At 70.5% G+C, this 105,999-nt stretch carries 98 protein-coding genes, 4 tRNA genes and 1 pseudogene (1 of these 103 running past the window's edge); 78 read left to right on the plus strand and 25 right to left on the minus strand.

Annotated elements, in window-relative coordinates; translation table 11 throughout:
• On the minus strand, positions 1–120 hold the 5' end (the start) of the coding sequence (locus ACFVDP_RS10260) for a MurR/RpiR family transcriptional regulator (protein WP_383486358.1). The gene continues 759 nt to the left of window position 1, outside the view; the window shows 120 of its 879 coding nt (coding positions 1–120); the start codon lies at positions 118–120; the stop codon falls past the left edge of the window.
• 133 nt (positions 121–253) lie between these two features.
• Between ACFVDP_RS10260 and ACFVDP_RS10265 the strand changes: the two genes are divergently transcribed.
• Genes ACFVDP_RS10265 through ACFVDP_RS10290 form a run of 6 tightly spaced genes read left to right on the plus strand, consistent with a single transcriptional unit; the run spans position 254 to position 6,734 of the window.
• Positions 254–1,459 (plus strand): C45 family autoproteolytic acyltransferase/hydolase, encoded by a 1,206-nt coding sequence (locus tag ACFVDP_RS10265; RefSeq protein WP_383486361.1) that lies wholly within the window; start codon positions 254–256, stop codon positions 1,457–1,459.
• Positions 1,456–3,126 (plus strand): ABC transporter substrate-binding protein, encoded by a 1,671-nt coding sequence (locus ACFVDP_RS10270; RefSeq protein WP_383486364.1) that lies wholly within the window; start codon positions 1,456–1,458, stop codon positions 3,124–3,126. The genes ACFVDP_RS10265 and ACFVDP_RS10270 overlap by 4 nt, the downstream gene beginning before the upstream one ends.
• The gene (locus tag ACFVDP_RS10275; protein ID WP_383486366.1) at positions 3,123–4,076 is read left to right on the plus strand and encodes an ABC transporter permease; all 954 of its coding nucleotides are present in this window, start codon (positions 3,123–3,125) and stop codon (positions 4,074–4,076) included. The genes ACFVDP_RS10270 and ACFVDP_RS10275 overlap by 4 nt, the downstream gene beginning before the upstream one ends.
• A complete protein-coding gene (locus ACFVDP_RS10280) occupies positions 4,073–4,918 on the plus strand; it encodes an ABC transporter permease (protein WP_383486368.1) in 846 nt (281 codons plus the stop codon). The genes ACFVDP_RS10275 and ACFVDP_RS10280 overlap by 4 nt, the downstream gene beginning before the upstream one ends.
• Positions 4,919–4,920: 2 nt before the next feature.
• Positions 4,921–5,922 (plus strand): ABC transporter ATP-binding protein, encoded by a 1,002-nt coding sequence (locus ACFVDP_RS10285; protein WP_383486371.1) that lies wholly within the window; start codon positions 4,921–4,923, stop codon positions 5,920–5,922.
• Complete coding sequence (locus ACFVDP_RS10290; RefSeq protein ID WP_383486374.1) at positions 5,919–6,734, plus strand: ABC transporter ATP-binding protein; 816 nt, start codon at positions 5,919–5,921, stop codon at positions 6,732–6,734. The genes ACFVDP_RS10285 and ACFVDP_RS10290 overlap by 4 nt, the downstream gene beginning before the upstream one ends.
• A 151-nt stretch (positions 6,735–6,885) precedes the next feature.
• Here the strand turns inward: ACFVDP_RS10290 and ACFVDP_RS10295 are convergent, their stop codons facing one another.
• Positions 6,886–7,089, minus strand: a complete 204-nt coding sequence (locus tag ACFVDP_RS10295; protein ID WP_006138897.1) for a cold-shock protein — start codon at positions 7,087–7,089, stop codon at positions 6,886–6,888.
• Positions 7,090–7,380: 291 nt separating this feature from the next.
• Between ACFVDP_RS10295 and ACFVDP_RS10300 the strand changes: the two genes are divergently transcribed.
• The 7 genes from ACFVDP_RS10300 to ACFVDP_RS10330 all read left to right on the plus strand — a co-directional run bounded on the left by ACFVDP_RS10300 (position 7,381) and on the right by ACFVDP_RS10330 (position 16,608).
• On the plus strand, positions 7,381–8,253 hold the full coding sequence (locus ACFVDP_RS10300; protein ID WP_383486377.1) for a menaquinone biosynthetic enzyme MqnA/MqnD family protein: 873 nt from the start codon (positions 7,381–7,383) through the stop codon (positions 8,251–8,253).
• 180 nt (positions 8,254–8,433) lie between these two features.
• A complete protein-coding gene (locus ACFVDP_RS10305) occupies positions 8,434–10,137 on the plus strand; it encodes a protein kinase (protein WP_383486379.1) in 1,704 nt (567 codons plus the stop codon).
• Positions 10,134–10,811 carry a prepilin peptidase gene (locus ACFVDP_RS10310; RefSeq protein ID WP_383486381.1) on the plus strand — a complete coding sequence of 226 codons (678 nt, stop codon included), beginning with the start codon at positions 10,134–10,136 and terminating at the stop codon, positions 10,809–10,811. Before ACFVDP_RS10305 ends, ACFVDP_RS10310 begins: the two co-directional genes overlap by 4 nt.
• A gap of 46 nt (positions 10,812–10,857) precedes the next feature.
• A complete protein-coding gene (gene mqnC / locus ACFVDP_RS10315) occupies positions 10,858–12,057 on the plus strand; it encodes a cyclic dehypoxanthinyl futalosine synthase (protein ID WP_383486383.1) in 1,200 nt (399 codons plus the stop codon).
• A 7-nt stretch (positions 12,058–12,064) separates the two neighbouring features.
• Complete coding sequence (locus ACFVDP_RS10320; protein WP_383486385.1) at positions 12,065–12,655, plus strand: hypothetical protein; 591 nt, start codon at positions 12,065–12,067, stop codon at positions 12,653–12,655.
• Positions 12,656–13,273: 618 nt separating this feature from the next.
• Positions 13,274–13,963: a demethylmenaquinone methyltransferase gene (locus ACFVDP_RS10325; RefSeq protein WP_383486387.1), complete on the plus strand. Its 690-nt coding sequence runs from the start codon at positions 13,274–13,276 to the stop codon at positions 13,961–13,963.
• Between the two features lie 152 nt (positions 13,964–14,115).
• The gene (locus ACFVDP_RS10330) at positions 14,116–16,608 is read left to right on the plus strand and encodes a zinc ribbon domain-containing protein (RefSeq protein WP_383486390.1); all 2,493 of its coding nucleotides are present in this window, start codon (positions 14,116–14,118) and stop codon (positions 16,606–16,608) included.
• On the opposite strand, the gene ACFVDP_RS10335 is transcribed toward ACFVDP_RS10330, so the two are convergent.
• Both ACFVDP_RS10335 and ACFVDP_RS10340 read right to left on the minus strand, forming a co-directional pair.
• Complete coding sequence (locus tag ACFVDP_RS10335) at positions 16,592–16,882, minus strand: PASTA domain-containing protein (RefSeq protein ID WP_383487304.1); 291 nt, start codon at positions 16,880–16,882, stop codon at positions 16,592–16,594. The genes ACFVDP_RS10330 and ACFVDP_RS10335 overlap by 17 nt on opposite strands.
• A gap of 140 nt (positions 16,883–17,022) precedes the next feature.
• Positions 17,023–17,532 carry a GNAT family N-acetyltransferase gene (locus ACFVDP_RS10340; RefSeq protein ID WP_383486393.1) on the minus strand — a complete coding sequence of 170 codons (510 nt, stop codon included), beginning with the start codon at positions 17,530–17,532 and terminating at the stop codon, positions 17,023–17,025.
• A gap of 95 nt (positions 17,533–17,627) precedes the next feature.
• Here ACFVDP_RS10340 and ACFVDP_RS10345 point away from each other — a divergent pair, with 95 nt between their 5' ends.
• The 3 genes from ACFVDP_RS10345 (at position 17,628) to ACFVDP_RS10355 (ending at position 21,138) form a co-directional block, all read left to right on the plus strand.
• A complete protein-coding gene (locus ACFVDP_RS10345; RefSeq protein ID WP_383486396.1) occupies positions 17,628–18,923 on the plus strand; it encodes a geranylgeranyl reductase family protein in 1,296 nt (431 codons plus the stop codon).
• A 62-nt stretch (positions 18,924–18,985) separates the two neighbouring features.
• Positions 18,986–19,312 (plus strand): putative quinol monooxygenase, encoded by a 327-nt coding sequence (locus tag ACFVDP_RS10350; RefSeq protein WP_383486399.1) that lies wholly within the window; start codon positions 18,986–18,988, stop codon positions 19,310–19,312.
• Between the two features lie 167 nt (positions 19,313–19,479).
• Positions 19,480–21,138 carry a hypothetical protein gene (locus tag ACFVDP_RS10355; protein ID WP_383486402.1) on the plus strand — a complete coding sequence of 553 codons (1,659 nt, stop codon included), beginning with the start codon at positions 19,480–19,482 and terminating at the stop codon, positions 21,136–21,138.
• Between the two features lie 93 nt (positions 21,139–21,231).
• On the opposite strand, the gene ACFVDP_RS10360 is transcribed toward ACFVDP_RS10355, so the two are convergent.
• Positions 21,232–22,041 (minus strand): C40 family peptidase, encoded by an 810-nt coding sequence (locus ACFVDP_RS10360; protein WP_383486405.1) that lies wholly within the window; start codon positions 22,039–22,041, stop codon positions 21,232–21,234.
• A gap of 695 nt (positions 22,042–22,736) precedes the next feature.
• Here ACFVDP_RS10360 and ACFVDP_RS10365 point away from each other — a divergent pair.
• The 15 genes from ACFVDP_RS10365 to recQ all read left to right on the plus strand — a co-directional run bounded on the left by ACFVDP_RS10365 (position 22,737) and on the right by recQ (position 40,883).
• Positions 22,737–23,096: an NADH-quinone oxidoreductase subunit A gene (locus ACFVDP_RS10365; RefSeq protein WP_007383963.1), complete on the plus strand. Its 360-nt coding sequence runs from the start codon at positions 22,737–22,739 to the stop codon at positions 23,094–23,096.
• A 34-nt stretch (positions 23,097–23,130) separates the two neighbouring features.
• Positions 23,131–23,685 carry an NADH-quinone oxidoreductase subunit B family protein gene (locus ACFVDP_RS10370; RefSeq protein WP_010041554.1) on the plus strand — a complete coding sequence of 185 codons (555 nt, stop codon included), beginning with the start codon at positions 23,131–23,133 and terminating at the stop codon, positions 23,683–23,685.
• Positions 23,682–24,422: an NADH-quinone oxidoreductase subunit C gene (locus ACFVDP_RS10375; RefSeq protein ID WP_383486408.1), complete on the plus strand. Its 741-nt coding sequence runs from the start codon at positions 23,682–23,684 to the stop codon at positions 24,420–24,422. Before ACFVDP_RS10370 ends, ACFVDP_RS10375 begins: the two co-directional genes overlap by 4 nt.
• On the plus strand, positions 24,422–25,744 hold the full coding sequence (locus ACFVDP_RS10380) for an NADH-quinone oxidoreductase subunit D (RefSeq protein ID WP_383486410.1): 1,323 nt from the start codon (positions 24,422–24,424) through the stop codon (positions 25,742–25,744). The genes ACFVDP_RS10375 and ACFVDP_RS10380 overlap by 1 nt, the downstream gene beginning before the upstream one ends.
• A gap of 44 nt (positions 25,745–25,788) precedes the next feature.
• On the plus strand, positions 25,789–26,610 hold the full coding sequence (gene nuoE, locus ACFVDP_RS10385; protein ID WP_383487307.1) for an NADH-quinone oxidoreductase subunit NuoE: 822 nt from the start codon (positions 25,789–25,791) through the stop codon (positions 26,608–26,610).
• Positions 26,610–27,977, plus strand: coding sequence for an NADH-quinone oxidoreductase subunit NuoF (gene nuoF / locus ACFVDP_RS10390; protein ID WP_383486413.1), 1,368 nt, complete (start codon positions 26,610–26,612; stop codon positions 27,975–27,977). The genes nuoE and nuoF overlap by 1 nt, the downstream gene beginning before the upstream one ends.
• Positions 27,974–30,472: an NADH-quinone oxidoreductase subunit G gene (locus ACFVDP_RS10395; protein ID WP_383486416.1), complete on the plus strand. Its 2,499-nt coding sequence runs from the start codon at positions 27,974–27,976 to the stop codon at positions 30,470–30,472. Before nuoF ends, ACFVDP_RS10395 begins: the two co-directional genes overlap by 4 nt.
• An 11-nt stretch (positions 30,473–30,483) precedes the next feature.
• A complete protein-coding gene (gene nuoH / locus ACFVDP_RS10400) occupies positions 30,484–31,863 on the plus strand; it encodes an NADH-quinone oxidoreductase subunit NuoH (RefSeq protein WP_383487309.1) in 1,380 nt (459 codons plus the stop codon).
• Positions 31,856–32,494 (plus strand): NADH-quinone oxidoreductase subunit NuoI, encoded by a 639-nt coding sequence (nuoI, locus tag ACFVDP_RS10405; protein WP_383486419.1) that lies wholly within the window; start codon positions 31,856–31,858, stop codon positions 32,492–32,494. The genes nuoH and nuoI overlap by 8 nt, the downstream gene beginning before the upstream one ends.
• Positions 32,491–33,306, plus strand: a complete 816-nt coding sequence (locus tag ACFVDP_RS10410) for an NADH-quinone oxidoreductase subunit J (RefSeq protein WP_383486422.1) — start codon at positions 32,491–32,493, stop codon at positions 33,304–33,306. The genes nuoI and ACFVDP_RS10410 overlap by 4 nt, the downstream gene beginning before the upstream one ends.
• Positions 33,303–33,602 carry an NADH-quinone oxidoreductase subunit NuoK gene (gene nuoK / locus ACFVDP_RS10415; protein WP_111663767.1) on the plus strand — a complete coding sequence of 100 codons (300 nt, stop codon included), beginning with the start codon at positions 33,303–33,305 and terminating at the stop codon, positions 33,600–33,602. The genes ACFVDP_RS10410 and nuoK (ACFVDP_RS10415) overlap by 4 nt, the downstream gene beginning before the upstream one ends.
• Before the next feature lie 15 nt (positions 33,603–33,617).
• Positions 33,618–35,513, plus strand: coding sequence for an NADH-quinone oxidoreductase subunit L (gene nuoL / locus ACFVDP_RS10420; RefSeq protein WP_383486426.1), 1,896 nt, complete (start codon positions 33,618–33,620; stop codon positions 35,511–35,513).
• Positions 35,514–35,518: 5 nt separating this feature from the next.
• A complete protein-coding gene (locus ACFVDP_RS10425; RefSeq protein WP_383486428.1) occupies positions 35,519–37,093 on the plus strand; it encodes an NADH-quinone oxidoreductase subunit M in 1,575 nt (524 codons plus the stop codon).
• An 8-nt stretch (positions 37,094–37,101) separates the two neighbouring features.
• The gene (gene nuoN / locus ACFVDP_RS10430) at positions 37,102–38,751 is read left to right on the plus strand and encodes an NADH-quinone oxidoreductase subunit NuoN (protein WP_383486431.1); all 1,650 of its coding nucleotides are present in this window, start codon (positions 37,102–37,104) and stop codon (positions 38,749–38,751) included.
• A 161-nt stretch (positions 38,752–38,912) separates the two neighbouring features.
• On the plus strand, positions 38,913–40,883 hold the full coding sequence (gene recQ / locus ACFVDP_RS10435) for a DNA helicase RecQ (RefSeq protein WP_383486434.1): 1,971 nt from the start codon (positions 38,913–38,915) through the stop codon (positions 40,881–40,883).
• A gap of 210 nt (positions 40,884–41,093) precedes the next feature.
• On the opposite strand, the gene fahA is transcribed toward recQ, so the two are convergent.
• Positions 41,094–42,341, minus strand: a complete 1,248-nt coding sequence (gene fahA, locus ACFVDP_RS10440) for a fumarylacetoacetase (protein ID WP_383486437.1) — start codon at positions 42,339–42,341, stop codon at positions 41,094–41,096.
• A 284-nt stretch (positions 42,342–42,625) separates the two neighbouring features.
• On the opposite strand from fahA, the gene ACFVDP_RS10445 reads away from it, so the two are divergent.
• The 3 genes from ACFVDP_RS10445 to ACFVDP_RS10455 all read left to right on the plus strand — a co-directional run bounded on the left by ACFVDP_RS10445 (position 42,626) and on the right by ACFVDP_RS10455 (position 46,145).
• On the plus strand, positions 42,626–43,876 hold the full coding sequence (locus ACFVDP_RS10445; RefSeq protein ID WP_383486440.1) for an ATP-grasp domain-containing protein: 1,251 nt from the start codon (positions 42,626–42,628) through the stop codon (positions 43,874–43,876).
• A 95-nt stretch (positions 43,877–43,971) separates the two neighbouring features.
• Positions 43,972–45,174 carry an FAD-dependent oxidoreductase gene (locus tag ACFVDP_RS10450; RefSeq protein ID WP_383486443.1) on the plus strand — a complete coding sequence of 401 codons (1,203 nt, stop codon included), beginning with the start codon at positions 43,972–43,974 and terminating at the stop codon, positions 45,172–45,174.
• Between the two features lie 167 nt (positions 45,175–45,341).
• Complete coding sequence (locus ACFVDP_RS10455; protein WP_383486446.1) at positions 45,342–46,145, plus strand: HAD family hydrolase; 804 nt, start codon at positions 45,342–45,344, stop codon at positions 46,143–46,145.
• Positions 46,146–46,445: 300 nt separating this feature from the next.
• Here ACFVDP_RS10455 and ACFVDP_RS10460 read toward each other — a convergent pair whose 3' ends face one another.
• Both ACFVDP_RS10460 and ACFVDP_RS10465 read right to left on the minus strand, forming a co-directional pair.
• Entirely contained in the window at positions 46,446–48,455 is a 2,010-nt protein-coding gene (locus ACFVDP_RS10460) for a CocE/NonD family hydrolase (RefSeq protein ID WP_383486448.1), read from the minus strand.
• A 9-nt stretch (positions 48,456–48,464) separates the two neighbouring features.
• Positions 48,465–49,970 (minus strand): peptide MFS transporter, encoded by a 1,506-nt coding sequence (locus ACFVDP_RS10465; RefSeq protein ID WP_383486450.1) that lies wholly within the window; start codon positions 49,968–49,970, stop codon positions 48,465–48,467.
• Between the two features lie 305 nt (positions 49,971–50,275).
• On the opposite strand from ACFVDP_RS10465, the gene ACFVDP_RS10470 reads away from it, so the two are divergent.
• The 4 genes from ACFVDP_RS10470 (at position 50,276) to ACFVDP_RS10485 (ending at position 54,649) form a co-directional block, all read left to right on the plus strand.
• Positions 50,276–51,286, plus strand: coding sequence for a polyprenyl synthetase family protein (locus ACFVDP_RS10470; RefSeq protein WP_383486453.1), 1,011 nt, complete (start codon positions 50,276–50,278; stop codon positions 51,284–51,286).
• 220 nt (positions 51,287–51,506) lie between these two features.
• Positions 51,507–52,727, plus strand: coding sequence for an outer membrane lipoprotein carrier protein LolA (locus ACFVDP_RS10475; RefSeq protein WP_383486457.1), 1,221 nt, complete (start codon positions 51,507–51,509; stop codon positions 52,725–52,727).
• A gap of 79 nt (positions 52,728–52,806) precedes the next feature.
• Complete coding sequence (locus ACFVDP_RS10480; protein WP_383486460.1) at positions 52,807–53,766, plus strand: ABC transporter ATP-binding protein; 960 nt, start codon at positions 52,807–52,809, stop codon at positions 53,764–53,766.
• Entirely contained in the window at positions 53,753–54,649 is an 897-nt protein-coding gene (locus ACFVDP_RS10485) for an ABC transporter permease (protein WP_383486463.1), read from the plus strand. The genes ACFVDP_RS10480 and ACFVDP_RS10485 overlap by 14 nt, the downstream gene beginning before the upstream one ends.
• A gap of 15 nt (positions 54,650–54,664) precedes the next feature.
• Here the strand turns inward: ACFVDP_RS10485 and ACFVDP_RS10490 are convergent, their stop codons facing one another.
• Both ACFVDP_RS10490 and ACFVDP_RS10495 read right to left on the minus strand, forming a co-directional pair.
• On the minus strand, positions 54,665–55,285 hold the full coding sequence (locus tag ACFVDP_RS10490; protein ID WP_383486466.1) for a flavodoxin family protein: 621 nt from the start codon (positions 55,283–55,285) through the stop codon (positions 54,665–54,667).
• Between the two features lie 116 nt (positions 55,286–55,401).
• A complete protein-coding gene (locus ACFVDP_RS10495) occupies positions 55,402–56,301 on the minus strand; it encodes a LysR substrate-binding domain-containing protein (RefSeq protein ID WP_383486469.1) in 900 nt (299 codons plus the stop codon).
• A gap of 166 nt (positions 56,302–56,467) precedes the next feature.
• On the opposite strand from ACFVDP_RS10495, the gene ACFVDP_RS10500 reads away from it, so the two are divergent.
• Positions 56,468–57,316: an oxidoreductase gene (locus tag ACFVDP_RS10500; RefSeq protein WP_383486472.1), complete on the plus strand. Its 849-nt coding sequence runs from the start codon at positions 56,468–56,470 to the stop codon at positions 57,314–57,316.
• A 28-nt stretch (positions 57,317–57,344) separates the two neighbouring features.
• Here the strand turns inward: ACFVDP_RS10500 and ACFVDP_RS10505 are convergent, their stop codons facing one another.
• From ACFVDP_RS10505 to ACFVDP_RS10515, 3 genes are all read right to left on the minus strand, one after another.
• Positions 57,345–57,794, minus strand: coding sequence for a VOC family protein (locus ACFVDP_RS10505; protein ID WP_383486476.1), 450 nt, complete (start codon positions 57,792–57,794; stop codon positions 57,345–57,347).
• Positions 57,795–57,830: 36 nt separating this feature from the next.
• Positions 57,831–58,811, minus strand: a complete 981-nt coding sequence (rarD, locus tag ACFVDP_RS10510; RefSeq protein WP_383486479.1) for an EamA family transporter RarD — start codon at positions 58,809–58,811, stop codon at positions 57,831–57,833.
• A 122-nt stretch (positions 58,812–58,933) separates the two neighbouring features.
• A complete protein-coding gene (locus ACFVDP_RS10515; RefSeq protein ID WP_383486482.1) occupies positions 58,934–59,791 on the minus strand; it encodes an SDR family oxidoreductase in 858 nt (285 codons plus the stop codon).
• A gap of 98 nt (positions 59,792–59,889) precedes the next feature.
• On the opposite strand from ACFVDP_RS10515, the gene ACFVDP_RS10520 reads away from it, so the two are divergent.
• Positions 59,890–60,291: a winged helix-turn-helix transcriptional regulator gene (locus ACFVDP_RS10520; protein WP_383486485.1), complete on the plus strand. Its 402-nt coding sequence runs from the start codon at positions 59,890–59,892 to the stop codon at positions 60,289–60,291.
• 108 nt (positions 60,292–60,399) lie between these two features.
• Here ACFVDP_RS10520 and ACFVDP_RS10525 read toward each other — a convergent pair whose 3' ends face one another.
• From ACFVDP_RS10525 to ACFVDP_RS10545, 5 genes are all read right to left on the minus strand, one after another.
• Positions 60,400–61,482, minus strand: a complete 1,083-nt coding sequence (locus tag ACFVDP_RS10525) for a 2-oxoacid:ferredoxin oxidoreductase subunit beta (RefSeq protein WP_383486487.1) — start codon at positions 61,480–61,482, stop codon at positions 60,400–60,402.
• A complete protein-coding gene (locus ACFVDP_RS10530) occupies positions 61,475–63,412 on the minus strand; it encodes a 2-oxoacid:acceptor oxidoreductase subunit alpha (RefSeq protein ID WP_383486490.1) in 1,938 nt (645 codons plus the stop codon). Before ACFVDP_RS10530 ends, ACFVDP_RS10525 begins: the two co-directional genes overlap by 8 nt.
• A 165-nt stretch (positions 63,413–63,577) precedes the next feature.
• Positions 63,578–64,237, minus strand: coding sequence for a response regulator (locus ACFVDP_RS10535; protein ID WP_383487312.1), 660 nt, complete (start codon positions 64,235–64,237; stop codon positions 63,578–63,580).
• Between the two features lie 184 nt (positions 64,238–64,421).
• Positions 64,422–65,807 carry a sensor histidine kinase gene (locus ACFVDP_RS10540; protein ID WP_383486493.1) on the minus strand — a complete coding sequence of 462 codons (1,386 nt, stop codon included), beginning with the start codon at positions 65,805–65,807 and terminating at the stop codon, positions 64,422–64,424.
• A gap of 179 nt (positions 65,808–65,986) precedes the next feature.
• Positions 65,987–67,258, minus strand: a complete 1,272-nt coding sequence (locus ACFVDP_RS10545) for a sensor histidine kinase (RefSeq protein WP_383486496.1) — start codon at positions 67,256–67,258, stop codon at positions 65,987–65,989.
• A 195-nt stretch (positions 67,259–67,453) separates the two neighbouring features.
• Between ACFVDP_RS10545 and ACFVDP_RS10550 the strand changes: the two genes are divergently transcribed.
• From ACFVDP_RS10550 to ACFVDP_RS10615, 14 genes are all read left to right on the plus strand, one after another.
• Positions 67,454–67,837, plus strand: coding sequence for an NADH-quinone oxidoreductase subunit A (locus ACFVDP_RS10550; protein ID WP_383486499.1), 384 nt, complete (start codon positions 67,454–67,456; stop codon positions 67,835–67,837).
• A 56-nt stretch (positions 67,838–67,893) separates the two neighbouring features.
• Positions 67,894–68,502, plus strand: a complete 609-nt coding sequence (locus tag ACFVDP_RS10555) for an NADH-quinone oxidoreductase subunit B (RefSeq protein WP_383486502.1) — start codon at positions 67,894–67,896, stop codon at positions 68,500–68,502.
• The gene (locus tag ACFVDP_RS10560; protein ID WP_383486504.1) at positions 68,499–69,701 is read left to right on the plus strand and encodes an NADH-quinone oxidoreductase subunit C; all 1,203 of its coding nucleotides are present in this window, start codon (positions 68,499–68,501) and stop codon (positions 69,699–69,701) included. Before ACFVDP_RS10555 ends, ACFVDP_RS10560 begins: the two co-directional genes overlap by 4 nt.
• Positions 69,698–70,666: an NADH-quinone oxidoreductase subunit H gene (locus ACFVDP_RS10565; RefSeq protein ID WP_383486507.1), complete on the plus strand. Its 969-nt coding sequence runs from the start codon at positions 69,698–69,700 to the stop codon at positions 70,664–70,666. The genes ACFVDP_RS10560 and ACFVDP_RS10565 overlap by 4 nt, the downstream gene beginning before the upstream one ends.
• Positions 70,666–71,256 (plus strand): NuoI/complex I 23 kDa subunit family protein, encoded by a 591-nt coding sequence (locus ACFVDP_RS10570; RefSeq protein WP_383486510.1) that lies wholly within the window; start codon positions 70,666–70,668, stop codon positions 71,254–71,256. Before ACFVDP_RS10565 ends, ACFVDP_RS10570 begins: the two co-directional genes overlap by 1 nt.
• A complete protein-coding gene (locus ACFVDP_RS10575; protein ID WP_383486512.1) occupies positions 71,253–71,891 on the plus strand; it encodes an NADH-quinone oxidoreductase subunit J in 639 nt (212 codons plus the stop codon). Before ACFVDP_RS10570 ends, ACFVDP_RS10575 begins: the two co-directional genes overlap by 4 nt.
• A complete protein-coding gene (gene nuoK / locus ACFVDP_RS10580; RefSeq protein WP_383486515.1) occupies positions 71,891–72,292 on the plus strand; it encodes an NADH-quinone oxidoreductase subunit NuoK in 402 nt (133 codons plus the stop codon). The genes ACFVDP_RS10575 and nuoK (ACFVDP_RS10580) overlap by 1 nt, the downstream gene beginning before the upstream one ends.
• Positions 72,289–74,319 (plus strand): NADH-quinone oxidoreductase subunit L, encoded by a 2,031-nt coding sequence (locus ACFVDP_RS10585; protein WP_383486518.1) that lies wholly within the window; start codon positions 72,289–72,291, stop codon positions 74,317–74,319. The genes nuoK (ACFVDP_RS10580) and ACFVDP_RS10585 overlap by 4 nt, the downstream gene beginning before the upstream one ends.
• A 6-nt stretch (positions 74,320–74,325) precedes the next feature.
• Entirely contained in the window at positions 74,326–75,900 is a 1,575-nt protein-coding gene (locus ACFVDP_RS10590; RefSeq protein WP_383486523.1) for a NuoM family protein, read from the plus strand.
• Positions 75,897–77,435 (plus strand): NADH-quinone oxidoreductase subunit N, encoded by a 1,539-nt coding sequence (locus tag ACFVDP_RS10595; RefSeq protein ID WP_383486526.1) that lies wholly within the window; start codon positions 75,897–75,899, stop codon positions 77,433–77,435. Before ACFVDP_RS10590 ends, ACFVDP_RS10595 begins: the two co-directional genes overlap by 4 nt.
• Before the next feature lie 91 nt (positions 77,436–77,526).
• Positions 77,527–77,985: an MscL family protein gene (locus ACFVDP_RS10600; protein ID WP_383486529.1), complete on the plus strand. Its 459-nt coding sequence runs from the start codon at positions 77,527–77,529 to the stop codon at positions 77,983–77,985.
• A gap of 204 nt (positions 77,986–78,189) precedes the next feature.
• Positions 78,190–79,056, plus strand: coding sequence for a zinc metalloprotease HtpX (gene htpX, locus ACFVDP_RS10605; protein ID WP_383486532.1), 867 nt, complete (start codon positions 78,190–78,192; stop codon positions 79,054–79,056).
• Positions 79,053–79,445, plus strand: coding sequence for a YccF domain-containing protein (locus ACFVDP_RS10610; protein ID WP_383486536.1), 393 nt, complete (start codon positions 79,053–79,055; stop codon positions 79,443–79,445). The genes htpX and ACFVDP_RS10610 overlap by 4 nt, the downstream gene beginning before the upstream one ends.
• 189 nt (positions 79,446–79,634) lie before the next feature.
• The gene (locus ACFVDP_RS10615) at positions 79,635–79,907 is read left to right on the plus strand and encodes a GlsB/YeaQ/YmgE family stress response membrane protein (RefSeq protein ID WP_383486539.1); all 273 of its coding nucleotides are present in this window, start codon (positions 79,635–79,637) and stop codon (positions 79,905–79,907) included.
• A gap of 86 nt (positions 79,908–79,993) precedes the next feature.
• Here ACFVDP_RS10615 and ACFVDP_RS10620 read toward each other — a convergent pair.
• Together ACFVDP_RS10620 and ACFVDP_RS10625 are read right to left on the minus strand one after the other, a co-directional pair.
• A pseudogene (locus ACFVDP_RS10620) lies at positions 79,994–80,326 on the minus strand (phospholipase A2); the annotation flags it as partial.
• A 153-nt stretch (positions 80,327–80,479) separates the two neighbouring features.
• Positions 80,480–80,968 (minus strand): YajQ family cyclic di-GMP-binding protein, encoded by a 489-nt coding sequence (locus tag ACFVDP_RS10625; protein WP_383486542.1) that lies wholly within the window; start codon positions 80,966–80,968, stop codon positions 80,480–80,482.
• 223 nt (positions 80,969–81,191) lie between these two features.
• On the opposite strand from ACFVDP_RS10625, the gene ACFVDP_RS10630 reads away from it, so the two are divergent.
• The 4 genes from ACFVDP_RS10630 (at position 81,192) to ACFVDP_RS10645 (ending at position 83,175) form a co-directional block, all read left to right on the plus strand.
• Positions 81,192–81,273: transfer RNA gene (locus ACFVDP_RS10630), tRNA-Tyr, on the plus strand.
• A 377-nt stretch (positions 81,274–81,650) separates the two neighbouring features.
• Entirely contained in the window at positions 81,651–82,043 is a 393-nt protein-coding gene (locus ACFVDP_RS10635) for a hypothetical protein (protein ID WP_383486545.1), read from the plus strand.
• Between the two features lie 202 nt (positions 82,044–82,245).
• A complete protein-coding gene (locus tag ACFVDP_RS10640) occupies positions 82,246–82,692 on the plus strand; it encodes a DUF6299 family protein (protein ID WP_383486548.1) in 447 nt (148 codons plus the stop codon).
• A gap of 264 nt (positions 82,693–82,956) precedes the next feature.
• Complete coding sequence (locus tag ACFVDP_RS10645; RefSeq protein ID WP_383486550.1) at positions 82,957–83,175, plus strand: hypothetical protein; 219 nt, start codon at positions 82,957–82,959, stop codon at positions 83,173–83,175.
• Positions 83,176–83,191: 16 nt separating this feature from the next.
• On the opposite strand, the gene ACFVDP_RS10650 is transcribed toward ACFVDP_RS10645, so the two are convergent.
• Entirely contained in the window at positions 83,192–83,848 is a 657-nt protein-coding gene (locus tag ACFVDP_RS10650; protein WP_383486552.1) for an SDR family oxidoreductase, read from the minus strand.
• Between the two features lie 181 nt (positions 83,849–84,029).
• Entirely contained in the window at positions 84,030–85,310 is a 1,281-nt protein-coding gene (locus ACFVDP_RS10655; protein WP_383486555.1) for an amidohydrolase family protein, read from the minus strand.
• 236 nt (positions 85,311–85,546) lie between these two features.
• On the opposite strand from ACFVDP_RS10655, the gene ACFVDP_RS10660 reads away from it, so the two are divergent.
• From ACFVDP_RS10660 to ACFVDP_RS10700, 9 genes are all read left to right on the plus strand, one after another.
• Positions 85,547–85,619, plus strand: a tRNA-Thr gene (locus ACFVDP_RS10660).
• A gap of 34 nt (positions 85,620–85,653) precedes the next feature.
• A tRNA-Met gene (locus ACFVDP_RS10665) sits at positions 85,654–85,726 on the plus strand.
• A gap of 92 nt (positions 85,727–85,818) precedes the next feature.
• Positions 85,819–85,983, plus strand: a complete 165-nt coding sequence (rpmG, locus tag ACFVDP_RS10670; RefSeq protein ID WP_003948671.1) for a 50S ribosomal protein L33 — start codon at positions 85,819–85,821, stop codon at positions 85,981–85,983.
• A 128-nt stretch (positions 85,984–86,111) separates the two neighbouring features.
• The gene (locus tag ACFVDP_RS10675) at positions 86,112–86,564 is read left to right on the plus strand and encodes a MaoC family dehydratase N-terminal domain-containing protein (RefSeq protein ID WP_383486558.1); all 453 of its coding nucleotides are present in this window, start codon (positions 86,112–86,114) and stop codon (positions 86,562–86,564) included.
• Between the two features lie 2 nt (positions 86,565–86,566).
• On the plus strand, positions 86,567–86,995 hold the full coding sequence (locus ACFVDP_RS10680; RefSeq protein ID WP_383486561.1) for a MaoC family dehydratase: 429 nt from the start codon (positions 86,567–86,569) through the stop codon (positions 86,993–86,995).
• A 175-nt stretch (positions 86,996–87,170) separates the two neighbouring features.
• On the plus strand, positions 87,171–87,716 hold the full coding sequence (locus ACFVDP_RS10685; RefSeq protein ID WP_383486565.1) for a TetR/AcrR family transcriptional regulator: 546 nt from the start codon (positions 87,171–87,173) through the stop codon (positions 87,714–87,716).
• A 92-nt stretch (positions 87,717–87,808) separates the two neighbouring features.
• Entirely contained in the window at positions 87,809–89,245 is a 1,437-nt protein-coding gene (locus ACFVDP_RS10690) for a DHA2 family efflux MFS transporter permease subunit (protein WP_383486568.1), read from the plus strand.
• Positions 89,246–89,321: 76 nt separating this feature from the next.
• Entirely contained in the window at positions 89,322–90,386 is a 1,065-nt protein-coding gene (locus ACFVDP_RS10695) for a UDP-N-acetylmuramate dehydrogenase (protein ID WP_383487315.1), read from the plus strand.
• Positions 90,387–90,483: 97 nt separating this feature from the next.
• Entirely contained in the window at positions 90,484–91,890 is a 1,407-nt protein-coding gene (locus ACFVDP_RS10700; RefSeq protein WP_383486569.1) for a hypothetical protein, read from the plus strand.
• A 3-nt stretch (positions 91,891–91,893) separates the two neighbouring features.
• Here the strand turns inward: ACFVDP_RS10700 and ACFVDP_RS10705 are convergent, their stop codons facing one another.
• On the minus strand, positions 91,894–92,526 hold the full coding sequence (locus ACFVDP_RS10705; RefSeq protein ID WP_383486572.1) for an NAD(P)-dependent oxidoreductase: 633 nt from the start codon (positions 92,524–92,526) through the stop codon (positions 91,894–91,896).
• Between the two features lie 98 nt (positions 92,527–92,624).
• Between ACFVDP_RS10705 and ACFVDP_RS10710 the strand changes: the two genes are divergently transcribed.
• The gene (locus ACFVDP_RS10710; RefSeq protein ID WP_383486575.1) at positions 92,625–93,284 is read left to right on the plus strand and encodes a TetR/AcrR family transcriptional regulator; all 660 of its coding nucleotides are present in this window, start codon (positions 92,625–92,627) and stop codon (positions 93,282–93,284) included.
• Here ACFVDP_RS10710 and ACFVDP_RS10715 read toward each other — a convergent pair.
• Together ACFVDP_RS10715 and ACFVDP_RS10720 are read right to left on the minus strand one after the other, a co-directional pair.
• On the minus strand, positions 93,238–94,260 hold the full coding sequence (locus tag ACFVDP_RS10715; protein WP_383486578.1) for an adenosine deaminase: 1,023 nt from the start codon (positions 94,258–94,260) through the stop codon (positions 93,238–93,240). The genes ACFVDP_RS10710 and ACFVDP_RS10715 overlap by 47 nt on opposite strands.
• 122 nt (positions 94,261–94,382) lie before the next feature.
• Positions 94,383–95,633, minus strand: coding sequence for a pyridoxal phosphate-dependent aminotransferase (locus ACFVDP_RS10720; protein WP_383486581.1), 1,251 nt, complete (start codon positions 95,631–95,633; stop codon positions 94,383–94,385).
• A 202-nt stretch (positions 95,634–95,835) separates the two neighbouring features.
• On the opposite strand from ACFVDP_RS10720, the gene ACFVDP_RS10725 reads away from it, so the two are divergent.
• From ACFVDP_RS10725 to rpoB, 10 genes are all read left to right on the plus strand, one after another.
• A tRNA-Trp gene (locus ACFVDP_RS10725) sits at positions 95,836–95,908 on the plus strand.
• Positions 95,909–96,015: 107 nt separating this feature from the next.
• The gene (gene secE, locus ACFVDP_RS10730) at positions 96,016–96,300 is read left to right on the plus strand and encodes a preprotein translocase subunit SecE (protein WP_383486584.1); all 285 of its coding nucleotides are present in this window, start codon (positions 96,016–96,018) and stop codon (positions 96,298–96,300) included.
• 77 nt (positions 96,301–96,377) lie between these two features.
• Positions 96,378–97,262, plus strand: coding sequence for a transcription termination/antitermination protein NusG (nusG, locus tag ACFVDP_RS10735; protein ID WP_383486587.1), 885 nt, complete (start codon positions 96,378–96,380; stop codon positions 97,260–97,262).
• A 197-nt stretch (positions 97,263–97,459) separates the two neighbouring features.
• The gene (rplK, locus tag ACFVDP_RS10740; protein WP_111663830.1) at positions 97,460–97,894 is read left to right on the plus strand and encodes a 50S ribosomal protein L11; all 435 of its coding nucleotides are present in this window, start codon (positions 97,460–97,462) and stop codon (positions 97,892–97,894) included.
• A gap of 91 nt (positions 97,895–97,985) precedes the next feature.
• Positions 97,986–98,717, plus strand: a complete 732-nt coding sequence (rplA, locus tag ACFVDP_RS10745) for a 50S ribosomal protein L1 (RefSeq protein WP_383486591.1) — start codon at positions 97,986–97,988, stop codon at positions 98,715–98,717.
• 129 nt (positions 98,718–98,846) lie between these two features.
• The gene (locus ACFVDP_RS10750; RefSeq protein WP_383486594.1) at positions 98,847–99,533 is read left to right on the plus strand and encodes a hypothetical protein; all 687 of its coding nucleotides are present in this window, start codon (positions 98,847–98,849) and stop codon (positions 99,531–99,533) included.
• 69 nt (positions 99,534–99,602) lie between these two features.
• Positions 99,603–100,511: a hypothetical protein gene (locus tag ACFVDP_RS10755; RefSeq protein ID WP_383486597.1), complete on the plus strand. Its 909-nt coding sequence runs from the start codon at positions 99,603–99,605 to the stop codon at positions 100,509–100,511.
• A 279-nt stretch (positions 100,512–100,790) separates the two neighbouring features.
• Complete coding sequence (gene rplJ / locus ACFVDP_RS10760; protein WP_383486600.1) at positions 100,791–101,321, plus strand: 50S ribosomal protein L10; 531 nt, start codon at positions 100,791–100,793, stop codon at positions 101,319–101,321.
• A 110-nt stretch (positions 101,322–101,431) separates the two neighbouring features.
• Positions 101,432–101,815 (plus strand): 50S ribosomal protein L7/L12, encoded by a 384-nt coding sequence (gene rplL / locus ACFVDP_RS10765; protein WP_383486603.1) that lies wholly within the window; start codon positions 101,432–101,434, stop codon positions 101,813–101,815.
• A 570-nt stretch (positions 101,816–102,385) separates the two neighbouring features.
• Positions 102,386–105,871, plus strand: coding sequence for a DNA-directed RNA polymerase subunit beta (rpoB, locus tag ACFVDP_RS10770; RefSeq protein ID WP_383486606.1), 3,486 nt, complete (start codon positions 102,386–102,388; stop codon positions 105,869–105,871).
• The last annotated feature ends 128 nt before the right edge of the window (positions 105,872–105,999 follow it).

Below are 105,999 nucleotides of genomic sequence, written 5' to 3' on the forward strand. Positions count from 1 at the left end.
CAGCGACTCGGCGGGCGCGCTGACCAGGTACTGCGCCACCGCCCGCTCGGACGTGGACAGCCCGTCCCAGCGCTCGCGCACGACCGCCCGCAGCCGCGCGACCCCCTCGGTAATTTCCATTACAGGTATTGACTCTCGTGTGATGGCCGTTACTCTCCTGGTCAAAGCATTCCAAGTGGAGAGCGCTTCGTAATCAACATTACAGACAGCTGTGCAGGCAGCGCTGGACGAGCTCTCCGTGGCAAGGAGAACCATGGCATCCCGGATCCTTCCGGTCATCGACATCAGCGGCGCTCCCCTCGACCGCGGCCGTCAGTACGGCGAGGCGGTACGCCCTCAGCTGCACGCCGCGCTCGCCTACTACGAGGAGGCGTTCGGCCAGTCCGCCGGTCTCACCTGGGACCAGGTCACCGCCCGCGCCGCCCGCTGGCTGGAGCCGGTGCGCGACTACGCCCCCGAACTCGTCGACGAGATGCGGGGCATCGCCGACGGCGCGGGCGTCGGCCTCCTCGACGTCCTCGCGCTGAACGCCCGCGGCGAGGTCATCTACGACCGCTCGTTCAAGTCGATGGCGACCGCCGAAAAGCCGACCGAAGAGCCGGCCGAAGGACCATCCGAAGACCTGGCCGAGGAACCGGTCGAGGAGCCCGCCGAGGGCTGCACCTCCTTCGCCGCGTTCGGCGCGGCCAGCGGCGACGGCCACGTCTGGGCGGGCCAGAACTGGGACTGGCGGGCGGGCGTCGCCGACACCGTCGTCATGATCCGGATCGTCCAGCCGCCCAAGCCCACCGTGATCATGCAGGTGGAGGCGGGCCAGGTCGGCCGCCAGGGCGCCAACTCCGCGGGCATCGCCCTCAACGCCAACGGCCTCGGCGGCCGCTTCAGCGACGCGATCGGTCTGCCGCAGACCGTCGTACGCCGCAGCGTCCTCGACACCCACACCGTCACCGACGCCCTCGACGTGCTGTGCCGCACCCGCGCCCACATCGCCAGCAACGCCCTGCTCACGTGCCGCGAGGGTTTCGCCGTCGACCTGGAGACGACCCCGGCCGGCATCGGCTGGATGTACCCGACCGACGGCCTCCTCGTGCACGGCAACCACTACCAGGCCGGGGTCCCGGCCGCCCTCGCCGCCGACTACCGGCCCGTGTCCTCCGACTCCCTCGTCCGCGTCCCCCGCGCCGAACAAGGCCTCGCCGCCCTGCGCGCCTCCACCGGCCCCGACGAGTCCCGCAAGATCGTCAAGCAGGCCATGTCCGACCACCTCGGCCTGCCCGAGTCCCTGTGCACGCACCCCGACGTCCGCGCGCCCGAGATCAAGCACTGGATGACCCTGGTCTCCTCCTGCGTGGACCTGACCAGCGGCGACTACCACGTCACCGCCGGCACCCCGTGCGACCGCGACTACCAGCACCTGCCCTGGAACCTCTACGACGGCCCGTACGGAGACGCCAGATGACGACGGCACGACGAGGGAACGCGACGGCCCGCGCGGCGCTCACCGCGCTCACCGCCACCGCCCTGCTCGCCGCCACCGGCTGCGCGGGCGCCGACCGCCCCGCCGGGGGCGCCGCCCTGCTCGACGCGTCCCGGCTGAAGCTCGACGCGACCACCCCGGCGGCCACCGCGCCGCTGAAGAAGGCGAACTGGCTCCTGGAGGACGAGCCGGACTCCCTCGACCTCGACACCGGCGGATCCAGCGCGGGCCGCGTCGTCCTCACCAACGTCTGCGAGCGGCTCTACCAGCTCCAGCCCGACATGACGACGAAGCCGTTCCTCGCCCGGAAGGCCACGACGTCCGCCGACGGCAAGAAGCTCACCCTCACGATCCGCGACGGCGTCACCTTCCACGACGGCACCGAGCTGACCGCCGACGACGTCCTGTGGTCGCTGAAGCGGCACGCCGCCGACGGCATGGAGCAGTCCGACGAGTTCGGCAACGTCGCCTCGATGAAGAAGACAGGACCCGACGAGGTCACCGTCCGCTTCACCCGCCCCGACGCCGTCTTCGCCAAGGCCCTCGCCGGAGACGCCGGCATCGTCTGGAACCGGCGCCAGATAGAGAAGTCCGGCAAGGAGTACGGCACCCCCGGCCAGCCCGACGCCTGCTCGGGACCGTACGAACTCGGCTCCTGGAAGTCCGGCGACTCCCTCACCATCCGCGCCTACGACGGCTATTGGGGCAGGAAGCCGCTGACCCGCGAGGTCGTCTTCCGCTGGGCCGCCGACAGCGCCTTCGTCAACGCGCTCAGGACCGGCGCCGCCGACGGCGCCTACGCCGAGTCGCCGAACACGGCCGCGGCGCTCCTCTCCGACAAGGACCTCAAGCAGTACTACGGCCCCTCCACCGCCTCCCTCGTCCTCATCCCCACCGACCGCGGCGGCCTCGCCGACCCGCGGATCCGCCGCGCACTCTCCCTCGCCATCGACCGCAAGGGCATCGCCGAATCCGGCTTCGGCGGCCTCGTCCAGCCGTGGGCCACCCCCGTCGGCGCGGGCGCCTGGGGCTACGAGAAGGACACGTTCTCCGCCGCCCAGAAGGAGCTGGCCGCCTACGCGCCCACCTCGCCCACCGACGCCGACATCGAGCGGGCGAAGAAGCTCGTGAAGGCCGCAGACCCGGGCACCGACCCCGTCGTCATCGGCACCGACGCCACCCAGGGCCCCGCCGTCATCGCCAACGCCACCCGCGCCGCCCTCCAGAGCATCGGCGTGCGCGCCGAGATCAAGACGGTCCCCAGCTCCCAGTTCGAGGAGTTCTACAGCGACCCCGCCGCCCGCTCCGACATCGACGTGCTCGTGGGCGACTGGTACATCTCCAAGGCCGACCCCATGGGCTTCTACAAGAACGGCAAGTCCGACTCGCCCAACAACTGGGCGGGCTTCAAGGACGCCGCCTACGACCGCAAGGTCACCGAGGCGCTCGGCACCCTCGACGACACCGAACGGTCCGCACTCGCCGTCGACGTGCAGCGCGAGTTCGTGAAGTCGGCCGTCTGGATCGGGCTCGCCCAGGTCCCCACGATCCTCGTCCTGGACGACAAACTCACCGGGCCCACCGCGTCCCAGGCCTACCTGTACTACCCGTGGGCGGCCGGACTCGGTGCGAAGAAGGACCCGTCATGAACCCAGCAGCCCTGCTCCGCCGCGTCACCGGCCTCGTGGCGACCCTCTTCGCCGCCTCCTTCGTCATCTTCGCCGCCGTCTACGCGGCCCCCGGCGACCCCGCGGTCTTCCTCGCCGGAGGCCGCGACAAGCTCACCCCCGAACGGCTCGCCGAGGTCCGCGCCCAGTACCACCTCGACGAACCGCTGATCGAGCAGTACGGCCGCTGGCTGTGGGACACCGTCCACCTCGACCTCGGCCGCTCCTTCAAGTACAGCGACCAGGTCGCCGACCTGATCGCCTCCCGCCTGGCCACCACCCTCGAACTCGTCGCGTACGCCACGGTGTTGTACGTGGTCCTCGGCGTCGGCGCCGGAATCCTGGCGGCCGTGAAGCGCTCCACGTGGGTCGACTCGGCCGTCGTCGGCGGCACCACCCTGTTCGCGTCCGTGCCGTCCTTCGTCGCCGCCATCGCGCTCGTCTCGTTCTTCGGCGTCAAGCTCGGCTGGTTCCCGGTGACCGGCTCGGGCGAGGGCCTCGGCGGCACCCTCCACCACCTCACCCTGCCCGCCCTCTCCCTCGCCCTCGGGGCTCTCGCCATCATCAGCCGTGTCACCCGCCAGGCGATGGCCGACGCCGCCGCCTCCGACCACGTCGAAGCGGCCCGCGCCTCCGGCGTCCCCGAACGCGACATCGTCCGCCGCCACGTGCTGCGCAACGCGCTCGGCCCCATCGTCACCATGTGCGGCCTGGTCATGGCGGGCATGCTCGCCGGCACCGTCGTCGTCGAGACGGCGTTCGGCATCAGCGGCATCGGCTCGCTGCTCGTCAACGCGATCAACACCCACGACTTCCCGGTCGCCCAGGCGGTCCTGCTCCTGATGGTCACCGGATACGTGGTCGTCACCACCCTGGTCGACCTGGCGCACCCGCTGCTCGACCCGCGCGTGAAGGAGGTACGTACGGCATGACCACGCTCACCCTCACCACCCCGACCGGGCTCCGCGCCCGCCGCCCGCTGAGCGTCACCCTGGCCGGCGCGATCCTCGCCCTCGTGGTGCTCGCCGCACTCTGCGCCCCGCTCCTCGCGCCGTACGCGCCCGACACCATCGACCTGTCCGCGTCCCTCGTCGGCACCGGCGGCGAACACCTCCTGGGCACCGACTCCTCCGGCCAGGACCTGCTGTCGCGCGCGCTCTACGGCGCCCGCAGCAGCCTCGTCGCACCGGTCGCCCTGCTCGCGGTCGCCGCGGTCCTCGGCGTCACGCTCGGGGTGCTCGCCGCCTGGCGCGGCGGCTGGGTCGACACGCTCGTATCGCGCCTGACCGACGTCATGTACGCGTTCCCCGGCCTGCTGTTCACCGTCCTGATCATCGCCGTCTTCGGCGCGGGCATGACCACATCGGTGCTCGCCCTGGGCCTCGCCTTCACCCCGACGATCGCCAAGTACACCCGCTCCCTGGCGATGGCGGAGGCCCGCAAGCCGTACGTCGACGCCTACCGCGTCCAGGGCATGGGCGGCGCGCGCGTCTGCGTCCTGCACCTCGTCCCGAACCTGGGCCGCTCCATCCTCGGCTACCTCGTCGTCCTCTTCGGCGAGGCCCTGATGTCGCTGGCGACCCTCTCCTACCTGGGCTTCGGCGCCCAGCCGCCGTCCTCCGACTGGGGCCTGATGGTCCAGGAGGGCCAGGCGGCCGTGGTCCAGGGCGCGCTGCTGCCCGCCCTCGTCCCCGGCACGGCCATCGCCCTGGTCGTCGTCTCCTTCAACGTCGTCGGGGTCTGGGCCGCCGACCGCCTCGGAAAGCAGGACTGACGATGACGCATCTGCTGTCCCTGAAGGACCTCACCGTCGCCGTCCCCGGCACGGCCCGCCCGCTCCTCGACTCCGTCAGCCTGACCGTCGCCGAGGGCGAGGTCGTCGGCCTGGTGGGGGAGTCGGGCTCCGGCAAGTCGACCACGGCGAAGGCCGCCCTCGGCCTGCTCCCGCCCGACGCCACCACCACCGGCACGGTCGAGGTGGCCGGCCGGGACGTACTGGCCCTGCGCGGCGAGGAGTTGCGCACGCACAGGTCGGACACCGTCGCGATGATCCACCAGGACCCGCGCGCCGCCCTCAACCCGGTCCGCCGCATCGGCGACTTCCTCACCGAACGCGGCGCCACGAAGGAGGGCGCGGCCGAACTCCTGGCGGCCGTGGGCCTGTCCGAACCGGCCCGCCGCCTGCGCCAGCGCCCGCACGAACTCTCCGGCGGCATGCTCCAGCGCGTCGTCATCGCGGGCGCGCTCGCGGCCCGCCCCCGCCTCCTCCTCGCCGACGAGGCGACCAGCGCCCTCGACGTGACGACCCAGGCGGAGATCCTCACCCAGCTCCGCGAGGTCCGCCGGGCCCAGGGCGCGGGCCTGCTCTTCATCACCCACGACCTGCACCTCGCGGCGGCCTACTGCGACCGGGTCTACGTCATGTACGCGGGCCGGATCGCCGAACACCGCACGGCGAAGGCCCTGTTCACCACCCCGGCCCACCCCTACACCCGCGGCCTCCTGGCCTGCTCCCCGACCCTGGGCGACACCCGCCCCCTCCACCCCATCCCCGGCAAACCCCCGTCCCTGTCGGAGTCCTTCGACGGCTGCCCGTTCGTGACCCGATGCCCGGAGGCGGAGGACGAGTGCGGCACGTGGAGCCCGGAGGCGTACGCGCTGGAGGACGACGGAGAAGTCACCTGTCGCACCGCTGTGGGCAGGCGTTCCGCCCGGCGGAACGGGTGGGCACAGCCCCCGGCCCAGAGCACCTTGAAAGAGGGGACAAGCCCCAAGTGACCGCTAAAGCAAAGCTCCTGGAAGTCGAAAACCTCGGCAAGACCTACCCCCTCCCGGCCGGCGGCAGCCACACCGCGGCGCAGGCCATCACCTTCACCCTGAACCCCGGTGGAGCCCTCGGTATCGTCGGCGAATCCGGCTCCGGCAAGACGACGGTGGCCCGCATGCTGGTGGGCCTGGTCCGCCCGGACCACGGCACGATCAAGGTCGACGGCACCGTACGCCCGCCGAAACCCCCGCGCGGCCGCACGGCCCGACTGGCCCGCGCCCGCCAGATCCAGATGGTCTTCCAGGACCCGTACGTCTCCCTGGACCCGAGGCTGACCGCCGAGCAGTGCCTGCGCTCGGCCCTGCGCCTGCACGGCCGCGACGCGTCCCTGGCCACGGAACTGCTCGACCGGGTGGGCCTCGGCGCTCGGGAGGCGACCGCGCTGCCCCGGCGGCTCTCCGGCGGCCAGCGCCAGCGCCTGGCCATCGCGCGGGCCCTCGCCGTGGACCCGCGCATCCTGGTCCTGGACGAGGCGGTCGCCGCGCTCGACGTGTCGATCCAGGCGCAGATCCTCGGCCTGCTCGACGAGATCCGCCGCGACACGGGCGTGGCCCTGGTCTTCGTCAGCCACGACCTGGCCGTCGTCCAGCACGTCACCGACGAGGTGCTGGTGATGCGGCAGGGCCGGGCCGTCGAACAGGGGCCGACCCGGCGCGTGCTGACCGCGCCCACGGACCCGTACACCCGGCTGCTGCTCGCGTCGGTGCCGGGCGAGGGCTGGGACCCGGCCGACGCGGTGACCGCCCGCGCCGCACTCACGTAGCCCGTACACAGAAAGGCCCGTACACAGAACGGCCCGTATACGAAAAGGCAGGAGCCCCGCTGCCGTGAGGCGCGGGGCTCCTTGGGTACTGCTCTAGGTTCCGGATCAGATCACGACAGGCACCGGCCAGGTGATCTCAACGATCGGAAGGTCACATGGGGGTGACGTTCTCCGCCTGCGGGCCCTTCGGACCCTGCGTGACGTCGAAGCTGACGGCCTGGTTCTCCTCGAGGGAGCGGAAGCCGTTCGCGTTGATCGCCGAGTAGTGGACGAAGACGTCCGGGCCGCCGCCCTCCTGGGCGATGAAGCCGAAGCCCTTTTCAGCGTTGAACCACTTCACGGTTCCGGTAGCCATAAGCCCTCCTATGGGCCAAAGGGTCGCCCTGCTCCAGAACCTGCAAATGCGCTTGCGAACAACTGCAAAAGTCTGAAAACGACGAGAGCCCGCGGTCACATGCTCCGCAGGCTCTGTACTGCAAGGGAAACCAAACTGCAACTTGCGGCGAGCCTAGCACGCAGGCAGCCGAACGCAATAGAGGGCAAGATCACGTCACCCGCAGGTTTGACGAAGGCCTGTTTTGGGTTGACGGAACCGGCCCCCGGGCCCAGAGCATGCACCGTATCTCATGGGGTCTAGCCTCGCGTTGTGGACAATTCTCCCGAGACTCCCCAGGCCGCGCGGCGCACCCGTCCGCGCGTGGGCCACATCCAGTTCCTGAACTGCATGCCCCTCTACTGGGGCCTGGCCAGGACCGGTTCGCTCCTCGACTTCGAGCTCACGAAGGACACCCCTGAGAAGCTCAGCGAGCGGCTCGTGCGGGGCGATCTGGACATCGGTCCGATCACCCTCGTCGAATTCCTCAAGGCCGCCGACGACCTGGTGGCCTTCCCCGATCTGGCCGTCGGCTGCGACGGCCCCGTCATGTCCTGCGTGATCGTGTCGCAGGTGCCCCTCGACCAGCTGGACGGGCGGCGGGTCGCCCTCGGCTCGACGTCCCGTACGTCGGTCAGGCTCGCGCAGCTGCTGCTCGCCGAGCGCATCGGTGTGTCGCCCGACTACTACACGTGCCCGCCGGACCTCGGCCTGATGATGCAGGACGCGGACGCCGCCGTCCTCATCGGCGACGCCGCGCTGCGCGCCAATCTGCACGACGCGCCGCGGCTCGGACTCCAGGTCCACGACCTGGGCGCCATGTGGAAGGAGTGGACGGGACTGCCGTTCGTCTTCGCCGTGTGGGCCGCGCGCCGCGAGTACGTGGAGCGGGAGCCGGCGATCACCCGGCAGGTGCACGAGGCGTTCCTGTCGTCGCGGGACCTCTCCCTCGACGAGGTCACCAAGGTCGCCGAGCAGGCGGCCCGCTGGGAGGCCTTCGACGAGGAGGTCCTGGAGGAGTACTTCACGACGCTCGACTTCCGCTTCGGGCCGCCGCAGCTGGAAGGCGTCACGGAGTTCGCGCGACGGGTCGGGGACACCACCGGATTTCCCGCCGATGTGAAGGTCGAACTGCTCGGACGGTGAGGTTGTGGGGATCCGCCGGAATTCCACGGTGTGCCGTACATGGAATTCCGGTGAACACCGTCCCTATTTCTTTGGGTCCGATATGAAATCGGGGTAGGCCGAACGCCGTATGAGGCGTGCGGCACAGGGCCTACTCTGCTGGGGTGCGTGCCGTCTCAGGACCCGGGGGAGGTTCTTCGGATGCAGCCTCTTCAGGCCGACGAGCCGACGACGGTCGGTCCCTACCGCATCCTCGGCCGGCTCGGGGCCGGCGGGATGGGCCGGGTGTACCTGGGCCGCAGCGTGGGCGGCCGGACCGTCGCCGTGAAGATCGTCCATCCGCACTTCGCGCTCGACGACGAGTTCCGGGCGCGTTTCCGGCGTGAGGTGGCCGCGGCCCGGCGGGTCGGCGGGGCCTGGACCGCGGCGGTGCTCGACGCGGACCCCGAGGCGCCGGTGCCCTGGGTGGCCACCGGTTACGTCGCCGGGCCCGCCCTCGCCCAGGCGGCCGGTCCCGGCCGGGCACTGCCCGCACACTCCGTACGGGTCCTGGGCGCCGGGCTCGCCGAGGCGCTGGCCGCGGTGCACGGTCTGGGCCTCGTCCACCGCGACGTGAAGCCGGGCAACGTCCTGCTGACCGTCGACGGCCCCCGCCTCATCGACTTCGGCATCGCGCGCGCCACCGACGGCACCGCGTCCCTCACCTCCACCGGCGTCTCCATCGGATCACCCGGCTACATGGCGCCCGAGCAGATCCTCGGCAAGGGCGTCACCGGCGCCTCCGACGTCTTCTCGCTGGGCGCGGTGCTCGCGTACGCGGCGACGGGGGAGTCGCCCTTCCCCGGCGACTCGTCGGCCGCGCTGCTCTACAAGGTCGTCCACGAGGAGCCCGAACTGGGCTCCCTGACCGGCGACTTGCGGGACGTCGTCGCCGCCTGCCTGGCGAAGTCGGCCGCCGACCGGCCCGCCCCCGAGGAGGTGGCGCGCCGCCTGGCCCCCGAGGGGGCGGCGGCCCTGGTCGCGGCGGGCTGGCTGCCGGGCGCCCTGGTCGAGCAGGTGATGCGCGGGGCGGCGCGACTCCTCGACATGGAGGGCACGGCGGGCACGGCGGGCACGGAGGGCGCCGACCCGGCCACGGGGCCCGTCGGCTTCAGCAGCCCGGCCGTCACGGGCGGCGCGGCGGGCGTCTTCGGGCCGCCCGACCCGTCGTACTCGGCCGTACCGGCGCCGCGCGCCGAGGCCCCGGTGGCGGACGCCAAGCCGGGGCGGCTGTCGATGTCGGTGTCGGCGACCTCGACCCCGGCGACCGAGAACGGGCGGGGCCGCAGGGTGAGTTGCTCCGTCGCGCTGGCCGTGGCGGGGGCGCTGGCCGCGGTCACGGTGGGCGGGGTCCTCGTCCTGAACATGCTGCCGGACTCCGGGGACCAGCAGTCGGGCGGCACGGCGGACGGGGCGCGGCCCCCGATGTCCTCGCACTCCGCCGGGCCGTCGGCCGCGGAGCCGACCGCGTCCGCGTCCGCGTCCGGGTCCGCCTCCGGGTCCGCGCAGCCGTCCGGCGCCGTCCCCGCGTCGTATCTCGGCACGTGGGAGGGGAAAGCCACCGTGCTGGGCGTCCAGGCCGACACCTACCGCGTCGAGCTGAAGCAGACGGCCGTCGGGAAGCGGCTCGGCACGGTCACCTCGACGGACCTGACGGGCAACCGCTGCGTCGACGAACTGACCCTGACGTCGGCCACCGCGAAGGAAGTGGTGGCCACCGGCAAGAAGATCTCGGGCGACGGCTTCAAGTGCGCCTCGGGCGCCAGCACCGTGCACCTCACCCGCGACGGCACGGGCCTGCGCTACACGTCCGAGTACCCGGAAGCGGGCAACCCGACGGCGGACCTGAAGAGAGTGGAGGAGTGACCGGCCCGCTGGTCGCCCTCGCGGCCCTGTGGGGCGCCGGCACCGGCCTGCTGCTGCCGCGCGCCGCCTACCGCCTCTCCGTCGAGCCGGACGAACCCTGGCGCCCGGCCCGCGGCTGGCTCGGCGCCCGGCCCGGACCCGCCGCGCCGCTCCTCGCGGCCGTCACCGCCGCCGTCTGCGCCCTGCTCGCCGCCGCCACCGACACCCGCCCCGAACTGGCCGCGTGGCTGCTGCTCGCGCCGCCCGGAGTGCTCCTCGCCACCGTCGACCTCGCCGTGCACCGGCTGCCCGACGTGCTGACCCTGCCGTTCGCGGGCGCCGCCCTGCTCGCGCTCGGCGCCGCCGCGCTGCTGCCGGAGCCCGGCGGGTCGTGGCGCGGGGCGGTGCTGGGGGCGCTCGGCACGGGCGCCGGGTATCTGGTGCTGCACCTGATCAACTCGCGGGGCATGGGCTTCGGCGATGTGAAGCTGGCCCTGGGGCTCGGGGCGGCGCTGGGCTGGTACGGGCTCGGGGTGGTGTTCATCGGGGCGTTCGCCGGTGTGCTGCTCAACGGCCTGTACGCGCTGGTCCTCGTCGTCACCCGGCGCGCGACACGCAAGACCCTGATCCCGTTCGGGCCGTTCATGCTCCTCGGGGCGTTCGCGGGGGTTCTGCTGGGCGCCCTGGCGGCCTGACGTACGCTGAGAATTCAGCTCTACTCCTCTGAAAGGGGCCCGCACGGTGACCGAGAAGGCCGCACTGCAGTCCGTCCTCGACCGTGCCGCCGCCGGTGGGCGCATCACCCCGGAAGAGGCCGTCGACCTGTACCGGGACGCGCCGCTGCACGCGCTGGGCGCCGCCGCCGACGCGATCCGCCGCCGCAAGTACGCGGGCATCGAGCACATCGCCACGTACATCATCGAGCGGAACATCAACTACACGAACGTGTGCGTCACGGCGTGCAAGTTCTGCGCCTTCTACGCGGCCCCGAAGGACACCAAGAAGGGCTGGACCCGCGACCTCGACGACATCCTGCGCCGCTGCGCGGAGACGATCGAGCTGGGCGGCACCCAGATCATGTTCCAGGGCGGGCACCACCCGGACTTCGGGGTGGAGTACTACGAGGAGCACTTCTCCGCGATCAAGAAGGCGTACCCGCAGCTCGTCATCCACAGCCTGGGGGCGAGCGAGGTCGAGCACATGGCCCGCATCTCCAAGGTGAGCGTCGAGGAGGCGATCCAGCGGATCCACACCGCCGGGCTCGACTCCTTCGCCGGGGCCGGCGCCGAGCTGCTGCCCGCGCGGCCGCGCAAGGCCATCGCGCCCCTCAAGGAGTCCGGCGAGCGCTGGCTGGAGATCATGGAGGCCGCCCACAACCTGGGCGTCGAGTCGACCTCCACCATGCTGATGGGTACCGGCGAGACGAACGCCGAGCGCATCGAGCACCTGCGCATGATCCGCGACGTACAGGACCGGACGGGCGGCTTCCGGGCCTTCATCCCGTACACGTACCAGCCGGAGAACAACCACCTCAAGGGCCGCACGCAGGCCACGCTCTTCGAGTACCTGCGGATGATCGCCATCGCCCGGATCTTCCTGGACAACGTCCAGCACATCCAGGGCTCGTGGCTCACCACCGGCAAGGAGGTCGGCCAGCTCTCCCTGCACTACGGCGCCGACGACCTCGGCTCGATCATGCTGGAGGAGAACGTCGTCTCGTCGGCCGGTGCCAAGCACCGCTCGAACCGCATGGAGATCATCGAGCTGATCCGCAAGGCGGGCCGGGTCCCCGCGCAGCGCGCCACCACGTACGAGCACCTCGTCGTGCACGACGACCCGGCGAACGACCCCGTCGACGACCGCGTCTCCTCGCACATCTCGTCCGTCGCGATCGAGGGCGGCACGGCGCACCCCGAGCTCAAGCTCGTCTCCACCAACTAGGGCTCACGTGCGCACACTTCACGCCACCGACGACGGCTCGGTCCTCGTCGAGGGCGGGCGCGTCGAGGCGCTCGGACCGTACGAGGAACTGGCCGCCGCGCATCCGGAGGTCCGGGTGCGGCGGTGGTCCGGGATCCTCACTCCCGGGCTGCTCAATCCGTACGGGCCGGAGATCCTGGAGCACACGTACCACCCCGATCCGCGCGAGGCCGACACGTACGGGACGGTGCCGATCGGTGGGGCGCGGGCGCGGGAGATCTTCCGCGCTGATCCTTCGCTGCTCGGGCCCAGTGCCCGGCGCGGTGTGCAACGACTTTTCGCGCACGGCACGGTGGCTGTCGCCGGGGAGTTGCGGGCCAAGCCGGTGCTCGAGGTGGCGCAGCGCTCGGGGCTCGTCTTCGGAGCCCGTCCGAAGGCCCTGCCGGGACCGGTGTCCCTGTCCCCGAGGCCGCTGGTGCTGCTGCCCGCGCTGGTGGTGGGCGGCCCCGCGAGGTTCGCCGTCTTCGACGTCCCCGACCGCGCGGCGCTGGTCGCCCAGGGCGCCTCCACGTGCGCGGCCACGGTGATCGACGGCCGCCTGGTCTTCCGCTCCCGCTGATTTCGGTTGTCGCTCGCCTGCGGGTGGGCGGGGGCCGGCCGCGCAGTTCCCCGCGCCCCTGGGTTGTCGGCCGTGTGCGGCCCGGTGGCCGCTTCCCGCGCAGTTCCCCGCGCCCCTGAGATGCGCACTGCGTGCGCCATCTCATCAGAGAGGCGCGCCACCCGCCCCACAGCGAGAGACGCGCCCCGCCTCTCAGCCAGAGACGGGCCCCGCCCCTCAGCCAGAAGCACGCCCCCGACCTTCGGGAGAGGCGCGCCACCCGCCCCTGGTCAGATGCGCCCCGGCCTTCAGGAGGGGCGCGCCCCCCTGCCTCGGGTGGAGGCGCGCGAAGCGCAGCCTCAAGGGGAGGCGGCGCGAAGCGCCTGCCTCAGGGGCGCGGGGAACTGCGCGAGAAGAGGCCACCGGGCCGCGGACGAAGACGGGATGAGCAGCGCGAAGCGCACGCTCCAGGGGCGCGGGGAACTGCGCGGGAAGCGGTCACCGGGCCGCAGGTCGCCAGGGGAGCTCGTGGGGCAGACGCGGGTCTTTCAGGGGCCGCGATCAGCTACGGCGACGTGACAGTGGTCCGGCGGTCGAGGCGCCGACCGGGGCGGGGCGGTGTCCTGCCACAATGGCGGAGTGACCCGTGCATCCCTGGACAAGCAGCCCCGCGAAGTCGCCTCGATGTTCGACGCCGTGGCGGAGAAGTACGACCTCACGAACGACGTGCTGTCCCTGGGACAGGCACGCCTGTGGCGGAAGGAGGTCGCCAAGGCCGTAGACGCCCGCCCGGCACAGAAGGTCCTCGACCTCGCCGCGGGCACGGCCACGTCCTCGCAGCCGTTCGTACAGGCCGGCGCCTACGTGGTCCCCTGCGACTTCTCCCTCGGCATGCTGCGCGTCGGCAAGCAGCGCCACCCCTGGATGCCGTTCACGGCCGGCGACGGCACGAAGCTGCCGTTCAAGGACGACACGTTCGACGCCGTGACGATCTCCTTCGGCCTGCGCAACATCCAGGACACCGGCCAGGCACTGCGCGAGCTGTACCGGGTCACGAAGCCCGGCGGCCGCGTCGTCATCTGCGAGTTCAGCCACCCCACCCTCGCCCCGTTCCGCACCGTGTACACCGAGTACCTGATGCGCGCCCTGCCGCCGGTCGCGCGCGCCGTCTCCTCGAACCCGGACGCGTACGTGTACCTGGCCGAGTCCATCCGCGCCTGGCCGACCCAGCCGGAACTGGCCGCCCTGCTGCAGGAAGCGGGCTGGGGCAAGGTCGCCTGGCGCGACCTCACGGGCGGCATCGTCGCCCTGCACCGCGGCACCAAATAGCAGGAATGGGCCCGAGCCCTGTGTAACGGTTCAACTTCACTGATTTCGCAGGGCGTTGAAGGGAACCGCAGCGGCGGGAAGATAGGTCCGTCGATTGCGTGGTGACGCCTCGTGACGGGGCGGCACGCATGCGTCCCGGATCGGAGCGCCCTATGCCGTCGTTCTGCCCGCACTGTGGAGCCGAGGCTCCCGAAGAGGCCCGCTTCTGCATGCGCTGCGGGAAGGAACGCGTCCCGCCGACTCCGGCGGCGCCGCCGACGCCCCCGACGGTCCCGGACCGGGCCGTACCACCGGCCCCGGTCACCCCGCCGCCCCCCACCTATCAGCCGCCGCCCGCGCACCCGGCCCAGCCCCCGGCCCCCGCAGGCCCATCGCCGGTCGGTGCCTTCTTCGGGCGGGCCTTCCGCGGTGACTGGGCCGGGGCGGCGCAGGCCGCGCTGTGGCCCGTGGGGCTGCTGCTCGTCGGGGCCGTCGCGCTCGCCATCCCCGGCTACGGCCAGGACTCGGGCGGCGACGACTTCGTCGGCTTCGGCGACCGGCTCCGGATCGCCCTGACGGTGCTGATGCACGGCCTCGGCGGCAGCTTCCGGGTGACGGCGTCGACCGGCGGCGGCTCCTCCCTGTTCGACAGCGCGTCCGACACGTCGGCGGGCGGCTCGTTCGACCTCTTCATGCCGCCGCTGCTCGTCCCCGTGCTGTGGTGCGTGGCGCTGCTGATCGGCGTACGGATGCTGCGCACGCGCATGGTCCTCGCCCGGCAGCCGGGGATGTCGTGGGGACCGCCGCCCGCCCGCACCCTGGGTCTCGAGACCGCGGTCCGGGTCGGGCTGCTCGCGATGGCGGGGACGGTCGTGCTCGCCCTGTTCGGGCAGCCGACGGTCCAGCAGGTGGAGTTCCACAGCGCGCCGTTCCTGGTGGCGCTGTGCACGCTGGCGCTCGGCATCGTCGTCACCGTCGCCGTGTTCCAGCGGGCCGACATCGCGCAGTGGCTCGCCGTGCGGCCCGGCGTCGCCGTCGCGAACCGCGCCTTCGGGTCCGCGGTGCGGGCGATGGCCTGGGTGCTGCCGCTGGTCCTCGTCGCGGGCTTCGTCGTCGGCATCATCGCCAATGAAGGCGGTGACGGCCGTGACGGCGGCGATGTCGACAACGCCACCGGCGGCAGCGTCGTCGCCGGCATCGTGCTCCTCGCGCTGTATCTGCCCAACCTCGCGCTGACCGGCCTCGGCTTCGTGTGGGGCGCCCCGGTCGAGGCCGACCTGCGCGGATCGGGGCTCGGCGGCAGCCAGTACGAGCACGACTCGTACGGCCTGGGGCGGCTCGGCGACGACGTCAACAGCGGTGTGGTCATCGGGGTCCTGGCGTTCGGCCTCGTGCTCGCGCTGCTCGTCGGCGTGCTCATCGCCCGGCGCTCGCGGGACCGGCGCGAGCTGTACCTCGGCGGTGGCTTCTTCTCCGCGCTGCTGCTCGTCCTGTGCGCCGTCAGCGGGTTCTCGGTGGAGACCTCGGGCGGCCTCACCGGCGAGCTCTCCTTCGCGGGCACCGGCGAGGGCGGCCTGAACATGCCGGAACTGCTGCTGTTCGGGCTGCTGTGGGTGGGCGGCGGTGTCTTCCTCGCGCCGTACCTGCTGCGGCTCGGCGGATTCGGCACGGGATTCGGCACCGGGTTCGGCACCGGGTTCGCCGACGCTGCCGGGGGCCCCGGCCTGCCGCCCCTGCCTCCCACGGCCCCGCCGAGCGCTCCGGGCGCCACGCCCTTCGACAGCGGAACGTACGAACTGCCCCCGGTCGGCGACCTCGCCGCCGCGCCCACGCAGACCGCCTCCGTCCTCCCGCCGCCGATGGGGCCGCCTCCGATGGGCCCGCCGTCCTCCGAGGCGTACGACCCGTACACCGTCCACCTCGCCCCGAAGCCGGGCGCCGCACCCCAGGGGCCCAAGCGGCACACGGGCGTCTGGGTCGGCACCCTCCTCGGCGCCTTCGTCATCGGCGGCGGCGCCGCGGCCGGTGTGCTGCTGCTCCAGGACGACGGCGACGGCGGCAAGGACGACGCCAAGAACAACAAACCGGTCGCCGCGCAGACCGAGCAGACCGGCGGGACCGACGCGTCCCCGGAACCGCCCGCGTCGCCCACGCCGACCGAGCCGACCGTGAGCGCGGACACCGCCGTGCCCTCGGCGACGCCGGAGATCCCCGCGGGCTACCACCAGGTCTTCGACCCGAAGGGCTTCTCCTTCGCCGTGCCCGGGGTCTGGGACCGGACCGGCATCCGCAACGACAGCCAGATCACGTACGCGGGCAGCACCGGCATGGAGAAGTACATCGTCGGAGTGATCCCGAACGCGGACTACACCTCGTACGAGAACCTCCAGAACCTGGAGACGCACCTCAAGGGGGACACGAAGAAGACGCACTACCAGCGGGTGCGACTGGAGAAGAACACCTTCCAGGGTGAACCGGGCGCCCTGTGGGAGTACACGTACGAGGACGAGGCCGGGCGGACGATCCACGGCATCGACCAGTCGTACATCGCCGCCGACGGCACCGAGTACGCCATCTTCCTCACCGGCAAGGACGACGTCTGGTCCGAGATGCGGGAGACCTACCGGATCGGGCTCGACTCCTGGCGGCTCACCGGCACGGAGTGAACGGCAACGGCGCCGCGGGCTCGCCCAGTTCGCGGCGCATGCCACCGCCGTGCGGGCCCGGATCGCGGGGCTCGCGCACGCCCGCGCCACCGCCGCCCTCACCCTCGCCGAAGTCGAACCAGACCGTGACGACGGCGTCCCGGGGAATCTCCACACCCGGCGGCGGATACTGCCGCACCACATGGTCCACGGCGGCCTCGTCGAGCGCGGGACGGTCCGCGGAGGCCAGCCGCAGACCGTACGCCAGCGCCGTGGCCTGCGCGTCGATCGCCATCAGGCCGACGAACGTCGGCACGTGCACTTCCGGTATGTCGGGTGTGCTGGGCGTCTTGGGCGTCTTCGGCACAGATGTCACCCCCAGGCGGTACCGGAAGAGTAGACCTCCGCACCGCCTCCCGGAAGGCCGTGCGCGCCCTACAGCACCAGCCGGAAACAGTGCCCCTGACGGCCCGTCGGCGTCACGAACGTCTCGGCGAGCTCCATGCCGAGGCGCCGGGTCACCGCGATCGAGCGGGTGTTGAGCGCGTCGACCATCGCGACGACGCTGCCCACGCCCGCCTCCCTGAGCCGCTCGACCGTGGCGAGCGCCGCCGCGGTGGCGTACCCCTGGCCCCAGTACGCGCGCCCCAGCCGCCAGCCGATCTCGATCTCGCCGACCGGGCCCCAGGCGTGCCGCCACGGCTGGGCCCCCGCGAAGCCCATCACCTCGCCCTCGCCGTTCACCAGGGACCACAGGCAGTAGCCCCGTTCGGCGTCGTGCATGCGCTGGCGTGCCGTCATCTCGTGGTGCACCGAGAGTTCGGCGGCGGCGGCCCGGCCGCCGAGGAACTCCATGACGTCCGGGTCGTCGAACACCCGGTGCCAGGCGAAGGCGTCCTCATGGGTGGGGACGCGCAGATCCACGGCGGGGAGAGTGCGGGTCATGGGCTGGCCCTTCGCTGGGTGATCGGTACCGCTGAATAGACTGCCCATGTCCGTGCCCCGCGGCACACCGTTTTCGAACCTGGGGAGAACCCGCCGTGACAGAACAGTCCAAGCCCCTCACCGAGAACACCGCGGACGTCATCGTGGTCGGCGCCGGTCCGGCCGGTTCGACGACCGCCTACTACCTCGCCAAGGCGGGCCTGGACGTCCTGCTCCTGGAGAAGACGGCGTTCCCGCGCGAGAAGGTCTGCGGCGACGGTCTGACCCCGCGCGCCACCAAACAGCTCGTCTCCATGGGCATCGACATCTCCGAGGAGGCGGGCTGGCTGCGCAACAAGGGCCTGCGCATCATCGGCGGCGGCGTCCGCCTCCAGCTCGACTGGCCGGACCTCGCCTCGTACCCGGACTACGGCCTCGTCCGCAAGCGCGACGACTTCGACGAGCAGCTCGCGCGGCAGGCGCAGAAGGCGGGCGCGCGCCTGTACGAGCAGTGCAACGTCGGCGCCCCGATCATCGACGACCGCACCGGCCGCATCACCGGCGTGCACGCGAAGCTGGGCGACGAGAAGCGCGAGGTCACCTTCAACGCCCCGCTGGTGGTCGCCGCCGACGGCAACTCGACGCGGCTGTCCCTGGCGATGGGCCTGCACCGCCGCGAGGACCGTCCGATGGGTGTCGCGGTCCGTACGTACTTCACGTCGCCGCGCCACGACGACGACTACCTGGAGTCCTGGCTGGAGCTGTGGGACAAGCGCGGCCCCGGCGAGGACCGTCTCCTTCCCGGCTACGGCTGGATCTTCGGCATGGGCGACGGCACGTCCAACGTCGGCCTCGGCATCCTGAACTCCTCCAAGGCGTTCCGCGAGCTGGACTGGCGCGAGGTCCTCAAGGCGTGGTGCGCGTCGATGCCGGCGGACTGGGGCTACACCCCGGAGAACATGACGATGCCGATCCGCGGCGCCGCCCTCCCGATGGCCTTCAACCGCCAGCCGCACTACACCAAGGGCCTGCTCCTGGTCGGCGACGCGGGCGGCCTGGTCAACCCGTTCAACGGCGAGGGCATCGCGTACGCCATGGAGTCCGGGCAGCTCGCCGCCGACGTCATCGTGCAGGCCCACGCCCGCCCCACCGACGCCAGCCGCGAACTCGCCCTCCAGCGCTACCCGCAGATCCTCAAGGACACCTACGGCGGCTACTACACGCTGGGCCGCGCCTTCGTGAAGATGATCGGCAACCCGAAGGTCATGAAGATCGCGACGCAGCGCGGCCTGACCCACCCGATCCTGATGAAGTTCACCCTGAAGATGCTCGCCAACCTCACCGACCCGACGGGCGGCGACGCGATGGACCGGATCATCAACGGGCTGAGCAAGGTCGCGCCGAAGGCCTGACCCGGCCCGATTCCGGCTGGCCCGGTTTTGCCCGGTCAGGATGCTCGGGGCAGGCTGGACGCATGATTTTCATCGCTGTGAAGTTCACCGTCCGCCCCGAGCACACCGACTCCTGGCTGGAGAAGACCGCCGCGTTCACCGCCGCGACCCGCGCCGAGGAGGGCAACCTCTTCTTCGACTGGTCCCGCAGTGTCGAGGACCCGAACCAGTTCGTCCTGATCGAAGGGTTCCGGGACGGCGACGCCGGTGCCGCGCACGTCGGGTCCGACCACTTCAAGGCCGGACTCGACGCGATGGCTCCACTCATCGCTTCCACCCCCGAGATCATCAACGCCGACATCCCGAACGAGGGCTGGGGCGCGATGGGGGAGCTGGCGCCGCAGGGCTGACCCCTCAGGGCTGACTCTCTGGGCTGAACTCCCGTGACATTTGCGTGACTTCAGTGATCTGTGATGATCCTGTGACGCTTCTGTGGGCAACGATTGACGCGCGTCACCGGTCGGAGGAAGCGAGCCGAAGGAAGGCTCGTTCCTCCGACCGCGACAAGAGAGCGTTGATGAGACGTCACATCCGCACGCGCGCCTTCCCGGCCGCCCTCGGCCTCGCCGCCGCCGCGGCGCTGACCGCGGGGCTCGGCGCCGCCGCCCCCGCGCTCGCCGACGACGGCGCCCCGCTGACCGTCGCCATCACCGGCGAGAACCGTGTCGACCTGTCCCTCCAGGGCGACAACGGCGACCCGAGCGAACCCCAGGTCACCCTGCGGCTCGCGGCGCCCGGCAGCGACGAACCGGGTGACGACGGCGTCATCCCCGTCGTCCACCACGGCGACTACAAGATCAAGATCGACGCCTCCGGGCTCAAGGGCGTCGCCGCGGTGAAGCTCCCGTGCGGCGGCACCGGCCTCGTCGCCGAGTGCACCGGCGACGAGATCAACGCCGGCGCGGACTACAACCGCCTCGGCGGCATCCGCCTCGACACCACCGACGACAGCGCGGCCGGCGACTTCGGCAGCATCGAGGTGACCGGCGAGGGCGAGGGTGTCACCTTCACCCCGCTGGCCATCGACGTCCTGGTGGGCGGCCCGGAGTTCCTCAACCACGAACTGACCGAGCCCAAGGGCTTCGCGGCCGGTGACACGTACGAGGCACCGGTGGGCTTCCGCAACACGGGCGGCATGGCCGCCGACGGCGCCGTGCTGCGCTTCCACGGCTCGCGCGGGCTGAGCTTCCCCGACAGCTACGGCAACTGCGCGTACAAGAAGACCACCGACGGCTCGCTGCTGCACCAGGGCACCGACGCGATCTGCACCTTCTCCGGCAGCTACGCGGCGGGCGCGGCCTACACCCTCGCCGAGCCGCTCAAGGTGGCGACGGCGGACTTCGCGCTCAGGGACATCGTCAACTACGGCTTCTCCGCGGTCGCCCCGGCCAAGGCGAAGGCGCTCCTCGACGACGACGGCTACACGCCCGGCACCGGCGCGCCGCTGACGCTGAAGGAGGCCACGGGCACCGCCCCGGCCGACTACACGCGCTACGCCGAGCTGGACCTGCCCACCACCAACGCCTACGACCTGGTGCTCACCGGCGCTTCCGCGAAGGGCGCCGTCGGCGACACCGTCGACGCCGAGATCGGGTTCCGCAACGACGGCCCCGGCTGGATCAGCGCGCTGCGCTCGGGCGGCGAGTCGATCGGGTTCACCGTCGAGGTGCCCGAGGGCGCCAAGGTCACCAAGGCCCCGGACCGGTGCCGGTTCACCACGCTCGACGAGAACGTGAAGGGCTACCTGTGCTGGGTGTCCACCCCGCTCCTCGAGGACGCGAAGCTGAGCTTCCCGTTCGAGCTGCGCATCGACAAGGTCGTGCCGGGCGCCAAGGGCAAGGTCGCGCTGCCCGGTTGGGACGACAAGAATGAATCGGACAAGTCGAACAACACCGCCTGGATCGTGCTCAACGGCAGCGGCGACGACGAGGGTGCGGGCGGCTCGTCCGGCGGCGACTCCTCGGCGAGCCCGTCCCCGAGCGCCTCGGGCGATACGTCTGGTTCATCCGGTACGTCCGGCAACTCCGGTTCGGGTGACCAGGGCTCCGGCTCGACCGGCGGCGGACTCGCGCTGACCGGCGCGGGCGGCGTGCTGCTCATCGGCGGCATCGCGGTCGTCGTGCTGGGCGTCGGCGCCGTGGCCGTCGTCGTCACCCGGCGCCGCAGGACCGTCTGACGCAGCGGGCGCCCAGGCGCTCGTGAGCGGACGCACGAAGGCCGCCGCACCCTCGGGGAGGGGTGCGGCGGCCTTCGCCGTGTGAAGGGTTCCTCAGAGGACGCGGACCGCGCCGCTCGCCGGGTAGCCGGACAGGTCCTGGATGACAACGCCCTTGGAGGGGTTGGCGGCGTCCAGGTACTGGCCGTTACCGATGTAGACACCGACGTGGTACGCGGAGCCCGCGCCGCCCCAGTACAGGATGTCGCCGACCTGGACGCTGGAGAGCGAGACCGAGGTGCCGGCCGTCGACTGCTCCTGCGAGGTGCGCGGCAGGTCCACGCCGGCCTGCTTGAACGCGGCCTGCACGAGGCCCGAGCAGTCCCACGAGCTGGGGCCCGTGCCGCCCATCACGTACGCGTCGCCGACCTGGGCCTTCAGGAAGCTGATGACAGAGGCCACGGAGCCGCTGGCGGGCGCGCTGACGGTCTCGGTGGAGGCGGAGAGCGTGGTGCGCTCGCTGGAGCGCGAGGCGGCCTTCTCGGCGGCCTCCCGCTCGGCCTTGGCCTTGGCGGCGGCCTCGGCCTTCTTCTTGGCCTCGGCCTTCTTCTCCGCCTCGGCCTGGTCCTTCTTGGCCTGGTCCGCGGCCTTGGTGAAGGCCTCGTCCCGCTCCGCCTGGAGCTGGTAGTTGGCCGCGGCCTGCTGGGTGGCCTCCGCGGACTGGGCGACCTGCGTGGACAGGTCGGCGGTGAGCGTGGGCAGTTCCATGGTCTGCGTCACGGGCTCGGCAGCGCTGGCCGCACCCGACGCACCGGCCACTGCCAGGGTGCTGAGGACGCCACCAGTAACTCCGGCGCGCAGGGCCATCTTCGAGGCGCTGCGACGGGGCTTCCGGTGGCTGGGTATGTGAGCGGTGTGGGACATGAGTACAACCGCTATCAGGGCTTCACGGTTCCCTTCAAGAAACGTGTGGTGCGCCACAGTTGTGAAGACCGGGCACGAAACCCGCACCTGCCAGGCCTCATTGGCGGCGTAAGGGGCAATACGGGCAGTATCGGCCAGAGTCGATCAAGGCTGTGATCATGGTGTTTCTGTGAAACGCCCGAATTGCCCTGGGCCTACCACCGGTTGAGGCCGTTGGCCAAGCCCGGTTTCCGGGACGTTACGCGACGCGTGACGCAGGTCACACGGGACCCCTAGGGGGCGGCCCTGGTGTCCACTTCCGTCCGCACCCCTCCCCCCGGCGCGTGAACGCCGCGCACTATCAGCCAAGGGTGTCCAGCGCCAATTTGCCTGGCGTCGGCCCCTCTTGATAGTGAGCGCACCGCTCTGACCAGGGGTAACCGGACGAGATGTCACCTCTGGTGATCACTCAGGCGCTTCGAGTGTGAAGATCACCGCTCATCCGACTTCATGATCCTTCGTCAGGTGGTGGAGATCACAAAGTAGTTGGCGCACCCCGTGTCGCAGATCACAGAGGAGCAGGCATAGGATGCGGGGCAAGTTGGGCTTGTGACCTGCTTCACATGTAAGCGATCTTCGACCGTTTGCAGGGGGAGCCGGGTCGCGGGCCCGTGCAACCGCCAGCAGTCAGCGCCGACTGAGAGGAGCGAGGAGCGGTGAACGCGTATGCGCCCATCCTCGTACTGGGAGCCCTCGGGGCAGGCTTTGCGATCTTCTCCGTGGTCATGGCCACGCTTATCGGTCCAAAGCGGTACAACCGGGCGAAGCTCGAAGCGTACGAGTGCGGCATCGAGCCCACCCCCACGCCGGCCGGCGGCGGGCGCTTCCCCATCAAGTACTACCTGACGGCGATGCTCTTCATCGTCTTCGACATCGAGATCGTCTTCCTCTATCCCTGGGCCGTCACCTTCGACGCCCTGGGGGTTTTCGGGCTCGTGGAGATGCTGCTCTTCGTGCTCACCGTCTTCGTCGCGTACGCGTACGTATGGCGGCGCGGCGGCCTGGAATGGGACTGAGCCCCGTATAGGGGAGACCGGGAGCCACAGACCAATGGGACTCGAAGAAAAGCTGCCGAGCGGATTCCTGCTGACCACCGTCGAACAGGCCGCGGGCTGGGTGCGCAAGTCGTCCGTCTTTCCCGCCACGTTCGGCCTCGCGTGCTGCGCCATCGAGATGATGACGACGGGCGCGGGCCGCTACGACCTGGCGCGGTTCGGCATGGAGGTCTTCCGCGGATCGCCCCGCCAGGCGGACCTGATGATCGTGGCCGGGCGGGTGAGCCAGAAGATGGCGCCCGTCCTGCGCCAGGTCTACGACCAGATGCCCAACCCCAAGTGGGTCATCTCCATGGGGGTCTGCGCATCGTCCGGCGGGATGTTCAACAACTACGCGATCGTGCAGGGCGTCGACCACATCGTCCCGGTCGACATCTATCTGCCCGGCTGCCCGCCGCGGCCCGAGATGCTGATGGACGCGATTCTCAAGCTCCATCAGAAGATCCAGACCTCCAAGCTCGGCGTGAACGCCGAGGAGGCGGCCCGTGAGGCGGAGGAAGCGGCGCTCAAGGCGCTCCCGACGATCGAGATGAAGGGGCTGCTGCGGTGAGTGACGCGCAGAACGACGGGGCCAACCCCGAAAAGGATTTGAGCGCCTCCAACCTGCCGGGGCAGCGGGGCGACGCAGGCGAGGAGATCCGCGTCCAGCGCGGGATGTTCGGCGCCAACAACGGCGGCGACACCTCCGGCTACGGCGGTCTCGTCCGCTCGATCCGGCTGCCCGGCGAGGCCACCCGCCCGTACGGCGGCTGGTTCGACGAGGTGGCCGACGAGCTGGAGGGTGCCCTGGAAGAACAGGGCCTCGTCCCCGAGAACGCCATCGACAGGACGATCGTCGACCGCGGGGAACTCACCTTCCACATCGAGCGCGAGCACCTGGAGCGCGTGGCGCGGACCCTGCGCGACGACCCGGCCCTGCGCTTCGAGCTCTGTACCGGGGTGAGCGGTGTCCACTACCCCGGCGACAAGGGCCGTGAGCTGCACGCCGTCTACCACCTGCGGTCGATCACCCACAACCGGCTGATCCGGCTGGAGGTCTCGGCGCCCGATTCGGACCCGCACGTCCCGTCGCTGGTCGCCGTGTATCCCACGAACGACTGGCACGAGCGCGAGGCGTACGACTTCTTCGGCATCGTCTTCGACGGCCACCCCGCGCTGACGCGGATCATGATGCCGGACGACTGGCAGGGCTTCCCGCAGCGCAAGGACTATCCCCTCGGCGGCATCGCCGTCGAGTACAAGGGCGCCCAGATCCCGGCTCCGGACCAGCGGAGGTCGTACAGCTGATGAGCACTTCTTCTGCCTCCCCCCGCGAGACCACCGAGGGGACCGTCTACACGGTCACCGGTGGCGACTGGGACGAGATCGTCCAGTCCGCGGCCAAGTCCGACGACGAGCGCATCATCGTCAACATGGGCCCCCAGCACCCGTCCACGCACGGCGTGCTCCGCCTGATCCTGGAGATCGACGGCGAGACGGTCACCGAGGCCCGCTGCGGAATCGGTTATCTGCACACCGGCATCGAGAAGAACCTCGAGTACCGCACGTGGACGCAGGGCACCACGTTCGTGACGCGCATGGACTACCTGACGCCGTTCTACAACGAGGCGGCCTACTGCCTCGCAGTGGAGAAGCTCCTCGGCATCGAGAACGAGGTACCGGACCGGGCCTCGATCATCCGCGTGCTCCTCATGGAGCTGAACCGGATGTCCTCGCACCTGGTCTGCATCGCCACCGGCGGCATGGAACTCGGCGCGACCACGATCATGATCTACGGCTTCCGTGATCGTGAACTCATTCTCGACATCTTCGAGTTGATCACCGGCCTGCGGATGAACCACGCGTACGTCCGGCCCGGCGGCCTCGCCCAGGACCTGCCGCCCGGCGCGGTGGACCAGCTGCGCGAGTTCGTGAAGAAGATGAAGAAGAACCTTCCCGAGTACGACAAGCTCGCCACCGGGAACCCCATCTTCAAGGCCCGCATGCAGGACGTCGGCTACCTCGACCTGGCCGGCTGCATGGCGCTCGGCGCGACCGGCCCGATCCTGCGCTCGGCCGGCCTGCCGCACGACCTGCGCAAGGCGCAGCCGTACTGCGGCTACGAGACGTACGACTTCGAGATCCCGACCGCCGACACCTGCGACTCCTACGGACGCTTCCTGGTCCGCCTGGAGGAGATGCGCCAGTCGCTGCACATCATCGAGCAGTGCCTGGACCGTCTGGAGCCGGGCCCGGTCATGGTCGGGGACAAGAAGATCGCCTGGCCCGCCCAACTGGCCCTCGGCCCGGACGGACTCGGCAACTCGCTCGACCACATCAAGAACATCATGGGCACCTCCATGGAGGCCCTCATCCACCACTTCAAGCTGGTGACCGAGGGCTTCCGCGTCCCGCCGGGACAGGCGTACACCGCCGTGGAGTCGCCCAAGGGCGAGCTGGGTGTGCACGCCGTGTCCGACGGCGGCACCCGCCCGTTCAGGGTCCACTTCCGCGACCCGTCCTTCACCAATCTGCAGGCGATGGCCGCGATGTGCGAGGGCGGCCAGGTCGCCGACGTCATCGTCGCCGTCGCATCCATCGACCCCGTGATGGGAGGCGTCGACCGGTGACCACCAGTTCCACAGGCTCCGCCGGGCAGGGCATCAGCCTCGGCATGCCGCAACTGCCCGCGCCCGGCTACCCGGACGACGTCCGAGCCCGCCTGGAGACGGACGCGAAGGACATCATCTCCCGCTACCCCGGCTCCCGCTCCGCACTGCTTCCGCTGCTGCACCTCGTGCAGTCGGAGGAGGGGCACGTCACGCGGACCGGCATGCAGTTCTGCGCGGACATGCTCGACCTGACCACCGCCGAGGTGACGGCCGTGGCGACCTTCTACACGATGTACCGCAGGAAGCCGAGCGGCGACTACCAAGTGGGCGTGTGCACCAACACGCTGTGCGCCGTCATGGGCGGCGACGCGATCTTCGAGACGCTCCAGGAGCACCTCGGCGTCGGCAACAACGGCACCACGGACGACGGCAAGATCACGCTGGAGCACATCGAGTGCAACGCCGCTTGTGATTTCGCTCCCGTGGTGATGGTCAACTGGGAGTTCTTCGACAACCAGACGCCCGACTCGGCCAAGCGGCTCGTCGACGACCTGCGCACGGGAGCGCCGGTGTCACCCACGCGCGGCGCCCCCCTGTGCACCTTCAAGGAGACCGCGCGCATCCTGGCCGGCTTCCCCGACGAGCGCGAGGGCGCCGTGGAGGCCGGCGGCAGCGCCGGTCCCGCCTCGCTGATCGGGCTGCGCCTGGCCAAGGGCGAGACGCCGCCCGCGCGCGTGGTCCACCCGCGGGCCGAGGTCCGCGACGCGGAACCGCCGCACGACCCGTCGCCCGGCGAGCACCTCAGCTCGCACGACGCGCCGCAGGACACATCGGCCTCCGACCCCGAGCACCCAGCGGGGCCGACCGCCGAGGAGGGGGAGTGATGACCTTGGCCGCCGAAGTCAACGACCACGACACCAGCCCGGAGAAGCTGCTCGCTCCGGTCCTGTCGGCCTTCTGGGACGAGGACAAGTCCTGGTCCCTGGACGTGTACCGCCGCCACGAGGGGTACGAGGGACTGCGCAAGGCCCTCGCCATGTCGCCGGACGACCTCATCGCCTATGTGAAGGACTCCGGCCTGCGCGGGCGCGGCGGCGCCGGATTCCCCACCGGGATGAAGTGGCAGTTCATCCCACAGGGAGACGGCAAGCCGCACTACCTCGTCGTCAACGCCGACGAATCGGAGCCGGGGACCTGCAAGGACATCCCGCTCCTCTTCGCGAACCCGCACAGCCTCATCGAGGGCATCGTGATCGCGTGCTACGCGATCCGCTCCGAGCACGCGTTCATCTACCTGCGCGGTGAAGTGGTCCCCGTACTGCGGCGGTTGCACGAGGCCGTGCGCGAGGCCTACGCCGCGGGGTATCTCGGGCAGAACATCCTCGGGTCCGGTCTCAACCTTGAACTCACCGTGCACGCCGGCGCGGGCGCGTACATCTGTGGTGAGGAGACCGCACTCCTGGACTCGCTCGAGGGCCGTCGTGGTCAGCCGCGACTGCGTCCCCCATTCCCTGCGGTCGCGGGCCTCTACGCATGCCCCACTGTGGTGAACAACGTCGAGTCCATCGCGTCGGTTCCCGCGATCCTGAATCGCGGAAAAGAGTGGTTCAAGTCGATGGGGAGCGAGAAGTCCGCGGGCTTCACGCTCTACTCGCTCAGCGGCCACGTCACCAACCCGGGGCAGTTCGAGGCCCCGCTCGGCATCACGCTGCGCCAGCTCCTGGACATGAGCGGCGGGATGCGCGCCGGTCATCGCCTCAAGTTCTGGACCCCGGGCGGCAGTTCCACCCCGATGTTCACCGAGGAGCACCTCGACGTCCCCCTCGACTACGAGGGCGTCGGCGCCGCCGGCTCGATGCTCGGCACCAAGGCGCTCCAGTGCTTCGACGAGACGACGTGCGTCGTGCGCGCCGTCACCAGATGGACCGAGTTCTACGCCCACGAGTCCTGCGGCAAGTGCACGCCCTGCCGTGAAGGGACTTACTGGCTGGTCCAGTTGCTGCGCGACATCGAGGCAGGGAAGGGCTCGATGGGCGACCTCGACAAGCTGAACGACATCGCCGACAACATCAACGGCAAGTCGTTCTGCGCCCTCGGTGACGGTGCCGCCTCGCCGATCTTCTCCTCGCTCAAGTACTTCCGCGACGAGTACGAGCAGCACATCACGGGCAAGGGCTGCCCCTTCGACCCGGCCCGCTCGACCGTCTGGGCCGACCGGACCGACCAGCACCGCACGGAGGTGACCGCGTGACCGTCACGACCAACGCTCCCTCCGGGGGCGGCGAGGCGGCAGTTCCGCCGGAGGACCTCGTCTCCCTCACCATCGACGGCATCGAGATCAGCGTCCCCAAGGGGACCCTGGTCATCCGGGCCGCCGAGCTGCTGGGCATCGAGATCCCCCGGTTCTGCGACCACCCGCTCCTCGACCCGGCCGGCGCCTGCCGCCAGTGCATCGTGGAGGTGGAGGGCCAGCGCAAGCCGATGGCGTCCTGCACCATCACCTGCACCGACGGCATGGTGGTCAAGAGCCAGCTCTCCTCCCCGGTCGCCGAGAAGGCGCAGCGGGGTGTCATGGAGCTGCTGCTCATCAACCACCCGCTGGACTGCCCGGTCTGCGACAAGGGCGGCGAGTGCCCGCTCCAGAACCAGGCCATGTCGCACGGCCAGGCCGACTCCCGCTTCGAGGGCAAGAAGCGCACGTACGAGAAGCCGGTGCCGATCTCCACCCAGGTGCTGCTCGACCGCGAGCGGTGCGTGCTGTGCGCCCGCTGCACCCGGTTCTCCAACCAGATCGCGGGCGACCCGATGATCGAGCTGATCGAGCGCGGCGCGCTCCAGCAGGTCGGCACGGGTGAGGGTGACCCCTTCGAGTCGTACTTCTCCGGGAACACCATCCAGATCTGTCCGGTGGGCGCGCTGACCTCGGCGGCGTATCGCTTCCGCTCCCGGCCCTTCGACCTCATCTCGTCGCCGAGCGTGTGCGAGCACTGCTCCAGCGGCTGTGCGACCCGCACCGACCACCGGCGCGGCAAGGTCATGCGCCGCCTCGCGGCCAACGACCCCGAGGTCAACGAGGAGTGGATCTGCGACAAGGGCCGCTTCGGCTTCCGGTACGCGCAGAAGCCGGACCGGCTGACGACGCCCCTGGTGCGGGACGCGGAGACGGGTGAACTGCGGCCCGCCTCCTGGCCCGAGGCCCTGGAGGTCGCGGCCCGCGGGCTGACCGCCGGGCGCGGCCGGACCGGTGTCCTCACCGGCGGCCGGCTCACCGTCGAGGACGCCTACGCGTACAGCAAGTTCGCGCGGGTGGCCCTCGACACGAACGACATCGACTTCCGCGCGCGCGTGCACAGCAGCGAGGAGGCCGACTTCCTGGCGGCCCGGGTCGCGGGTCGCGGGCGTGACCTCGACGGCACCGGCGTCACGTACACGAAGCTGGAGAAGGCTCCGGCCGTGCTTCTGGTCGGCTTCGAGTCGGAGGAGGAGGCGCCCGGCGTCTTCCTCAAGCTCCGCAAGGCCTGGCGCGGGCACGGACAGAAGGTGTTCTCCCTCGCCACGCACGGCACGCGCGGTCTGGAGAAGGCCGGCGGCACGCTGCTGCCGGCAGCGCCCGGTACCGAGACCGAGTGGCTGGACGCCCTGTCGTCCGGTGTCGGTCTGGAGACCGGGGGAGCGGCCGCGGGCGAGGCGCTGCGCGCCGAAGGCTCCGTGATCGTCGTCGGTGAGCGGCTCGCGGCCGTCGCCGGCGGGCTGACGGCCGCCGTACGGGCCGCGGCCGCGACCGGCGCCACCCTGGTGTGGGTGCCGCGCCGGGCCGGTGAGCGCGGCGCCGTCGAGGCGGGCGCGATCCCCTCGCTGCTGCCCGGCGGCCGTCCGGCGACCGACCCGCGCGCGCGGGAAGAGGTCGCGGGCGTCTGGGGTGTGGCCGAACTCCCGCACCGCTACGGCCGCGACACCGGCCAGATCGTCGAGGCCGCCCTCACGGGCGAGCTGCGGTCCCTGGTGGTCGCGGGTGTCGAGATCGCCGACCTGCCGGACCCGGCACGCGCGCGTGAAGCACTTCACGAGGTCGGTTTCCTGGTCTCCCTGGAGCAGCGGCCCAGCGAGGTCACCGACCACGCCGATGTCGTCCTTCCGGTGGCCGCGGTCGCCGAGAAGGCGGGCACCTTCCTCAACTGGGAGGGCCGGGCCCGGATGTTCGAGGCCGCGCTGAAGCCCGACCAGATGACGCGCCGCGTCGCCCCGACCGACGGGCGCGTGCTGCAGATGCTGGCCGACGCCATGGACGTCCACCTGGGGCTGCCCGATCTGCGCACCGCGCGCGGTGAGCTGGACCGGCTGGGCAACTGGGACGGCCCGCATGCCACGGAGCCCCTGGAGACCGGCGCGGTGCTGCCGCGGCCCGCTTCCGGGGAGGCCGTGCTCGCCGGGCACCGGCTGCTGCTCGACCGGGGCCGCCTCCAGGACGGCGACGAGGCGCTCGCCGGCACCCGGCACGCCGCCCACGCGCGCGTGTCCGCCGCGACGGCCGCCGAGGCCGGGGTCAAGGACGGCGACGAGCTGGCTGTCACCGGGTCCGCCGGAAGCGTCCGCTTCCCCCTGCAGATCACGGAGATGCCCGACCGGGTCGTCTGGCTGCCGCTCAACTCCGTCGGCGGGGGCGTCGCTTCGGACACCGGCGCCGTCCCCGGCGACCTCGTGAAGATCGGCCCGGCCGTCGCCGAGGCCCCGGAGGTGCAGTCATGAGTCCCCTGGGCTTGAGCCCGCTCGCGCTCGAAGACCTGTCGATGTTCGGCCGCGACCCGTGGTGGCTGGTCGTCGTCAAGGCGGTCTTCTGCTTCGCCTTCCTGATGGTGACCGTGCTGTTCTCCATCGTGTGGGAGCGCAAGGTCGTCGCCTGGATGCAGCTGCGCATCGGCCCCAACCGGCACGGCCCCTGGGGCATGCTCCAGTCGCTCGCCGACGGCATCAAGCTGATGCTGAAGGAAGACCTGATCGTCAAGCGCGCCGACAAGGTCGTCTACGTCCTGGCGCCGGTCGTCGCCGCGATCCCCGCGTTCATGGCGATCGCCGTCATCCCGTTCGGCCCGGCCGGCAACGAGATCTCGATCTTCGGCCACCGTACGACGATGCAGCTCACCGACCTGCCGATCGCGATGCTCTACATCCTCGCGGTCGCCTCCGTCGGCATCTACGGCATCGTGCTCGCCGGCTGGTCGTCCGGATCGACGTACCCGCTGCTCGGCGGCCTGCGGTCCTGCGCGCAGATGATCTCGTACGAGATCGCGATGGGCGCCGCGTTCGCCTCGGTGTTCCTGTACTCGGGCTCGATGTCGACCTCGGAGATCGTCGCCCAGCAGCACGACCGCTGGTACATCGTGCTGCTGCCGGTGTCGTTCCTGATCTACATCGTGACGATGGTCGGCGAGACGAACCGCGCACCGTTCGACATGCCGGAGTCCGAGGGCGACCTCGTCGGCGGCTTCAACACCGAGTACTCGTCCATCAAGTTCGCGATGTTCATGCTCGCCGAGTACGTGAACATGGTGACGGTCTCCGCGGTGTCCACGACGCTCTTCCTGGGCGGCTGGCGCGCACCCTGGCCCATCTCCACCTTCTGGGAGGGCGCGAACCACGGCTGGTGGCCGATGCTCTGGTTCGTCATCAAGGTCCAGCTGCTGCTGTTCTTCTTCATCTGGCTGCGCGGCACGCTTCCCCGCGTGCGCTACGACCAGCTGATGAAGCTCGGCTGGAAGGTCCTCATCCCGGTCTCCGTGGTGTGGCTGATGCTGGTGGCGACCGTGCGCACGCTGCGCAACGAGAACTACGACTTCGCCGACATCGCCCTGTACGTCGGCGGCGGCATCCTCGTGCTCCTGCTGTTGTCGTTCGTCGTCGACATCTTCCGCGACCGGGGCGCCAAGCAGTCCACCGAGGGCGGTGCGGCCGAGGAGCCCGCGGCCTTCGACCCGATGGCGGGCGGATTCCCCGTCCCGCCGCTGCCCGGACAGGCCCTGCCGCCCGTCCCGCGCCGACGCCCGCGCCATGAGCGGGAGTTGATTGTCAGTGGCGGCCCCGATACTGCGAGTGACGGACCGAGTGACGCTCGTGACGGAAAGGAGGCGTCCGATGGCTGACGAGACGAACGAGAAGGACACCAGCCCCGGGTTCATGAATCCGGTCGCCGGCTTCGGCGTGACCTTCAAGGCCATGTTCAAGAAGCGGCTGACCGAGCAGTACCCGGAGCAGCAGAAGACCACCGCTCCCCGCTTCCACGGCAGGCACCAGCTCAACCGCCATCCGGACGGCCTGGAGAAGTGCGTCGGCTGCGAGCTGTGCGCCTGGGCCTGCCCGGCGGACGCCATCTATGTGGAGGGCGCGGACAACACCGAGGAGGAGCGCTACTCCCCGGGCGAGCGGTACGGCCGCGTCTACCAGATCAACTACGCCCGCTGCATCCTGTGCGGCCTGTGCATCGAGGCGTGCCCCACGCGCGCGCTCACGATGACGAACGAGTTCGAGCTCGCGGACAGCAGCCGGGCCAACCTGATCTACACCAAGGAGCAGCTGCTCTCCGGCCTGGAAGACACCATGGTCGACAGCCCGCACGCGATCTACCCGGGCATGGACGAGCAGGACTACTACCGGGGCCTGGTCACCGAGGCCGCCCCCGGCACCGAGCGTCAGGTGGCGGTCTCCAAGGGCGAGAAGCCCTCCGCGGACGACAAGGCCGCAGAGGGCGTCGAGGCAGAGGAGGTGGAAGCATGAGCGCCCAGCTCGCCGCCGCCTACTCCACCTCCACCGGCGAGGCCTTCCAGTTCTGGGTCCTCGGCACCGTCGCCGTCATCGGCGCGCTGTGCACGATCCTGATGAAGAAGGCCGTGCACAGCGCCCTGTGCCTGGCCGGAACCATGATCATCCTGGCGGTCTTCTACCTGGCCAACGGGGCGTACTTCCTGGGCATCGTCCAGATCGTCGTCTACACGGGCGCGATCATGATGCTGTTCCTCTTCGTGGTCATGCTGGTCGGCGTCACCGCCGCCGACTCCCTGAAGGAGACCATCAAGGGGCAGCGCTGGCTCGCCGCCGCGTGCGGTCTCGGCTTCGGCATCCTGCTGATCGCAGGCATCGCGAACGCGTCACTGACGCAGTTCAACGGCCTGGGCAAGGCGAACGCGAACGGGAACGTGGAGGGCCTCGCGACCCTCATCTTCACCAAGTACGTCTTCGCCTTCGAGATCACCGGCGCCCTGCTGATCACCGCGACCATCGGCGCGATGGTGCTCACGCACCGCGAGCGCACCGAGCGGGCCAAGACCCAGCGGGAGCTGTCCGAGCAGCGCGTGCGCGAGGGCAAGCACCTCCCGCCGCTGCCCGCCCCGGGTGTCTACGCCCGGCACAACGCCGTGGACATCGCGGGCCTGCTGCCCGACGGCACCCCCTCGGAGCTCACGGTCATGCAGACGCTGCGCGAGCGCGGCCAGATCCGGGACGTCTCCGGTGAGGCGCTCGATGACCTCAAGGCTCTGGAGCAGCGGTCGGCAGAGCGCCTGGAGCGCAGCGAGGAGGCGTCGAAGTGAACCCGGTCAACTACCTCTATCTCGCCTGTCTGTTGTTCACCATCGGCGCCACCGGCGTCCTCATCAGGCGGAACGCGATCGTCGTGTTCATGTGCATCGAGCTGATGCTGAACGCGTGCAACCTCGCGTTCGTCGCGTTCTCCCGGATGCACGGCAATCTCGACGGCCAGATCATCGCGTTCTTCACGATGGTCGTCGCCGCCGCGGAGGTCGTCGTGGGGCTCGCGATCATCGTGTCGCTGTTCCGTTCCCGCCACTCGGCCTCGGTCGACGACGCCAGCCTGATGAAGCTGTAAGGGGTCGGAGGAAACGTGAACAACCTGATTGCGCTGCTCGTCGCGGCGCCACTGCTCGGAGCGGCCGTACTGCTGTGCGGCGGGCGGGCGTTGGACCGGGTGGGTCATCTGCTCGGCACGCTGCTCGCGGCCGTCTCCTTCGTCATCGCCGTCGTGCTCTTCTCCGACATGCTCGGCAAGGGGCCGGAGGACCGCACGCTCACCCAGCATCTGTACAGCTGGATCCCCGTCGAGGGCTTCCAGGCGGACGTCGGCTTCCAGCTGGACCAGCTGTCGATGACGTTCGTCCTGCTGATCTCCGGTGTGGGCACGCTGATCCACATCTACTCGATCGGCTACATGGAGCACGACGAGCGGCGCCGCCGCTTCTTCGGCTACCTGAACCTGTTCGTCGCGGCGATGCTGCTCCTCGTCATCGCCGACAACTACCTGCTCCTCTACGTCGGATGGGAGGGCGTGGGCCTCGCCTCGTACCTCCTCATCGGCTTCTGGCAGCACAAGCCCAGCGCGGCCACCGCCGCCAAGAAGGCGTTCATCGTCAACCGTGTCGGTGACATGGGTCTGTCCATCGCGATCATGCTGATGTTCACGACGTTCGGGACGTTCGCCTTCGGGCCGGTGCTCGACAGCGTCGGTGACACGAGCGAGGGCAGGCTCACCGCCATCGGCCTGATGCTGCTGCTCGCCGCGTGCGGCAAGTCGGCGCAGGTGCCGCTGCAGTCCTGGCTCGGGGACGCGATGGAGGGCCCGACCCCGGTCTCGGCCCTCATCCACGCCGCGACCATGGTGACCGCGGGTGTCTACCTGATCGTCCGCTCCGGCGCGATCTTCAACGGCGCGCCGGACGCGCAGCTCGTCGTCACCATCGTCGGCGCGGTGACGCTGATGTTCGGTGCGATCGTCGGTTGCGCGAAGGACGACATCAAGAAGGCGCTGGCCGGCTCGACGATGTCGCAGATCGGCTACATGATCCTCGCCGCGGGCCTCGGTCCCATCGGCTACGTCTTCGCGATCATGCACCTGGTGACGCACGGCTTCTTCAAGGCGGGGCTCTTCCTCGGCGCCGGATCGGTCATGCACGGCATGAACGACGAGGTCGACATGCGGAAGTACGGCGCCCTCAGGAAGTACATGCCGGTCACCTTCGTGACGTTCGGTCTCGGGTACCTGGCCATCATCGGCTTCCCGGGCCTGTCCGGCTTCTTCTCCAAGGACAAGATCATCGAGGCGGCGTTCGCGAAGGGGGGCACCGAGGGCTGGATCCTCGGCTCCGTCGCCCTGCTCGGCGCGGCCATCACCGCGTTCTACATGACCCGCGTGATGATCATGACCTTCTTCGGTGAGAAGCGCTGGCAGCCGGATGCCGAGGGCCACGAGCCGCACCCGCACGAGTCGCCGTCGTCCATGACGATCCCGATGATCGTGCTCGCGATCGGCTCGGTCTTCGCCGGTGGCTTCTTCTCGATCGGCGACCGCTTCCTGCACTGGCTGGAGCCGGTCACCGGTCACGACCACGGAGATGCGCCGATCAGCGCGGGCGTGGTCACCGGGGCCACCATGGTCTGCCTGGTGATCGGTGTGGGCCTGGCCTGGGCGCTGTACGCGCGCCGGGAGGTCCCGGTCGTCGCCCCGCGCGGTTCGCTGCTCACGCGGGCGGCCCGCCGGGACCTGCTCCAGGACGACTTCAACCATGTGGTCCTGGTCCGCGGCGGCGAGCACCTCACGCGCTCCCTGGTCTACGTCGACCACACCCTGGTCGACGGAGTGGTGAACGGCACGGCGGCTTCCGTGGGCGGCCTCTCCGGCCGGCTGCGCAAGCTCCAGAACGGCTACGTGCGCTCGTACGCCGTCTCGATGTTCGGCGGTGCGGCGGTCATCGTCGCGGCGACCCTGCTGATGAGGGCGGTCTGATACCGATGTCCTTTCCTCTGCTGACAGCGACGGCGGTACTGCCGGCCGTGGGCGCCATCGCCACGGCCGCCGTACCTGCGAAGCAGCGCACGGCGGCCAAGTGGCTGGCGCTGTTGTTCTCGCTCGCGACGCTGGTGGTCGCGGCGGTGGTCGCCGTGCGCTTCGAGCCGTCGGGCGCGCGCTACCAACTGACCGAATCGCACTCCTGGATCAGGGACTTCGGAGTCCGCTACGAGCTGGGTGTGGACGGCATCGGGGTGGCGCTCATCGCGCTGACCGCGCTGCTCATCCCGTTCGTGATCCTCGCGGGCTGGAACGACGCGGACCCGCTGGAGACCGGGAACACGAGGTGGCGGCCGACGCAGGGCTTCTTCGCCCTGATCCTCCTCGTCGAGGCGATGGTGATCATCTCCTTCGAGGCCACCGACGTCTTCCTCTTCTACATCTTCTTCGAGGCCATGCTCATCCCGATGTACTTCCTCATCGGTGGCTTCGGGGACCGCGCGGGACCGCACGGCGAGAAGGAGGCCGCGACCCAACGCTCGTACGCGGCCGTCAAGTTCCTCCTCTACAACCTGGTCGGCGGGCTCATCATGCTGGCGGCCGTCATCGGTCTGTACGTGGTCGCCGGGAGCTTCTCGCTCTCGGAGATCGCCGCGGCCCGGGCCAACGGCTCGCTCGACATGGCGACCAGCACCGAGCGGTGGCTCTTCCTCGGCTTCTTCTTCGCCTTCGCGGTGAAGGCCCCGCTGTGGCCGCTGCACACCTGGCTGCCGAACGCGATGGGCGAGGCCACGGCCCCGGTCGCCGTACTGATCACGGCGGTCGTCGACAAGGTCGGCACCTTCGCGATGCTCCGCTTCTGCCTCCAGCTGTTCCCGGAGGCCAGTAAGTGGGCGACGCCGGTGATCCTCGTACTGGCGCTCATCAGCATCGTCTACGGCGCGCTGCTCGCGGTCGGCCAGCGGGACATCAAGCGGCTGGTCGCGTACGCGTCGATCTCGCACTTCGGCTTCATCATCCTGGGCATCTTCGCGATGACCAGCCAGGGCCAGTCCGGCGCGACGCTCTACATGGTCAACCACGGTATTTCCACAGCCGCGTTGATGCTCGTCGCCGGGTTCCTGATCTCGCGGCGCGGCTCGCGGCTCATCGCCGACTACGGCGGCGTGCAGAAGGTCGCCCCGGTGCTCGCCGGCACGTTCCTGATCGGCGGTCTGGCGACGCTCTCACTGCCGGGCCTGGCCCCGTTCGTGAGTGAATTCCTGGTCCTGGTCGGCACGTTCTCGCGCTATCCGGTCATCGGCATCATCGCCACGATCGGCATCGTGCTGGCCGCGCTCTACACGCTGGTCCTCTACCAGCGCACCATGACCGGCCCGGTGAAGCCGTCGAACGAGGGCATCGCCGACCTGAAGGCGCGCGAGCTGACCGTCGTCGTCCCCCTGATCGCCGTACTGATCTTCCTGGGTGTCTACCCGAAGCCGCTGACCGAGCTGGTGAACCCGGCGGTCAAGCACACCATGTCCGACGTCCACAAGAAGGACCCGAAGCCGGAAGTGGAGGCGGCTCACAAGTGAGTTCCCTGGTGAGTGCTCCAGTCGTCCACAGCCTGTGGGCAACGGCGGCCGACCCGATCTCCAAGATCGACGCACCGAAGATCGAATACGGGCAATTGTCCCCGACCTTGATCGTCATCGGTGCCGCCGTCCTGGGGATCCTGGTCGAGGCGTTCGTGCCGCGTAAGTCCCGTTACTACGTCCAGGTGTTCCTGTCGGTCGTGGCCCTCGCGGCGGCCTTCGCCGCGGTCGTCGGCCTCGCGGCCGGCGGGTACGGGACGACCAAGGCGCACATCGCGGCCATGGGCGCGATCGCCGTCGACGGCCCGGCCCTCTTCCTCCAAGGCACCATCCTGCTGGCCGGTCTGGTCTCGATCTTCACGTTCGCCGAGCGGCGGCTCGACCCGGAGGCGCACGGCAACCGCGTCGACTCCTTCGCCGCGCAGGCCGCGTCCGTCCCCGGCAGCGAGAGTGAACAGGCCGCCGTCAAGGCCGGGTTCGCGACGACCGAGGTGTTCCCGCTCGCGCTCTTCGCGATCGGCGGCATGCTGGTCTTCCCCGCGGCGAACGACCTGCTGACGCTCTTCATCGCCCTGGAAGTCTTCTCGCTCCCGCTGTACCTGCTGTGCGCCGTGGCCCGCCGCAAGCGGCTCGTGTCGCAGGAGGCCGCGGTCAAGTACTTCCTGCTCGGCGCCTTCGCATCCGCGTTCACCCTGTTCGGCATCGCGCTGCTCTACGGCTACGCGGGCTCGGTCTCGTACGCCACCGTCGCGAGCGTCGTCGACGGGTCGGTCGCCACCATCGACCCGGCCCTCGCCGACACGATGGGCAACGACGCGCTGCTGCTGATCGGCGTCGCGCTCGTCGTCATGGGCCTGCTGTTCAAGGTCGGCGCCGTCCCGTTCCACATGTGGACGCCGGACGTCTACCAGGGCGCTCCGACGCCCGTCACCGGCTTCATGGCGGCGGCGACCAAGGTGGCCGCCTTCGGTGCGCTGCTGCGCCTGCTGTACGTGGTCCTGCCCGGCCTTCGCTGGGACTGGCGGCCGGTCATGTGGGCCGTCGCCATCGTCACGATGCTCGTCGGCGCGATCGTCGCGATCACCCAGACCGACATCAAGCGGCTCCTCGCGTACTCGTCGATCGCGCACGCCGGGTTCATCCTGGCCGGTGTGATCGCGACGACGCCCGAGGGCGTCTCGTCGGTGCTGTTCTACCTGGGCGCGTACTCCTTCGTGACCATCGGCGCCTTCGCCGTGGTGACGCTGGTGCGCGACGCGGGCGGCGAGGCGACGCACCTGTCGAAGTGGGCGGGCCTCGGCCGGCGCTCGCCGCTGGTCGCGGCGGTCTTCGCCGTGTTCCTGCTGGCCTTCGCCGGTATCCCGCTCACCTCCGGCTTCGCCGGGAAGTTCGCCGTGTTCAAGGCGGCGGCCGAAGGCGGCGCGGGCGCGCTGGTCGTGGTCGGTGTGATCTCCTCGGCGATCGCCGCGTTCTTCTACATCCGCGTGATCGTCCTCATGTTCTTCAGCGAGCCGAAGGCGGACGGGCCGACCGTGGCCGTGCCGTCGCCGCTGACCATGACGACGATCGCCGTGGGCGTGGCGGTCACGATTGTGCTGGGGCTCGCGCCGCAGTACTTCCTGGACCTGGCGAGCCAGGCCGGAGTGTTCGTCCGGTAACGCCGTCCCGTACGCGTGAGCCGGTGCCCGGCGCCCTGGGAGGGGTGCCGGGCACCTCCGTTTCCGCGGCGGGTGTCCTGAGCCTGTGGATAACTTTCGGGGTTGTCGGTGCGGACCCCTATCGTGGCGGGAGCAGTCGGACGATGGACGGGACAGAGGGTATGAGCGAGGTGACGGAGCGCGAGGGCGCCGCGGGTACGGAGAGCGAGGCCCTTGCCACGCTCCACCGCGTCTTCGGGTACGACGCATTCCGCGGTGAGCAGGAAGCGATCATCGAGCACGTCGTGGCGGGCGGTGACGCCGTCGTCCTGATGCCCACCGGTGGCGGCAAGTCCCTCTGCTATCAGATCCCGGCCATGGTCAGACCCGGCACCGGGGTCGTCGTCTCGCCGCTGATCGCGCTCATGCAGGACCAGGTGGACGCGCTGCGGGCGCTCGGCGTGCGCGCCGGGTTCATGAACTCGACGCAGGACTTCCACGAGCGGCGCACCGTCGAGGCCGAGTTCCTGGCCGGCGAGCTGGACGTGATCTACCTCGCGCCGGAGCGGCTCCGCCTCGACAGCACCCTCGACCTCCTCTCGCGCGGCAAGATCTCCGTCTTCGCGATCGACGAGGCGCACTGTGTGGCCCAGTGGGGGCACGACTTCCGGCCCGAGTACCGGGCCCTGTCCGTGCTCGGCGAGCGGTGGCCCGACGTGCCGCGCATCGCCCTCACGGCGACCGCGACGCACGCCACGCACCAGGAGATCACCCAGAGCCTCGGCATGCCGCGGGCCCGGCACTTCGTGGCCAGCTTCGACCGGCCCAACATCCAGTACCGGATCGTGCCCAAGGCCGAGCCGAAGAAGCAGCTGCTGACCTTCCTCAAGCAGGAGCACGAGGGCGACGCGGGCATCGTGTACTGCCTGTCGCGCAAGTCCGTGGAGGCCACCGCCGAGTTCCTCAGCAGGAACGGGATCGAGGCGGTGCCCTACCACGCGGGCCTCGACGCGGGGACGCGCGCGGCGCACCAGTCCCGCTTCCTGCGCGAGGAGGGCCTCGTCGTCTGCGCGACCATCGCGTTCGGCATGGGCATCGACAAGCCGGACGTACGGTTCGTGGCCCACCTCGACCTGCCGAAGTCCGTCGAGGGGTACTACCAGGAGACCGGCCGCGCGGGCCGCGACGGCCTCGCGTCCACGGCGTGGATGGCGTACGGGCTCCAGGACGTGGTGCAGCAGCGCAAGCTGATCAACATGGGGGAGGGCGACGAGGCGTTCCGCCGCCGGGCCTCCTCCCACCTGGACTCGATGCTGGCGCTCTGCGAGACCGCGCAGTGCCGGCGGGCCCAGCTCCTGACGTACTTCGGCCAGGAGGCATCGGCCGCGTGCGGAAACTGCGACACCTGCCTCACCCCGCCCGAGACCTGGGACGGCACGGTCGCCGCGCAGAAGATCCTGTCCACCGTGGTGCGGCTCGACCGGGAGCGGCGGCAGAAGTTCGGCGCGGGGCAGATCATCGACATCCTGCTCGGTAAGCGCAGCGCCAAGGTCATCCAGTTCGACCACGACCAGCTGTCCGTCTTCGGCATCGGCGAGGAGCTGACCGAGAACGAATGGCGCGGTGTGGTGCGGCAGTTGCTCGCGCAGGGGCTCGTCGCGGTCGAGGGCGAGTTCGGGACGCTCGTCCTCACCGAGGAGAGCGGGAGTGTGCTCGGGCGGGAGCGTGAGGTACGGCTGCGCAAGGAAGCGCCGAAGCCGGCGGCTTCCCGGTCGGGGTCGGGGTCGGGCTCTGGCTCGCGGGAGCGCAAGGCCAAGACCGTCGCGGCCGATCTGCCCGCCGAGCTGCTGCCCGTCTTCGAGGCGCTGCGGGCCTGGCGCGGGGCGCAGGCCAAGGAGAACGGGGTGCCGGCGTATGTGATCTTCCATGACGCCACGCTCCGGGAGATCGCTCTTCAGCGGCCCACGTCGTTGGGGCAGTTGGGGACGCTCGGCGGGGTCGGGGAGAAGAAGTTGGCCACGTGGGGGCCGGGGGTGCTTGAGGTTCTGGCCGGGCTCGACGGTGGGGGTTCCGTCGAGCGCGTGCCGGAGTTCGACCCCGGTCCTGAGCCTGATTTCGGGCCGGAGCCCGAGCCGGAGGATGTCGACTGGTGACGGTCGCTGCCGGCTGACGGTGGGCGGGTTTTCGGGTGCGGCTTTCGTCGTGGCTGGTCGCGCAGTTCCCCGCGCCCCTGGAGATGCGCACTTCGTGCGCTGTCTCCATCAAGGGGAGGCGGCGCGCAGCGCCTGCCTCGGGGGCGCGGGGAACTGCGCGAGAAGCGGCCACCGGGCCGCAGGTCGCGAGGAAGCCCCGTGGGGCAGACGCTACGGCTGGGCCACGATGCGGCCCGTTACCTCGCCCAGGGCTACCCGGGTGCCGGCGGGGCCGGGGGCCCAGGCGGTCATCGTCACCACGTCGCCGTCCGCCAGGAAACCCCGCTCACCCTCGGAGAGCTTCAGCGGACGCTGCCCGTTCCAGGTCAGCTCGATCAGGGAGCCCCGCTCATGGTCGCCGGCGCCGCTGACGGTGCCGGAGCCGTAGAGGTCACCGGTGCGCAAGGAGGCGCCGTTGACCGTCATGTGGGCCAGCATCTGCGCGCCGGTCCAGTACATGCCGGAAAAGGGCGGCTCGGAGACGACGTCGCCGTTGAGCGCGACCGTGATGTGCAGGTCGTAGCCCGCCGGCTCCAGCCCGGGGGCGGCGTCGTCCAGGTAGGGGAGGAGCTGCTCCGTGCGCTCGGGAGCGGGCACGCGGGCCGCGTCCAGGGCCTCAAGAGGCGTGATCCAGGCGGAGATCGAGGTCGCGAAGGACTTGCCGAGGTGCGGGCCGAGCGGCACCGTCTCCCAGTTCTGGATGTCGCGCGCCGACCAGTCGTTGAGCAGGCACAGCCCGAAGACATGGTCACGGTAGGCGGCGAGCGGCACGGAGGTGCCCTGCGGCGACGGCACCCCGACGACGTAACCGACCTCGGTCTCGATGTCGAGACGGACCGACGGGCCGAAGACCGGGACCGGGTCCTGCGGGCCCTTGCGCTGGCCGCTGGGGCGGACCACGTCGGTGCCGGAGACGACGATCGTGCCGGCGCGGCCGTGGTAACCCACCGGCAGATGCTTCCAGTTGGGCTTCAGGGCCGCCTCGTCCGGGCGGAACAGCTTGCCGAGGTTCGTGGCGTGGTTTTCGGACGCGTAGAAGTCGACGTAGTCCGCGACCTCGAAGGGGAGGTGCAGCGTGACGTCGGAGAGCGGGTGCAGGTGGGGGCGGATCGTGTCGCGGTGGGCCGGGTCCGTCACCCACGCCGTCACCGCGCGGCGCACGTCGGACCAGGTCGAACGGCCCGCAGCCAGCAGGGGGTTGAGCGTGGGACGGGCCAAGAGCGGGCCGTGGGGAGAGCCGAGGGACTCGGCCGCCGCGCCCGCGTCCAGGACGTGGTCGCCGAGCCGGACACCGACGCGGGGGCTCTCACCGGCGCGGCTGAAGACTCCGTAAGGGAGGTTGTGCGAACCGAAGGGGTGGCCTTCGGGGAGGTCGAGCGGGTCGAGCGGGGTGTGCTCGGACGCGGCTGCGGCTGCCATGCCTACGTGCCTCACTTTCCAGGTGGGTCACAGGGTGGGTCACGGGGTGGGTCACAGGGGTGGATCACACAGACGGGCCACACGTTACGTGGGCGCAGGTAGTTCGGGCAGTGTCTAAAGAGTTCGCAATGTCCGAATGACCCGTTGATGGATCGGTCAGTTCCGTCATAGCGTCTATGTCCGGCGGACGCGGACGGGGTGGATCCGGGTTCGAAGGGGGATCGGGACACGTGGGGGGACCCGTGGCCAGAAAAGCCGGTGACGCGCGCAGTGACGCTGGACGGGTGCCGTTCGCCGTGGACCGCGAGGTGCCGGGCCTCATCGTGAAGTTCGGCGACTATCCGCTGCACCACGGAGGAGTGGGCGCCATCCGCAGTCTGGGCCGTCTCGGCGTCCCCATGTACGCGATCACCGAGGACCGCTACACGCCGGCCGCGGCCTCCCGCTATCTGTACCGGGCCTTTCCCTGGCGGACCACCGGGGCGGAACCGCCGGAGCGCCTGGTCGAGGGGCTGCTCAGAGCCGCGAAGCGGATCGGCCGGCCCGCGGTGATGATCCCGACCGACGAGGAAGCGGCCGTGCTCATCGCCGAGCACCAGGGCCCGCTGGCCGACGCGGGATATCTCTTTCCGCCCGTCGAGGCGGCGCTGCCGCGGCGCCTCGCCAGCAAGCAGGGTCTGCACGAGTTGTGCGCGGAGCACGGGATCCCGTCACCGGCGGCGGCCTTTCCCGAGAGCCGGGCGGACCTGGAGGAGTTCGCGGCGAAGGCCCGCTTTCCGGTCGTGGCCAAGAACCGGGAGGCGTTCACCCGCCGCGCGCACCCCGCGGTGGCCGGGACGACCCGCATCGCCACCCCCGAGGGACTGCGCGACCTGGCGCGGGACTGGGGCGAGCGGCCCGGCGTGATCCTCCAGGAGTACCTGCCGCGCGAGGACGCCGAGGACTGGATCGTGCACGCGTACTTCGACCAGGACTCCGAGCCCCGGGCGATGTTCACCGGGGTCAAGGTCCGCTCCTGGCCCCCGCACGCGGGCATGACGGCACACGCGTACGTCGTGGACAATCCGGAACTCCTCGACCTCGCCGCGCGGTTCATCAAACAGATCGGCTTCACCGGCATCATCGACCTCGACCTGCGCTTCGACCGGCGCGACGGGCTGTACAAACTCCTGGACTTCAACCCGCGGATGGGCGCCCAGTTCCGCCTTTTCGAGAACGAGGCGGGGGTCGACGTCGTCCGCGCCATGCATCTGCAACTCACCGGCCGTGACGTCCCGGAGGGGGAACAGCGGGCGGGACACCGGTACATCGTCGAGAACATCGACCTGCCGGCCCTGCTCGCGTACCGGCGCAGCGGCTACACGACCCCGCACGCCCCGTCCCGCGCGAGCGGCACGGAGCTGGCGTGGTGGGCGGCGGACGACCCGCGGCCGTTCTTCACGATGCTGGCCCGGTTCGTCGGTCCGGGCGCCCGGCATCTCTACCAGCTGTGGCGGACCAACCGCCGCGGCGGCACCACCGGCACCTCCGTCTGACCGGCATCCCCGTCCAGCGGGGCGGGGCCGGCGAGCGGTACCGCGAAGCAAGAGACGCAGTGGCAGTTCGACTGCCGTCCCGGGGAGGGGACTTCGTGATCCATCCGGTAGCTGTCATCGGCGCGGGCCCGTACGGCCTGTCCACCGCCGCGCACCTGCGGGCGCGCGGCCTTCCTGTCAGGGTCTTCGGGGAGCCCATGGTGAGCTGGCGCTCGCACATGCCCGAAGGCATGACCCTCAAGTCGGTCCCGTCCGCGTCGAACATCGACGCGCCCCAGCACGGCCACGATCTCGTGGACTACTGCGACGCCGCCGGCGTCCGGCGCCTCGTCACCGACGAGGACCTGATCAGCGCCGAGACCTTCGTCGCGTACGGCGACTGGTTCCAGCAGCGCCTCGTGCCCGGCCTGGAGCGGGTGCGGGTCGTCTCGGTCGACCGGCGCGGCACCGCGGGCTTCGAGCTGAAGCTGGACTCGGGCGAGCAGTTCACCGCGCGCGCCGTGGTCGTCGCCTCCGGCCTGTCCGGTCTGGAGCATCTGCCGCGCGAGTTCGCCGCGGCCGTGCCGGACGGGCCCTCGCCCACGGGCCCGCTCTCGCACAGCGCCCAGCACCACGACCTGACGCGGTTCTCCGGCAAGGAGCTGATCGTCGTCGGCGCGGGCCAGTCCGCCCTGGAGACGGCGGCGTTGGCGGCCGAGGCCGGGGCGAGCGTGCGGGTCGTGGCGCGCGGTCAGGGCCGGGTGCGGTTCGGGGCGCCGCCCTGGGAGCAGTCGCGGCTGCGCCCGGCGACGCCGTTCGGCAACGCCTGGTCGCTGTACGCGCTCACGTACTACCCGCACCAGTACCGCCAACTGCCGCCCGGGGTGAGGCACTACCTGGTCAAGCGGGTGCTCGGTCCGCTCGGTGCGTGGTGGCTGAGGGAGCGGTTCGAGGGCAAGGTGACCGTGCGCGAGGTCGCGGCGGTGCAGCGGGTGACGGTGGCGGACGGTGCGCCGGTGGTACAGGTGCGCACGCACGGCGGGCGGCGCGAGGAGCTGGGCGCGGACCATGTCATCGCGGCGACGGGATACCGGGTGGACCTGGCGGCGATGCCGTTCCTCGGCGACGGCCTGCGCACGCGGCTCTCGGCCAGCCGGGGGACACCGCGGCTCGGCCCCGGATACGTGTCGTCGGTTCCCGGCCTGTACTTCACCGGCATGCTCGGCGGGTCGTCGTACGGTCCGGTGATGCGGTTCGTGTGCGGCACGGAGTTCGCCTCGCCGCGGCTGGCCGGGCATCTCGCGGCACGGCACGGGTAGCCGCCGTTTCCGGAACCGGGCCGGCCGATCGGAGCGCGTCATCCGGTGACCGCACACTGACCCGAAGAGATGACAAGACGGTCACCGCTGCCCGGGCCGGTCGATCGGCGCAAGGGCGGCCGGTACGCGTCGGGTCCCTGGTGCCGTCGGTCCGTATTCTTCGGATCATGCCCGCACCCGCATATGCACTTATCGCCACTGACCTGGACGGCACGCTGCTGCGAGGGGACGACACCGTCTCCGACCGAACGCGGGACGCCCTCACGCGGGCCGCCGCGGCGGGGGCCCGGCACATCGTGGTCACCGGGCGGCCCGCACCCCGGGTGCAGCCGCTGCTCAGCGATCTCGGCGGGGCGGGGCTCGCGGTGTGTGCGCAGGGCGCGCAGTTGTACGACGCGGCGCACGACCGGCTGCTGTGGTCGCTCACCCTCGACCGGGAGCTGGCCGAGCAGGCGCTCGGGAAGATCGAGGCCGAGGTCGGGCAGGTGTACGCGGCCGTGGACCAGGACGGGGTGGACGGGCTCACGCTGATCGAGCCCGGCTACCTGATGCCGCATCCGACGCTGCCCGCCGTGCGGGTGCACCGGCGGGCGGACCTGTGGGCGGAGCCGATCAGCAAGGTGCTTCTGCGCCATTTTTCGCTGGCCGACGACGAACTGGCCGCCGTGGCGCGGGCGGCGGTCGGCCCGCTCGCCACCGTCACCATGTCGGGGCCCGGCACCGTCGAACTCCAGCCGCGCGGCGTGACCAAGGCGACCGGGCTCGAACTCGCGGCCGAGCGGGCGGGGGTGGGTCCCGGCGACACCATCGCCTTCGGGGACATGCCCAACGACGTACCGATGTTCGGCTGGGCCGCCCGTGGCGTGGCCATGGCCAACGCCCACCCCGAGCTGAAGGCCGTCGCCGACGAGGTCACCACGTCGAACGAGGAGGACGGGGTGGCCGTCGTCCTGGAGCGCCTCTTCGGCTGAGCCGCGCCGGCTCCGGGCTGTCGTCCGGCTGCGGGCCGGTGGGGGCTGGTCGCGCAGTTCCCCGCGCCCCTTATCGGGTTGTCGGTCGTGCGCGGGCCGGTGGCCGCTTCTCGCGCAGTTCCCCGCGCCCCTGAAGCATGCGCTGCGCGCAGCTTCGTCGATGAGATGCCGCACGAAGTGCGCATCTCAGGGGCGCGGGGAACTGCGCGACCGGCCACGACGAGAGCCGCGCGTGGAAACTGGTTTTAGGGGCGCGGGGAACTGCGCGACCAGCCCCCACCGGGCCCGCAGCCGAACACATCACCCCGCCGTGCGCGGAATGCGCTCCTCCCACGTCCGGTGGAACACGATCTCGCCGCCGTCCCGGCACACCACCTCGCTCGACGTGAGGAACTCGGTCGCCGTGCACGAGATCTCGGACCGCGTCTGCACCGTCGCGTCCCACGCCATGTCCGGCCGGTGCAGCCGGATCGACCAGTCGGAGCGGGTGCGGGCGGAGAGCGGGTCGTCCTCCTGGACGATGTACGTCTCCAGCGCGTCCTCGGTGAACTCCAGGCCGTCCGGGTAGACGCGCGTGCCGCCGTAGCGCGGGTCGACCTCCAGCTTCCACTCGCCCTTGGCGACGTCCCGGACGGCGAGCCGCTCGGGGCGCTGCTCCTCCAGGGATGCCGGGTAGACGACGCCGAGGGGCGGGGACTGCTCCGGGGGCTCGAAGCCGATGGTGCCGCCCGGTTCGGCCGACCTGACCGGGAGTTCCAGCGTGCTGCCGACCGGGTTCAGCGTGAACCCGGCCTGCGAACCGGCCTGCGGCCACACCCACGGCCAGTACGCCGACGAGAGCGCGAGCCGGATGCGGTGGCCGGCCGGGAAGGCGTGGCCGATGCCGTTCAGCTCGAAGGTGACGTCCTCGGTCGAGCCGGGCAGCCACGGCACGTTCGCCGCGCGGCCGTGCCGGGACGACAGGTTGAGGACGCCGCGCGTCACCAGGGTCGACGAGCCGTCCGGCGCGATGTCGCACAGCCGCGCCACGATCTGCCCGCGCGAGGCGTCGGACGTCACCCGCAGGGTGACGCGGGGACGGCCGAGCACCTGGACGTCCTGCGGCACCTCGAACTCGAAGCAGGCGCTCTTGGCGTCCTCGTCGCGCTGGTCGGGCGGCAGGTCGGCGTCGTTGCCGAACGGGAAGAAGCGGCCCGCGTCGAGGCCCGTGTGCTGCGGGGAGCGGACGAGGACGGGGGAGCCCTGAAGCGCGTAACTCACGGGGGTGACGTTCGGGGACGGCCAGGACGGGTCGCCGACCCAGTGGCCGGGCAGTTCGTCGTAGACGGTCGCGGGCGGGTGCGAGTCGCTGATGTACGAGCGGAGTTTCGGCTCGGACATGACCCCGGTGTCCTCGCCCTTCAGCCAGTGGTCCCACCAGCGCAGCGTCTCCTGGAGGAAGCCGATCGCGGGGCCCGGCGGCAGGCCGCGGTCCGGGTACTGGTGCGACCACGGGCCGATCAGACCGCGCACCTGGCCGTCGGGGAGGTTCTCGACCAGCCGCAGCACCGTGTCGCGGTACGGGTCGTGCCAGCCGCCGACCGCGAGGACGCCGGCCTTGATCGCCGAGTAGTCCTCGCAGACGCTGCCGTGCCGCCAGTAGTCGTCGCGGGTCTGGTGCTTCAGCCAGGTGTGGATGAACGGGTCGACGGCTTCGAGGCGCTCGGTCCACATCCGGCGCCAGCCGTCGCCGACGAACTGCGGGTCCGGCGGACGCGAGACGAACGCCAGCATGGTGGCGGCCCAGGCGTGCATGTCGACGGCGAGGACTGAACCACCGGTGTAGTGCACGTCGTTGTCGTAGCGGTCGTCCGTGGAGCAGACCGTGACGATCGCCTTCAGCGGTTCGGGGGCCAGGGCCGCGATCTGGAGGGAGTTGAAGCCGCCCCAGGAGATGCCGAACATGCCGACCTTGCCGGACGACCAGGGCTGCTCGGCCAGCCAGTTGACGACCTCGACGCCGTCGCTGAGTTCCTGGGCGTCGTACTCGTCGCCCGGCAGGCCCTCGGAGTTGCCGTGGCCGCGCACGTCGACGCGTACGGAGGCGTAGCCGTGGCCCGCGTACCAGGGGTGGCGCTGCCAGTCGCGCGGCGCCGTCCAGTCGGAGAGGCGGTACGGGAGATATTCGAGGAGCACCGGAACCGGTTCGTCGGTGACCGGGCGCCAGACGCGGGCGAAGAGCGTCGTCCCGTCGGAGAGGGGTACCCGGAGGTCCTCGCGGGTCGTGCCGTAGGGGAACTCGGTCTGGATGCGGGGAGAAGCAGGGCTCATGGGAATACCTCAGTGAACGGGGTGCATGGTGCGCCGCAGCCACGGCGCCAGGGCGATCACGGCGACGCCGACCGCCACGGCGATGGCGCCGTTGACGCCGAAGTACGCGGGGTTGGAGACCTCGCCGTAGAGCTTCACGGTCTGTGCCTGGATGCCGTTGGCGAGGGCGAGGGAGAGGAACCAGAGCGACATCGTCTGGCTGGCGAAGGCCTTCGGGGCGAGCTTCGTGGTCGCCGACATGCCCGACGTCTCCAGCAGGATGTCGCCGAGGCCGAGCAGCAGGTACGAGCCGACGATCCACCAGACGGACATCAGGTACGTGTCGTCGCTGTGCCCGGACGTGGGCAGCACCATGAGGAGGAAGGACAGGCCGCCGAGGATCACGCCGATGGCGATCTTGTTGGAGGCGTGCGGCTGGCGCGGGCCCATCCGCGCCCACACGGTGGCCACGACGGGCGCGAGCGCCACCTCGAAGGCGCCGAGCGCGGAGGCGTACCAGCTGGCGGGGAAGTGGAAGCCGAAGATCTCGGTCCGGGCGTTCGTCGAGGCCAGCAGCATCATCGTGGAGTAGGCCTGGAACAGGATGAAGTTGAAGGCGACGGAGGCCAGGAAGAGGACCACGTAGGGCCTGAGCCGTCCGCGTTCCTCCGCCGTGACCCGCGGGCTCCGGAACATCACCACGAAGTACACGACCGGCGCGATCACCGAGACGATCGTCAGCAGATCGACGAAGCGGTCCATGGTGAGCCAGCCCGCCACCGCGAGGATCGCGGCGAGCGCGGCGACGACGACGGCGCCGACGGCCATCGTGCGGATCGCCCGGCGCAGCGCGTCGTCGGGGAGCCGGTACTCGGCGGTGGCCTTGCGCCCGGCCAGGTGACGGCGGCCGGCCACGTACTGGATCAGGCCGAAGGTCATGCCGACCGCGGCCGCGGAGAAGCCCCAGTGCCAGCCCTTGTGGTCACCGAGCCAGCCGGTGATCAGCGGACCGGCGAACGCGCCGATGTTGATGCCCATGTAGTACAGCGCGAAGCCGGCGTCACGGCGCTCGTCGTCGGTGCGGTAGAGCTTGCCGACCATGGAGGCGACGTTCGGCTTGAGCAGGCCGGTGCCGGCGCTGATCAGGCCCAGGCCCACCCAGGTCATCGTGGCGGTCGGTACCGCCATGGAGTAGTGGCCGCAGGCGATCAGGATGCCGCCCCACAGCACGGCCCGGTAGGAACCGAGGATCCGGTCGGCGAGCCAGCCGCCCGCGACGGACACCAGATAGACCAGCGTGCCGTACGCGGCCGAGACCGACGCGGCCGTGCCGGGGTCCATGCCCATGCCGCCGTGTGCGACGGTGTCGGCGAAGAACAGGACGAGAATGGCCTGCATGCCCAGGAACGAGAAGCGTTCCCAGACCTCCAGGCCCGACAGGGTGAGCAGCCCGCGCGGCTGCCCGAAGAAGGCGGTGTCGTCGCCCGGCGGCGGCTGGTCGGCCCCGCTGTCGGGGTCGGTGGCGGTGCGGGACAAGTGGCGTACTCCCGGTCGTATCGGCTGATCAAGAACATACCGGGGGTGTCTGGGACCCGCTCGATCTGGGTTGCACGGGCAGGTGCCCCCTGTGATCGAAACGCGACCGGATACGCTGACTTGGGTGATGGCAGCGACACATCGACAATCCGCGTCATCGACCGAATGATCGATCGAGATCGAAGCCGGGAGCGACGTTGCGAGCGAGGTCGGGAGCGCCGTCGGGACCGGTCGGGAGACCGGCCGAGATCGACCGAGTTTCGCCATGTGATCGTCGTGATCGTCAGCAGACAGGAGACCCACTCGTGACCGTCGTCGGGACTTTCGGTCTCAGCGTGAGGGACCCGGCTCTCGAAGCCGATGTCCAGGCCGGATTGGCGGCTGTCGAGGAAGGACTGCTCGAAGCCACCAAGAGCGAGGTTCCCTTCATCACGGAGGCCGCCCAGCACCTGGTCCGCGCCGGGGGCAAGCGGTTCCGGCCGCTGCTCGTGGCGCTCGCCGCCCAGTTCGGCGACCCGTACGCGCCGGGCATCGTGCCCTCCGCCGTCGTCGTCGAGCTCACGCACCTCGCGACGCTCTACCACGACGACGTGATGGACGAGGCGGACGTGCGCCGCGGGGTGCCCAGCGCCAACACCCGCTGGGGCAACTCGGTGGCCGTGCTCACCGGGGACTTCCTCTTCGCGCGCGCGTCGCACATCCTCGCCGACCTCGGCCCGGACGCCGTCCGCATCCAGGCGGAGGCGTTCGAGCGCCTGGTCACCGGCCAGATCCTGGAGACGGCGGGCCCGTCCGACGGACGCGACCCGGTCGACCACTACCTGGACGTGCTCGGCGGCAAGACCGGCTCGCTGGTCGCCGTGGCCTGCCGCTTCGGCGCCATGATGTCCGGCGCCGACGAGACCGTCGTGGATGTCCTGACGCAGTACGGGGAGCGGCTCGGCGTCGCCTTCCAGCTCGCCGACGACGTGCTCGACATCGCCTCGGACTCGCACGAGTCCGGCAAGACCCCGGGCACCGATCTGCGGGAGGGCATCCCCACGCTGCCGGTGCTGCGGCTGCGCGAGCGCGCGGAGCGCCTGGGCCTCGCGGAGGACAGGGAGCTCGTCGAGCTGCTCGACGGCGACCTCTCCGACGACGACCGGCTCGCCGAGGCCGTCTCCCGGCTGCGCGCCCACCCGGCCCTTGAGCAGGCCCGCAGGGACACCGTCCGGTACGCGGAGGACGCCCGCTCGGCGCTCGCCCCGCTCCCGGAGTGCGAGGCGAAGGCGGCGCTGGTGGAGCTGTGCGACGCGGTGGTGCACCGCGCCGGTTAGGACGGTCGCGGCAGAGGGGTCGAGCCGAGTGTGACGCAGGTCACACCCGAGGGTCGGCCCCTCCGTGTCATCCCGTAGGTGTACGCGGAGTTGATCCCGCGGGCTGACGCCTCCGTGTGGCCGGTTTGGTCAGATTGAGTACACCACTCCCGACCAATTCGGGTGAGAATGGCGGCTTGGGGTGGACGCCGCCGCCGATCACGGAGGTAGGGCAACAGACATGGCACCGTACGACACGGAAGACAGTCAGGGCGCCGGCCAGAGCGCCGTACGCCGCAAAGCCGTCCGGTACGCGGTCCCCGTGGCCGTGGTGGGGGTGGCCGCGGCGGCGATCGGGCTGGTCCCGGCGCTCGCCGACTCCGGCGATCCGGACCTGCCGAAGGTCACCGCCCAGCAGCTCATCGAGAAGATCGCCGCGTCGGACACCGAACAGATGTCCGGCACCGTCAAGATCCACACGGATCTGGGGCTGCCCTCGCTGGGCGGCGCCGCGTCCACGTTCGGCGGCGGGAGCGGCGACAAGGGCTCCTCGTCGGCCGATCCCAAGGAGAAGCTGACCGAGCTGGCGAGCGGCACCCACACGCTGCGGGTCGCCGCGGACGGCCAGGACCGGCAGAAGCTGTCGGTGCTCGACAGCGCGTCCGAGTACAGCGTGATCCACAACGGCGACGACCTGTGGGCCTACGACAGCGCGTCCGACGAGGCGTACCACGCCACCGCGGACAGCCCCTCGGGCAAGGACCAGAAGAAGCAGCGCGGGTCCGAGGTGCCCGCCACGCCCAAGGAGCTGACCGACCGGATCCTCAAGGCGTCCGGCGACACCACGTCGGTCACCGTCGACGGCACGGCGCAGGTCGCGGGCCGGGACGCGTACCGGTTGCAGATCAAGCCCAAGCAGTCCGGTTCGACGGTCGGCGCGGTCACGGTGTCCGTGGACGCGAAGACCGGTACGCCGCTGAAGTTCACGCTGACCCCGGCGAGCGGCGGCGCGGCCGTCGTGGACGCGGGCTTCACCAGCGTCGACTTCGGCAAGCCCGCCGCCTCCACCTTCGACTTCAAGCCGGCGAAGGGCACCAAGGTCACCGAGGCCGACAAGCCGGCGGCCGGGGACCGGGCGGCGAAGGGGCACGAGGAGTTCAAGGGCGCGGAAGGCCTCGACGGGCTCGACGGGCTGACGGTGGTCGGCAAGGGCTGGACCTCGATCGCCGAGCTGAAGCTGCCGAAGGACGCGGCGGGCCTGGCCTCGGGTGCGGGCACCGCCGACATGCCGGGTGACGCCCAGAAGTTCCTCAGCTCCCTCGGGGACCAGGTGAAGGGCGACTTCGGCTCGGGCACGGTCTACTCGACGCGCCTGGTCAACGTCCTGGTCACGCAGGACGGCAAGGTCTACGCCGGAGCGGTCACCAAGGACGCGCTGGTGAAGGCGGCCGACGCGGGCTGAGCCCGGGGCCGACGAAGGACAGCGACGGTGAGGGGGCGGTGCGCACCGCCCCCTCACCGTCCGGCATGCGAGGAGGGGTATGGCGGCGTCGGCCGGCCCGGCCGTCTCGGTGATCGAGACCCGGGAGCTCACCAAGCGGTACCGCGGTGGCCAGTTGGCCGTCGACCGGCTCAGCCTGACCGTCCCGGAGGGCGCCGTCTTCGGCTTCCTCGGGCCGAACGGCTCGGGCAAGACCACCACCATCCGCATGCTGATGGGCCTCATCGAACCGACGGCCGGCACCGCCCGGGTGCTCGGCAGCCCCATGCCGCGCGCGGTGCGCAGCGTGCTGCCGCATGTGGGCGCGCTGATCGAGGGGCCCGCCCTGTACGGGTTCCTGTCCGGCCGGGACAATCTGCTGCGCTACGACTCGGCGGACCCCACCGCCGACCCGCGCACCCGTAGGACGCGCGTCGCGCAGGCCCTGGACCGGGTGGGGCTGACCGCCGCCGCGGCCAAGAAGGCGAAGGCGTACTCGCTCGGCATGAAGCAGCGCCTGGGCCTCGCGGCCGCCCTGCTCCAGCCACGACGGCTGCTCGTCCTGGACGAGCCGACGAACGGCCTGGACCCGCAGGGCATGCGCGAGATCAGAACCCTGGTGCGGGAGCTGGCCTCGGACGGCACCACCGTCTTCCTCTCCTCGCACCTCCTCGACGAGATCGAGCAGGTCTGCACCCACGCGGCCGTGATGGCGCAGGGCAGGCTCATCACCCAGGGCCCGGTCGCCGAACTCGCGGCGGGCGCCCGGGGCACGCTCACCGTCACCACTCCGGACCCGGCGGACGCCGGCCGCGTACTGAAGGAGCACGGCATCACGGTCCTGGCGGTGGCGGGCGACCGGGTGACGGCCGAGCCGCCGCCCCCGGAGACGGACCTCGCGGATCTCACCGCGGCCCTCGTGGCGGCGGGCGTGCGGGTGCGCGGGTTCGGCGTCGAGCGGGCGTCCCTGGAGGACGCGTTCGTCGCCCTGACCGGGGAGGGCTTCGATGTCGCGGGCTGACACGGCGGCACCCGCGGCCGCCCCTGCACCGGCGCCGGTCCGTGCGCTGTGGACCCTGGGGCTGCTGCGCTCCGAGCTGACCACCACCTTCCGCCGCTGGCGCACGCTCGCCCTGCTCGCGGTCCTGACCGGGGTGCCGATCCTCATCGGCGTCGCCGTGAGGATCGAGACGAGCGACGGTTCGGGGATCGGCGGGGGCGGCGAGGGCGGCGGCCCGGCGTTCATCGCGCAGATCACGAACAACGGACTGTTCCTGGTCTTCACCTCGCTGGCGGCGACCCTGCCGTTCTTCCTGCCGATGTCGGTCGGGGTGATCGCGGGCGACGCGATCGCGGGCGAGGCGAACGCCGGAACGCTCCGCTATCTGCTGGTCGCCCCCGCGGGCCGCACCCGCCTGCTGCTCACCAAGTACGCGACGACCATGGCGTTCTGCCTCGTCGCGACGCTGACCGTGGCGGTCTCGGCGTTGATCACCGGCGCGATCCTCTTCCCGCTCGGTGACCTGGTCACCATCTCCGGTACGCACATCAGCTTCGCGGACGGTCTGTGGCGGGCCTTCCTCATCGCCCTGGTCGTGGCGGCCTCGCTGCTCGGGATCGCCGCGCTCGGCCTGTTCGTCTCGACGCTCACCGGCAGCGGCATCGCGGCGATGGCGACCACGGTGGGGCTACTGATCACGGTCCAGATCCTCGACCAGATCCCGCAGCTGCACGCGATCCAGCCGTACTTCTTCTCCCACCAGTGGCTGTCCTTCGCCGACCTGATGCGCGAACCGGTCTACTGGACCGACCTGATCAAGAACCTGGAGATCCAGGCGCTGTACGCGGCCGTGTTCGGCTCGGCGGCATGGGCGCGCTTCACGGCGAAGGACATCACCGCCTGATCCGCCGGACAGGCCCTAGCGCTCGTACGGGAACGCGGCGAGCGGGGCCTCCCGTGCGAAGAACGTCTTGGCCTCGCGCAGGGCCCGCTCGTCCTTGAGCACGTCGCCGGGCTTGCTGCCGTTGCCCAGCAGGACGCCGCCGAACCGCATACCCAGGTACGCGGCCGAGTTGTTGAGGGTGCCCACCAGTGGGTCGGCGACCTCGCCCTCCTCGTGCGCGAGCGCGGTCACGCCCCACAGGGTGCGCCCGGCGAGGGTCTTCTTGAAGTCGACGCCCGGGGTGCGCAGCCAGCCCGACCAGTGGTCCAGGTAGCGCTTGGTGGAGGCGGAGACCGCGTACCAGTACAGCGGTGAGGCGATCACGAGATCGGTGGCCGCCAGCGTCGCGTCCAGGAGCAGGGCCGTGGGGCCGCTCCCGGGGCGGACGTGGTCGCTGTCGTGGCGCAGGTCCTCGAAGTCGGGGAGCGGATGCTCGGCCAGGTCGATCCAGCGCTGGGTGACGTCCGGCGGCAGCTGCTCGGCGGCCTTGCGGGCCAGCGTCTCGGTGTTGCCGCCGGGGCGGCTGCTGCCGAGGACGAAAAGGAAGCTGCGGGCGGTGCCGGTGCCGGTGGTCGTGGTGGCGGTCGTGGTCGTCATGGGTCCCCCTTGGTGCGCGAACTTGATGCGCGAACGCCGACTAGATGCGTGTGCAGTATATGCAGATGCATTCAATCGGCGGTAGGGGGCGCTTCCGGCCCGGCGGGTCAGGAGGGTCAGGAGGGTCCGGCCGCCGCGACGGCTTCGGCGGCGGCCAGGTACGCCCGCACCAGAGGGCGGTCGTCGTCGCGCCGGGCCGCCACTGCCAGCCGGGAGGGGGAGATGCCGCGCACCGGGACGGCCGTCACCTCGTCGCGGACGATCAGCGGGGCGTTGCCGACGGCCAGGAGCACCACCCCCTGCCCATTGGCCACCGCCTCATGGGTCTCCTCGGCGCTGCCCACCACACCGCCGATCCGGGGTGCCCGCCCGGCGCGCGCGTCCAGGGCCAGCCAGTAGTCCCGCAGCGCCCCCGCCTCCGCGGGCAGCGCCAGGAACGGCTCGTCGAGCAGCTCGGCGAAGTCCACCGCGTCCCGCCCCGCCAGCCGGTGGCCCGGCGGCAGCGCCACGAGCCGGGGCTCCTCGGCGACCACCACCGACCGGTACCGCTCCCCGTCGGGCAGCGGCAGCCAGACGAACGCGACATCGCTCGCGCCGTCCGCGAGACCGGCGCTCGGATCGGCCCAGCCGACCTGGTGGAGCGTGGGCCGCGCGTCGGGATGGCGGGCCAGCAGGCGCGAGCGCAGGGCCGGCAGCAGGCCGCGTCCGGGGCTCGTCGACATCCCGACGACCAGGGCGTTGCGCTCCGCGGTCCGGGCGCGGCGCACATCGTCCTCGGCGCTCTCCCACGCGGCGAGCAGCGCGCGGGCGTGCGGCAGCAGGGCCTCGCCCACCCCCGTCAGCCGCACGGTGCGCCGGTCGCGCACGAACAGCTCGGCGCCGAGCTGCCGCTCAAGGGCCCGTATCTGCTTGCTCAGGGCGGGCTGGGAGACGTACAGCCGCTCGGCGGCCCGCGTGAAGTTCAACTCGTCGGCGACCGCGGTGAAGTAGCGCAGATCGCGCCCATGGACGTCCATAACCCATGGCTATCACGGCAGGTCTTGGACGCGGGCGGGTCCGCGGAAGAAGGATGGGGGTGTGCCAAGGGGGAAGCCCCGCAAGGCAGTTGAGCAGAAGTGCCGGACTTCCGGGCTTACGGACTTACGGACCTACGGACTTTCGGACTTATGGAGGGGAACCGAGATGACCAGCGACAACAACGCCAAGGTGTGGCTCGTGACCGGTGCGACCAGCGGCTTCGGTCGGGCGGTCGCCGAGGCCGCCGTCGCCGCGGGCGACACGGTGATCGGCACGGCCCGCCGCGCCGAGGCCCTGGCCGACCTCGTCGCCGCCCATCCCGACCGGGTGGAGGCGATCTCCCTCGACGTCACCGACGGCGAGCGGGTCGACGCGGTGACCGCCGAGGTCCTGGCCCGCTACGGCCGGGTCGACGTCCTCGTCAACAACGCGGGCCGCACCCAGGTCGGCGCCTTCGAGGAGACCACCGACGCCGAACTGCGGGACCTGTTCGACCTGCACGTCTTCGGCCCGGCCCGGCTGACCCGGGCGCTGCTGCCGCAGATGCGGGAGCGGGGCAGCGGCGCCGTCGTGAACATGAGCAGCGTCGGCGGCCAGCTCTCCTTCGCCGGTTTCTCCGCGTACAGCGCGACGAAGGCGGCCCTGGAGCAGCTCTCCGAAGGTCTGGTCGCCGAGGTCGCGCCGTACGGGATCAAGGTCCTCGTCGTGGAGCCCGGCGCCTTCCGCACCAACCTCTTCGGCAAGGGCGCCGCCTACTTCTCCGAGTCGATGCCCGCGTACACGGAGACGGCCGGGGCCACCCGGCGGATGGTGGAGACCTCCGACGGCCTCCAGCCCGGCGACCCCGCCAGGGCCGCCGCCGCGATCCGGCTCGCCCTCGACGCGGAGACGACACCGCTGCGGCTGCCGCTCGGCGGGGACGCGGTGGACGCCGTCCTCGCGCACCTCGACGCGCAGCGCGCCGACCTCGCCGCGTGGGAGAAGACGTCCCGGGGCACGGACTTCGACAGCTGACGGCGGTGACCGGGCCGGGGACGGCGGGTCAGCACACGCAGAACTCGTTGCCCTCCGGGTCCGCCATCACGATCCACTCGCCGCCCTGCTCCTTCACCCGCTTCACCACGTGCGCGCCGAGGCCGGCGATCCGCTCGGCCTCGGCGTCGCGCCGCCCCTGGTCTGGGTGGAGGTCGAGGTGCAGCCGGTTCTTGACCGTCTTGGCCTCCGGCACTCTCTGGAACAGCACCCGCCGGCCGAGCCCGGACCCGGTCTCCGCGTCGACCGGGTCGTCCGGGTGCCGTACGGCGATCAGGTCCCGGAAGGCGCGGCGCCCCTGGAACGCGACGGTCTCCTCCTCGGGCAGCGCGCCGAAGCCGAGCAGCCGGCCGATCAGCGCGTCGTTGTCCTCCACCTCATAGCCGAGCGCGGCCGCCCAGAAGACGGCCTGGGCGTGCGGGTCGGCCGCGTCCACGACGAGTTTCCAGTGCAGAGTCATACGTCAGTTATAGAGCCGGGCACCGACAACGCCCGCTCAGCGCGCGGTCTCCCGCTGGACTTCGGTCCCGGCCGGATCGGGCGCGGCCGCCGCGGCCGCCGCCGCTCGTGCCAGGCGCACCCGGCCGGCCCGCGCGGCGCGCAGCGCGTCCCACGTCAGCACCGCCAACGCCGCCCACACGAGCCCGAATCCGGCCCACCGCTCGGCCGGCATGGCCTCGTGGAAGTACAGGATGCCGAGGACGAACTGGAACACCGGCGCCAGATACTGGAGCAGCCCGAGCGTGGAGAGCGGCACCCGGATCGCGGCCGCGCCGAAGCACACCAGCGGGATCGCCGTGACGATGCCGGTCGAGGCCAGCAGCGCCGCGTGCCCGAAGCCCTCCTGCGCGAACGTCAGCTGCCCCTGGGTGCCGAGCCACACCAGATAGACGAGCGCGGGCAGGAACTGCACGGCGGTCTCGGCGGCCAGCGACTCGACGCCGCCCAGATTGACCTTCTTCTTCACCAGCCCGTACGTGCCGAACGAGAAGGCCAGCGCCAGCGAGATCCACGGCGGCTGCCCGTACCCGACGGCGAGCACCAGCACCGCGACCAGGCCGGTCGCCACGGCCGCCCACTGCGCGGGCCGCAGCCGCTCCCCGAGCAGCAGCACGCCGAGCGCGATGGAGACGAGCGGATTGATGAAGTAGCCCAGGGACGCCTCGACCACGTGTCCCGCGTTCACCGACCAGATGTACAGGCCCCAGTTCACGGTGATGACGGCGGCGGCGACGGCCACCAGCGCGAGCCGCCGCGGCTGGCGTATCAGCTCCCGCAGCCATCCCCACTTGCGGACGAAGAGCAGCGCGGCGCCCACGACGACCAGTGACCACACCATCCGGTGGGCCAGGATCTCCCCGGCGCCGGCGGGCTTGAGCAGCGGCCAGAACAGGGGGACGAGCCCCCACATCACATAGGCCGCGGCGCCGTTGGCGACCCCGGCCCGACTCTGCTTGTCGTTCTCGCCCTCGGCCAAAGCCCCTCCTCCAGACGCACGGCAGCCCCGCGGCGGCCACCTTGAAGGTAGCGCCGCGGGGCGACGCGTGTCATTCCCGTATCGCGATACGGTCCTGACGGTCCGGGAGGGTCCGGAAAGGGCTACTTCAGCGCCTCGGCGATGGCGTCCGCGACCGGCGTGGTCGGGCGGCCGATGAGCCGGGCGAGGGAGCCGTCGCCGCGGGCGAGCAGGCCCTTGGCGATGGCGGCGTCGACGTCCACGAGGATGTCGGCGAACGGGGCCGGGAGGCCCGCGCCGACCAGCACCTCGCGGTTCTGCTCCGGCGTCACGTCGCGGTAGACGACGTCCTTGCCGGACTGCCGGGCCACCTCGGCCGCGTACTCGGCGAGCGACCAGGCGGTGTCGCCGCTCAGCTCGTACGCCTGGTTCTCGTGGCCCTCGCCGGTCAGCACGGCGACGGCGGCCGCGGCGTAGTCGGCGCGCGAGGCCGAGGCGACCCGGCCCTCGCCCGCGCTCGCCAGGACGGCGCCGTGCTCGAGGACCGGGGCCAGGTTCTGCGTGTAGTTCTCGTGGTACCAGCCGTTGCGCAGGAACGTGTACGGGAGCCCCGATTCGAGGATCGCCTGCTCGGTGACCTTGTGCTCGTCGGCCAGCGTGAAGTCGGCGTCGGGGCCGCCCAGGACACCGGTGTACGCGAGCAGCGCCACCCCGGCCTCCTTCGCGGCGTCGATCACGGCCTGGTGCTGGGCCGCCCGCTGCCCGACCTCGCTGCCGGAGACGAACAGCACGCGGTCGCCGGCCCGGAAGGCGTCCTTCAGGGTCGCGGGGGCGCTGTAGTCGGCGATCCGCAGCTCGACGCCGCGGGCGGCGAGAGAGGCGCCCTTCTCCTGGCTGCGGACGACCGCGGCGATGTCCCCGGCGGGCACCCCCGCGGCGAGCAGCCCTTCGACGACGAGGCGGCCGAGGTGGCCGGTGGCACCGGTGACGACGAGACTCATGTCCGAAAACTCCTTGATGCGGCTTGTTGCACGTTCTCTCTCACCGTAAGGCCTGCACTGTGGATTAGAAAGTACCCACTTTGAAGTAAGGTACTGGCATGGGAGTAAGCACAGTGAGCAAGGTGCGGGAGTGGACGACGTCGACCGGTGAGGGCATGTGCCCCCAGCGCCTCGTCCTGGAGCACGTCACGAGCCGCTGGGGCGTCCTGGTGCTGCTCGCCCTGTCGGAGCGCTCGTTCCGCTTCAGCGAGCTGCGCCGGGAGATCGGCGGCGTCAGCGAGAAGATGCTCACCCAGACCCTCCAGACCCTGGAGCGCGACGGCATCGTCCACCGCGACGCCAAGCCCGTGATCCCGCCGCGCGTCGACTACTCCCTCACCGCACTGGGCCGGGAGGCCGCCGAGCAGGTGCGGGCGCTCGCGGAGTGGACCGAGCGGCGCATGGACGCGGTGGGTGAGGCACGGGAGAGGTACGACGAGGCCCGGCGCGCCGGGGGATGAACGGCTCTGGGATGTGAACGGCGTACGAAAAGGGGCCGGCCCCACCGAGATGGTGGGGCCGGCCCCTTTTTCGTACGGCGTGCGGTCGGCTTTCGTGCGGCGTGCGGGTCAGCCGACCACGGTCCAGGTGTCTCCGCCGGCGAGCAGCGCGCCGAGGTCGCCCTTGCCGTCGCGCTCGACGGCGGCGTCCAGCTGGTCGGCCATCTGGGTGTCGTAGACGGGCCGTTCGACACTGCGCAGGACGCCGATGGGGGTGTGGTGCAGGGTGTCGGGGTCGGCCAGCCGGGACAGTGCGAAGGCCGTGGTCGGGGACGTCGCGTGGGCGTCGTGGACGAGGATGTCGGCGCGGTTGTCGTCCGTGACCGGGACGACCTTGAGGTCGCCGGTGAGCGGATCGCGCACGACGCCCTTGGAGCGGTCCGCGCCGAAGGTGATCGGCTGGCCGTGCTCCAGGCGGATGACCGCCTCCTCGGCCTGCTGCTTGTCCTTGAGGACCTCGAAGGCGCCGTCGTTGAAGATGTTGCAGTTCTGGTAGATCTCCACCAGTGCCGTGCCCTGGTGGTCGGCGGCCGCGCGCAGCACCGAGGTGAGGTGCTTGCGGTCGGAGTCGACGGTGCGGGCCACGAAGGACGCCTCCGCGCCGATGGCGAGGGAGACCGGGTTGAAGGGCGCGTCCAGGGAGCCCATCGGCGTCGACTTGGTGATCTTGCCGACCTCGGAGGTGGGCGAGTACTGGCCCTTGGTGAGGCCGTAGATCCGGTTGTTGAAGAGCAGGATCTTCAGGTTCACGTTGCGGCGCAGTGCGTGGATGAGGTGGTTGCCGCCGATGGAGAGGGCGTCGCCGTCGCCGGTGACGACCCAGACGGACAGGTCGCGGCGGGAGGAGGCGAGTCCGGTGGCGATGGCGGGGGCGCGGCCGTGGATGGAGTGCATCCCGTAGGTGTTCATGTAGTACGGGAAGCGGGAGGAGCAGCCGATGCCTGAGACGAAGACGACGTTCTCCTTGGCCAGGCCGAGTTCGGGCATGAAGCCCTGGACGGCGGCGAGGATCGCGTAGTCGCCGCAGCCGGGGCACCAGCGCACTTCCTGGTCGGACTTGAAGTCCTTCATGGACTGCTTGGCCTCGGCCTTGGGCACCAGCGAGAGAAGCGTCTCGGCGGTCCCGGTCCCTTCCGACGTCGTGTCAGCCATCGATGGCCTCCTTGAGAGCCGTGGCGAGCTGCTCAGCCTTGAACGGCATTCCGTTGACCTGGTTGTAACTGCGGGCGTCCACCAGGTACTTGGCCCGGACCAGGGTGGCGAGCTGGCCGAGGTTCATCTCGGGGATCACCACCTTGTCGTAACGCTTTAGGACCTCGCCCAGATTCCGCGGGAACGGGTTGAGGTGGCGCAGATGGGCCTGGGCGATCTTCTCGCCGGCGGTGCGCAGCCGGCGGACCGCCGCGGTGATCGGCCCGTAGGTCGAACCCCAGCCCAGGACCAGGGTGTCGGCCTCGCCGGTGGGGTCGTCGACCTCGATGTCGTCGACGTCGATGCCGTCGATCTTGGCCTGCCGGGTGCGGACCATGAGGTCGTGGTTGGCCGGGTCGTAGGAGATGTTGCCCGTGCCGTCCTGCTTCTCGATGCCGCCGATCCGGTGCTCCAGGCCCGGCGTGCCGGGGATCGCCCACGGGCGGGCCAGCGTCTGCGGATCACGCTTGTAGGGCCAGAAGACCTCGGTGCCGTCTTCCAGCGTGTGGTTCGGGCCGGACGCGAACTGCACCCGCAGATCCGGGAGTTCGTCGACCTCGGGGATCCGCCACGGCTCCGAGCCGTTGGCCAGGTAACCGTCGGAGAGCAGCAGTACCGGGGTGCGGTAGGTGACCGCGATCCGGGCCGCCTCGATCGCCGCGTCGAAGCAGTCGGCCGGGGTGCGCGGGGCGACGACCGGGACCGGCGCCTCGCCGTTGCGCCCGTACATCGCCTGGAGCAGGTCGGCCTGCTCGGTCTTGGTGGGCAGCCCCGTGGACGGGCCGCCGCGCTGGATGTCCACCACCAGCAAAGGCAGTTCCAGGGAGACCGCCAGACCGATCGTCTCGCTCTTGAGGGCCACCCCGGGGCCGGAGGTGGTCGTCACCGCGAGGCTGCCGCCGAACGCCGCGCCCAGCGCGGCGCCGATCCCGGCGATCTCGTCCTCCGCCTGGAAGGTGCGCACCCCGAAGTTCTTGTGCTTGGACAGCTCGTGCAGGATGTCCGAGGCCGGAGTGATCGGGTACGAGCCCAGATACAGCGGCAGGTCCGCCTGCCGCGAGGCGGCGATCAGGCCGTAGGACAGCGCCAGGTTCCCCGAGATGTTGCGGTAGGTGCCGACCGGGAAAGCGGTCGTGGCCGGGGCGATCTCGTAGGAGACCGCGAAGTCCTCGGTCGTCTCGCCGAAGTTCCAGCCCGCGTGGAACGCCGCCAGGTTGGCGTCCCTGATCTCGGGCTTCTTGGCGAACTTCGCCCTGAGGAACTTCTCCGTGCCCTCGGTCGGCCGGTGGTACATCCACGACAGCAGGCCCAGCGCGAACATGTTCTTGGACCGCTCGGCCTCCTTGCGGGAGAGGTCGAACTCCTTGAGCGCCTCCACCGTGAGCGTGGTCAGCGGCACCGGATGGACGTGAAAACCGTCGAGCGAGCCGTCCTCCAGCGGACTGGCCGCGTAACCGACCTTCGACATCGCCCGTTTGGTGAACTCGTCCGTGTTGACGATGACTTCGGCGCCGCGCGGCACATCGCCGATGTTCGCCCTCAGCGCCGCCGGGTTCATCGCCACCAGCACGTTCGGCGCGTCACCCGGCGTCAGGATGTCGTGGTCGGCGAAGTGCAGCTGGAAGGAGGAGACACCCGGCAGCGTGCCGGCCGGAGCCCGGATCTCCGCCGGGAAGTTCGGCAGAGTGGACAGGTCGTTGCCGAACGAAGCGGTCTCCGAGGTGAACCGGTCGCCCGTGAGCTGCATACCGTCACCCGAGTCGCCCGCGAACCGGATGATCACCCGGTCCAGACGCCGTACGTCCTTGCTGGATTCACTCGTCGGTGTGCGCTGTTCCCCGACCACAGCACTGTCGGCCTGCTCGGTTGCGCTACTGACCTGGCTCGTCACTGAACTGGACCTCCCTCGAGGCGGCTGTGCGGGCAGGCCCGTCCCACCGGCCTTCCCCAGGCCCACCCTACGTCTGTAAGGGTCACCTTCTTCTGAGCAAACGCATCCTGGATCGAGAAATGGGCCACCGCCGCTGGAGCCTGTATCTGACAGAGTGTCAGGTGATCAAGACTTCAGATAGGTGAGGACCGCCAGAACCCGGCGGTGATCCCCGTCACTCTGCGACAGGCCCAGCTTCAGGAAGATGTTGCTCACGTGCTTCTCGACCGCGCCGTCGCTCACCACGAGCTGACGGGCGACCGCCGAGTTCGTCCGGCCCTCCGCCATCAGGCCGAGGACCTCGCGCTCGCGCGGGGTGAGGTTGGCGAGGACGTCCTGCTTGCGGCTGCGGCCGAGCAGCTGGGCGACGACCTCCGGGTCCAGCGCGGTGCCGCCCTCGGCGACCCGCACGACCGCGTCCACGAACTCCCGGACCTCCGCGACCCGGTCCTTGAGCAGATAGCCCACCCCGCGGCTCGACCCGGCCAGCAGCTCGGTGGCGTACTGCTCCTCCACGTACTGCGACAGGACCAGGACCCCGAGCTCGGGGAACCTGGCACGCAGCCGGACCGCCGCGCGCACCCCTTCGTCGGTGTGCGTGGGCGGCATCCGCACGTCCGCCACGACCACGTCCGGCAGCTGCTCCTGCTCGCCGAGCTCGATGATGGTCTTGACCAGCGCCTCTCCGTCACCGACCCCGGCGACGACCTCTAGTCCGCGGTCGGTCAGCAGCCGGGTCAGCCCCTCCCTGAGCAGCACTGAATCCTCGGCGATGACCACCCGCACCCTGTCCTCCACGTCTTTCGGCCCCCCAGCGCCCCCGTGCACCTGTCATTGGTGCAGTCATGAACAGGACCAGCATCGCAGGAACCGCGGGTGGGTGGGGGTGTGCGGCGCGAATATGCGGGGCTGTTCCGGGGCCGGGGGCACCTCCCAGCGGTAGCTGGGGGAAGGACTTTCGAAACACGCCCTAGGCGCGCCGCCACGGCAGCTCGGCGGTCACCCGGGTCGGTCCGGCGGCGGGCGAGTCGATCAGGAGGATCCCGTCGACCGCGTCGAGCCGCTCGGCCAGGCCCGCGAGCCCCGAACCGCCGTCGGCCGCCGCGCCGCCCACCCCGTTGTCCTGCACCTGGAGCATCAGCCGGTCGCCGCTGCGCCACACGTCGACCGTGGCCCGCGTCGCCCGGCTGTGCTTGCTCACGTTCTGCAGCAGTTCGGAGACGGTGAAGTAGGCGATGCCCTCGATGGCGGGCGCCGGGCGCTCCGCCAGGTCCGCGTCCACCGTCACCGGCACGGTGCAGCGCGAGGTGACGGCGGACAGGGCCGCGTCCAGGCCGCGATCGGTGAGGACGGCCGGGTGGATGCCGCGGGCCAGGTCGCGCAGCTCCTGGAGCGCGGTCTTCACCTCGCCGTGCGCCTCGTCGACCATGCGCGCGGCGGCCTCGGGGTCCTCGGTGAGCTTCTCCTTCGCCAGGCCGAGGTCCATGGCCAGGTTCACCAGGCGGGCCTGCGCGCCGTCGTGCAGATCGCGCTCGATGCGGCGCAGGTCGGCGGCGGCCGTGTCGACGACGACGCCCCGGTCCGACTCCAGCTCCACCACGCGCGAGGCCAGCCGCGACGGGCCGAGCAGACCGCCGACCATCAGCCGGTCCACCGTCGTCAGGCCCCGGATGATCCACGGCGTCGCGAGGACGAGGAGCAGGCCGACCAGCGAGGTGAGCGTGATCTCGAAGGGGTTGTTCAGATACACGGAGTGGGCGTCGTCGCCGTAGAGCTGCAGACCGGCCTGACCGGCGTACATCGGGAAGACCCACTGCCACAGCGGGTACGTGAACAGCGCCCAGCCCGTCGTCCACAAGGCCAGCGACACCGAGAACGCGAAGGTCGCCCACGGGAAGTGCAGCACCCCGTACAGCAGGTGCCGCCACGAGACACCGCTCTTGAGCGTCGCGCCCATCCAGGCCAGCGGGCCGCCGCCCCGGCGCGGGCGCACCGGCTCCGGCGTGCCGACGTCCAGGCCGAGCAGGCCGCGCGCCCGGGACCGCTCCAGGGCGCCGAAGCCGCGGGCCCCGGCGAGTGCGGCCGCGAGGACCGGCACCCCGATGAAGGTGATCAGCAGGCCCGCGCCGAGCGACACCATCGTCACCGACCAGACGAAGAAGACGATGCTGATCGGCAGGGACAGCAGCTGGTAGCAGAACTCCCGCCAGGTCCGGCCCTCGATCGGCGCGCGCAGCCAGGCCGGGAGCCGGTTCAGGCCGCGACGCGGGGTGCCCTGGCCGTGCTGCGGGCCGTGATCGTCGTAGGAGTACGAGTACGCGTACTCGTCGCCGTATCCGTACTGCTGCGAGGCCATCGGGGTGCCGTCCGTTTCTGCTGAGAGAACTGGTGTGCCGTTCTGATTCCAGGGTCCTCGGCGACGGCGGTCCGGGCCATGCGGCGGGTCGGCGTCTTCGGCCGGGGGTTTTCCCTACCCCCGGCGCGGAGGGGAGGCGGAGGGGAGTCCGAAGACAGGCCCCGGCTCTGTCCCTGGGGCTAGCTCTGGCCCGGGCCGGTCCGGTCGCGCCAGGGCAGCTCCGCCGTCACCGTCGTACCGGCGCCCTCCGGTGAGTCCACGACGAACAGGCCGTCCACCGCGCCGAGCCGCTCCGCGAGCCCGGACATGCCGGTGCCCTTGTCGAGGCTCGCGCCGCCGAGCCCGTCGTCCTGCACCTGGATCAGCAGCCGGTCGCCGCTGCGCCACACGTCGACGCTGGCCTGTGTGGCCCGGCTGTGCTTGCTGATGTTCTGGAGCAGCTCGGAGACGGTGAAGTAGGCGATGCCCTCGATCGCCTCGGCGGGCCGGGCCGGCAGCTCGGCCGTCACCTTCACCGGGACGGTGCAGCGGGCGGCCACGGAGGACAGGGCCGCGCTCAGGCCGCGGTCGGTGAGGACGGCCGGGTGGATGCCGCGGGCCAGGTCGCGCAGTTCCTGAAGGGCGAGCTTCACCTCGCCGTGCGCCTCGTCGACCATGGCGGCCACCGTCTCGTCGGCCTGCCCCTCCAGCAGCTTCTCCTTCGCCAGGCCCAGCCCCATCGCCAGGTTCACCAGGCGGGCCTGCGCGCCGTCGTGCAGATCGCGCTCGATGCGGCGCAGGTCGGCGGCGGCCGTGTCGACGACGACGCCCCGGTCCGACTCCAGCTCGGCGATCCGCCGCTCCAGCTCGTCCGAGGGCGAAAGGAGCGCGCGGATCATGGCCCGGTCCGCGTTGGCCAGACCGCGCGCGATGAACGGCAGCACCGGCCACAGCACCAGCAGCGACGGCAGCATCAGCGCGAACGTCAGCACGCTCCACGGCAGCCGGATCACCTCGTACAGCACGGCCCGCCAGCCCACCGGGTCCTTCAGACCGTTCCACAGCCAGGGGAAGAACCCTCCGGCGTTCCGCACCGGCAGCGGGCTCGGCTCGTCGATCCGCACCCCGAGCAGCGCCCGGGCCCGGCCGCGCTCCGCCCGGGCCAGCAGCCGCGCGCCGCGCAGACCGCCCGCGATCAGCGGCAGCCCGATCACGGTCACCGTCAGGCCGGCGCCGAGCGCCAGCATCGTCACGGCGTACACGAAGCCGAGGATCGCCAGCGGGAAACTGCTCAGGAGATAGGCGATCTCCTTCCAGGTGTGCCGGTCGAAGGCGAAACGCGCCGGCGGCAGCACGGGCCGGTCGTCCGTGACGTCCGGCGTGATGTCCGGATCGAGTCGCTCGTCCGTGGTGCCGGTGCCGGTGCCGGTGTCGTCGTCCGTGACGCCGGGGACGTGGAGTGGGTCGGTCATAACCGAAAGAGTGCCCTGCGCGCGACGGCCCGCGCCATGAGGCGGACCGCCCGGGAGGAACGGGGGATAACCCCACCTCGCCGGGCACCCGCACGGCCCCGGGCTGCTTACCGTTCCTTTAACAGGCCCTAGACTCCGTGTCCGTACAGATCGTCGAACACGAACCAACAACGAAGACGCGAGGGGCGCTGAGACGTGACCGTCATCGCGGCGGACTACTTCCGCTCGTACTCGGTGGTCGGACTGCTCGCCGTCGTCGGCGTGCTCTTCGTCGCCGTGGCCTTCGGCGCCGGCCGCCTGCTGCGCCCGGTGGTGCCCACCCCGGAGAAACTCCTCACGTACGAGTGCGGTGTCGACCCCGTCGGCGAGGGCTGGGCCCACACCCAGGTCCGCTATTACGTGTACGCGTTCCTCTACGTGGTCTTCGCGGTCGACTCGATCTTCCTCTTCCCCTGGGCCACGGTCTTCGCCGCGCCGGGCTACGGCGCGGCCACCCTGGTCGAGATGTTCATCTTCCTCGGCTTCCTCGCCGTGGGCCTGCTGTACGCATACAAGAAGGGCGTCCTTACGTGGGCGTGAGTGACGTGGGCGTGAATGACGTAGGCGTGAGTGACGTGGGCACGAATGACGTGGACGTGAGTGATGTGACCCCCTCGGAGCCGGTGTACCTGCCCGAACCGAAGAAGCTGGGCGTGCTCTCGCGCCTCGCGCCCGAGCCGATGAAGGTGGTCCTCAACTGGGGCCGCCGCTATTCGCTGTGGGTCTTCAACTTCGGACTCGCCTGCTGCGCCATCGAGTTCATCGCCGCGTCGATGGCCCGCCACGACTTCATCCGGCTCGGCGTCATCCCGTTCGCCCCCGGTCCGCGCCAGGCGGACCTGATGGTGGTGTCCGGGACGGTGACCGACAAGATGGCGCCCGCCGTGAAGCGCCTGTACGAGCAGATGCCCGAGCCGAAGTACGTCATCTCCTTCGGCGCCTGCTCCAACTGCGGCGGCCCGTACTGGGACTCGTACTCGGTGACGAAGGGCGTCGACCAGATCATCCCCGTCGATGTCTACGTACCCGGGTGCCCGCCCCGGCCCGAGGCGCTGCTCCAGGGCATCCTCAAGCTCCAGGAGAAGATCGCGCGCGAGTCGCTGGGCGAGCGGTACGCGTCCGCCGACGCGGCCGCGGGACGTCCCTCCGTCGCGGCGCTGAGCAGCGGCCTCGTCGAGCCGCCGAAGCCGGGGGAGAGCCGATGAGCGCGGGCTGGCTGCCGGACCCCGTCGAGGAGCTCTTCGGAGCGGACGCCACGGCCGAGGAGGCGTACGACCTGCTGACCGTCGACGTCCCGGCCGGAGAGTGGATCACCGCTCTGGAGACGGCCCGTACGCGGCTGGGCTGCACGTACTTCGACTGGCTGAGCGCGGTCGACGAACCCGGGGCCGGGTTCCGCGTCTGCGCGCACGTCGCGGCCGTCGCGCCCGGTTCCGTACACCGTCTGCTGCTGCGCACGACCGTCTCCCACGCGGCGCCGGTGCTCGCGTCGGCGGTCGGCGTGTACAAGGGCGCGGCCTGGCACGAGCGCGAGACGCACGAGATGTTCGGCGTCGACTTCACGGACCATCCGGGCCTCGACCCGCTGCTGCTGCCCGACGGCTTCGAAGGGCATCCGCTGCGCAAGGACTTCGTGCTCGCGGCGCGGGTCGCGAAGGCGTGGCCGGGCGCGAAGGAGCCGGGGGAGCCGGCGGCAGGGGCTGGACACGGCGGGCCCAAGCGGCGCCAGATGCTGCCGCCCGGCGTGCCCGATCCGAACGAATGGGGTCCGCTGAAGGGCCAGTTGCCGCCTGCTCCGGCACGGCCCGCGCGGGGTGCGGGGCGTGCGGCGGGGGCCGGTGCCGGTGCGGCTGCTGGTGCTGGTGCGGCGGGCCGCGCGGCGGGGGAGCGTCCGGCGCGGCGCACCCGGTCGGCGAGCCAAGGGTCGGCGAGTCAGGCGGGCCCCGAGGCTTCTCCCGAGACGGGCGCGGCTGCACCTGCTGCACCTGCTGCACCTGCTGCACCTGCTGCACCGGAGGCTCCCGCGGGGGAACGTCCCGCACGCCCCGCCCGTCGCGCGCGCAGCGTGTCGGAGGGCTCGGCGAGCCAGCGCCCCGAGCCGGCACCTGAGTCAGCAGCTGACCCGACGCCTGAGTCGACGGCCGAGCCGACTGAGTCAACGGCCGGGCCGGCGGCGAAACCCCGTACGAGCGACGCCCCGTGGCACCACGCCAAGCCCGCGTTCGACGAGAAGCCGGAACCGGCCGCACCGGAACCGGCCACACCGCCGGAACCGGCCGCACCGGCCGCGTCACCGGAACCGGCGCCGGAGACCACCAGCCCCACCAGCCCGGACAGCCCGACCAGCCCGGACAGCCCTGACAGCCCCGACGAGTCCGGCACCACCGAGGGAGGCACGCAGTGAACGACGCTCTCGACGTCGCCCTGCGCCTCGTCGTCGTCTTCGTCGCCTTCCTGGTGCTGCCCCTGGGCGTCGGCCAGACCGAGCACAAGGTCATGGCCCACATGCAGGGCCGGCTCGGCCCGATGTACGCGGGCGGCTTCCACGGCTGGGCCCAACTCGTCGCCGACGGCGTCAAGTTCGCGCAGAAGGAGGACGTGGTCCCGGCCGCCGCCGACCGCCGCGTCTTCCAGCTCGCCCCCGCCGTCGCCCTGCTGCCGTACCTCCTCGTGCTGCTCGCGATCCCGGTCGGACCGGGCGACGGCGCCGTCGGCCAGGTCATCGACGCGGGCATCTTCTTCGTGCTCGCGGTGATGGGCGTCGGCGTGCTCGGCGCGCTGATGGCGGGCTGGGCGAGCGCCAACAAGTTCTCCCTGCTCGGCGGCCTGCGCACAGCCGCGCAACTGCTCGCGTACGAACTGCCGATGCTGCTCGCGGCGGCCTCCGTGGCGATGGCCGCCGGAACGGTCTCCCTGCCCGGCATCCTCGACGCCTTCGAGTGGTGGTGGCTGCCCTGGCAGATCGTCGGCGCGCTCGTCTTCTTCGTGGCGGGCCTCGCCGAACTCCAACGGCCGCCCTTCGACATGCCGGTCGCCGACTCCGAGATCATCTTCGGCGCGTACACCGAGTACACGGGCCTGCGCTTCGCTCTCTTCCTGCTCGCCGAGTACGCGGGCATCGTCGTCCTGTGCGGCCTGACCACCGTCCTCTTCCTGGGCGGCTGGCACGGCCCGTGGGGCGCGGACGGCCTCGGCTGGGTCTGGACCCTGCTCAAGACGGCGGTCCTGGCCTTCGTCGTGATCTGGCTGCGCGTCTCCTACCCCCGTCTCCGCGAGGACCAGCTCCAGAAACTCTCCTGGACCCTCCTCGTCCCGCTCGCCCTCGCGCAGATCGCGCTGACCGGCATCGTGAAGGTGGCGATCAACTGATGCCCCCGATCCCTGGTGCGGGCCTGGCCAAGGGCCTCGCCGTCACCCTCCGCACGATGACGAAGAAGACCGTCACCGCGCAGTACCCGGACACCCAGCCCGAACTCCCGCCGCGCACCCGCGGCGTGATCGGCCTGTTCGAGGAGAACTGCACGGTCTGCATGCTGTGCGCCCGCGAGTGCCCGGACTGGTGCATCTACATCGACTCCCACAAGGAGACGGTGCCGCCCACCGTGGAAGGCGGCCGCGAGCGCTCCCGGAACGTCCTCGACCGCTTCGCCATCGACTTCTCCCTCTGTATGTACTGCGGCATCTGCATCGAGGTGTGCCCCTTCGACGCGCTGTTCTGGTCCCCGGAGTTCGAGTACGCCGAGACCGACATCCACGAACTCACCCACGAGCGCGACAAGCTCCGCGAGTGGATGTGGACGGTGCCGGCCCCGCCCGCCCTCGACCCGGCGGCCGAGGAACCCAAGGAACTCGCCGCCGCCCGCAAGGCCGCGGAGAAGCTGGCGGCGGCGCAGGCCGCCGAAGCCGCCGAGGCTGCTGACGCGAACCCCGCCGCGCCCGGAGAGGAGAGCGCCGGATGACCGCCGCCGCACTGACGGCATCGGCTTGGACGGCAACCGCCGCCGAGAGCCACGGCTTCCTGTCCCCGACGGGTGTCGAGATCGCCTTCCTCCTCGTCGGCCTGGTCACCTTCGGCGCCGCGATCGTCACCGTCACCACCAAGCAGCTGGTGCACGCCGCCCTGTGGCTGGTCGTCGCCCTCGGCGGTCTCGCCGTCGAGTACCTCCTGCTCACCGCCGAGTTCATCGCGTGGGTGCAGGTGCTGATCTACGTCGGTTCCGTCGTCGTCCTCCTGCTGTTCGGACTGATGCTGACCCGGGCGCCCATCGGCCGCTCACCGGACGCCGACAGCCCCAACCGCTGGGCGGCCCTGACCGTCGCCGCGGCCTCCGCCGCCGCGCTGGTCTGGGTCGTCGTCGACGCCTTCCGCACGACCTGGATCGACCTGGACCACGGCGCCGGCGACGGCCCCGGCAACACGGCGGTCACCGGCTCCATCCTCTTCCGGCACTGGGTGCTGCCCTTCGAGGCCCTGTCGGTCCTGCTGCTCGCGGCACTGGTCGGCGCGATCGTCCTGTCCCGCAAGAAGCACACCGGAGCGAACGTCGGAGCGAACGGCGGAGCGAACGTCGGAGCGACGGAGGGCAACCGCTGATGCACCTCGCCTATCCCGCCGTCCTCGCCTCCCTCCTCTTCTGCACGGGCCTGTACGGCGTACTGGCCCGCCGCAACGCGATCCTGGTCCTGATGTCCGTCGAGCTGATGCTCAACGCCGTCAACCTGAACCTCGTCGCCTTCGACGTCTGGCTGCGCGACACCCTGCACGCAGGCCAGGCCCTGACCCTGTTCACCATCGCCATCGCCGCCGCCGAGATCGGCATCGGCCTGGCGATCGTCCTGGCCGTGTACCGAAACCGCGGCACCTCGGACATCGACAGACTCCGCGACGCCGCCGAACCACGCGACCCGGACGACGACCCGCACGACCCGGCCGCTCCGTCGGGGGCCCCGACGGACGAACCCGGCGCCGAGGAGAAGGCAGAGGCCACCGCGTGACCACCACGACCCTCGCCGTCCTCGTCCCCCTCCTGCCCTTCCTCGGAGCCGTCGCCGGACTGCTGCTCGGCCGCACGGCCCCCGGGTTCGTCCGCCCGCTGGCCGTCCTGCCGACGCTCGCCGCGCTGATCCTGGCCGCGTCCGTCGCGATCCAGCAGGGCGGCGGTTCCGGCAACGGCACCACGGCCCTCGACGCGCACACCGAACTCACCCCGACCGGCTCCGTGCCGATCGAACTCGCCCTGCACATCGACGGCTTCGCCGCCCTCGTCGCCGTCCTGGTCGGCCTGGTCGCCACCTGCGTCCAGCTGTACTCGACGGGCTATCTGCGCGACGACCCGCGCTACCCCAGCTACGCCGCGATCGTCTCCCTGTTCACCTCCGCGATGCTGCTCGTCGTCTACTCGGGCGACCTGATGGTGCTGCTGGTCGGCTGGGAAGTCATGGGCATCTGCTCCTACTTCCTCGTCGGCCACTACTGGGAGACCCCCGAGGCGCGCGCCGCCTCCCTCAAGGCCTTCCTCGTCACGAAGCTCGGTGACGTCCCCTTCCTCATCGGCCTGTTCGCGCTCGCCACGGATGCGGGCTCCTTCCGCATCACGACGATCCTGGGCAAGGTCACCAGCGAGGGCGGCCTCGACCACCCGACGGTCATCGCGCTGCTCCTGCTCGCCGGAGTGGCGGGCAAGTCCGCGCAGTTCCCGCTGCACACCTGGCTGCCCGACGCGATGGCCGGCCCCACGCCCGTCTCCGCGCTCATCCACGCAGCGACGATGGTCGCCGCCGGTGTCTACTTCGTCGCCCGCCTCCTCCCGGTCTTCGCCGCCTCCCGTGCGGCGCTGATCGTGCTCGCGGTGATGGCCGGCACCACCATGCTCGGCTCGGCGCTCGCCGCGCTCGCTCAGGACGACATCAAGCGCGTCCTCGCGTACTCGACGATCGGCCAGCTCGGCTACATGACCGGCGCCCTCGCCGTCGGCGACCGCGGTGCCGCCGTCTTCCACCTCCTCACGCACGGCGCCTTCAAGGCGCTGCTGTTCCTCGCGGCGGGCGTGGTCATCCACGCCGCCGGCACCAACTCACTGGCCGCGATGTCCCGCATGGGCAATCTGCGGGCCCGTGTCCCCGACGCCTTCTGGACGATGACCGTGGCGCTGCTCGCGCTCGCCGCGATCCCGCCGTTCAGCGGCTTCTTCTCCAAGGAGGCGGTCCTCGGCGCCGCCGAGCACACCGCCACCGGTGACGCCCTCGGCGGCCAGGCGATCCCGGCCGCGGCCGGCTGGATCGTCCTCGTCGCGGGCCTGTTCACGGCCCTGCTCACCGCCGCCTACGCGACCCGCCTGTGGCTGCTGGCCTTCAACGGCCGTGGGCCCGAGGCCCCCGACCACGGCAAACAGCCCGTCGCGATGAGCGCCGTGCTGTGGATCCTGGCGATCCCCTCCTTCGCCCTCGGCCTGTCCTTCCTGCGGCTGCCCGACTGGTTCGACGGCCACTCGCTCGCCCCGACGCTGACCACCTCCGTCCTCGGCACCGGCTTCGCCCTCGTCGGTGGTCTGGTCACCTATGCGGCCTGGCGGCACACCACCGCGATGGCGGCCCGCGCCGCGGTCCCGATCGGCGCCGTCGCGATCGACACCGAGCAGGGCGACGGCGGACTCGTCGAGGCCGAGGCCATCGCCACCCACGCCCCGGCCTACGGCGATGTCGCGAGCGCCCCCGACCCGGCCGACCCGGGACGCCTTGTGCTGGGCCCGCTGCACCGGCACGCCGCCGTCGGCTTCCACCTGGACGCGCTCTACGCGGCGCTCTTCGTCCGCCCCGTCCGGGCCGCCGCCGCACTGGTCGGCTTCCTGGACCGCGCGGTCGTCGACACCTACGTACGCGGAGCGGCCGAGGCGCCCCAGTGGCTGGGCCGGGCCGTGCGCCGCGCCCAGACCGGAAACGTGCAGACCTACCTCAGCGCACTGCTCGCAGGCACCGTCGTCCTGGTGGTCGCCGTCGTCCTCGTCGCCACCGCCGGAGCGTGAGCAGCCGTGATCGATATCAGCGAATCCGTGATGCAGTTCCTTCTCGCATTGATCGTCGTCGGCCCGCTCATCGGCGCCGTCCTCGCCCTTCTGCCGGCCCCGCCCGGACTGAAGGGGAAATCGCCCGACCAGGCCGTGCTCCGCCACGGCGTGACCGTGTCCGGCGCGATCCTTCTCGCCGCGATCGTCCTCGCGCTGGGCTTCGACCACGACCAGCCGTCAAGGATGCAGGCCACGACGGACATCAGCTGGATCCCGGCGCTGCACGTGCGGATCCACCTCGGCATCGACGGCATCTCCCTCCCCCTCCTGGTGCTCACGGCGCTGCTCACGTTCCTGTGCGCGCTGTACTCCTACTTCAAGATGCCGAAGGGGCCGTCCCCCAAGGCGTTCGTCGCCCTGATCCTGCTGCTCGAATCGGGCACGCTGGCCACCTTCGCCGTCCTGGACCTCCTGCTCTTCTTCCTCGCGTTCGAGATGGTGCTCATCCCGATGTACTTCCTCATCGCCCGCTGGGGCGGTGCCGGGCGGCAGGCCGCCGCCTGGAAGTTCATCCTGTTCACCCTGCTCGGCTCGGTCGTGATGCTGCTCGGCATTCTCCTTATCGGCGTTAAGTCGGGCACGTTCGACATGATGGCACTCGCCACTGACAACGGCCGGGGGCTGAGCACATCCGTGCAGGTCATCGCCGCTTTGGCGATCGGGATCGGGCTCGCCGTGAAGACCCCGATGTGGCCGTTGCACAGCTGGCTGCCGGACGCCCACACCGCCGCTCCGACCGTCGGCTCGGTCCTGCTCGCCGGTGTGCTGCTGAAGATGGGTACGTACGGGTTCGTCCGGATCCTGCTCCCGATCGCGCCCGACGGCTTCCGCACCTTCGCGCCGTACCTCGCCGCGTTCGCCGTCATCGGGATCATCTACGGATCGCTGGCCTGCCTGAACCTCGCCAAGCAGGGCGCCAGGGGCGACCTCAAGCGCCTCATCGCCTACTCCTCCGTCGGCCACATGGGCTTCGTGCTCCTCGGCATCGCGACGATGAGCCCGACCGGCGTGAACGGCGCCCTGTTCGCCAACATCGCCCACGGCCTCATCACCGGCCTGCTCTTCTTCCTCGTCGGCGCCCTCAAGGACCGGGCCGGCACCAGCGACCTCGACGCGCTCTCCGAGCAGGGCGGCATGGCGCTGTACGGCAAGGCCCCGCGCCTGGGCGGCCTGCTCGCCTTCGCCGCCGTCGCCTCGCTCGGCCTGCCCGGGCTCGCCGGGTTCTGGGGCGAGATGCTCGCCCTGTTCGGGGCGTTCCGGCCCGCCGAAGGGCTCAGCCGCCCGGCGTTCCTCGTGTTCCTGGCGATCGCCGCGTTCGGCACCCTGCTCACCGCCGCGTACATGCTCATCCTGGTCCGCCGCGTCTGCATGGGCCCTCGCCCGCAGCAGGCACCGGCGCTCGTGGACGTACAGGGGTACGAGATCGCCGCCTGGACCCCGCTCGTCGCCCTCACCGTCCTCGCGGGCCTGTGGCCCGCCGCCCTGCTCGGCCTCACGAACCCGGCCGTGCAGAAGCTCCTCGCTGGAGGCCTGAAGTGATCGCCGTCGCCGCGCCCTCCGTGGCGTCCCTCGTCCAGTCCGTCGACTGGGTCGCGATCGCGCCGCCCACGATCGCCGCGGTCGTCGCGCTCGTGGTCCTCGTCGCCGACCTGTTCGTGGGGGAGGCGCGCAAGGCGGTCCTCGGCTGGATCTCCGTCGCGGGCCTGGCCGCCGCCGCGCTCGCACTGATCCCGCTCGTCGGCGACGAACGCTCCACCTTCTGCCTCAAGGGCGCCCCGTACGAGGCCTGCAGCTACACGGCCGACCGCTTCACGCTCGTCGTCCAGTTCCTGGTCCTCGCGGGCGCCCTGCTCACGGCACTCCTGTCGATCAGCACACTGAAGGACGCGAAGAACGCGAACAAGCCGCTTCCCGAAGGGGAGTACTGGTTCCTCCTGCTGTCCTCCGCCGCGGGCGCCGCCCTGCTGCCCGGCTCCCGGGACCTGGCCACGCTGGTCGTCGCCCTGGAGGTCGCCTCACTGCCCGCCTTCGCCCTGGTCGGAATCAAGCAGGGCGACCGGCGCTCCTCGGACGCGGCCCTGAAGTTCTTCCTGTCCTCCGTCACCGCGACCGCCGTCACCCTGCTCGGCGTGAGCTTCGTGTACGCGACCACGGGCAGCCTGCACCTGACCCGCGTGGCCTCGCAGCTCACCCACGTGGATGGCCAGTTCCACACCCTCGCGCAGGCGGGCGTCGCGCTCACCCTCGTCGGGTTCGCCTTCAAGACGGCCGCCGTCCCGTTCCACTTCTGGGTGCCCGACACCTACGTGGGCGCTCCACTGCCGATCGCCGCCTACCTGTCGGTCATCGGCAAGGCGGTCGGCTTCTCCGGCCTGATCCTCGTCACCGTCGTCGCGTTCCCGTCCTACGCGGACGTGTGGGGCCCGGCGCTCGCCGCCCTCGCCGCGCTGACCATGACCGTCGGCAACGTCGCCGCCCTGCGCCAGCAGGCCACGCGCGCGTACAGCGCCGTAAGGCTGCTCGCCTGGTCCTCCGTCGGCCAGGCCGGTTACCTGCTGGTCCCGATCGCCGCGGCCGCCTACGCGGACGACCCGCAGAAGTCGATCGGCTCCACGCTCGCGTACGCCCTCATGTACGCGGCCGTGAACCTCGGCGCCTTCGCCGTGGCCGCCCTGGTCGCCCGCACGAAGCCGCTCAACCGCGTCAGCGACTACCGGGGCCTGTACGCCTCGCGCCCGCTCGCCGCGCTCGTCCTCGGCTTCTTCCTGCTGTGCCTCGCCGGTCTGCCGCCGGGCATCATCGGCCTCTTCGCGAAGGTCACCGTCTTCTCGGCGGCCGTCGACGCGGGCCTGGGCTGGCTCGCCGTCGTCATGGCGGTGAACGTCGTGATCGCGCTCTATTACTACCTCCAGTGGACCGCCACCCTCTTCCGCGCTCCCGAGGGCGAACCGGCGGCCCACCGCCTCCCGGCTCCCCTCACCGCCGCGATCGCCGTCACCGCCGTCGTCGGAGTGGCTCTCTCCGGGGCTCCACAACTCGTCCTCCGGTTTGTGGACAGTGGACTGTTTTCGTGATCGAACAGCCGCCTAACGCCCCTGTTTGGTACGTTTCTGGGTCGGATTCGACAAGCGCCCCCAGTTCAGACCAGTTTCCAGGAGCAGCACCGTGCTGAGCGGTTTCAAGAACTTCATCCTTCGCGGCAACATCATCACCACCGCCGTCGGCCTCGCGGTCGGAACGGCGTTCACCGCCCTGGTGACCGCCTTCACCACGGCCTTCATCACCCCGCTGCTGGGCTGGGCCACCGGCTCGATAGGCAACTACTCGGACGCCGTGTTCGAGGTCGACGACGTGAAGTTCCCCTACGGAAAGTTCATCGACGCCGGCATCGCCTTCCTGATCACCGCCGCCGTCCTGTACTTCGTGATCGTCCTGCCGATGATGAAGTTCCAGGCCCGCATCGACCGCAACAAGCCGATCGACATCAAGGCGGCCCTGCGCGACTGCCCCCGCTGCTTCACGCAGATCCCCGGCATCGCCACCCGCTGCCCGCACTGCACCAGCGAGATCAAGGCCGACGAGAAGGCCCTGGAGGTCGCCGGCATGCTGCCCGTGCAGCGCTGACCCGGCCGACCCGTACGGCCTATCCGCGAAGCCCGCCCGGCGGCCGCGCACAAGGGAACTAGTCCTCCTCGTCTGGCGTTGACCAGTACGGGAGGGTCCACTGGACAGGGACACGCGCACCAGGCGCACCGTCCCGCACACCCAGTGGCAGCACCAAGAAATCACGCAGTGGGTTCCCCTGCCGCACCACCAGGAGGGCGTACCGTGCACCGCCGGCACAACGGGCTGAAGACCGCCGTACTCCTCGGGGGGCTCTCCGCCCTCATTCTCGTCATCGGCAGCTTCTTCGGCCGTACGGGGCTCGTCATCGGCCTCGTCATCGCAATCGGAACGAACGCGTACGCGTACTGGAACAGCGACAAGCTGGCCCTGCGCGCGATGCGGGCCCGCCCGGTCAGCGAGTTCGAGGCCCCCGCCCTGTACCGCATGGTGCGCGAGCTCTCCACGCAGGCCAGGCAGCCCATGCCCCGGCTGTACATCTCGCCCACCGAGGCGCCGAACGCGTTCGCGACGGGCCGCAATCCGCGCAATGCCGCCGTGTGCTGCACCGAGGGCATCCTTCGGATCCTGGACGAGCGCGAGCTGCGCGGTGTCATCGGGCACGAGCTCAGCCATGTCTACAACCGCGACATCCTGATCTCGTCGGTCGCCGGCGCCCTCGCCTCGGTGATCATGTTCCTGGTGAACTTCGCGTGGCTGATCCCGATCGGCCGCTCGAACGACGACGACGGACCCGGCATCTTCGGGATGCTCCTGATCATGATCCTTGGGCCGCTCGCCGCGTCGCTCATCCAGCTCGCCATCAGCCGCTCGCGCGAGTACGAGGCCGACGCCTCCGGCGCGCAGCTGACCGGCGATCCGCTGGCCCTGGCCAGTGCCCTGCGCAAGCTCGACGCGGGGACGAAGCAGTTGCCGCTGCCGCCCGAGCCGCGGATCGAGACGGCGAGCCACATGATGATCGCCAACCCCTTCCGCCCGGGCCAGGGAATGTCGAAAATGTTCTCCACGCACCCGCCGATGGCAGAGCGCATCGCGCGGCTGGAGCAAATGGCAGGAGGCCCCCGCCGGTGAAGACCGTCCTGAACGTCATCTGGCTCGTCCTGAGCGGCTTCTGGCTGTTCCTCGGCTATCTGGCCGCGGGCGCGCTGCTCTGCATCACCATCATCGGCATCCCGTTCGGGATCGCCGCCTTCCGGATCGGCGTCTACGCCCTGTGGCCCTTCGGGTACACCACGGTCGAGCGCAGGGACGCGGGCGCGCCCTCGTGCGTCGGCAATGTGCTGTGGCTGGTCCTGGCAGGCTGGTGGCTGGCGCTCGCCCACATCTTCACGGGCATCGCCCTGTGCGTGACGATCATCGGCATCCCCTTCGGCATCGCCAACTTCAAGTTGATCCCGGTCTCCCTGATGCCGCTCGGCCGCGACATCGTAAGGACGGACCAGCCGTTCGCCGCCCGCTAGGGCAGAAGCCAAAGCAAAACCAGAAGCAGAACCAGAACCAGAACCAGAAGCAGCCCAGGCCACAGCGGATTCTCCGCAACCAGAACGGGCCTACTTGTCGTCTTTCAGGGCAGCAGTGGATCAAGGGACAGCGACGTCGTCGCACAGTCAATCCACAGCAACGCCGCACGAAAGAAAGGCAGTTACGGCATGGGCATCATCAGCTGGATCATCCTGGGCCTGCTCGCCGGTGCCATCGCCAAGATCCTGCTCCCGGGCCGTGACCCGGGCGGTCTGATCGGCACCACCCTCATCGGTATAGCCGGCGCCTTCATCGGCGGCTGGATATCGGCCCAGTGGCTCGACCGCCCCGTCAGCAAGGACTTCTACGACGGCGCGACCTGGGTCTCCGCGATCGGTGGCGCGCTCGTCCTGCTGATCCTCTACCGCCTCTTCTTCGGCAACTCCCGCGAGCGTCGCTGACCCTGCGCGAAGGACCCTCGCCGGACGCCTCTCCGCGGCCCGCACACCACCGCCCCTGAGCGCGTGGTGTGCGGGCCGCGGTGCTGTCAGGCCGTCGCCCTGGTGCCGTCGACCGCGGCGCTGGAACCGAAGACCTTCACGGCCCGGTAGTAGGTCCAGGCGGTCGCGTCGCACGAGGTCTTCTGTACGCCGGAGTAGCCGGAGTAGCCGGCGCAGACGCGCTTGAGGTTCGCGAACAAGGCATCGTCGAGGCGTGACTTGGTGGTGCTGAACATGCCGGCCGCCTTGTGGTTGCGGTACCCGAAGTCGTGCCGTGCACAGGCCGTCCGGAAGGGGAAGCTGAAGGGGTTGTCGGGGGAAGTGGTGCGGTAGTCGACCGACCAGTCGAAGCCGTACGCCGACCAGGCCCCCTGGTTGGATGCCAGCTCCCGGCGCGGACGATCACCCGTGCCAGCTGTCCAACGGCCCGGTGGCGGACCGGCGATGACCACGTACATGCGCACGGGGGCGTGCGGCGGGGAGGGGCCGCACTCTCAGGTGCCGTCCCTCCCCGCGTCCGGTACCGGTGACCGCTACCGGTAGTTCACGAACTGCAGCGCGAAGTCGAAGTCCTGGCCCTTCAAGAGCGCCTGCACGGCCTGCAGGTCATCACGGCTCTTGGAGCTGACCCGCAGCTCCTCACCCTGCACCTGCGCCTTGACGCCCTTCGGGCCCTCGTCACGGATGATCTTCGCGACCTTCTTGGCGTTCTCCTGGGAGATGCCCTCCTCGATGGAGGCGAAGATCTTGTACTCCTTGCCGGACAGCTGCGGCTCACCGGCGTCCAGGGACTTCAGCGAGATACCGCGCTTGATCAGCTTGGACTGGAAGACGTCGAGGATGGCCTTGACCCGCTCCTCGGAGTTGGCCTCCATCAGGATCTTCTCGCCGGACCAGGAGATCGAGGCGCCGACGTTCTTGAAGTCGTAGCGCTGCGAGATCTCCTTGCCGGCCTGGTTGAGGGCGTTGTCGACCTCCTGCCGCTCGACCTTCGAGACGATGTCGAAACTGGAGTCGGCCATGTCCTGTGGCTCCTTGTATCGGGGGTGTGGCGACGGCGGACCCGGCACCGGCCGGGCCCTGGGCGGGTGCGCACCGGTGAGCCGCACCCGGTGCAAAGCCTAGCCACCGCCCCGTCCCCGCCCGCCGATCAATCGGGTGGCGAAGCACCCCCGTCCATCGGGTATTGTTTACGTCGTTGCCAACGAGCACCGCCGAGAGGCGAGGCCCAGGCAGCAAACCCAAGGCGGTGTGCCCGAGCGGCCAAAGGGAGCAGACTGTAAATCTGCCGGCTCAGCCTTCCCAGGTTCGAATCCTGGCGCCGCCACACTTGGGAAAGCCCCCTCCGAACTGCGGAAACGCAGTGCGGAGGGGGTTTCTTCGTGTCGGGAGGGGTCGGGGCGTGCCGACGAGGCCGATGTGACCGAGGCCACTCGGAGCGTGCGGTGGCAGTCGCCTTTCCTCCCCCTTTCGAATCCCTTGAATGCAAAAACCGTCGTTTCGCCGTGAATGCCGGAGCTCATTGCTCATGGCCTCATTTCTGGGCGCGACCGGCCGTCCATGTGGCCATGTTCCGTATTTCTCTGCTCCAGGCGAATGAATGAGCGCGAGGCGGACGTGACGTTTCTTCGAGAGATCGAGTTCAGTGCGTTCGACGGGCCGCACGCGGCTGCTCGTCACTCCACGGTTCGTATGGGAGAAACAATGATCCGCAAGGTTCTGGCCGGCGTCGCACTGACCACCGCCGCCGCGGCTGCCACCGTCGGTGCCGCCGGTGGCGCGTCCGCCACCACGGGGGGCCCGCAGGCCGAGACCATGACGAGCGCCGCCGACGCCAACGACGCCGCGCGCGCCGCCGCCGGTGAGACCGGCTTCGCCACCGGCTCGTCGGAGTTCGCCACCGACCACGGTGACGTCACCATCGCGGGCGACCCCGGCGGCGTGGCCAACGCCTACGGCGCCCCGTTCGTGAACGTCGACCTGCGCTGCGCCGTCCCCGCCACGCAGGGTGTCGGCGGCAACGTGCTCGGCGGTCCCGTCGCCGCGTGCGACACCGCCCCGGTCGACCAGTTCGACGCGCCCGAGCGCATCCTCTGACCGCCCGGCAGGGCCCCTTCCACGCCCTTCGGTGAGCAGAGTGCCGGGGCCCTCCGAGTCCGCGTTTCCTCCTTCCGCGGACGAAGAGGGCCCCGCCACTCGTCGCCACCGGGTGCGGAAATGACGTCGAAGGGGTGACGTTGAGCGAGGAGAGCGTCGCGCTCCGGTAATCAATGAGGCCCCCCAACAAGGAGGTCCCCCCATGTCCGTCCCGCTCCCCAAGCCCCTCGCGGCACTCGGCACCGCCACCGGCGCCGCGCTGCTCCTGCTCGCCGCTCCTGCCGCGGTCGGCGCCGCCGAGCCGGTCGAGTCCGTCAGCGTCGTCCCGGCCGGAACGGTCGCGGCGGACGGCACCGTGACGCTGTCCGGCACCTACCGGTGCACCGGCGGCGTCGGCCCCGTCCTCGTCTCGTCCTCCGTCCGCCAGACGCCCGACGGCCCACGGCGCGGCATCGGCGGAACCCTGGCCCGCTGCGACGGCCTCGAACACACCTGGCAGAACACGGGCCGGGTCCCCACCGGCACGGTCGAGCCGGGGGCCGCACAGGTCGAGGCCACAGTGATGGAGATGCGCCCGCAGGGCGGCCTGCCGCTGCCGCACTTCCACGCCGTGCACGAGCAGGACGTGACGCTGACCGCCACGGACTGACGGCGGCGCGCACCCGAAGAACGCCGGTCAATTCCGCGCGCCAAATCCATCCGACGGATGCCGGATGCCGGATATCGGATGGTGAGGTGAATTCAGTACTTCGGGCGCGGGACTTCCGGCAGGCGCCTTCTGACGGGCGCCTTCTGACGGGCAGTGATGAATTCGGGTCCCGGTCGGGCTCCGCGGGCTTTTGCTGTCCGCGGAGCCCGAAAAAGGCCCCGTGCCGGGCGTGTGTCCGCGACGATCACCACGCAGACTGAACCCATGCCGACCACAGCGCGCCGTCGAAACTGCCCCGAGTGCCGCCGCGATATCGCCGTCGTCGCAGGCCGCTTCGCCCGCCACGACCCGCCCGGCGCACGCGACGCGGGCGAAATGGTCTCCTGCCCGGGCTCCCGCCGCCCGGCCCAGCTCGGCGCAGTGCAGGACGCCCTCGACGGGTACGTCGTCCCGCACGTGCCCGGGCAGATGCCGCTGTTCTGAGACGCCGGTACGGGGATCAGTTCCCGGCGATCGACTTCACCGCCACCGACACCGGCGCCGATCCGGAGACCAGCTCCAGGGTCAGTCCGGCCGTGGCGGGCGTGTCCACCAGCTCCGCCAGGACCGCGGCCACGTCGTCACGCGGCACGGCCCCGCGCCCGGTGGACGCCTCCAGACGGACGACGCCCTTGCCCGCGTCGTTCGTCAGCGACCCGGGCCGCAGGACCGTCCAGTCCAGGCCGGAGCGGCGGCGTACGTCGTCGTCGGCCGCGCCCTTGGCCCGCAGATACGCGTCGAAGATGTCGTCGCCCTGGTGCGCCGCGTCCGCGCCCATCGACGACACGATGACGTACCGGCGCACCCCGGCCCGCTCCGCCGCGTCCGCGAACAGCACGGCGGCGTCCCGGTCCACGGTGTCCTTGCGGGCGACGGTGCTGCCCGGGCCCGCGCCGGCGGCGAAGACGGCCGCGTCGGCGCCCTGAAGATGCGCCGCGACCTCCTCCACGGACGCCGACTCCAGGTCGCACAGCACCGGCTCCGCACCGGCCGCCCGCAGGTCGTCACCCTGCTCGGCCTTGCGGATGATGCCTGCGACCTCGTTCCCACGCGCGGCGAGCAGACGCTCCAGCCGCAGCGCGATCTGACCATGACCACCAGCGATGACAATGCGCATGATTCCGACGTTACGCCGAGCCGGGACGGTTGACCGCACAACCACCGGGGCGGCAGTGCTCCCCACGCGCGCGTAGTCGTGAAAAAGCCGCCGTTCACCACGCGCGCGTAGTCGCGAAATAGCCACCACGCACGCGTAGTTACCCAACCGGTCGCCCGGTCGCCCAGTCGTTGGACACGGCTCAAGCCGGGCCGTTCCCGCTCCCGCCGCCGTACTTGGCCACCCGCCCCTGCCGCGGCAGATCCATCGCGACCGCGGCCGCCGAGTCGCAGTACTCGCGCACCGCACTGGTCCGGGCCACCACTCGCCCCCGGTGCACCACGATCCGGCTGTACGCGAGCGAGAGCGCCCCCGCGAGCCGGTCGCCCCGCACCGCGAGCAGCTCCGCGGGGAACCCGGCCTCCAGGCGCACCTCCGGCAGCCCGAGCGCCGCCCGCGCCGCCGAACTCACCGCGTCGTACGCGTCCTCGGGCCGCAGCCCGTACCGCGAGGCCAGCAGATACGCGGCCTCCAGCGGATCACCGCGGCCCACCGGGTTCGACACGTCCCGCAGCGCGCCGCTGCCCGCGGCCACCCGCACCCCGGCCGCCCGCAGCAGCCGGACCGGCGCGACACCGCGCCCGTCCACCCCGGCGCAGCCGCCCTGCGGCAGGCAGGACACCGTCACCCCGGCCGCCGCGAGCCCGTCGACGGCCCGCCGTACGGCCTCCGCGGGCATCCTCGCCAGGCCGCCGAGCGGGCCCACGACGACTCCGGTGCGCAGCCCGCCCGCGGCCGCCGCGAGCCGCCCGAGCCGTGCCGGGTCCGCGCCGTCCGTGTGCAGATCGACCGGGCAGCCCTGCTCGGCGGCGACGTCGAGCACCGCCTCCACATAGCCGGTCGGGTCGGGGTCCAGGTCGGGGCAGCCGCCCACCACAGAGGCGCCCATCTTGACCGCGTCGCGCAGCATCGAGAGCCCGTTCGCCCCCGCGACCCCGGTCAGCAGCCGCGGCATCGCCACCGCCCGCAGATCCGCGAGCCCCACCAGCGAGCGCCGCGCCTGGAGGACGGCCTCCAGCGACCCGAGGCCCTCCATCTCGCCCAGCCGCACATGGGAGCGGACCGCGGTGGCCCCGTGCCCGAGCTGGAGCAGGGTCGCCTCCGTGGCCCGGCGCTGGACCTCCTCGGCGTCGTAGGACACCGGGCCGTCGCCGTCCGCCGACAGGGCCGTGTCGCCGTGCGCGTGCGGCTCGGCGGGCGCGGGCAGCAGGAGGTAACCGGTCAGGTCCACGCGCGGGCCGTGCGCGGTGAGGCTGCCGGCCGTGCCGACCGCCTCGATGCGCCCTCCGCCCAGCCGCACGTCCACGGTCCTGCCGTCGGTGAGCCGGGCGCCGCACAGCAACAGCCCGGAGCTGTCGGGTGCGTCGCCGGGGGAGCCGGGAGAGCCGGGCGCGGGGGGCTGCTGCGGCGGACTGTCGGGCATCGCGCTCCAGAAGCTCGGGAACCGGATCTCGGTCGGATCTCAGGAACAAGATCACGCGGAACGGGTCGAGCCTAGGACGGCGACGGGCGCGCTTCGCGGAGCGCCGCAATAGTCGTACTGATGGGGTCTCAGAGGCCTCTGAGCCGGTCGGGACAGGGGCTCGCCCTTCCCGGTGGCCGGGGCCGCGAAACGGATTTGGGCGATCGGTGCGCGACCGTGTAATGTCTTCCTCGCTCGCCCCAATAGCTCAGTCGGTAGAGCGTCTCCATGGTAAGGAGAAGGTCTGCGGTTCGATTCCGCATTGGGGCTCTGGTACACACGCCGCTCGCGGTGCGCGTATCAAAGCGGTGTAGCTCAGTCGGTAGAGCAAGCGGCTCATAATCGCTGTGTCACCGGTTCAAGTCCGGTCACCGCTACTGACAGTAGCCGATTGTGGGGTCGGTCCTTCGATCGGCTACTCTTTTATGCGTTATTCCAGTCCCATCCGTTCGTCAAGGAGTGCACTCACGTGGCTGCCACCGACGTCCGCCCGAAGATCACGCTGGCCTGCGTGGAGTGCAAGGAGCGGAACTACATCACCAAGAAGAACCGGCGTAACAACCCGGACCGTCTTGAGATGAAGAAGCACTGCCCGCGTTGCAACGCGCACACCGCGCACCGCGAAACGCGATAAAACAGGTTCGCACACGAGGCCGTCCCCGTCAGGGGGCGGCCTCGTGTCGTTGAACCACCCTGTTTGAACCACCCCGTTCGAATCCCCCGTTTCCGCAGGTCCAGGAACACTCAGGAGGTGCCGAGTCCATGGCGCTCGACCAGTCCTTCGTGGGGCGGAGCTACCCGCCCAGCGCCCCGTACGAGGTCGGCCGGGAGAAGATCCGCGAGTTCGCCGAGGCCGTGGGGGACACCAACCCCGCCTATGCCGACCGCGCGGCGGCCCAGGCACTCGGCCACCCGGACGTGATCGCCCCGCCGACCTTTGTGTTTGCCATCACATTCAAGGCCGCGGGCGAGGTCGTCCATGACCCTGAGCTCGGGCTCGACTACAGCCGGGTGGTGCACGGCGACCAGAAGTTCGCCTACACGCGTCCGGTGCACGCCGGGGACCTACTCTCCGTGACGTCCACCATCGAGGGCATCAAGTCGCTCGCGGGCAACGACATCATCGATGTGCGCGGCGAGGTCCACGACGAGAACGGTGACCACGTCGTGACCGCCTGGACCAAGCTCGTCTCGCGCGCCGCAGAGGGGGCCTGACCATGGCTACGACCATCAAGTACGCGGACGTCGAGGTCGGCACCGAGCTGCCCGCGCAGACGTTCCCGGTGACGCGCGCCACGCTCGTCCAGTACGCGGGCGCCTCCGGTGACTTCAACCCGATCCACTGGAACGAGAAGTTCGCGGTCGAGGTCGGTCTGCCGGACGTCATCGCGCACGGCATGTTCACCATGGCCGAGGCGATCCGCGTCGTCACCGACTGGGCCGGCGACCCGGCCGCCGTCGTCGAGTACGGCGTGCGCTTCACCAAGCCGGTCATCGTCCCGAACGACGACAAGGGTGCCGAGATCCAGGTCAGTGCCAAGGTCGCGGCCAAGCTCGACGACAGCCGCGTCCGGGTCGACCTGATCGCCATGAGCGCCGGACAGAAGGTGCTCGGGATGTCCCGGGCGGTCGTGCAGCTCGTCTGATCGCTGCCTCCATGTGGGCAGGTAAGGGGTGCTCTCCATGGGGGAGCGCCCCTTACGCGTATTCAGGCGCACGTATCCAGGCGCACGTATCCAGACGTGCGTATGCAGACGTGCGTATGCAGGCACGCGGATCCAGGGGTTGACTCAGGTAGTGATTGGCCACTAACTTTCTCGCATGGTCAGGATGAGTGCGGAGGAGCGGCGCGAGAGCGTCATCCGCGCGGCGGTCACCGAGTTCGCCCGGGGTGGGTACAACGGCACCTCGACCGAGGCGATCGCCAAGCGGGTGGGCGTCTCGCAGCCGTATCTCTTCCGGCTCTTCCCGGGCAAGCAGGCCATCTTCCTCGCCGCGGCCCGGCGTTGCTGCGAGAACATCACCGAGGTGTTCCGCAGGACCGCCGAAGGGCGCGCGCCCGAGGAGATCAAGGAGGCCATGGGGGACGCGTACCTGTCCCTCATCGCCGACGACCCGGACATGCTGCTCATGCAGATGCAGATCTACGTGGCCGTGGCCGCCGCCGAGGCCTCGGGTGATGCGGAGTTCGGCGAAGAGGCGCGCCGCCTGTGGGCGGAGATGTACGACACGGTCCTGCTGGCCATGGGTGCGGACGTCGAGGGGACGACGGACTTCCTCGCCCACGGAATGCTGATCAACGTCCTGGTGTCGATGGGCTTTCCGCCCGGGCACCGGGTCTGGGTCGGCTGCGGCGAACCGTCCTGAGGCGACAGAGCGCGTGATGCACGCCGCATTTTTGTGGCCAGGAAAGTTAGTCATCAATAACTAACCAACTGACAGGAACACTGGGGGAAGCGATGTCACAGCAGTCGGCGCAACGCGGGGGAGCCGTGTGGGCCCTCGTCATCACCAGCGTCGCCGGATTCATGGCGGCTCTGGACAATCTCGTCGTCACCACGGCCCTGCCGTCCATCCGCCAGGATCTCGGCGGTGCCCTCGACGATCTGGAGTGGACGGTCAGCGCGTACACGCTCACCTTCGCCGTCCTGCTGATGTTCGGCGCGGCGCTCGGTGACCGGTTCGGCCGCCGGCGGCTCTTCCTGATCGGCATCACCATCTTCACCGCCGCCTCCGCCGCGGCGGCGCTGTCCACCGGCATCGACGCGCTGATCGCCGCCCGCGCGGTGCAGGGCGTCGGCGGCGCGATCATGATGCCGCTCACCCTGACCCTGCTCAGCGCCGCCGTTCCGGCTGCCAAGCGCGGTATGGCGTTCGGCATCTGGGGCGCGGCGAACGGACTCGCGGTCGCCTCCGGGCCGCTCATCGGCGGCACCCTCACCGAACACGTGTCCTGGCACTGGATCTTCTGGCTGAACGTCCCGGTGGGCCTCGCCCTGCTGCCGCTGGCCCGGCTGCGCCTCAAGGAGTCGCACGGCACCGGCGCCCCGCTCGACATCACCGGCACCCTGCTCGCCAGCGGCGGCCTGTTCGGCATCGTGTACGGCCTGGTCCGCGCGCCCATCGTCGGCTGGAGCGACACCATCGTCCTGACCGGCCTGTTCGCGGGCGGCGCGCTGCTCGTCGGATTCGTCCTCCACGGCATCCGTGCCAAGAACCCCATGCTCCCCATGCGGCTCTTCCGCTCCCGCGCCTTCGCGGGGATCAACGCCGCGAGCATGCTGATGTTCCTCGGCATGTTCGGCTCGATCTTCCTGCTCAGCCAGTTCCTCCAGGGCGTCCTCGGCTACTCGCCCACCGAGGCGGGCCTGCGCATGCTGCCCTGGACCGGCATGCCGATGCTGGTCGCGCCGATCGCCGGCTATCTCTCCGACCGGATCAGCGGCCGCACCATCGCCGCCACCGGACTGTTCCTCCAGGCGCTCGGGCTCGCCTGGTTCGCCGCCGTGATCTCCGTCGACGTCAGTTACGCGGCCCAGCTGCCGGCCCTGATTGTCAGCGGCGTCGGCATGGCGCTGTACTTCGCTCCGGCCTCCAACCTGGTCATGGCCAGCGTCCGCCCCGAGGAGCAGGGCATCGCCTCCGGCTCCAACAATGCGCTGCGCGAGGTCGGCGGCGCACTCGGTATCGCGATCATGGCGTCGATCTTCTCGGCGCAGGGCGGCTACGACTCCGCGCGGAGCTTCGTGGCCGGCATCCAGCCCGCACTCTGGGTCGGCGCCGCCCTGGTGGCCGTCGCGGGCGCCGCAGCCCTGGCCATCCCCGGCACCCGGCGCACCACGGACGCGGTGCCGGGGCCGGTGGGGGACTCCGGCCCGGTCCTGGAGAACGCCTGACATCCGCCCCGCGGCGGTTGCGGTGAGATCCGGCACGACTACGGCCCCGTCCACGCGGCGGGGCCGTTCTCGTACTCTGGAGCGCGTGCAGGAACTCCACGACGCCCCCCTCGCCCCCCTGACCACCTTCCGGCTCGGCGGGCCCGCCACCCGGCTGCTCACCGCGACCACCGACGCCGAGGTGATCGACGCGGTGCGCGAGGCCGACGCCACCGGTACCCCGCTGCTGATCATCGGCGGCGGCAGCAACCTCGTCATCGGCGACAAGGGCTTCGCGGGCACCGCGCTGCGCATCGCCACCAAGGGCTTCGAACTCGACGGCACGAAGCTGGAGCTGGCCGCCGGCGAGGTGTGGACGGACGCCGTGCGCCGCACCGTGGAAGCCGGCCTCGCGGGCATCGAGTGCCTCGCCGGGATCCCCGGCTCCGCGGGCGCGACGCCGATCCAGAACGTCGGCGCGTACGGCCAGGAGGTCTCCGCCACGATCACCGAGGTGATCGCCTACGACCGTGAGACGGGCGAGACCGTCGCCGTCCCGAACGCCGAGTGCGCCTTCTCGTACCGGCACAGCCGCTTCAAGGCCGAACCCGACCGCTACGTAGTGCTGCGGGTGCGGTTCGAGCTGGAGGACGCGGGCGGCCTGAGCGCGCCCGTCAAGTACGCCGAGACCGCGCGCACCCTCGGCGTCGAGGCCGGTGACCGGGTTCCCGCCGCGACCGCGCGCGAGACCGTACTGAAGCTGCGCGCGGGCAAGGGCATGGTGCTCGACCCCGAGGACCACGACACCTGGTCGGCCGGGTCGTTCTTCACCAACCCGATCCTCACGGACGAGGAGTTCGCGGCGTTCCACGCGCGCGTGGCCGAGCGTCTGGGCCCCGACGCGAAGGCGCCCGCGTTCCCGGCGGGGGAGGGTCTGACGAAGACCTCCGCGGCCTGGCTCATCGACAAGGCGGGCTTCACCAAGGGCTACGGCAGCGGCCCGGCCCGTATCTCCACCAAGCACACCCTCGCCCTCACCAACCGCGGCGAGGCCACCGCCGAGGACCTGCTGACGCTGGCCCGCGAGGTCGTCGCGGGTGTCAGGGACGCCTTCGGCGTGACGCTCGTCAACGAACCGGTCACCGTCGGCGTCACTCTCTGAGCTGCGGTTTTTCGGTGTTGACCGGGTAGGGGTGCGCCCCTGATAGTGACGCTGTCGACAAGCTGTTCGACATGCACATCAGGGGTGGGGACCACAGATGCAGGAGACCGACGGGCAGCCCGTGCTGCCCGAGTACGAGCGCGCTCAGACGCTGTTGCGCGCGGGGGAGTTGAGCCTGGCGCGCGGCGAGGCGCAGGCGGGCATCGACGAGCACGGACCGCACGCGGGCCTCTACGGAGTCCTCGGCCGCGCCCACGAGGCCGAGGACGACGACGACCACGACGCTGCCGCGGAGCGCGCCTACCGGGCCGGTCTCGACGCCTTCCCGGACGACCTGGACCTGCTCGCCGCGTACGCCGCGTTCGGGCTGGCCGCCGACGGCCTGGAACACCCGGGACGGCTGGCCCGCGGGCGTGCGGCGGCGGAGCGGCTGGCCGAGCTGGCCCCGGACTCCCCGCAGGCGCGGCAGGCCGGCGGCGCCCCCGGGCCCAAGCCGCCCTCCGAGGCCCGGATCCAGCGCCATGACGCACGTACCGTGCTGGCCTCCGGCAGCGCACCGCAGGCCGCTGCCGAAGAGGCCGCCCGGGCCGCCGTCGCATGGCCGTACGACCGGCGCCTCGCCGTGCGCGCCGAGACGCTGGCCGCACTGGCCCGGCCGCTCGCGGCACCCGCGCGCGCGGTGCTGCGCGCCCCCGGCCTCGTGGCGCTGCTCCTGGCCGGGGCCGCCTCCACGCTGCTGCTCACGGTGACGGCGCTGGAGCTGCCGCCATGGATTCTGCTCGGCGTCCTGCTGCTGACCGCCCCCGTGCGACAGGAGCAGGCCCTGCTGCGCCGCGCGCGCCGCCGGGCGCTCGCCGGACTGCCGGCCGAGCACCGTGAGCCCGCACCGGGCGCTCCCGACATTCCGCCCGTGGATCCCCGGCACAGGGTGGCGGCGGTCTGCGCGGCGCTGATCCTGGTGACCGCGGCGGTCGGTTCGGCCACCTGGAACTACGCGCGCAGCGTCGCGTATCCGCACTACGCGGCCGCCGCGCCCCGGACGTTCCACGGTCTGCCGCGGCTCGGCGAGAGCCCCGCGCTGCTCGCCTACTCCGCGCTCATGACCGACGGCGCCATGCCCCGCGGGGCGACGCGGCTGCTCGCCGCCTACGGGCAGAAGGACGCCGGGCGCCCGGCCGTGCTGCTGTTCGGCGCCACGGCCGACCTGCACGACATCGAGCCCGCCGACATCACCGGCATCTACCGCGAGGGCATCGAGATGACCGGCGCCCGCGTGACCGGCACGTGGCACCCGGCGCCGGGACGCCTCGGCGGCCGCGTCGACTGCCTGACGTTCGAGCCGAGCCTCGGCGGCCAGGCCCAGGGCGCCTGCACCTGGGCGGACCGCGGCAGCTTCGGAACGGTCCTGGTCAGCGCCGAGGGCATGCGTCACGCCGACATCGAGCGCACCGCCGCGGAGCTGCGCCTGCGGACCCTGACGCCGGGGGACGCCGGCGAGGCGTGAGCCTCAGTACGCCACCCCCACGCCCTGCTTCACCGTCGCCGGGTCGTCCACCATCGCCAGCATCGCGTGGGCGACGTCGGTGCGGGCGATGAGGCGGCCCGAGCGGGGGAAGCCGCCCACCGCCTTCCGGTAGACGCCCGTCAGCGGCTTGTCCTGGAGCCGGGGCGGGCGTACCGACGTCCAGTCGCACGCGCTGCCTGCCAATTCGGCCTCCATGGCGGTCAGATCGGCGTAGACCGGCTTCAGGGCGACGCCGACGAGCCCGATCATCAGGCGGTCGGCGAACGGGGACCCGGTCGGCTGCGGGCCCACCGGGGCCGCGCTGACCACGATCAGCCGACGGACGCCCTCCGTCTCCATGGCCCGCAGCACCGACCGGGTGAGCGTCGTCGCGACCCCCGCGTCCGCGCGCCGGCGGGCGCCGAGCCCGGACAGGACGGCGTCCCGCCCGGCGACCGCGGGGCGCAGCGACTCGGGATCCGACAGATCGGCTCGGACGACCTCAAGGCGCTCGCCGGTCACGGTGAGGCGCGCGGGGTCGCGCACCACCGCCGTCACCCCGTGCCCGGCCGCTAGGGCCTGCCTGACGATCTCCTGCCCGATGCCGCCGGTCGCACCGAAGACTGTGAGTTTCATGGTCTGCCTCCCACTAGGTGGGTGAGTACTCACTCACCATTACTCACCCTTAGGGTGAGCGAGCACTCACCCCTGCGTCAAGGTTGGTTGGAACCCGCATGGATCAGAAGCCGGCCCGCGTCCGCATCGTCGAAGCGGCCCACGAACTCATGCTGAGCATCGGCCTCGCCCGCACCACCACCAAGGCGATCGCGCAGGCGGCCGGGTGCTCAGAGGCGGCGCTCTACAAATACTTCGCCAATAAGGAGGAGCTTTTCGTGACGGTGCTCAACGAGCGCCTTCCGAAGCTGGGTTCCCTCCTGGGCCGCCTCCTTACTGAAGGCGTCGGACATACCGGCCGCACGGTCGAGGAGAACCTCACGGACATCGCCCGCGAAGCGGCCCTCTTCTACGAGCAGACCTTCCCGATGGCCGCGTCCCTGTACGCGGAGCCCCGGCTCAAGCGCCGCCACGAAGAGGTGATGCGCGAACTGGGCACAGGACCGCACCGGCCCATCCAGGGACTCGACGCCTACCTGCGGGCCGAACAGCAGGCGGGCCGCATCGGCGCGGACGCCGACACGTACGCGGCCGCGTCCCTCCTCCTGGGCGCCTGCGCGCAGCGCGCCTTCGCCTACGACATGTCGCCGGACCGCAAACCCCCGCAGCCCGTCGACGAATTCGCCGCGGGCATCGCGCACACGCTGCTCACGGGCATCGCCATCGACCGGGTCAGCCGGCCAGCCACTCCTCCACGCCGCCCAGGAGCTTCTCCTTGACCTCCTCGGGCGCCGCCGAGCCGCGCACCGACTGACGGGCCAGCTCGGCCAGTTCGGCGTCCGTGAAGGCGTGGTGGCGGCGCGCGAACTCGTACTGCGCGGCGAGCCGCGAGCCGAACAGGAGGGGGTCGTCGGCGCCCAGCGCCATCGGCACCCCGGCGTCGTAGAGCGTGCGCAGCGGCACGTCCGCCGGCTTCTCGTAGACACCCAGCGCGACGTTCGACGCCGGGCACACCTCGCAGGTGACACCCGACTCGGCGAGCCGCCGCAGCAGCCGCGGGTCCTCGGCGGCCCGCACCCCGTGCCCGATCCGGTGGGCGTCCAGGTCGTCCAGGCAGTCGCGCACGGACGACGGGCCCGTCAGCTCGCCACCGTGCGGCGCGGACAGCAACCCGCCCTCGCGCGCGATGGCGAAGGCCCGGTCGAAGTCCCGCGCCATACCGCGCCGTTCGTCGTTGGAGAGCCCGAAGCCGACGATGCCCCGGTCCGCGTACCGCACCGCGAGCCGCGCCAGCGTACGGGCGTCCAGCGGATGCTTCATCCGGTTCGCGGCCACCAGTACGCGCATCCCGAGCCCGGTCTCGCGCGAGGCGCTGTCCACGGCGTCCAGGATGATCTCGAGCGCGGGGATCAGTCCGCCCAGTCTGGGCGCGTACGACGTCGGGTCGACCTGGATCTCCAGCCATCCCGACCCGTCGGCGATGTCCTCCTCGGCGGCCTCCCGGACCAGCCGCTGGATGTCCTCGGGCTCCCGCAGGCAGGACCGCGCCGCGTCGTAGAGCCGCTGGAACCGGAACCATCCGCGCTCGTCCGTGGCCCGCAGCTTCGGCGGTTCCGCCCCGGTCAGCGCCAGGGGCAGCCGCACCCCGTACTTGTCCGCGAGGTCGAGCAGGGTCGTGGGCCGCATCGATCCGGTGAAATGCAGATGCAGATGGGCCTTGGGCAACTGACGTACATCACGTCCTTCACGCTCCATCCCAAGATCCTGCCGTACGTACCTGTAGTACCGGTAGCGCCTTTCCACCTTCGGGGTCTCGCCCGAACGAAGAAACGGGCCGCCTCCTTAAGAAGGAGACGGCCCGCCTGCGGGGATGTGACTCAGTCCTGAGCCTCGGCCAGCAGCTTCTGCATCCGGGAGACGCCCTCGACGAGGTCCTCGTCACCCAGCGCGTACGAAAGACGCAGGTAGCCCGGCGTACCGAAGGCCTCGCCCGGCACCACCGCGACCTCGGCCTCCTCCAGGATGAGCGCGGCCAGCTCGACCGAGGTCTGCGGGCGCTTGCCGCGGATCTCCTTGCCGAGCAGCTCGTTCACCGCCGGGTACACGTAGAAGGCACCCTCCGGCTCCGGGCAGAGCACGCCGTCGATCTCGTTGAGCATCCGCACGATCGTCTGACGACGCCGGTCGAAGGCCTTCTTCATCTCGTTGACGGCGGTCAGGTCACCGGAGACGGCGGCGAGGGCGGCCGCCTGCGCCACGTTGGACACGTTCGACGTGGCGTGCGACTGGAGGTTCGTCGCGGCCTTCACGACGTCCTTCGGGCCGATGATCCACCCCACGCGCCAGCCGGTCATCGCGTACGTCTTCGCGACGCCGTTGACCACGATGCACTTGTCGCGCAGCTCGGGCAGGATCGCGGGCAGCGAGGTGAACTTCGCGTCCCCGTAGACGAGGTGCTCGTAGATCTCGTCCGTCATGACCCACAGACCGTGCTCCACGGCCCAGCGGCCGATCGCCTCGGCGTCGGCCTCGCTGTACACGGCGCCCGTCGGGTTCGACGGCGACACGAAGAGCACGACCTTGGTGCGCTCGGTGCGCGCGGCCTCCAACTGCTCGACGGAGACGCGGTATCCGGTCGTCTCGTCGGCCACGACCTCCACCGGCACGCCGCCCGCGAGACGGATCGACTCCGGGTACGTCGTCCAGTACGGGGCCGGGACGATGACCTCGTCGCCCGGGTCGAGGATCGCGGCGAACGCCTCGTAGATGGCCTGCTTTCCGCCGTTGGTCACCAGGATCTGCGAGGCGTCGACCTCGTAGCCGGAGTCGCGCAGCGTCTTGGCGGCGATCGCGGACTTCAGCTCCGGCAGACCGCCGGCCGGCGTGTAGCGGTGGAACTTCGGGTTCTTGCAGGCCTCGATGGCCGCCTCGACCACGTAGTCCGGCGTCGGGAAGTCGGGTTCACCGGCGCCGAAGCCGATCACCGGACGCCCGGCGGCCTTCAGGGCCTTGGCCTTGGCGTCGACCGCGAGGGTCGCGGACTCGGAGATCGAGCCGACACGGGCGGAGACCCGACGCTCGGTAGGGGAGGAACCACCAGCAGGGGAAGAAGGAGTTGCAGCGCTCATAACCCCATCGTTCCAGACCGGAAACCCGCCCGGCACACGGGTTTCCAAGACCATCGGATCCACCGTTGATCAACTTCCCGTCCTTGTTCGTTCGACGGAGGGCCCCGGAGCACGTACACTCACTGCTCGTTGGCCTTCACCGGCCGCACTTTCCGGCCGCACACCGTGCAGGTCGGCGGATGCGGTACGTTGGGGGAAACAAAGGGTCGTAGCTCAATTGGTAGAGCACTGGTCTCCAAAACCAGCGGTTGGGGGTTCAAGTCCCTCCGGCCCTGCTACACACACCTTCGCCAGGATGTGTGCGCATGTACGTACTGCATTGCACAGCCGTGCGGCTCAACCGGGCGCGGCACGGCCACGACCCGGAATCAGGTGAGGACGAGTGACGGACGCCGTGGGCTCCATCGACATGCCTGATGCCGAGGATGAGGCGCCTGAGTCGAAGGCGCGGAAGAAGGGCGGCAAGCGCGGCAAGAAGGGCCCCTTCGGCCGTCTCGCGCTCTTCTACCGCCAGATCATCGCGGAGCTCCGCAAGGTCGTATGGCCTTCGCGCAGTCAGCTCTCGACGTACACGACCGTGGTGATCGTCTTCGTCGTCATCATGATCGGTCTCGTCACCGTGATTGACTATGGCTTCAGCCATCTCATCAAGTACATCTTCGGCTGAGCCGAAATGCGGAGGGCGCCTGTGCGGCGCCCCTTTCGCGTGTTCCACCCCCATGTATCCAGGAAGAAGCAGCCACAGTGTCTGACCCGAACCTGAACGAGGCGATCGAGCCGGTCGAGTCCGCTGAGGACAAGCTCGACATCGTCGAGGCGGCGGACGCCGAGGAGCCGGACCAGGCCGAGGCTGCCGACATCGCCGCCGGCGAGCCCGCCGAAGAGGCCGCGCTCGAGGTCGAGGCCGCCGACGCGGACGACACCGAAGCCGACGAGGCCGATGACGAGGCCGCCGAGTCCGACGATGCCGCTGAGGCCGACGCCGAGGAGCCCGTCGAGGAGCAGGAGCCGGTCGACCCGGTGACCGCTCTGCGCGACGAGCTCCGTGGCCTGCCCGGTGAGTGGTACGTCATCCACACCTACGCGGGCTACGAGAAGCGCGTGAAGGCCAACCTCGAGCAGCGTGCCGTCTCGCTGAACGTCGAGGAGTTCATCTACCAGGCCGAGGTCCCCGAAGAGGAAATCGTCCAGATCAAGAACGGCGAGCGCAAGAACGTCCGGCAGAACAAGCTGCCCGGTTACGTTCTCGTCCGCATGGATCTGACGAACGAGTCCTGGGGCGTCGTCCGCAACACCCCCGGCGTCACCGGCTTCGTGGGCAACGCCTACGACCCGTACCCGCTGACCCTGGACGAGATCGTCAAGATGCTCGCGCCGGAGGCCGAGGAGAAGGCCGCCCGTGAGGCCGCCGAGGCCGAGGGCAAGCCGGCTCCGGCCCGCAAGGTCACCGTCGAGGTCCTGGACTTCGAGGTGGGCGACTCGGTCACCGTCACCGACGGCCCGTTCGCCACGCTGCAGGCCACGATCAACGAGATCAACGCCGACTCGAAGAAGGTCAAGGGCCTCGTCGAGATCTTCGGCCGCGAGACCCCGGTCGAGCTGAGCTTCGACCAGATCCAGAAGAACTAGCAGCTACCAGCACCTTCTGGACACACGCTTCCGAACAGGTCAGACGGGCTCGCAAAAGCCGGTCTGACCTGCTCGGTTTTTAGCCGCGCATGGATACCCGTTATCGTTGTGCGGTATGCCTCCATCCGGATGATCTGGACGATCATCGTTCACGGGTGGTGGCTGAACACTCTCACTAAGACCCGGAGAGAGAGCACATGCCTCCCAAGAAGAAGAAGGTCACGGGGCTCATCAAGCTCCAGATCCAGGCCGGCGCTGCCAACCCGGCCCCGCCGGTCGGCCCCGCGCTGGGCCAGCACGGCGTCAACATCATGGAGTTCTGCAAGGCCTACAACGCCGCGACCGAGTCGCAGCGTGGCTGGGTCATCCCGGTGGAGATCACGGTTTACGAGGACCGCTCGTTCACCTTCATCACCAAGACCCCGCCGGCCGCGAAGATGATCCTCAAGGCCGCTGGTGTCGAGAAGGGCTCCGGCGAGCCCCACAAGACCAAGGTCGCCAAGATCACCGACGCGCAGGTCCGCGAGATCGCCACCACCAAGATGGCCGACCTCAACGCCAACGACCTGGACGCCGCGTCGAAGATCATCGCCGGCACCGCCCGCTCCATGGGCATCACGGTCGAGGGCTGACGACACCTCTCGTAGCCCCTCGTAAGCAGAACACCGTGGCAGGGCCTGCTCGGCCCACACCACGACTCCTCAGACATACACAGGAGCAGTAGTGAGCAAGCGCAGCAAGACTCTCCGCGCTGCGGACGCCAAGATCGACCGGGACAAGTTCTACGCCCCGCTCGAGGCGATCCGTCTCGCCAAGGAGACCTCCGCGACGAAGTTCGACGGCACCGTCGAGGTCGCCTTCCGCCTGGGCGTTGACCCGCGCAAGGCCGACCAGATGGTCCGTGGCACCGTGAATCTCCCGCACGGCACCGGCAAGACCGCCCGGGTCCTGGTCTTCGCGACCGGTGACCGTGCTGCGGCCGCGGAGGCCGCCGGCGCCGACATCGTCGGCTCCGACGAGCTCATCGACGAGATCTCCAAGGGCCAGCGCCTGAACGAGTTCGACGCCGTTGTCGCCACGCCGGACCTCATGGGCAAGGTCGGCCGCCTCGGCCGCGTGCTCGGTCCCCGTGGCCTGATGCCGAACCCGAAGACCGGCACCGTGACCCCGGACGTGGTCAAGGCCGTGAACGAGATCAAGGGCGGCAAGATCGAGTTCCGCGTCGACAAGCACTCGAACCTGCACTTCATCATCGGCAAGGTGTCCTTCGACGACACCAAGCTGGTGGAGAACTACGGCGCGGCCCTCGACGAGATCCTTCGTCTGAAGCCGTCCGCCGCCAAGGGTCGCTACATCAAGAAGGCCGCCATCGCCACCACGATGGGCCCCGGCGTTCCGCTCGACCCGAACCGCACCCGGAACCTCCTCGTCGAGGAGGACCCGGCTGCTGTCTGAGTCCTTTTGTGACTCACTGAAGTCGGCTACGGGCCCCGCACCTTTCGAGGTGCGGGGCCCGTTCCTCTTTTCCGGCCCTCCCGGGCAGGCGGCTGCGCTAGCGTCGCGGTGATCGACCCGGGGGAGCGGATGAGGCACGGACGACTGGTGGTGCTGGCCGCCGTGGGCGCGTTGCTCGCGGGCTGCGGCGGCGGGCGGAATTCCGGCGCGGACGAAGCGGCGGGTGCGCTGCGCACGGCCCGGCAGAAGGTCACCGCGGCCGGGTCGGCCCGGATCGACGCGACGATGCGCACCGGCGGCACCCTCTCCTCGCGCTCCACCGGCACCCTCGGCTGGTCCCGCGGCGTCGAGGGGACCCTGACGGTCCGCGTCACCGGCGGCGAGCTGGCCGCCTCCACGAGGAAGCTGGGCGGCGATCCGTCCCAGACCCGCTTCCTGCCCGACGCCTACTACACGCGGATGACGGACACGTTCGCCGCCGGACAGGACGGCCGGCACTGGATCCGGCACCCGTACGACACGGCGAGTGACCTCACCCCGGCCGACGCCCTGAAGACGCTCGGCGCCGCGGAGGACGTCCACAAGGTGGGGCGGGCGACCGTGCGTGGCACCGCGACGACGCATTACCGGGGGACCTCGGGCGAGCAGCGCCTGGAGGTGTGGCTCGACGCCCGCCACCTGCTGGTCCAACGCGCTTACCGCGAGGGCGAGTTCACCGTCACCGTCCGTTACAGCGACTACGGGATCCGGGCCACGGCCGAGCGGCCGCCCGCCCACGACACCGTCGACCTCGCCGACGTGGCGGCGGGCGGCTGAAACCGGACGGCTGTGCGAGGCGTCCCCTAAGGTGCGAGGGGTACACGCGTTCCAAGGAGTGGTTCTGAGATGACTGTTGCCGTACGACGAACGGTCGGCGCCGCTGCCGCGACCGCACTGCTGTGCGCGGGGGCCGTGGCGTGCGGCGGCGGTTCCGCGGAGAGCGGCACGAAGTCCGGGTCCGTCGACTCCGGGGCCGCGCAGGCGCTCACGGCCGCGTACAAGAAGACCGCGCAGGCCAGGTCCGCCAAGGTCGCGATGACGATGAAGAGCCCGTCGGGACTCGGCGGGGGCAGCGTGCGGCTCTCCGGCACCATGGGCTGGAACCCGACCGTCATGGATATGACGATGAAGGGCTCCGGCCTCGACACCGGCGGGGCGGACGTCCCCGACTCCGTCCGCATGATCATGCAGAACGACGTCATGTACGTCGACGGGGGCGCGGCCGCCGCCAAGGAGATGGGCGGCAAGCGCTGGATGAAGCTGGACCTCGCGAGCCTCGGCAAGCAGGCCGACGGCGCGCTCGGGCAGCAGATGACCGGCGGCCTCGGCAGCATGGACCAGGACCCGGCCCAGCAGATCGCCGTCCTCCTCGACTCGCCGAACCTGAAGCACCTGGGCTCCGCCACCGTCGACGGCGAGCGGACCGAGCACTACAAGGGCAAGCTGACGGTCGAGGAGATGGTGAAGTCGAACGACTCGCTGAAGGTCCTCGGCGCGGACGAGCGCAGCCGGCTCCTGAAGAACATCAAGAAGGCCGGCATCAAGGACTACGACACCGAGCTGTGGGTGAACAAGGACGACCTGCCGGTCCGGCTGGACGTCACGATGGGCAGCGCCCAGGGCCCCGTGGAGATGTCCGAGCGGTTCTCGGACTACGGGGCCGCGGTGAAGGTCGACGTCCCGCCCGCCGGCCAGACCTACGACCTCATGGACGCGTTCGGAAAGCTCGGCAAGGGCACGCTCCAGGACTCCTAGGGCGTCGCCCCGGTGACGGATTTGCCTGACGTGCCCCCGGCCCCGTACTCTCATCGAGAAGCCAAAGACCGCTGGTCGTTGCTGTGTTCTCGCAAGAGGGTGCGGTGGCCGAAGGATCCGCTGAAACTGCGGACGACCCGCGCAGGTGATTGTGGAAGCACTCCCGTCCGGATCCGTCCGTGAAGGTCGAGTTCACGCCCCAAGCGCCTGCGCTGGGGCGTTTTGTTTTGCCGGCCCCTTCTGAGCGGTCCTCATCACCCGGAAGGAGGCCGACGCTCTATGCCGACGCCCGACAAGGCTGCCGCGGTAGCCGAGCTCACGGACAAGTTCCGCAGCTCGAACGCCGCCGTGCTGACCGAGTACCGGGGTCTCACCGTGGCCCAGCTCAAGCAGCTGCGCCGTTCGCTCGGTGAGAACTCCGAGTACGCCGTGGTGAAGAACACGCTGACCAAGATCGCGGCCAACGCGGCCGGGATCGACACGCTCGACGACCTGTTCAACGGTCCGACGGCAGTTGCCTTCGTCACCGGTGACCCGGTGGTGTCGGCGAAGGGTCTTCGTGACTTCGCCAAGGACAACCCCAACCTCGTCATCAAGGGCGGTGTCCTTGACGGCAAGGCGCTGTCCGCCGACGAGATCAAGAAGCTCGCGGACCTCGAGTCCCGCGAGGTTCTGCTCAGCAAGCTGGCCGGTGCGTTCAAGGGCAAGCAGACGCAGACTGCTCAGCTCTTCCAGGCGCTCCCGTCGAAGTTCGTCCGCACCGCGGAGGCGCTTCGGGTCAAGCAGGCCGAGCAGGGCGGTGCCGAGTAATTCGGCTCGCACATTGACCGCCGCCTGAGGCGACGGTCGAAGCGGGCCGACAGTACGCCCGCCTACATGGACAACCGGCACCAGCCGATTTAGTGGAAGGATCGCCCATCATGGCGAAGCTCAGCCAGGAAGACCTGCTCGCCCAGTTCGAGGAGATGACCCTCATCGAGCTCTCCGAGTTCGTGAAGGCCTTCGAGGAGAAGTTCGACGTCACCGCCGCCGCGGCCGTCGCCGTCGCCGGTCCCGCCCAGGGTGGCGGCGCTGCCGAGGCCGTCGAGGAGCAGGACGAGTTCGACGTCATCCTCACCGGCGCCGGCGAGAAGAAGATCCAGGTCATCAAGGTCGTGCGTGAGCTCACCTCGCTCGGCCTGAAGGAGGCCAAGGACCTCGTCGACGGCACCCCGAAGCCCGTCCTGGAGAAGGTCACCAAGGAGGCCGCTGAGAAGGCCGCCGAGTCCCTCAAGGGCGCCGGCGCCTCCGTCGAGGTCAAGTAAGACCTCTGCGAGTCTGCTGACTCCTCCGCGGTGAAAACTGCTCCCCCGGGAGCTGTAACACCGACGTACCGAAGGGCGATCACCCAGGTGGGTGGTCGCCCTTCGGCGTTGTCTGGCTCGCAGGCCGAGGGTGCCTTGCACTGTCGGTCGCGCGGAGTATGGTGATCTTCGTTGTGCCTGGCGCCACCCCTGTTCGGCCAAGAGGGGGCCTTGACGAACAGCACGCAGCGCGCAATTCTCAGGACGCGTCGTCACAACGATCCGGATCCGAGGCATGGATCGACGGCGAAGAGGGCAGTAAAGATGTGCGCTCCGCGTACAGGGCATGCCGCACACAGTGAACGGTTGAGAACAACGAGGGTGTCTAAAAACCCGCACTGGACATCAGTGGGCCTTCTGGCTACACTGTCCCTTTGCGCTGCCTGTTAGCTGCTCCCTGCCCGTCACCAGGGGCATGCCCTCGCTTGAGCACAGTGGACTGATTCCGCCCTGACCAGGGCTTTCCGTCCCTCTGCATGGCTTGGGACCGGTACGCGCGTAGTGAGTCCGAGCCCTCGGAAGGACCCCCTCTTGGCCGCCTCGCGCAACGCCTCGACCGCGAATACGAACAACGGCGCAAGCACCGCCCCGCTGCGCATCTCCTTTGCAAAGATCAAGGAGCCCCTCGAGGTTCCCAACCTGCTCGCGCTGCAGACCGAGAGCTTTGACTGGCTGCTCGGCAACTCCGCCTGGCAGAGTCGGGTCGAGGCGGCTCTGGAGTCCGGACGCGACGTCCCCAGGAAGTCCGGTCTGGAGGAGATCTTCGAGGAGATCTCTCCGATCGAGGACTTCTCCGGGTCGATGTCGCTGACCTTCCGCGACCACCGTTTCGAGCCCCCGAAGAACAGCATCGACGAGTGCAAGGAGCGCGACTTCACGTTCGCCGCTCCGCTCTTCGTGACGGCCGAGTTCACCAACAACGAGACCGGCGAGATCAAGTCCCAGACGGTCTTCATGGGCGACTTCCCGCTCATGACCAACAAGGGCACCTTCGTCATCAACGGCACCGAGCGTGTCGTGGTGTCCCAGCTGGTCCGCTCGCCGGGTGTCTACTTCGACTCCTCCATCGACAAGACGTCCGACAAGGACATCTTCTCCGCGAAGATCATCCCGTCCCGGGGTGCCTGGCTGGAGATGGAGATCGACAAGCGCGACATGGTCGGTGTGCGCATCGACCGCAAGCGCAAGCAGTCCGTCACCGTCCTGCTCAAGGCCCTCGGTTGGACGACCGAGCGGATCCTGGAGGAGTTCGGCGAGTACGAGTCCATGCGCGCCACCCTGGAGAAGGACCACACCCAGGGCCAGGACGACGCACTGCTCGACATCTACCGCAAGCTGCGCCCGGGCGAGCCGCCCACGCGTGAGGCTGCTCAGACGCTGCTCGAGAACCTCTACTTCAACCCCAAGCGCTACGACCTCGCGAAGGTCGGCCGCTACAAGGTGAACAAGAAGCTCGGCGCGGACGAGCCGCTGGACGCCGGCGTGCTCACCACCGACGACGTCATCGCCACCATCAAGTACCTGGTGAAGCTGCACGCCGGTGAGACCGAGACGGTCGCCGAGTCGGGTCGCGAGATCATCGTCGAGACCGACGACATCGACCACTTCGGCAACCGCCGTATCCGTAACGTCGGTGAGCTGATCCAGAACCAGGTCCGTACGGGTCTCGCCCGTATGGAGCGCGTCGTGCGCGAGCGCATGACGACCCAGGACGTCGAGGCGATCACCCCGCAGACCCTGATCAACATCCGCCCCGTGGTGGCGTCGATCAAGGAGTTCTTCGGTACGTCGCAGCTGTCCCAGTTCATGGACCAGAACAACCCGCTGTCGGGGCTGACGCACAAGCGTCGTCTGAACGCCCTCGGCCCGGGTGGTCTGTCCCGTGAGCGGGCCGGCTTCGAGGTCCGTGACGTGCACCCGTCGCACTACGGCCGCATGTGCCCGATCGAGACCCCTGAAGGCCCGAACATCGGCCTGATCGGTTCGCTCGCCTCGTACGGACGGATCAACCCGTTCGGTTTCATCGAGACGCCGTACCGCAAGGTCACCGAGGGTGTCGTCGGCGACGAGGTCGACTACCTGACCGCCGATGAAGAGGACCGCTTCGTCATCGCGCAGGCCAACGCGCCGCTGAACGACGACTTCCAGTTCGTCGAGAACCGCGTGCTGGTCCGCCGTCGTGGCGGAGAGGTCGACTACGTGCCCGGCACGGACGTCGACTACATGGACGTCTCGCCGCGCCAGATGGTGTCGGTCGCGACCGCCATGATCCCGTTCCTCGAGCACGACGACGCCAACCGTGCCCTCATGGGCGCGAACATGATGCGTCAGGCCGTGCCGCTCATCAAGTCCGAGGCGCCGCTCGTCGGCACCGGCATGGAGTACCGCTGCGCCACCGACGCGGGCGACGTGCTCAAGGCCGAGAAGGACGGTGTGGTCCAGGAGGTCTCCGCGGACTACATCACCATCACCAACGACGACGGCACGTACACCACGTACCGCCTGCACAAGTTCTCGCGCTCGAACCAGGGCACCTCGGTCAACCAGAAGGTTGTCGTGGACGAGGGCGCGCGGATCGTCGCCGGCCAGGTCCTGGCCGACGGCCCCGCGACCGAAGAGGGCGAGATGGCCCTCGGCAAGAACCTGCTCGTGGCGTTCATGCCGTGGGAGGGTCACAACTACGAGGACGCGATCATCCTGTCGCAGCGCCTCGTGCAGGACGACGTCCTCTCCTCGATCCACATCGAGGAGCACGAGGTCGACGCCCGTGACACCAAGCTCGGCCCGGAGGAGATCACCCGGGACATCCCGAACGTCTCCGAGGAGGTCCTCGCGGACCTCGACGAGCGCGGCATCATCCGCATCGGTGCGGACGTCGTCGCCGGCGACATCCTCGTCGGCAAGGTCACGCCCAAGGGCGAGACCGAGCTGACGCCGGAGGAGCGCCTGCTGCGCGCCATCTTCGGTGAGAAGGCCCGTGAGGTCCGTGACACCTCGCTGAAGGTGCCGCACGGCGAGATCGGCAAGGTCATCGGCGTCCGCGTCTTCGACCGTGAAGAGGGCGACGAGCTGCCGCCGGGCGTGAACCAGCTGGTTCGCGTCTACGTGGCGCAGAAGCGCAAGATCACGGACGGTGACAAGCTCGCCGGCCGCCACGGCAACAAGGGTGTTATCTCGAAGATCCTTCCGATCGAGGACATGCCGTTCCTCGAGGACGGAACTCCGGTCGACATCATCCTGAACCCGCTGGGTGTGCCGTCCCGAATGAACCCGGGACAGGTCCTGGAGATCCACCTCGGCTGGCTCGCCAGCCGCGGCTGGGACGTCTCCGGTCTCGCGGACGACTGGGCGCAGCGCCTGCAGGCCATCGGTGCCGACCAGGTCGCCCCGGGCACCAACGTCGCCACCCCCGTCTTCGACGGTGCGCGTGAGGACGAGCTCGCGGGTCTGCTGCAGCACACCATCCCGAACCGCGACGGCGACCGCATGGTGCTTCCGTCCGGCAAGGCGAGGATGTTCGACGGCCGCTCCGGCGAGCCGTTCCCGGACCCGGTCTCGGTCGGGTACATGTACATCCTCAAGCTCCACCACCTGGTCGACGACAAGCTCCACGCCCGTTCGACCGGTCCGTACTCGATGATCACCCAGCAGCCGCTGGGTGGTAAGGCCCAGTTCGGTGGCCAGCGCTTCGGTGAGATGGAGGTGTGGGCGCTGGAGGCATACGGCGCCGCGTACGCCCTCCAGGAGCTGCTGACGATCAAGTCCGACGACGTGACCGGCCGTGTGAAGGTCTACGAGGCCATCGTCAAGGGCGAGAACATCCCCGAGCCCGGCATTCCTGAGTCCTTCAAGGTCCTCATCAAGGAAATGCAGTCCCTGTGCCTCAACGTGGAGGTGCTGTCCTCGGACGGCATGTCCATCGAGATGCGCGACACCGACGAGGACGTCTTCCGCGCAGCGGAGGAGCTCGGCATCGACCTGTCCCGGCGCGAGCCGAGCAGCGTCGAAGAGGTCTGACGGGAGTCCGGTGCGGGGGGTTCGGGGGGGGGCCCCCCCCCCACCCCCCCCCCCCCCTTTCCCACCCCCAACCCCCCCACCCTGAAGGGAGGTGCGCACAATGCTCGAACTCCCCCCCTTTTCCTGGC

It is taken from the genome of Streptomyces sp. NPDC057694 (assembly GCF_042799415.1).
Lineage (GTDB): Bacteria > Actinomycetota > Actinomycetes > Streptomycetales > Streptomycetaceae > Streptomyces.

What these genes read in the sequence shown, in the direction of transcription:
- ACFVDP_RS10705 (WP_383486572.1), bottom strand. Translation starts at nt 92,526, where the DNA reads ATGAAACTCACAGTCTTCGGTGCGACCGGCGGCATCGGGCAGGAGATC.
- ACFVDP_RS10650 (WP_383486552.1), bottom strand. Translation starts at nt 83,848, where the DNA reads ATGCGCATTGTCATCGCTGGTGGTCATGGTCAGATCGCGCTGCGGCTG.
- ACFVDP_RS10370 (WP_010041554.1), top strand. Translation starts at nt 23,131, where the DNA reads ATGGGACTCGAAGAAAAGCTGCCGAGCGGATTCCTGCTGACCACCGTC.
- ACFVDP_RS10330 (WP_383486390.1), top strand. Translation starts at nt 14,116, where the DNA reads ATGCCGTCGTTCTGCCCGCACTGTGGAGCCGAGGCTCCCGAAGAGGCC.
- rplK (WP_111663830.1), top strand. Translation starts at nt 97,460, where the DNA reads ATGCCTCCCAAGAAGAAGAAGGTCACGGGGCTCATCAAGCTCCAGATC.
- ACFVDP_RS10500 (WP_383486472.1), top strand. Translation starts at nt 56,468, where the DNA reads ATGACCAGCGACAACAACGCCAAGGTGTGGCTCGTGACCGGTGCGACC.
- nuoF (WP_383486413.1), top strand. Translation starts at nt 26,610, where the DNA reads ATGACCTTGGCCGCCGAAGTCAACGACCACGACACCAGCCCGGAGAAG.
- ACFVDP_RS10265 (WP_383486361.1), top strand. Translation starts at nt 254, where the DNA reads ATGGCATCCCGGATCCTTCCGGTCATCGACATCAGCGGCGCTCCCCTC.
- ACFVDP_RS10545 (WP_383486496.1), bottom strand. Translation starts at nt 67,258, where the DNA reads ATGACCGACCCACTCCACGTCCCCGGCGTCACGGACGACGACACCGGC.
- ACFVDP_RS10655 (WP_383486555.1), bottom strand. Translation starts at nt 85,310, where the DNA reads ATGCCCGACAGTCCGCCGCAGCAGCCCCCCGCGCCCGGCTCTCCCGGC.
- ACFVDP_RS10700 (WP_383486569.1), top strand. Translation starts at nt 90,484, where the DNA reads ATGCAGGAGACCGACGGGCAGCCCGTGCTGCCCGAGTACGAGCGCGCT.
- ACFVDP_RS10690 (WP_383486568.1), top strand. Translation starts at nt 87,809, where the DNA reads ATGTCACAGCAGTCGGCGCAACGCGGGGGAGCCGTGTGGGCCCTCGTC.
- ACFVDP_RS10280 (WP_383486368.1), top strand. Translation starts at nt 4,073, where the DNA reads ATGACCACGCTCACCCTCACCACCCCGACCGGGCTCCGCGCCCGCCGC.
- ACFVDP_RS10275 (WP_383486366.1), top strand. Translation starts at nt 3,123, where the DNA reads ATGAACCCAGCAGCCCTGCTCCGCCGCGTCACCGGCCTCGTGGCGACC.
- ACFVDP_RS10340 (WP_383486393.1), bottom strand. Translation starts at nt 17,532, where the DNA reads ATGACCCGCACTCTCCCCGCCGTGGATCTGCGCGTCCCCACCCATGAG.
- ACFVDP_RS10335 (WP_383487304.1), bottom strand. Translation starts at nt 16,882, where the DNA reads ATGGCGATCGACGCGCAGGCCACGGCGCTGGCGTACGGTCTGCGGCTG.
- ACFVDP_RS10305 (WP_383486379.1), top strand. Translation starts at nt 8,434, where the DNA reads ATGCAGCCTCTTCAGGCCGACGAGCCGACGACGGTCGGTCCCTACCGC.
- recQ (WP_383486434.1), top strand. Translation starts at nt 38,913, where the DNA reads ATGAGCGAGGTGACGGAGCGCGAGGGCGCCGCGGGTACGGAGAGCGAG.
- ACFVDP_RS10495 (WP_383486469.1), bottom strand. Translation starts at nt 56,301, where the DNA reads ATGGACGTCCATGGGCGCGATCTGCGCTACTTCACCGCGGTCGCCGAC.
- ACFVDP_RS10540 (WP_383486493.1), bottom strand. Translation starts at nt 65,807, where the DNA reads ATGGCCTCGCAGCAGTACGGATACGGCGACGAGTACGCGTACTCGTAC.
- nuoK (WP_383486515.1), top strand. Translation starts at nt 71,891, where the DNA reads ATGCACCTCGCCTATCCCGCCGTCCTCGCCTCCCTCCTCTTCTGCACG.
- ACFVDP_RS10675 (WP_383486558.1), top strand. Translation starts at nt 86,112, where the DNA reads ATGGCGCTCGACCAGTCCTTCGTGGGGCGGAGCTACCCGCCCAGCGCC.
- ACFVDP_RS10715 (WP_383486578.1), bottom strand. Translation starts at nt 94,260, where the DNA reads ATGGAGCGTGAAGGACGTGATGTACGTCAGTTGCCCAAGGCCCATCTG.
- ACFVDP_RS10750 (WP_383486594.1), top strand. Translation starts at nt 98,847, where the DNA reads ATGAGGCACGGACGACTGGTGGTGCTGGCCGCCGTGGGCGCGTTGCTC.
- ACFVDP_RS10360 (WP_383486405.1), bottom strand. Translation starts at nt 22,041, where the DNA reads ATGTCCCACACCGCTCACATACCCAGCCACCGGAAGCCCCGTCGCAGC.
- ACFVDP_RS10575 (WP_383486512.1), top strand. Translation starts at nt 71,253, where the DNA reads ATGACCGCCGCCGCACTGACGGCATCGGCTTGGACGGCAACCGCCGCC.
- ACFVDP_RS10505 (WP_383486476.1), bottom strand. Translation starts at nt 57,794, where the DNA reads ATGACTCTGCACTGGAAACTCGTCGTGGACGCGGCCGACCCGCACGCC.
- ACFVDP_RS10520 (WP_383486485.1), top strand. Translation starts at nt 59,890, where the DNA reads ATGGGAGTAAGCACAGTGAGCAAGGTGCGGGAGTGGACGACGTCGACC.
- ACFVDP_RS10645 (WP_383486550.1), top strand. Translation starts at nt 82,957, where the DNA reads ATGCCGACCACAGCGCGCCGTCGAAACTGCCCCGAGTGCCGCCGCGAT.
- ACFVDP_RS10295 (WP_006138897.1), bottom strand. Translation starts at nt 7,089, where the DNA reads ATGGCTACCGGAACCGTGAAGTGGTTCAACGCTGAAAAGGGCTTCGGC.
- ACFVDP_RS10525 (WP_383486487.1), bottom strand. Translation starts at nt 61,482, where the DNA reads ATGGCTGACACGACGTCGGAAGGGACCGGGACCGCCGAGACGCTTCTC.
- fahA (WP_383486437.1), bottom strand. Translation starts at nt 42,341, where the DNA reads ATGGCAGCCGCAGCCGCGTCCGAGCACACCCCGCTCGACCCGCTCGAC.
- ACFVDP_RS10570 (WP_383486510.1), top strand. Translation starts at nt 70,666, where the DNA reads ATGCCCCCGATCCCTGGTGCGGGCCTGGCCAAGGGCCTCGCCGTCACC.
- rplJ (WP_383486600.1), top strand. Translation starts at nt 100,791, where the DNA reads ATGCCGACGCCCGACAAGGCTGCCGCGGTAGCCGAGCTCACGGACAAG.
- ACFVDP_RS10485 (WP_383486463.1), top strand. Translation starts at nt 53,753, where the DNA reads ATGTCGCGGGCTGACACGGCGGCACCCGCGGCCGCCCCTGCACCGGCG.
- nuoE (WP_383487307.1), top strand. Translation starts at nt 25,789, where the DNA reads ATGCCGCAACTGCCCGCGCCCGGCTACCCGGACGACGTCCGAGCCCGC.
- ACFVDP_RS10720 (WP_383486581.1), bottom strand. Translation starts at nt 95,633, where the DNA reads ATGAGCGCTGCAACTCCTTCTTCCCCTGCTGGTGGTTCCTCCCCTACC.
- ACFVDP_RS10350 (WP_383486399.1), top strand. Translation starts at nt 18,986, where the DNA reads ATGATTTTCATCGCTGTGAAGTTCACCGTCCGCCCCGAGCACACCGAC.
- ACFVDP_RS10635 (WP_383486545.1), top strand. Translation starts at nt 81,651, where the DNA reads ATGATCCGCAAGGTTCTGGCCGGCGTCGCACTGACCACCGCCGCCGCG.
- ACFVDP_RS10425 (WP_383486428.1), top strand. Translation starts at nt 35,519, where the DNA reads ATGTCCTTTCCTCTGCTGACAGCGACGGCGGTACTGCCGGCCGTGGGC.
- ACFVDP_RS10410 (WP_383486422.1), top strand. Translation starts at nt 32,491, where the DNA reads ATGAGCGCCCAGCTCGCCGCCGCCTACTCCACCTCCACCGGCGAGGCC.
- ACFVDP_RS10285 (WP_383486371.1), top strand. Translation starts at nt 4,921, where the DNA reads ATGACGCATCTGCTGTCCCTGAAGGACCTCACCGTCGCCGTCCCCGGC.
- ACFVDP_RS10355 (WP_383486402.1), top strand. Translation starts at nt 19,480, where the DNA reads ATGAGACGTCACATCCGCACGCGCGCCTTCCCGGCCGCCCTCGGCCTC.
- ACFVDP_RS10615 (WP_383486539.1), top strand. Translation starts at nt 79,635, where the DNA reads ATGGGCATCATCAGCTGGATCATCCTGGGCCTGCTCGCCGGTGCCATC.
- ACFVDP_RS10755 (WP_383486597.1), top strand. Translation starts at nt 99,603, where the DNA reads ATGACTGTTGCCGTACGACGAACGGTCGGCGCCGCTGCCGCGACCGCA.
- ACFVDP_RS10490 (WP_383486466.1), bottom strand. Translation starts at nt 55,285, where the DNA reads ATGACGACCACGACCGCCACCACGACCACCGGCACCGGCACCGCCCGC.
- ACFVDP_RS10685 (WP_383486565.1), top strand. Translation starts at nt 87,171, where the DNA reads ATGGTCAGGATGAGTGCGGAGGAGCGGCGCGAGAGCGTCATCCGCGCG.
- ACFVDP_RS10680 (WP_383486561.1), top strand. Translation starts at nt 86,567, where the DNA reads ATGGCTACGACCATCAAGTACGCGGACGTCGAGGTCGGCACCGAGCTG.
- ACFVDP_RS10480 (WP_383486460.1), top strand. Translation starts at nt 52,807, where the DNA reads ATGGCGGCGTCGGCCGGCCCGGCCGTCTCGGTGATCGAGACCCGGGAG.
- ACFVDP_RS10710 (WP_383486575.1), top strand. Translation starts at nt 92,625, where the DNA reads ATGGATCAGAAGCCGGCCCGCGTCCGCATCGTCGAAGCGGCCCACGAA.
- rplL (WP_383486603.1), top strand. Translation starts at nt 101,432, where the DNA reads ATGGCGAAGCTCAGCCAGGAAGACCTGCTCGCCCAGTTCGAGGAGATG.
- ACFVDP_RS10455 (WP_383486446.1), top strand. Translation starts at nt 45,342, where the DNA reads ATGCCCGCACCCGCATATGCACTTATCGCCACTGACCTGGACGGCACG.
- ACFVDP_RS10460 (WP_383486448.1), bottom strand. Translation starts at nt 48,455, where the DNA reads ATGAGCCCTGCTTCTCCCCGCATCCAGACCGAGTTCCCCTACGGCACG.
- ACFVDP_RS10380 (WP_383486410.1), top strand. Translation starts at nt 24,422, where the DNA reads ATGAGCACTTCTTCTGCCTCCCCCCGCGAGACCACCGAGGGGACCGTC.
- ACFVDP_RS10625 (WP_383486542.1), bottom strand. Translation starts at nt 80,968, where the DNA reads ATGGCCGACTCCAGTTTCGACATCGTCTCGAAGGTCGAGCGGCAGGAG.
- ACFVDP_RS10270 (WP_383486364.1), top strand. Translation starts at nt 1,456, where the DNA reads ATGACGACGGCACGACGAGGGAACGCGACGGCCCGCGCGGCGCTCACC.
- nuoI (WP_383486419.1), top strand. Translation starts at nt 31,856, where the DNA reads ATGGCTGACGAGACGAACGAGAAGGACACCAGCCCCGGGTTCATGAAT.
- ACFVDP_RS10475 (WP_383486457.1), top strand. Translation starts at nt 51,507, where the DNA reads ATGGCACCGTACGACACGGAAGACAGTCAGGGCGCCGGCCAGAGCGCC.
- ACFVDP_RS10515 (WP_383486482.1), bottom strand. Translation starts at nt 59,791, where the DNA reads ATGAGTCTCGTCGTCACCGGTGCCACCGGCCACCTCGGCCGCCTCGTC.
- ACFVDP_RS10560 (WP_383486504.1), top strand. Translation starts at nt 68,499, where the DNA reads ATGAGCGCGGGCTGGCTGCCGGACCCCGTCGAGGAGCTCTTCGGAGCG.
- ACFVDP_RS10640 (WP_383486548.1), top strand. Translation starts at nt 82,246, where the DNA reads ATGTCCGTCCCGCTCCCCAAGCCCCTCGCGGCACTCGGCACCGCCACC.